Below are 115,343 nucleotides of genomic sequence, written 5' to 3' on the forward strand. Positions count from 1 at the left end.
TATCTTTTGAGTGTCGTAACCCAAAATTATAAACTATTGGGGCGTAATTGCCCCTTTCTTATTTTTAACATAACAATTTTCCCGGACAATAGTGAAAAAAAATGTTATCCTTCCTAAAATCGCCAGCACCTATCTCCTGCACCTTCAATGGAAGAACCCTATTTCTAAAGTGGCTATTTAAAACGATTTTATTTTTGCCAATACGGCTCCATGTACCTTGTGAATATTCATATGAATATTGAAATTTATACTGATAAAAAGAATGTTGAATCTTTATTCAGTTGCAAACTGCAATAACCATTACATGACGAATAATTCCCTTTCAATGCAGTACCGGAGGAGCAACTACATAATAAAAAAAAGAGCAACACGGGTAATTTTAACTGTCCTTTATTAATATACATCAGACAATATTTAATTATGCCTTCTTTTATCATCTAGATATTTCTTGATTGTTTTAGCATCATAACTTTTTCCTAACAGGGTTCTTCCATAATAAAATCGCTTCTTGAGGGGTTTGACCAGTTTTCAACACCAGGCGTACCCGGCCTTCTTCGTGAAAGATGAAATGAAGGGTATAATTCTGATAAACGATACCACTGCTATAATCGGTGGTAGTTATTTTGAAAAGAATACCGCTATATGATTGCTTGCTGTATTAATTGGAAGCATAAATTCGCCTACTCAAACTAGGCCAATATTTCACATATTCAATATCTATGGAATCCCCTACCTGTAGTTTAGTATCTTTTGAATCATTTTTATACGCTTCCCCATTAACATAAAAAAGGTATGAATATGAGCCTTCACGACTAACGGGGCTATTACCCCAATAATTCTTCTCATCAATAATTACAGCCCTCGCTCGCTGTGCATCATGCTTTAATAAATATCCAGTTAGCTGCCGTTTGCCAACCTTATAGAAGATATAACCAAACATTATTAAAAAAACGATAATTGTTACTATACTTTTTAATTTATTCATGGCGTTTTTACCTCCGTTTTCTATTTTATTTTATCCTTGGTCCACGGATTATCATTTCCTTGAATGTAGTTTGAAGCAACCTGCTCTCCATAATCAACAGCTGCTCCAACAATAGCTCCTATAATATTGCCCCATATCTTCCCGTCTGGATCAACCCGCTTTTGCTATCATAATTTACATTCAATTTCTGGGCGACATCGACAATCTTAAAACCAATCGCATTTAATGAGAATTCCTCTGCTTTTGAAACACTTGCATGCTGTTCGAATGTCATACTATAAGAACTTAGTGTACCGCCCTGTGACTTTGTTTTACTATCAGAAAAGGTGTTATTGTCTCCCCCTTCACCTGGATAAGAACCCCTCGCCATACCGAATGGAGTGTGTCCAACCTTAACTTCACTGGAAGCAGTTATACCCGTTAATTGCCCCTTGTCATTCTCACTGGCCTGCAAAGTGACCGTACTTGTTAACTTATTCCCGGATGGGTCTACTAACCCAAACAACGTCGGTCCGTCCCATGTCTTACCATCGATATAGCTATTGAAATTAAATGTCAAAGTCTTACCCAAATATGTTTCGTCTGTCTTCGTGGAAGCTTGAGAATTTGCGTTGTTATCCCATCTTATATTGCCACTCTTGTCCTTTACAAAATCATCAGGAGCCATCCCATCCGCATCGAGGAACCTTAAAGGGTTATCAAAAGCGCTAACTAACGGAGAAAACCGTCTCATTTTATCAGCTAATGGATCTACTGTCCACCAACGGCCAATTTGCGGGTCCTGCATCCTTGCTCCATAATCGTATAATTCCAGTCCACTGCCATCTGTAAACTCTTCACTTTGTAATTCCTTCCCATTAAACTTTAGCCTGTTCTCCGGATAACTCGCACTTTTTAGCGCTTTCGAGCTAATCCCCGCCATCGTCAACCCAAACGGATAATAATGTGTCTCCTCCAACAATGGTCCACTGGTATGGCTCACCACAAGGTTATCAAAATAAACATCCGTAGCACTCTCATTGCTGATGTTAATATATAAAAAACCCGTTTTCTTGGCTACTATTGGAGCGCTGGGCGCAAGCTGCTGCCACTGCATGGTATTCGCACCTACTTGCCGCATACCGCTATTTTCAGTGACTATATTAAACTGATCATCAAATAAAACATAATTTAAATAAGCCAGGTGGCGTGTAGATTGATTCGTCGAGTTAAATATTTATTAATTATTAAAAGTGTAATACCAATTATCATCAAACTTATTCATTCCATTTATATAAGTTTTCCAATAGGGTAAGCGCAGTTTTTTTTCAATCTGGCACATAAATCATAGTTCCGTTAAAATCTTTCAAGTATATTTTAAACCCTATACCGTCATCTGATAGATCACTTGTTATATCTCTAATATCCAACCTGTCCATCTCGGCAACTAGAATTGTTAGGGTAGCTGTTAATTCTTGGTTGTATAATTTACTACCTATTGTTGTGTCCTTTAATCCTAATATATCCGGAGTATACTCAATTCTTTCATCAGTAAGATGATATTTAGTACCATCAATTTCAAAAAAATATTTGTTTGTAATGTTGTTATTGTGAGTAGAAAAAAATAATATTCTGTCCTCTGCTTCTTACTATACTCTTAGAAGAAAACATCTTGATAATTTTTTCTTTATTATTGTATGCTTTTTGTAGTGCATTAATTTTAGATAAACAAGAATAGAGAAAAAAGACAAAACAAAGTAATATATCTCATTATATTTTAATTTTGAAGAGGCCTCCAACTACTCATACCATTCATTAGTTTTTGCATATCTTGCTTTGCAGCTTCAATGACAAGCGGACTTGTGCTATATCCATTCCATATGGCTCTTTGATCTCCAGGAGAATCCCAAAACCTGGAGTTCCATATGTACCTTGTCCAAAATTGTATAGAGAGGTTCCTTGTCTTCTGCCGTATATAATATTATTACCATGGGGCCCGATTTGTGCCACAGGATAAGATATTCCTAAATAGCACATTCCTCTACCCCATAAATAATTTCCAATATCTCCGACGTTATATGCAGTACCTCCACGTAAATGCAGAGCGGGTATTATTGATATTACTGAATGGTGCATTTTCCAGCATTGTATTACTGGTTTCAAGCACCATCCGTATGTTGCCAAGGTGATCCTTCACAAAATAATCGTATGCATATTCCGGTGCTGTGTTTAGCGTGTAAATAAGTGTTTCTACTTTGAACAACGGGGTATACAAACATATCCAAGGAATAATACGTGAAAATAAAGACTTTGAACAGGGATAACTTTATGACGACAAAAAATTTCAGGGAACAGTCTACATACAGTTACCAGACAAAGAAAGAAGTTTTATTCATAAAAAACAATTTTTACCCATAATTTGTATTTTAACATCTCCGGCGCTTATATTTTAGACATCCCATTCCTTCCCCCCCAAAAAATAGGGCCGCCCCATCCAAGGGCGGCCCAGGGCCTCTCTATATTTGATTGGTTGGCATTATCTCCGTTTTCTATATAACAACATCCACGTTGCAAAAGTGAGCATCGACACCGGTATCAGCCCGAAGAACAATATCCGCATGGTGAGAATGCCTTTATCATCACTGTCTATTACATCTTTCGGTTGCAGGGCACCCGTGTTTACCGGGAACGCTCCGTAAGAAAACCAGCGGAACAGCTCCGTGATCAGGAATTGGTTATACACAAAGGGTTGTAGGCGGCTTAGTGCTGCGGTACTCATAAAATCTGCATCCCCGGTTACGACGATGCGTTGATCTTTACCTGCCTGCTTGCGTTGCAGTGCAAGGGCCAACGCCTGATGGTTTTTGGTAACCAATAAGGGAGTGCTGTGAAACCCCTGTGGTTGCGTGTATTGCAGGGCTAATGCGCCGGGTACCGACACCAGGGCGCTATCAGCCTTGTAAGCCGCCAGTTGAGGCGACACCTCCCCTGCCTGTACGGCGAAGGTGGCGAAAAGAAAGTCTGGGGGATAATCGCGGCTGGCCTCTTGTACAGGGGCATCGCCTGGTTTTACACCAAGTGTTTGCAGTACGGGCCGCACTACATCCTGCGATCCAGGTTCTGTAACCACCAGCAGGTTGCGGCCACTGGCGATATATTGGTTTATTTTTTCCTGTACCACCGGCGGTAAGGCCGTTGTAGGATCAGCCAGTACCAGTACCGCCGTGGTAGCTGAAATGTTTTGGGCGGCCAGGTTCACCGTGTCTATGTCAAACCCTTGATTGATGAGCGCCGCCCGGTAACCGAGTTCGTTCACGAACTTGCGAAAATCTGCATCACCGGCTTTGGAGATACTTCTTTCCCCGTTGCCAGTTACAAACGTGATCACGGGTATTGAGCCGGGCGTTACGATACGTTTCAGGGCCGCCGTTGTTTCTTGTTCACTAGGATAGATCATTACGTCATCGAAATAACGGAGAAAGGTTTTCCGGTCGCCATATTGCAACTGCCGCACCAGGCGGTTTTGTTCCGGTGCCAGGTCTACCATTTTACGCACCTGTGCCGGCGGCAGTACGCGTTTAAAATCCAGGTCCTGAATGTCTGCTACTTTCCGGGCAATGGCTTCATCGCTTTGGCCCGGATAATTTTTATACAGGCTTTTATTGCCGGAAAAATCGTAATAATAGAGGTAGTCCATTTGCAGGCCGGGCATAAAGCGGCGGTAAGGAATAAATAACCTTTCGTCTTCGCTTTTCTTTTCCGGGGCACCCAGGTAGTAGTTATTATCCAGGATATTCACATACGTCGTAATCTTCAGCGGCGTTTTCATTTGCTTCACCAGGTCACGGCTCTGGGGCCCGATGGTGTGTACTTTGGAAGCCGTCATATCTACATATCCGGTGAGCTGCGGGCGGGTGCTGATGAAGGCTACTATGCAGCACCCACCTACCAGGCCCATGTAACGTAAGATGCGCTGGAAGCGCGGTTTGGCATCGCGCTGGTCTTGCAGGCGCATGGTGGTCACGCAAAGAAAAAAGCTGATCACCAGTATAAAATAGATCAGGTCTTCGGTACTGATCAGTCCAACAATCAATTGTTCCGTTCTACCGGCCAGTGATATAAAATAAGTAATATGTCGCACGGCATCATTTCCTTGAAACAGGCTGCCGATAAAGTTTAGCGCTGCCAGCACCGCCAGGGTACTAATGGCGGCCACCACCTGGTAAGTAGTGAGCGAAGACATGAACAAGCCAATGGCTGCATAGGCGCAGATCAGCAAATACAGCCCCAGTGCGCCGGAGGCCAGCAGGGTCCAGTCGATATGCGTAATGAAGAACGATCCGGAAATGCTGTACAGGCATATCACTACGAGCAACAAAGCGCCGTATCCCATCATGGCCATGTATTTTCCCAGCACGATGTCGCTCACTTTAATGGGAGAAGACAATAATAATTTGATAGAACCACTGTGTGTTTCCCGGCTGATGAGGCCCATGGTAAGTAGTGGAATATAGAGATACAAAGTGTTTTTTACGCCCGGGTAAAAACCTTGTTTGCCGGCGAATAGCATCATCGTCACATCGGAGAAGTGGTGTCCCATGCGCTGTGCCCGGCCTATCATCTGGATGTAGTGCAGAAAGTCTACACCAATCTGTATGGGAAATACGATCAATATCAGCCATGCGATGGGCGAATTAAACAGGAGGCTCAATTCCTGGCGGGCTACTCTGAAAATTACTCTCATGACTGTACGGCTGGTTTGGATTTTTTATTGGATAATTGGGCAAAAATGGCGTCCAGGGAGCTACGTTCCAGGGTAATCTCTTTTAAGCGCCAGTGCTGCCCCACGCTTAGCTCTACAATGCTTTCGGCGATGTCTATGGTGGGGTCGAAGTGCATGCGGATTATTTTATCAGTAACAAATTCCACAGAACGGATGCCGGGTATGGCTTGTAAGACTGACAGGGCAGGTGGATTTTCCAGGGTGGTCACCAGGCTGTCTGGTTCAATGTAATTATTGAACGATTCCATGGTATCCTTAAATACAATGTTACCGCCTTCAATCATAATGATGTCCTGGCAGGTGGCCTGTATTTCGGACAGGATATGGGAAGAAAAAATAACGGCACGGTCTGTAGCAATTTCTTTAATGAGTTGTCTTACTTCCAGGATCTGGTTAGGATCCAGGCCATTGGTAGGTTCGTCCAGCACAACGAGTAGGGGCTTATGTATCAATGCCTGTGCAATGCCAACGCGCTGGCGGTATCCGCCAGACAGGTTGCCGATGAGCCTTTTGCTGAAGTGGGCTACACCACATCTTTCCTTTACCTCGTCTACGGCGGCTTTAATGCGCCGCTTGTCTACCAGGCGAATGTAGGCGCAGTAAGTCAGGTATTCATCTACCGTTTGCTCCAGGTATAAGGGGGCATTTTGCGGTAAAAAGCCTATCCTTTTCTTTGCCTCCTCCGGGTTTTCCCGCATATTTATTCCCTCAATAAGCACCTTGCCTTCGGTTTGGCTCAGAACCCCACAAAGAATATTCATCGTCGTAGACTTGCCCGCACCATTGGAGCCTAGCAACCCCAGTATACCCTTCCGGTGAATATCGAAGCTAATATCTTTCACAGCCCAGTCCTTACTGTAGCGGTGGGATAAACCTTCAATTTTAACGATATGCTCTAGCATGTGCGATCAGTTAAGTCAATAGAAAAATAGTGGCGCCGCCACAAGACAACGCCACAGGTAGAATAGGGAGGAGATAGCTTATTCCGGATTCAGCGGCCAGTCTGCGTTAAACACGGTAGCACTGGGCCACAACTGGCGCACATAATTATTGCTACCAGGCGCTAACGTGTAAGTAGTTCCTTCGGCCACATGGGTATATGTTTTTTGGAAACGTGCTTCTTTATTCAATCTTTTAAGATCGATAATGCGCATGCCGGTAAAGGCCAGTTCCCTTCTTCTTTCATCCAGGACAAACTGCAATACTTTGTTGGCATCGTTGTCAAAATCTGCTGGCGTAAAGGCCTTGTAAGTAGCAGCAGCTATCCTGTTTTTCCGTAGGGTATTTATATCATTCAGGGCGGCTGTTTGATTATTACTGCGGGCATAACATTCGGCACGGGTCAGGTACATTTCCGGCACGTTGAGGTAGTTGCTGAAGTAATCGCCGCGCAGGAAAATGCGAACGCCATAACGGGTCATGTAGTTATAAGGTGGTGCTGGAGGCCAGCCGTTGGCATAGTACAGGTTCCAGCGGGCATCGTCCGATGTAAAGAGGGCGGTAAGTTCCGGGGAGGCACATACGCTCATGCCCAGGCCAAAGGGACGCAGGAAATGCCTGGCCACAATGGTTTCTGTATTCAACTGTCCATCAGGAATATTGGTCCACCCCACCGGCGAGCCAGGCACATTGGGGAAGGGACCGGGAATGATCACCTGGTATTGATTCATGTCTGCCAGTTCACTTTGCAGCGACAGGGCAAGGTCGCTGTTCTGCTGCGCAGCTACATAATCGCCCATGAACAGGTAGGTTCTGGCCAGGGCGGCATAGGCGCCGGCCTTGCAGGCCCGGAACTTGGTCAATTTATGTTTTAAGGGCAGATCCGGCAAGGCCTCATTCAGGTCGCTGATCACCTGGTCGTAGACTTCTTTTACTGTATTGCGGGTGAACTTGGCATTGATATCGGCAATCAGCGCAAGGGGTATGCCCGGTTCGGTAGCAGCGGTGGCAGCATCGTAATGCTGTGCATATACATTTACCAGTTGAAGATGCTCCATAGCCCTTCCTAACAGGGCTTCTGCACGGGCGCTCTTTTTTTCGGCTTCCGTTCCTTCGGTAGATCCCAGAATATTATTGATGATGGTATTGCAATAAAAAATGCGTTTATACCCCTCACTCCACAAATAGTCGTTAGCCCCCAGGTCGTAGGGCTGTATGTTAAAGGTGTAAATTCTTTTGCCATACACTTGTTGCACACTGTAAAGGTTTCCGGGGTTGCCTTCTGGTAGGTAAGCATCGTCAGAAAGCAGGTCCCAGAAGTAATCACCATAGTTTACCATCGTACCCGAATTGAGCATGTTCTCATAATCGGTTTCGGTGGTAGGGATGAATTTATCCTTGGGTTTTATGTCCAGGAATTTATTACAGCTAGTCAGCATCATGATGCTGCCAGCAATGATATATAAAGTAAGTTGCTTCATGTTTCCAGGTTTTAAAAAGTTACGTCTACGCCTGCCATGTAAGTAGGCATCACGGGTATAGTTCTGTTGGCATATTGCCCGGCAAAATCGTAAGCTTCCGGATCAATACCTACGTTATTCTGGTACCAATGGAAAGGATTTTTCACTTGCAGGGTAAATTTGGCAGCAGACAGCCTGGTGCCACGCATCACGGAGGCGGGCAGGCTGTAAGACAGGGAAATATCTCTTACTTTAATGTAATCTGCCTTTAATGTGTTTTTGTCGGATGCATACCAGAGCAATTGGTAGTAGAGGGCACCATTGCCTTTCAGGTCAGGGGCCGGCATAATACCAGCTTTCTTTTCATCACCAGGTTGGCGCCAAAAATTGGCTGCGCGCCGGTCTATGTTATGGGTAACGCCGCCATAGTCGAGAATGGGTACTACATCGCGCATCACATTACCGCCGTTGCCTATGAGGATAATGTTGAGCGTAAGTTGTTTCCAGTTAAAGGTGTTGGTAAGTCCAAAAGTATATGTGGGGCGCATAGTACCGCTGTACACCAGGCCATTGAAATCTGTCATACCAGATATCAGGCCGCCGGAGGCATCATAGTTTTTAACAATTTTACCTTCAGCATCATATACCAGTGGAGTACCGTTCGTCGGGTCCAGGCCTGCGTATTTAAAGTTATACATAGCATCCATAGGGCGTCCTATCCGGTTTACACCATATCCTGCTGTAATACTATTAACATCCGTGGCATCGGTATTGATCTTCGTCATTTTATTCTTATTATGACTGAAAGACAAGGTGGTGTTCCAGGAGAAATTTTTATGGCGGATGTTTACTGTATTCAAAGCCACTTCTATGCCTTTGTTATTCAGGCTGCCAAAGTTGATCAATGCCGTTGTAAACGCATTGGTAGGATCAGTTTTTTGCTGCCCCAGCAGATCGCTTGTATTGCGGATATAGTAATCTGCTGAACCAGAAATACGACCGTTGAGAAATCCGAAATCAATGCCAATATTAGTAGTGGCAGTTTTTTCCCATCTCAGTAATTTATTAGGCGGGTAAATGATATCAGTACCAGCGGCGTTGGTTTCCGGGTCAAAGCTGGCCTTGGCTTGCAAGTAGGGTCCCACCGTACGGGCCACGTTGCCACCCAGTCCATATGTGGCGCGCAGACTTAGATTACTAAGCCAGTTTACATTTTTCAAAAATTTTTCTTCCGACATTCTCCAACTGGCACCTACAGACCAAAGGGGCAGATAACGGTATTTGGGATCAGTGCCAAATAAGTTGGAATTATCTACCCGCGCACTACCCGTAAGGTTATACTTATCATTATAGGTATAGCCCACATTGCCATAGCCGGATACGTAGCGGTCTTCCCCGTAAGAAAAATTATTGTTGGTGTTATATTGCACGGAATAAGTGCCTTGCAGCGACTCTGTACCTTTTAGTGAATTGAGGGCTACTTCATCCACCGGCTGAAACTGGAGGTTGTTGTCGCTATACCCCATCCGGAATACAGACGTAGAAGATTGTGCAATGGCCCTTCTTTCCGTACCTGCCAGGGCGGTAATATGGTGTTTGCCTCCTCCGAAACTACGGTCGTAGTTTAGCTGGGCACGGACGGTATAAGATTTTGTATCGCCCCGCGTTTCATATACCTGGCCCCCATCGGGAATATTTTTAACCAGTTCTCCATTGATCAACTGGGCGGCATCGTCGATCGATTCTTTCGTGAAGTAGGAATTGGCGGAGTAATATTGTTTGTTATAATTTGTGCCGCGTTCTGTTTGATACTTTACATCCAGTGTAAGCCCGGTAATAATCCTGGCGGTAAATCCACCCTGTAGGCGGAAATAGTTGGAGGTGTTGTAAAGATCTGCCTTGTCCAGTTCTTCCAGCGGATTGTACGTTTCATCATTAAGACCAAGACTGATCAAGCGGTTTATTTCATAGGTTGATTTCAGTTTTGTAAAGGGCGCGTAGCTGCCATCGGGGTTTTTAAGCACCTCGTATGGCATATTGCGGTAGTAAGACTCCGGCGATTCGCGCAGGTAGGTAGATTTTGAAATATTGCTATAAATACCCGCTTCGGCATCCAGCCATTTAAAGACTTTCACCTGATCATGAATGCCCACGTTCACATGTTGTCCACCGGTGCGGAAGCCATCATCACGGTTGCCTGTATAATTCATCATCAGGCTGTATTGGTGAATATCATTGCCCCCGTTGGCCGAAAAACTATAACGCTGATTTACCTGGTTACGCATGTAAAGTTTTTCCAACTGACTTTGACCGTTGGCACTGCGCAGGCTATTGAGGGTGCTGTCCAGCGTACTTTGGCTGATAAGGCCTTGTTCATGGTCATACAAAGCGGTGGTGGCTTTTGGCACACCGCTGCGGTATAAATTGCTATAGGGCTGGTGCCACATATTAAATAGTTCCGTTTCCAGGTCCACCATCTGATTAGAATTGAGCAGGTTCATATAACCTGCGTCGGGGATAGGGGTAATGAAAACCGAACTATTGAAATTAATGCGTGGCTTATGGTTATTGCCTTGACGGGTGGTGATGGAAATTACGCCGTTAGCAGCGCGGGTGCCATAAATGGAGGAGGCCGCGGCGTCTTTCAACACCGTTACATTTATCACATCGGAAGGATTAATAAAATCCAGGTCGCCCTCGTAAGGAAATCCATCCACCACATAGAGGGGCGATTGGGTACCATACAGTGTGGCAATGCCGCGGATATTGACACTGCCATTGCTCATGAAAAGCCCTGGCACCGTTCCTTCCAGCCGGTCCATGATGCTGGTTTCCATCCGTGCGCTCAGCGCTTTCTCGGTAATAATGCCGAAGGAGCCGGTAGCGCGTTCTTTGGGGATAGACTGATAACCGGTATTGGCCGTAACACTCAGTCCATCCAGGCTGGAAGTAGCCCCAGATAAGACCACATTACCGAGGTTGCCAGATTGCAACATGGCGGGAGTAATAACTATTTCCTTGGTTTTGTAACCAATAAAGCTGATGTGAATCACCATGCCTTCATGAACGGATAAGGTAAAGTTTCCCGTTGCATTGGTGATGGTGGATTGTTGGCTGCCCACTACCATAATTGTAGCGCCAATGAGGGGAATGCCAGTGCTATCAGTTACATGGCCGGTAACGGGTCCGTTTGCCGGCGGCGCTTCCTCCGTGGGGGCCAGCGGGGCCGTTTTACTATATAACATAATTGTGTTACCAGCAATCTTGTAACTAATAGGCTGGTCTTTCAGCAACAAATCCAGGAAGCCCGTGAGCGGCATGTTCTGTACGGATACAGATACTGCGCCGGCTTGTTTTAGTAACGTTGATTTGCCCCATACTACAAAACCCGTTTGCTGCTTAATGGCAGCAAATACCTTTTCCATGGGCACGGCCCGTCCGGAGAAAGTAATGGATTGCGAAAAAGAAGCGGCGGAAACATGCAGACAAATGGCAAGCAGTAGTGCGGTTGTAAATCTCATAATCCGGAGCATTTTGGTGGGGAGCCGGCATGGCACATCCCAACGGCTCCAATAAGCAGTTTTTTGCATAGATTTGCAATGTTTGGTTGTAAAAATGGGAGGTCTCTAACCCGGTTTCAATCAGCCAGGCAACCTTTGAGTTATCAAAGGTTTAGGGGAAGTGTTAGCCGCACTTCCTTTTTTTTGCCGGTCGATATCTGCCTTTATTTATTATTTGTTTGGTATAGCGAAATAGATGTTTGGTGTCATAAAAATAATTTATACAATCAGGGCATTACTACCAGGCGGCGCCCGGTTTCCAGCCGGAAATGCACGTCCGATCTTTCCAGGCCGGTGAGTACATCCGATAGTTGCAGGTTGCGGCTCATTTCCCCGAAAAATTTCACTTCCGGCACTTCGCCTTCATATACTACTTCCAGGTTATACCAACGTTCCAACTGCCGCATCATTTCTTTTAATCCCACATCGTCAAAATTAAACAGCCCGCTTTTCCAGGCCACCGCCCGCTCTACATTGGCCTCCTCCAGTAATTTTAATGCATTACCGGCCAACTGGGCCTGCTGGTTGGGTTTCAGGATCACCTTATGCCCCGGATCACTGGTGAGGGATACCCGCACGGCTCCATCTATCAATGTAGTATAACTATTTTTTTCATTGGCATAGGCGCTCACATTAAAGCTAGTACCCAGCACTTCCACTTCCATTTGTTTATTCACCTTTACTTTAAAAGGTTTCGCGGCATTTTTCGTTACTTCAAAATACCCTTCCCCGGTGAGATTCACCACCCGCTCTCCTCCACCAAAGGCCACTGGAAATTGCAGGGAACTGGCGGCATTGAGCCATACCTTACTGCCATCTGGCAACACCATGGCATATTGCCGTCCTTTGGGCGTAGTAATGGTATTGTATTCCATACGATCCGCCGTAGCGGTTCCTGGCAGGTATTGCAAGGTATCATGTTGCAGCACCAGGCTGGTTCCATTTTGCTGGGTAATTACGCCATTGCCAAGGCTATCCAGTGTGATCTGCGACCCATTTGCCAGGGTAAGTACTGCTCCATTATGGCCCGGGGCTACGTCCGGCAATTTTGTGACCGCTACCACAGGTGCCAGCCCATGCCGGTGAACACGTTGAAGCATCCAGGTGCCCGCGCCCAGCAGTAATAATAAGGCGGCGGCCCATCCGGCCCGGCGCAGGAAAGGCCTGTTGCGCAGGGGTATTATGCGGGTGGCCGGCAGCTTGTCGGCCATTAAAATCTGGTCGGCCACCTGCATCCACTGCTCAGCATCGTACGCAGGCAATGCCGGGTCTTGCTGCGCCAGTAACCGGGCTTCTGCCTGGTCTATCAAAGCGCTGCCTGGGTCTGCCTTTATGAGATGGCTCAGTTCCTGCAACTCTTCTTCCGAAGCAGTATGGGTGGCCAGGCGGTCCAGTAAATATTGTAAACGGGTATTTTGTTCCATTTAATGTCTGGTGATACAGGTAAACGAATACGGTGTATACCCTTTCCTTTTATATCAGACAACTGAGCGGGAAAATGGTACCGAAAAAAGTAAAGATTATTTTTTCGTTAAAGGAGTAAGTCGATCAGCAAGGCCAGCAGCAGCGGGTAGCCGGCATGTTGCAGGGAAAGCCGGATATTTTTAAGGGCCATGACCAGCAGGTTCTTCACAGTACTCACGGCCAGGTTCATCTCCCCGGCAATGTCGGTGGCGCTAAGTCCCTGCTCCCGGCTCAGGCGGTAAATTATCCGTTGTTTCTCCGGCAGTTGCTGCACGGCAGCGTTCAAAAAACCAAGTAGCTGGCGAAAGTCGGTTAGCTCGCCGGCAGACAGTCCTTTGGCGGCCAATTCGGCCTGATACTCTACTTTGTCCATCACTTTATCCCGGATGGCTTGCCGGCGCACATAATTTACGGAAAGGAAGAAGCAGATTTTTTTTATCCAGGCCCCGGGATGTTGAAGTTCGGAAAGCTGGTCGCGGTTGATCCATATTTTTAAAAAAGTATCCTGCACGATGTCGTCTGCTACGGCCACCGATCCGGTAATGCGCGCCGCCATGGCCTGGAAGCGCGGGGCAAACAGTTCAAACAGGCTCCGGAAAGCGGCTTCATCTCCAGCGGCCACGCGCCTAAAAAGATCAGGAGCCTCCATAAAATGACCGACACTCAATTATCATAAATTATAAATGAATAGATGCATATACGACGGGGAAACGCCCATCGTTACCCTGGTTATTGGTTGATATTAATCACACGTTAGTTTGCCAATCCTCCGTATTCGTAGTGTATAAAAGTCTGAACAAGTTATAATAATAATGAGAATATTTTCCAGCGAATGCGGAAATACGGACGCAGGGCTGTTATGGCGGCGCCGTACCAAACGCATAAGGCAACGGTTTAGGAGAACAATATAATAAAAAAGCCCGGTGACCTACGTTCGTATATAATCGAGCAACGCCAGCGCCGCATTATTCCCTTGATAAAACGCTTCTTCAAAAATAGAAATGCCACTCAGGTCAGAATGGGCGAAGAAAACATTTGGATAACCACTCCGGCGCGCCGCGGCAATGGCATCGCTGGTAATAAAACCGGTGTGGGGCCGGATCATACCGTGCCCCCATACCCACACATCGATAGTACGCAACTGTGCATGAATACCAGGATGTACGGTTTCCAGATCGTCTGTGATCAGTTTTACCCAATGGGCATGAGACAGGCCCAGTGCATACCGCCGGGAGTCTGCCGGCGATAAATGATCCAAGGGCAGGTAATAGGTGAGCACCTGCTTCTCCGGCGCTTCCTGCGTAATGCTTTGCTGCTGGGCGTTTACATATCCCAGCGATCGGCTGTTGTACATCACATTATCCCAGCAAAGTGGGTAGCCGCGGGATTCCGGCAGTTTGTCCAGCGTCAGGTTGGCAACTAACCACGGCGAGTACACGAACTGATGGTCGTATTGCCCGGCGGGCAGCAAACGCTGGGTAACAAATTGCGGGGTGGCCATTATACAAGCCTTCGCCACTATACGTTTCGTGGTACCGGTGGCCACCTCAAAATAATCCACCTGCACTTCGCGGCCCTGCGGTGTCACTTTATATGCCAGGCCATTGGTTTGAAGGTTGTTATTGCTGAACTGTTGTAAATGCTGCACCAGCCGGCCATTTCCCTGTGGCCAGGTTAATACTGCCGCGCTATCCGCGTTGGCAGATTTGCCCTTACGGCTGGCGAAATAATGCAGGCCTGCCCAGGCGCTCACCACGGGAATACCCGCTCCAAAGTCGTCCCGGCAACAATAGTCCAGGTACCAGTATAACTCTTCGGAACGATAACCCTGTTGTTGCAGGTAATCTTTCATACACAAGTTATCCAGTTGCAGGTAGGCCGCATCCCGGGAGCTGCGGGCCATGGGAATATCAAACGCGTACAAACCATCACTCCCCCGCTGCCACCGCAATTTTTCCATATCGGCAAAAAAGCGTTTGAACTCCGCGAGTGCCGCCTCGCCCACGCCGAACTGCGGCACCAGCCCTTCCTGCCACCGGTTGTGAATGAACAGGCGTTCCTGCGGATCATAACACAGATCCGTTTCATTATACATGGGCAGGCAATCGGCGGTATAACCGGTGAGGATACCTGCTTCCTGTAGAAGGTCCAGCAGTGGCTGGTTTTCGAGGTTCGGCAACGGCAGGTAGTGCGCGCCCAATGGGTAAGCGGAAAAAGCGTTCCGGCCAAAACCGGCATTACCACCGGCGTGCTGCTCCAGTTCCAATATCTTATAGTTATGGCATCCGTTGTGGTGCAACATACGGGCCGCGGAAAGGCCTGCCACGCCGCTGCCAATGATCACCGCATCCACCGTTTCCGTATGCATAGGCGCCGCAAATCCCCCTTCCCGTATTTTGTGGCCAACAGCAGCGGAGGCCCCGTAAATGCGGCCCTGGATATGCCCGTATTGATCTTTTTTTGCTTCACAGGCAACAAACTGCGGCAATGTTACACCCGCCCCTGCGATAAGGGCCATGTACCGCAAAAAGTCTTTGCGGGTAAGCGGTTTATTCCTGGTATTTTCCCCATTCATCTTCAAAGTATTGCACCAGCACCTGGTTGTTTAAGTGATTGGCCAGCACCGGGCGTTTGGCCATATCGGCGGTAAACTGGCACATTTGCGGGAATACATCGGCGGCAAAATAGCGCAACCCGGCGGGTAACGAATGATGGTGGCCCACCAGCCCTGTTGGCGATGCCATGACATAACCCCATTCGCCAAACGAAGGCACATAAGTATGATAGGCCTGTGTGTGATACCCACAGTCATGTAACGTTGCATCCACACACCAGAAAGCCTTCGGGGCCACAAAAGGTGAAGTGGACTGCACCACGATCACGCTGCTATCGGTCAGTGAATGGCGTAGCTGGCGATAAAAAGCAGTGGTATATAATTTACCAACGGCATAATTACCAGGATCGGGGAAGTCCACGAAAGCCACATCATACAGGGTTTTATTGGTCTTTAACCACTGGAAGGCATCTGCATTGATCACCTGTAGTTTGGGCGATTGAAGCGAATGATGATTCAGTTCCGCCAGCATGGAACTTTGGCGGAAGAGGCGAGTCATGCTGGGGTCAAGGTCCACCAGCGTAATAATTTCCACATCCGGATATTTCAGGATCTCGCGGGCGGCCATGCCATCCCCTCCTCCCAGGATTAATACACGGGTATGTTCCGGGCTGTACATCATAGCCGGATGCACCAGTGCTTCGTGATAACGGTATTCATCCACGGAGCTGAACTGCAGGTTGCCATTGAGGTACAGGCGCAGATCCAGCTTACTGCGGGTGATGACGATCCGCTGGTAAGGCGATGAATGGGAAAAGATCACCGGGTCGCGAAACGCTTCGCTTTCCGAGAAGGTCATGATCTTATCTGCCCACCAGAAAATGCCGGTCAGTAACACGATCACACCTACCGCCTTGAATTGCAGATAACGCGCCCATTTCACTTCCTCCCTGAATTTCACACATACCACGATCGCAACCACCACATTTAAAATACCGAAGAAACAGGAAGTGCGGATCAGCCCAAAGTAAGGCACCAGCAGCAGTGGGAACACAATAGAGGCCAGCAGTGCGCCAATATAATCAAAGGTAAATACCCGTGATACCAGGTCGCGAAAGGCATACCGGTTCTTTAATATATTCATCAGCAGGGGCAACTCCAGGCCCACCAAAATACCCGTAAGCCCTACCAGTAAATACAACACTAGGCGGAAAGACGCCGCATGTTCAAACACCAGGAAAAGCACGGCGGAGCTAATGCCGCCGATGAGCCCTACCAATATTTCCAGTTGAATAAACCAACTGAGTAATTCCCTCCTGAAAAAACGCGAAAGATAGGCGCCAATGCCCATCGAAAACAAATAAGCCCCGATGATGGTGGAAAACTGGGTAATGGAATCACCTAGCAGGTAACTGGCCAATGTACCCGCCACCAGTTCATAAATGAGCCCGCAGGTGGCAATGATAAAAACAGACAATAACAACAAAAACTCCAATGGCCGCACCATTTTAATCATCTCAGGAAATTATTTATGATAAAAATGATTCACGCCATGATTACCGTTGCGTGGGCCGCTGCCTGGCTGCCACTTTTCGGTGGTAGCGCAATTGCAGATGCGATACCCGTAATAATTGCTAAGCAACAGTATGACCGTAAATAAACCTACAACAACGACAATTATTTTGTCCTTCTGCCAAAGATCCTTTGCGAACTTAATAAGACGCGCTTTTACTGCAGGTATTTTTGAGAATATATCCAGTTCCATGTTATTCCCACCGTTTTTGTTCAAAAAAATAATTTCCTGCATACAACCCAACGGTGACCAGTGCCAGCACAATGCAGAGCAGCACGGCATTCCAACTGCTTGGCACGTCCCAGTCTACCTCCAGGCCAATATTCACCGCTGGTCCGGTGGGCTCCTTGTAAGGTGTTACCACGAAATGATACTGTCCTGGCGCCACACTGCACAGGAAAGCCTTTTCATGGGTACCTCCTTCCGACCAGCGCTCGCCTTCATCTATCCCTGAATAAAACTCGGTGCCAATGGCCAGGTCCACTTCCTTTCCCGTTTTTTCATTTACCAGGTCCAGGTCTGCTTCGCACCAGCTATTACTGACATCACTCGTCATATCCACTTCCATATTCGACATACGGTTGGGCAGGGTAAATGATTTGGACACACGTGGCACATTAATGGTACCCGAGTCGATCACGATACGATCAAAAAACACCGGTGTGTACTGCCGGCTGCTGTTATAACTATATTGAATGCCGAGGGCCAGCAGGCAAAAGATCAGCGCGCCAATGATAAACCGGTCCGCTTGCAGGTTAAAGTAAAAAGGCTGTGCAGCGCCAATACCGGTACGGCGTGGCAAACGCGCGCCATTCCGGAAGGCCTTGCTCACTTCCCCCCGCAGGACATACGGACCATAAAATGCCGATACGCCCACATCAGCATCATATTCCAACGCTATCATCAGCGGCGGCGCAATGAATTCAATACAACGCGGGCCGGCCTTCAGGTTGGCTTTCCAATGAAGCTCCCCACTAAAATAATTATATACCGCCCGGTAGTCATGAAATTTTTCAAACAGCCTGTCATCGTAGGTCAGTTGTGTTTTATCCCGCGTATCCCAGGCATTCAGCAACGGATCGTTTTCTATTTCATCCAGCAACATCCAGTGTCCGTTATACACGGATAGGTAAGCGGCTCCGCCATCTTCCTCCCTGCGCAAGGTGTATTCATTCCAGTTGAACGCAGTACCCACTTCATGCCGTTCGGCAAAGGCGATCACCTGGTAACGTTTACCACGCAGTATTCCGCTGGCGCCCAGCGGGATCTGCTGTTCCGTAGTTTTGCGGCCTGGCAGGTCGCCGGATTTTACAAATCCATGCGGCGTAGGGTCCAGCACCGACTGGCAATTGCCGCATACGTACATGACTGTCTGACCAGGATCGTACAATACCTGTGCAGTATGGCAGTGAGGACAAATAAAATGCTGTGATATAGGTGTACTCATTATACAATTACAAGTTAAGGGTATTTATCGCCGCAGGCTTTGCGACTCATGACGGGTGGCTGCAAAGAAAACGTGGATGTGCTGCATAATGCCTTCCACGGTGGCATCATTATCCTGGCGGAAATTGGAGAGGAATACATCGCAGGTACATAACCCGTACTCCGGCCAGGTATGCACGGAGATGTGCGATTCGGTGAGGCAGTGCACGGCCGTAAATCCCCCGTTTGGGAAATCATGTATGCACTGGCCCACCTCGGTGAGCCCGAAAAGTTTCACTTGTTCGTTTATAAAAACGCGCCAACCGGCGCTATGCTGCAGTAAGTCGTGGCGGTGAGTGTATAGGGTAGTTAACAAATGCAGTCCGGGCGTATATTCCATAGCTATCAGGTAAATTCAGTCAGAAAGATAAAAATTTTTTCAAATAAACCACCATAACAACTATCGCGGCTGGGGAAACCCTTGCCCCCCCGTACAACCCGACCGATATGCAGCGCAATGCCTGGCGCACATTTATCGCTTCCTGAAATCGGAGGGCCTTGATTGGGTGAACTCAAAAAATGCATTGCTAAATGCCCCCAGGTTGTTGTATCCCACAGCAAAAGCAATATCACTGATAGACCGCTTCGTTTTTACGATCATCTCTATGGCTTTGATCATGCGCAGCGTTTTCAGGTATTGTAAAAACGAGATTTGCAACGTAGCACGGAACAAGCGCGACAAAGACCTTTCGCTCTTATTAAAATGCTGGCCCACTTGAGGCAACGTCAAAGGCTCTCCTATATTCCGTTCCAGGTAGCGGATGATCTTTTGCATTTCATCGTTTTCCGTAACCGGCAGTACAATGGGCAAAGCCTCGTTATTCAGTTCCGGCAGCAATTGTTTTAATGCCACCAGGAACTCGAAATTATAGTCGTGCCGGTCTACATGCCGCCCATCCCAGCGTTCGGTGTGATTAATCATCTGGATCAGCAATTCGCTGGCGGGGTATATGCCCAGGCGGGTATAGAACGCATTTGCAGGATCGTCATGGGCATAAAAGTACAGGGAACGCAGTACCGTGGCGGTATTGCCAATACGCAGCACATGCGGAATGCCCTGTGGTATCCAGAAATAATGCCGGGCAGGCACCACGTAAGTACGCCCCTCAATGGTAATATAGGCAATGCCGCCCTCCACATAACTAAGCTGCCCTTTATTGTGGCTGTGCAGGGGAATAAGCTTTTCTGACTTCTCATGCATCACAAACACAGAAGCCGCGCGCTTATTTATTTCCGGTAATGAAGCAATCAGTCCCATGTATCAAAAATAAGCGTTTGGCCGGAATTAATAAATAATTGTCTGTTTATATAAAATGATTCCCCCCTGGTAAGGGTATCTTTGCATGCACAATTACGAAAATGAGATACAATACCATTGCCCTATCCATCTTATGCATATGGATGAGCAACCAGAGCAGCGCCGCCCCCTTGGCACACGATAGTCTTGTTCACCTCTCCCTGCAAGACGTCTGGGAAAAAGCAGCCTTGCACAGCCGCGCGGTAGCCCTGAAAAATAAACAGGTGGATATCAGCGAAGAAGCGGTAAAAGACGCAAAAGCCGAACGTTTCCCAGAGGTAAACGTAGCAGGAAATTATGAAAAGGCCACTAACATCCCGGTGTACGACAACGGTCTTTTTAACACCCCCACCCAGCACGATGTTATTCATACCCTTTATAAGGTGGGAGCAGACTTCTACCTGAACCTGTATAACGGGAACAAGCTGAACCTGCAAATTGCTACCGAAAAAATAGCCCGGCAGGTGGCCGGCATACAGCAGGCCCAAACCATGTCGGACGTACGGTATGCCACTGCGGTGGCTTACCTGGAACTGCAAAAGGCCATTGTTTTTAAACAACTGGTGACCAGCGACATTGGCAGCCAGGAAAAACAACTGGCCGAAATTAAAGAAAACTACCGGGCAGGCGTAGTGCTTAAAAGCGATGTGTTGCGGGTAGAACTGGACCTTTCCCGTCGCAGGCTGCTGCTGGTGCAGATCAACAATGACATCCTGATCGCCAACCAAAAACTCAACATCCTTATTGGTGACGACGACAACCAGCGCATTGCGCCGGATGCCATAGCCGATTCTACCTTCGCTACCGGCACTTACGACGATTACCTGAACATTGCCATGGCGCATTCCTTTGCTTATCATTTATCCGAAAAGGAAACAGCTCTGCGGACTTTGCAGCTAAAACAAGCCAAGGCCAATGTAAGCCCGAAGATTGGCCTTTACGGCGACTTCTATTATGCCAATCCGCAAATTTTCTTATACCCGTATAATCCCCACCTGTATTCGCTGGGTGTTACCGGTGTAAAGGCTTCTTTTCCCATTTCCTCGCTCTACCATAACCCGCATAAAGTAAAAGCGGCCAACCTGGAACTTGAAAAAGAAGAAATAGCCCACCAAGATGTAGCCGACCAGGTAAGGCAACAGGTAAAAGAAGCCTACCTGCGCTACCAGGAGGCACTAGTACAAATACAAGTGGCCAAATCCAACATTGAGCAGGCGACGGAAAATGCGCGCATCATTAAAAACACCTACTTCAACCAAACCTCCCTGGTCACCGACCTGCTGGACGCAGACGTACAGTTGCTGCAAACTAAATTTGAACTGGTAGCGGCCCGCATAACGGCACAGCATAAATATTATCTTCTTCAAAACGTAACCGGCACCCTTTAATATGAAAGCAAAAAAACCTACCGTTACCGACAAATTGATCACGCGTATTACCGGCTGGATTGCCATTGCACTCCTGCTGGCCCTCCTGGTATGGGGCATTGAAACCCTTTGGGAGTATCATCGCTATGAACAAACCAACGACGCCCAGGTACAGGAATATGTGAACCCGGTTATTTCCCGTGCCGGCGGATTTATCGTAGCCGTAAAATTTGAAGAGAACCAGCCCGTTAAAAAAGGCGACACCCTGCTCATCATCGACAACCGGGAATATAACTTACAAGTAGATCAGACCAGGGCCATGCTGGAAAAAGAAGTAGCACAGCTCGCGGTGCTGAATAGCAATACCAACACCCTCCGGCAAACCTCCCGGGCAGCCCAGTCACAGATCGCCGCCGCACAGGCCAAGGTTTGGAAGCAGCAGCTCGATTACGACCGTTATCAAAAATTATATAACGCAGAATCGGCCACAGCCCAGCAGTTGGAAAACGTAAAGGCCAACCTGGACATTTATCAGTCTGACTTCAAAGCAGCGCAAGATAATTACGCCGCATCGGTTTCGCGCATACAGGACACGGAAAGCGAAAAAGCCGTGGTAAGCGCCGAAATGGAACGGCTCAAAGCCTTGCTGGACCGGCACAAACTGGACCTTTCCTACACCGTGATCACCGCGCCATACGATGGCCGCATGGGACGCCGTACCATTGAAAAAGGACAAATGATCAATGCCGGTGAAGTGCTGGCCTATATCGTAGATAATGAGACAGACAAATGGGTGGTGGCCAACTATAAAGAAACCCAGGTGGCGCATATGCAGGTAGGCGATTCCGTTAAAATAAAAGCCGACGCATATCCCGACAAAACTTTCAGGGGCACCATCATCTCACTTTCACCAGCTACAGGCTCCAGCTTTTCCCTGCTGCCGCCAGACAATGCTACCGGCAATTATGTGAAGATTGTACAACGGGTGCCCGTGCGCATCCGCATTAACGGCAGCCGCAGCGAAACCGATGTACTTCGCGCGGGCATGAACGTAAGTGTATTTATCAATAAACAGCAACATGCACGCGGATAAGATAATCCCTGTTTTCCGGAAATGGGTGCCGGAATGGATGGTAAAACTCATACTCTTCCTGGTGATCCTGCCCAGCATTATGCTTTTTTTTCTGCCGCTGGCCAATATCAATGCCGCAGCCGGTTTGTATGGCTGTGAGCCTGCCGACGTGCAATATTCCGTTGCACTGTTTTACACCGGCTACACCGGCTTTTACTTGCTGGAACGCCGCTTTTATAGCTACTTTGCCACTAAGGAATACTTTATCCTTTTTACCTTTTTACAGATTGCTACTGCCTTTGCCTGTTACCATACCCGCACCCTCTACGTGCTGCTCCCACTCCGTTTTGTACAGGGCATAGGCTTTGGCTGTATGGTTACCCTATCGCTGTCGCTCATGTTTACCCGGTTAAAAACGGAAAGGGCCCGGGAGATCAGCTTTTCCGTGTTCTTTGGGTTGCTGCTTTGCGCGGTGCCTATCAACAACCTGGTTACCGCAGACCTGGTGGATAGTTTCGACTTCAACATGTTGTACAAGTGTATTACCTTTTCTTACCTGCCCTCCCTGGTACTCATGCTCGTTACCATGAACAACGTGCGCCTGCAGGTAAAGTTTCCCCTCTATAATTTGGATTGGCAAAGCTTTTTGCTCTACACCGTTATGTTGGCGCTGGCTGCGTTTGTACTTATCTATGGGCAGGAATATTATTGGCTGGAAGATCGCCGTATAGCCGGCAGCGTGATCGCCATCGTGGGGCTGACACTGGTTTTTGCCATCCGCCAGTTACGCATGCGGCGTCCCTACATGCAATTGTCGGTATTTGGCAACCGAAATTTCAACGTGGGCCTCCTGTTGCTATTCATCATGTATATTTGCCGGTTTGCATCGGGCATTACCAACAATTTCTTTTCCTCCGTACTGAAGTTCGACCCCACGCATGTGTCATACATCAATGTATTTAACATAGCGGGATTGGTGTGCGGCGTTTTTATTGCCTGCCTCCTCATCCTTCAACAGCGAAACATTCGCTTCATCTGGGTGTGCGGGTTCATGGCATTACTGGTATTTCATGGCGTGATGATTTTCCTCTTCGACACCCAAGCGGATGAAGATCACTTTTTCGTTCCGCTCTTCCTGCAGGGATTTGGGGTGGGCATGCTAATGGTGCCGACTATTGTTTATGCCATTGCCTCCGTACCCGCCGTGCATGCAGTGTCTGCGGCAGCCATATGCCTGGCCGTTCGTTTTTTGGGCTTTTGTTCGGCCACGGCTATCATGAATTATTTTGAACTATTGGGAAAAGGTCGCCACTACAACGCCTTCCAGGATCACCTGACCCGGCTAGATCCCACCGTTAAATATGAACTGGCTTTGCAAACACAGCGTCTTTTACACAAAGGCGTACCAGCACTGCAAGCCGCCAAACAAGCGGATAAACTGCTGGTAAATGCCGTGAACAGTCAAAGTCAACTGCGCTTTGCCATGGACTATTATGCACTAATGTGTTGCCTGCTAGCCGTTACGCTGTTATTTATCCTGCTCTTCCCCTACCTGAATCGCACGGTAGTGTACCTGCGGTCCAGAATACTGGCACCGGGATGATCAGTCCTCTATATCGGGTTCAAACCGCAACCAGGCTGGTATACGCTGGTGGATGCGGGTACGTTCCACCATTTGCAATAGCAGTGTTTTCACAATATCCAGCGTAGTGAGTGATACCACGCAACATAGCAATGCAGTGCCTAGGAATACCCTTGCCGGTGCTTCCTTATCGGCATAGTACATATTCCAAACGTGCGTGTGCAGACAGTAAAACACCAGCGCGCTGCCGATGTACACGATCAGGATGGTAAATAAGCTCTTGAGTAGCCGCAGGATAAACAGGTCGTGGTTCGTGGAAAACATCTCCAGGAGATTGATCAGCAGCAGTACACCTACCAGGCCAAATATGAAGATATTGGCATGCAGGGGAATACGCCCGGTGCTGCTCCATCCCACTTTGTAATGCAGGCCCAGTGCATAATCCGGCATCAACATGGTAAGGGTGTACATACCTATAAAAGCAAGGATGGTACAATAATAAGGTATTAATTTACGGGATGTCATAGCGGGTATTTTTTCAGGTAAACAATAAACTTGAAAACGGGTTGATATACTGCTACTTTTCGTATAGCCATTAGCGTTATTGTGTAGAAGGCCGGGCTGTCAATTATGATTTGGAGGAGATCAGGTATTTTAACCCTAATTTAATGCAGGAAAGCATTCAAAAAACGTATTAAAAAAGCCTTATGAAACATTTAACAAATGTCTCATAAGGCTTTTTTATAGATGGCCGGGAGTCCGGCAATACTTTATGGCTGTGGGTACCAGTTAATTAGGCGTACATCGATGGATTTGTTGGCAGCGTTTACCTTTGTTTTAAATGCAGTAACATCGCTCAGGCCATTTTTGCCGCGATAATGGTAAGGATATACCACCTTAGGCTTAAAGGCCAGCACGGCGTCTGCCGCTTCCGGCACGTCCATGGTGTAAGGCAGGTTCATACATACAAAAGCCACGTCAATATTCTTCAGCGCGCGCATTTCGGGTATATTCTGGGTATCACCGGAAAGGTAAATGTGCTTGCCGCCAATGGTGAGTACATAACCATTGCCACGGCCCTTAGCATGCCAGGCGGTAGCGCTTTCCGGCAGGTTGTACATCGGAATGGCATGGATGGTAATGCCGTCCAGGGTGGTAGTTGCGCCATTTTTCAGCACCACTGCCTTTGCTTTGTAAGCGGCGGGCAATTGGTCTGCCACCGCCTGCGGTACCACGAGGGTAGCCTGGCTTGCGCCAATGCTGGCCAGTACCGTAGTATCGAAATGATCTCCATGGATATCCGTGATTAGCACCAGGTTAGGCGCAGCCAGGCCTTTAAACAGGTCTGCCCTGCCAGCCGGGTCTGCATAAATGGTGGTGCCATGTATGGAAAGCACCAGGCTGGCGTGTTCCACCGGCTGGATAACCAGTGTACCCTTACCGGTTTTTAAACTATCTGCCGGCGCCAGTTGCGCATGGGCAGCGCCGGCAATCATTGCCAGGCAAAATGCAAGCGTCCTGAATTTCATGATGGTAAAGATTGATTAAGATGTGAAGATAAAGAAGTTACACTTCTTGACATCTAAGATCGTTACTATTTGTTGGGATAAGTGCAGCGGCGAAAAATTTTCATTTGGAATTTCAACAACAATTCATTTGCTTTGTATTACAAAGTACTTTTAAAAACAACTAAAACAGTATCCCCGTCATAGCATGAACCACCGGATGCTGTATTTTTTTATGCATTTACTTTGCAATACAAAGCACTTTAAAATACACTAAAATGAAAAAAACCTTTCCCCGTCCCAAAAGTTGGCCCTTTATCACCGGCCTTTCATCCATCGTCTTATCCCTTGTTTTATTTTTATTTCCATTCTCTCACAAGCCCGATGGGCTGTGCCTCCTCCACTTCAGTATCTCCGTTATTTATGGCATTTACCTGTTCATTGTATACCGCCGGCACAAAAATGATACGCATTACTTCGGCATGGCCTGCTGGCTGGTGCTTTGCCTGATCAGTTGTTATGCGCTGAACCGGGAAATGAATATACTGAACACGCCTACCCTATGGTTTGGAATCCTTCAGGCGATAGCCGGTGCATCACTGCTGTCATACGCCTGGATCAGTTACCTGCCGCAATGGGGCAGGCAGGTGTTACTTTTTATTGCAGGCATATCGCTAATGGTTTTCCTTTACCTGGCCTGTTACCTCTTACCGCTCTATGGCATCAGTGTTGCGATTTTCTTTGTACTGGGTATATCCCTGCATACCTTTGTACCTTTATGTTGCTGCATTTTCATCTATTACATGCTGCGCAAAACGGCTACAACATGGCGTTTGGCAGCAAGTTTCTTCTCGGGAGCAGGCGTCGTTTTGCTGCTCTGCATCGCCCACATTATATGGTGGAATCAGGAGACTAAAAGCATGAACCTCGCCTACCAGCGTACGCTTGTAAAATCCGGCAACATGCTGCCGCCCTGGATGAGCGTTTCCCAACAGCTTCCGCAAAACCTGCTCACCAAACGCATACTGGAAACAGACCTTGTATATGAAGTGCCAGACCTTTCAAATGGCTATTCTTTCTGGGAAATGCCCCACCGCAGTTATGACGAGCCTTTGCAGCATGATCCGCTGATCATGATGTCCAGCTTGTTCAGCGGCCCACTTTCCATCCCGGAGGACGATCGTATATCTATGCTGGAAAGCCTTTATAACAAGCGCCACGCAGCGCAGGAAAGACTATGGTCGGGCAAAGGGCTGCAAACCACTTTCGTGAATACTGCCGTACAGCTATGGCCCGCGCTGCACCTGGCATACACTGAAATGAATGTGAGTGTACGGAATAACCAGCGCTATTCCTGGAGCGCCGGAGAGGCCATTTACACCTTTCATGTGCCGGAAGGAGGCGTGGCTACTTCGCTTTCGCTGTGGATAGATGGGAAAGAATCTAAAGGCATACTCACCTCCAAAGAAAAAGCGGATAGCGCCTATAAAACCATTGTAAACGTGGAACGGCGCGACCCTTCCGTGGTGCACTGGCAGGAAGGCAATACCGTGACGGTACGGGTGTTTCCAGTGGCAGCCAACAGTGAGCGCATGTTTAAGATCGGCATTTCTTCTCCCCTACCGGTGCATGGACAAGAACTTTCCTATACCCCCATTTACTTTGAAGGACCCAGCGCCTGGCAGGCACATGAAGATGTGAGCATTAGCTTACAACAAGATGCGCCCCACTTTACGCCCCCGGCAGGTTTCAGCCAAACATGCCCACAGCAATTCAAGCGCAGTGGCCGTTACCTGGATGATTGGACCTGCACCTTCAATGCACCCCCGTTGGATGAACGCGGTTTTGTGTTTAACGATAACTTGTATACCCTTAAACCCCTGCCCGGCAATGCGGAAGCGGTAGTTACCAAAACTGTGTACCTCGATATCAATGCTTCCTGGAGCCAGGCGGAATGCGAGCAGGTATTTGAGTTGGTAAAGGACAGGCCTGTGTTTGTATCTCCCGGCAATGAGGAGCCACTGAAAAGGATTACCGCGCAAAATAAATCGGCGCTTTTCGGGCAATTGCGCCGCAATCATTTCAGCCTCTTTCCTTTTTATGAAATCCCAGATGCTGCCACCGCGCTGGTTGTCACGAAAAATGATGGTATTACACCCTCCCTCAAAGACCTGCAGCATGCCGGCCTGCTAAATAGAGTCTGTCTATTAATTACAACTTATTAATAATCAATTTATTGTGGCATAATTATTGTTATTTAAGGGTCTATGAAAATGCATTTATTCGAGCCACTACGTTTAAAGTTTTCCAAACCAGATTGGGCTAGAAACCCGGAGTTTGGATTATTGGATACCGTTTTGGAGCAACATCCTGAGTTGATTAAGGTAGCAGCAGAAGACGTGTTGCGTGGTTGTGTGCAAAGTGAGTTTGGTCGTCAGGATATGCCGAGTGTAGAACAGATTGTGCGGGCAGCGATTTACAAAGAGATAAAAGGATTGGATTACCGGGAGCTGGAATATGCACAAAGCGACTCACGTATTTGCGAGCAGTTTGTAAAGCTTGATAATCGCCATCCTTTTAGCTTTCAGGTGTTCCAGAAATATATTTCAAAGATAAGTGAAGAGAGTCTGCAACAAGTACTGGTGTCATTGAATAAGATTGCGATCGAGGAAGGATTAGAAGATATTCAACAGCTTCGCCAGGATAGTACTATTGTCGAAACCAACATACATTATCCTACTAACAACTCCTTGGTATGGGATTGTATAAAAGATAGTCACCGGCTGCTTACACAATTATCAGCAGAAGTAAAAAAAATGGATTGGCGTGATTATACTAAAGATGCCAAAAGGACATTTTTCAAGATTAACAATACTAAAAGCGGAGATAAACGCATAGATCTTTTCAACAAACAATTGATAACATTTACAAAATGCATTAACCAGGTAGCTAACGCGGTAAAAAAAAGTCAGGTTGTAGTATGAGAGCCCTGCTCATAATAGAGGAATTGAAAAAATTGTTGCCGCTGATGGAAAAAGTGTATGACATGACCTGGCGCAAACAGATCAATGGAGAGCAGGTATGCAATGATGAAAAATTATTTTCTATCTATGAGCAGCATACCGACATAATTGTAAAAGGTCAAAGAGAAGTTAAGTTTGGGCACAAAATAAACCTGGCAAGCGGCAAAAGCAATCTGATATTGAGTTGTGAGGTATTGAAAGGGAATCCATCGGATAGTAAGCTATATCAAAACACCATCGATAAAATAGTTAATGATTACAAAATAGTACCCCGTGACAGTGTAACCGATGGAGGGTATGCTTCGAAAGAGAATTCGGAATATGCGCAAGGAAAGGGAATCGTAAATATTGTATTCAATAAGATTGTAGGCAGCTTGAAAAACATAACGAGCTCCAGGAGTATGGAGACCCGTTTGAAGAAATGGCGTAGTGGAATTGAAGCCGTGATTTCAAATTTAAAAAGAGGCTACAAATTATTCAGGTGTAACTGGAAGGGAGAAGCACATTTTAAGCAAAAAATATTATGGAGTGTGCTTGCTTACAATATCCGGGTGATGACAGCTGCGGTGGTAGCTAAATTATAGCAAGCCTGTTGAAAAGAAGTACTAAAATAGAAGTACTATAGGCAATACTATGCGCTGGAAGTACCATAAACAGTGAATTTGACGATTTTAATGCCTAAAAATTACGCTATATTGGAATATAGAAATTTTAGGCTCGGGTGAAGTGAGCAAATACGGATAAATACGAATATAAAATAATATATCCTTAACAGTCGCTGACTATATAGACAGACACTAAATAGTCTTAAGACTTACTTTAACCAGCAACATAAGATCCGTTTATTTGACTTGGGCGAAACACCGGGCGCTTACCTGGCCTCACTCAAGGCCTGCCGCACCTTCTGTTATCAGCAAGGTTCCATTTCCCTGCTGGATAAATTGCTGAAAGCAGGCACTTTTACCGCAGATCCTGAAGACGATCATTGCGTAGTTATTAACAGCGCCGGCCTGGCCATCACCCGCCAACCAGCCAACGGAGCGCCTTCCCAGGCACCAGATCACCTGATGCGCTTATTTGCGCTCAACGATATCCTGCGCCGTGCCGGTCCCCGGCTGTTGATGGGCCCTGTGCAAGACAGCAGTATTATTGAGGAAGCCAAACAGGCCTACGTGGTATCGCCAGTATCAAGCCTGGTGGTGCTGGAAACGCAGCAGGATTACGATCGTTTTGGTATAACCGGCAGCAAAAACAGCCTGCAAAACGCCTCGCTGAAATCCAAAGGCGCAGTGCCGGAGCCACAGGAATGGGCGTTGATTATCCTGGTGGTGGGCTTGTTGCTGTATGCCCGCTTTGTTTCTACCCCTACCTTAAAAACGCAAGCATGATCGCAGCACTACCACGCGAACGACTATACGCACAAAAGTGGTGGATACTATTTGCTACCGCTTACCTCCTGATCACCCTGTACTGGATGCGTAGGTACCTGGACCCACTTGCCCTCCATTTCCAACTGGGTTGCCTTGCCCTGGTGGTATGCACGCGCATCGACCGCTCCCGGAAAGGACGCTACCGGTTTGGCATAGCAGCACTTTGTTTTGCCGTACTTACCTGGTGCATTCCGGTGAAAACCTTCGCCTTGCTGACGGTTACCATGGGACTGCTATTTGCTGTAGAAAGTTTTGTGGGCAGCCTGAACCTTTTACCCTTACTCATTATACCCCTGATGTCGCCACTGGCAGAATATGCCGTGAAGGTGTTTAGCTTTCCCCTCCGGCTGGAAATGACCCAATGGGCGGGGCGACTCCTGCAAATGATCGGGCTGCCGGTACAGGTGGAAGGCAATATGGTAACCTGCAACGGTGTGGATTTTACCGTAGACCCGGCTTGCATGGGGTTGCACATGCTGCTGGCCTCCCTCCTGGCAGGTATTATGCTGGTAGCTATCACTAGCAAAAAATATCAACGCCGCATGGGCTTTGGTTTTACCGTACTGCTGTTGCTGCCCATCCTGGTGCTAAACATGATCGCCAACGTGCTGCGTATCGCTACCATTGTATATTTCCAGGCCATGCCAGGTACTTTATTGCATGACCTCATTGGGTTGTTTTGCTTTGGGGGCTATGTTATTTTACCATCCTTCTTCCTTATTCGATTCGCCATTCAGCGAGTCGGACAACCCGTTATAAAAACCGCCCCGACCATCGCTACGCCACCCCACAAAGGAAGTATTATGGCCAATAGCTTGCTGCTTCTGCTGGTGTTGGGGATCAACACCCTACCGTTGGCCGCTAGGGCTTCCCGCAGCACCTCCCTATTAAAGCCCCCTACCCTGGCTGGTTTCCGGTACACCCTTTTAGATGAAAACATCACCAAACTGAATAACGACCAGTTACTGGTTTACATAAAACCTATCCGTGGTTTTTACGCCAGCGATCACAATCCTTCTATTTGCTGGGAAGGCAGCGGATATACTTTTCAGCAGGTAACGGAACAAAACCAAACCTATCACGCTGTGCTGACAAAGGGCGATGTCCGGCTTTACACAGCCTGGTGGTATGATAACGGAGAGGTATATACGAACAGTCAATGGTCATGGCGGCTAGACGCCCTGCGGCACCGGAAACGATATGCCATTATAAATATAACGGCAACGAATAAACAGATATTAGCGGCTGCCATCGGGCAGTTCAGGAAAGAAAAGATTTACCGGCAAAGCATCCGGGCATCGATTCCACCACCAGATGTACCCTGAAAATCATGTGCGTGCTACACTTCCAATACCGGAGCATCTACCAAAAGCGACTTGATAGCTTCTGGCAAGTAAGGGCGCCCGCCAGTAGCCGGTACACAAGTACCGGTGAAGGTGGCACTGGTCATGATCTTACCGTTCATGATAATATCCTGTTTAAAATGCAGCCTTGGCGCTCCAGCCTTATCGGCATACAGCACACAATTAACGGTGAAGGCATCGTCTTTTTTGAGAGAACGCAGGTATTTGATGGTGTACTGCGAAAGCACCATGAATACGCCTTTGTGTGCCTGCTCCTCCAGGTCAAAACCCAAAACCTCCCGGATAAAATCATGCCGGCAGGTTTCCATGTAAAAAGGATAGTATAGTCCGTCCATAATGCCCTGTACATCGATATGTGCAGGATTTACGGTGTATTGTTTTACAAATTCCATGTAGTGCAGATTGAATGTGCGGGCAAAAGTATTTAAAAAATATTTGGAACTTTAGAAAAACAGCTTACTTTTGCACTCCCTGAAACACAAATACTAAATGCCCAGATGGCGAAATTGGTAGACGCACTGTGTTCAGGTCGCAGCGCTCGCAAGGGTGTGCTGGTTCGAATCCAGTTCTGGGCACGTTACAATCCTCTAAGTCATTGATTTAGAGGATTTTTTATGTGTATGGATTTTCGGTTTTACTCGCTTTTTCCCTCTTTTTCACACCTTTTTGGACACGAAAAAGACACGAGCAATGACACGAGCAAAAATAGGCACGAATCGCAAAAATTACCCCCATTTTCCGGCACGTTTGCCGATGAAAATTTCCAGACATCCACACTTTCGCACCACGTTATGGCCACGGCTACTGGCTTGGCAGCAAGTTGGCAGTGGCACAAGATTCATTTTGTCAGGAGGTATTGATACACCACAAAATTTAGCAAAATTTTTATTGAACGATTGCTCACCCATTTACCCGCTTTTACTCGGACGATGGTTAGCAATGGCTGAACGCCCTTGCTATGCTACGTTTTCCTTGGCATGGGCATACTCCTTGAGCTGCACCACTTTTAGAACATTTAAAAACAGTGCAATATGAATATCGGGAGTTATGTCAATCCAAGGGGTGATAAAAGAATTTACTTCTATTCCTTGGGCAAAGGAAAAGGCCAACGTAAAGCGCTGGGTATGTTTACCTATATTAAACCGCAAAACCAGGCGGAAAAAAATCATAACAAAGAAATCCTCAAATTATTGGCAGTAAAAAAGTCGGAAGCCATTATGGAATTCCAGTCCATCGGAACCGGTTATATTCCTACGCATAAATTTAGAAGCAATTTCTATGAATATTATGCCGACTATATTGTAGTGAATAAAAAGAGAGGCAATAGGCACTTCGCTAACAGTCTAACGCAACTAAAGCTATTTACGAAAAATCCGGACTTCCTTTCTCCCAATACAATCACGGAGGAATTTTGCAGACGTTTCAGCGGTTATCTTAGGGGGAAATTTAACGGAGAAACCCCCGCGAATTATTTTCAGCGATTCAAACGAGTTTTAAAAGCCGCCAAAAAGGTGGGATATTTCAGGGAGAGTCCAGCAGAGGATATAGCCGCAAGATCTTCGCCAACATTAAAACATAAGGATTTTTTAGAAAGCTACGAATATATTCAATTGCTGAAAACGCCCTGCTTAAATCAAGAGGTAAGTGAAGGCTATATTTTCTCTTTATATACAGGTCTACGTTACTGTGACGTAAAGAAAATGGATTGGTCAGAAGTTAACACTACAACGCTTCAAACACGTATGAAACAGGCTAAAACGGGATTTCCAGTAGTACTTACACTTCATCCGATTGCGCTCACTATTTTGAACATTAGAAGGCAACGTTTCGAACAAAGCGGAAGATCCACTTTAAGTGGAAAGGTCTTTCATCTCCCTACAGCCAATGGTGGTAATAAAATATTGGAAGAATGGGTCAAATCTGCAAAAATAGAAAAACATATTACCTGGTCGTGCGCACGGCTTAGTTTTTCTATATTGCTCCAGGACGAAAAAGTAGATAATGCTACCGTATCATTACTGCTTGGACATACGACAAGCTACTATGTAGATAGAACATATAAGCGTTACCGACCAAAAAATCAGGAAGCCACTATTAGCTTATTGCCAAAGCCTAGTTCAATGCCTCCATTTTTGAGGACACAGCCCAGCATAGCGATAGATAGCCCAGATTTGAAGGGACAGGCGCAGTCTTCCAGTTTGGCGCTGTTATTTGACTTACCAGATGCTCAGGAATTGAACAAACTATTACAATTCAGCTTTTGATCAAACAATAATTTATCATACTAAAATAAGTTAAGAAAATGCATCTACCCTTACTTACTAGTCCTGGACTGCATTAGAAAAGCAACTGAAATAATGTACACTGTTTTTATTTTGTGGCATATGTTTTAAATTAAAATCGAGGTTTACAGCCTCGATTTTTTAATTATACAGTCTTGTTATTTTGTCTACCAAGCAAAAAAACCACCCGTATAAACAGGCGGTAATTTTAATTTATATCAACCTTTAAACAGAATTCATTATTTCTATAATAACCACGTATAAATAAAAAATCAAAATAATCCAGATGTAGAAACAACTGAAATAATTTATTTCACGTAGACGATTATTGCTTCGCCTATATTTTCAAATATCACTTGAATAATACTTTTATTGTATAATTGCTTATGTATAAAATATATGCAGTTAGTATGTACGATTAAAAAATAAGGCGCATAATGAAGAATCAAAGACGCCGGTATCTCCATTGTTTGTTAACCCCCTGTAAAAATTGGCAATACAATACTGGGGGCAATACATACATAGAAAACTATCAATTATAAAAAATATTAAGACGTATTTTATTTACATACTATAATCCTAAATATCACTCTCCCGAAATTTACCGCCCGCCCAACATAGATATACAGGTATGTTTATTTACTATACAAACAACTTATTAAAAGGTAACACTCCCAATTCCATTTTTTTTACCAATAGATCACTCCGTCAATTGCTTGTATAAATTTACACAGTTCACATAATGCGTTCATTGCCGCGTTTTCCTCTCAGGAATGACCGTTTTGGCTTGCATCATTAAATCTAACTCTTCGCGCTTAAAATAACCCGCTTCATTCTTGTAAACGCAGGCCTCTTCACAACGAATGGAAAATTGCGTGCGGCCCAAATTTGTATAAATAAGTGCCTCTTCAATTTTTAAAAACGGCTTATAGCACAAGGCCACCGCCCTCATTATAACCAGGTCGTCACGCTTAATCATAATAACTTATTTAAGCAACTTTTAATAGGTTTTGCTTCGCCTTCCACTGTCAAGTAAGCCTACAGCGTAAAATTATTAAAACTTCCCCTTAAGTCTTTTTTGTAGGATCATTGCAATTCAAAATGTATCAGTTTAGATTACAATGTATTCAGCGGTCACATTTCTTGAAAAAAAATACAACCATCAGAAGGTTCGTGTCCCAATAAGTGCATTAACATTAGGTTAACTGGAAGAAATGGCTAATTCTATATATTCCTGACAGGTATAAAAAATTTAAAGTAGCTATACTGCTACACAGAAATTTAAAAATTTTAATATATAATAATTAACCTCTAATAAATATCTAATCTTGACCAAAGTTTGTTAGAAAAAAAATATTTCAACCGTCAGTACCTAATTGTTCAAAAATCGGTGTTCATATCTAAGAATGGTTGTTTCAGTTTGAATGTTGGATTATTATTGTAGAGTTCCCTGTGCCATTAAAAGACAAAATCGGTAATTAAGATTGTCATTATTTTAAACATTGTGAGATGCTAAAGACTACGTCCGCCCTGGCTGCTAAGCCAGGGTATGCCCTATTTCGCGCACTATCCGGGGCTAAACTAAATCAAGCAATGATTATCATTAAGACAACCCCTAATTCTTCGTATTACTTATTGGCACTGCGGCTTTGATTAAAAAAAAACTGCGGAAACAACTACGCCTACAAATACTAACAAAAAAAATGAGGGAAATTATGAATGTTCTTTACGCGCGCATTAAAAACAAAGTAGTATTAACTACAATTTTAGCACTATTACTTTCCATCCAGGCATTTTCACAGAAAGTAGTTTCTATTCAAGGAAAGTTCACCACCACCCAAGCCATGGAGATCATTGAAAAACAAGCAGGGGTTGTGTTTGTATATAATAATGATAAGATATCATTTACCTCTGAAAAAATAAGTTTTACATTAAATAATGTCCCACTGCAATATGCACTAAACAAGTTGTTCAATACCATCAATATTTCTTGGAAAATAGTTGGGAATAATATTAGCCTAAAAAAGACATCTAATAGTGAAACTAGTTCAGATACCTTGTCAAATTTGACCATCTCAGGAATAATTGTCGATAGCACAGGAACACCGTTGCCAGGAGCGACAATTCATTTAAAAAGTTCAAAAAAAGTTTTGGTATCCAACAATAACGGAAGGTTTGAGCTAAGCGAAGCTGATCCAAATACAATATTCGAAGTTACCTATACTGGATTTCGTAAAAAAGAAGTCTTTGCAAACGGACAACCATTTCTCTCAATCACGCTGGAACCAGTTATAGGCGAATTATCTGCCATAGACGTTGTTAGTACAGGTTATCAGGAAATTCCCAAAGAGAGGGCAACAGGAAGTTTTACCCAAATTGACCAAAAACTATTAAATAGAAGCGTTTCGCCTGATATTATATCACACTTGTCAGGCGTGACTAATGGCCTTTTAACTGATGAAAATACTGGCAATACGTTAGGAATTAGTGTGAGGGGGCGAAGCACAATATTTGCCAATTCCACCCCATTAATAATCCTGGATAACTTTCCATATGAGGGAGATTTAACCAATATTAACCCAAACGATATTCAAAGTGTGACCATTTTGAAAGATGCATCAGCAGCTAGTATTTGGGGGGTAAAGGCCGGAAACGGAGTAATAGTATTAACAAGTAAAAAAGGGGCTAAAAACCAAAAAATGAAATTGAGCATTGGATCTAATTTGACATTTATGGCGAAGCCCAATTTAAACCAAGGACCCAATGTATCAACTTCAGAATATATTGATCTAGAAAAAAAAATGTTTGATTTAGGTTATTTTGATGACTTAATTAACAACCCATATCATTCGGCGCTACCACAAGTCATAGAAATATTAAATCAGGCCAGAATGGGTAGCATTTCAACAGATGAAGCAAATGAACAAGTTAATACACTTCGAAATATAAATGTGCGCAATGAAATATCGAAATACTTTTATCAAACTGCTTTAGATCAACAATACTCAATCAATATCTCTGGGGGAAGCCCATATGATAAATATTACTTATCCGGGGGATATGATAAAGACCGAAATAGCCTTGTAACCAACGGCTATGCAAGGACGACTTTTAGCGGCGCGAATACTTACTATTCTACAAACAATAAGTTAACCATTTCAACAGGAGTAAACTTTATGAAGGGCGAATCAAATGGTAGTTCTCAGACTCCGGTAGCGATTTACCCATACACTAAACTTGCAGATAGTCATGGCAATGGTTTAAATATAGATTTCCTCCAAAAAACATATTTGGATACTGTAGGGCAGGGATTGTTTTTGGACTGGCATTATAATCCGTTAAATGATTTAAAAAATCACTCGGTAAAAAATAGTACTGTTTCAACCGACTATCTCTACAATTTAGCGCTGAATTATAAATTGTTAAGATGGTTAGCAATCGATGTAAAATATCAGTATGGGAATGGTGAAAATGAGATTAAGACAATCTATAACTCAGAATCCTATTTTGTAAGAAATTTAATAAACAGTTATTCCTCTATTAACCCCTCCACCAAATCTGTTATACGGCCAGTACCATTGGGGGCAATTTTTGACAGATCAACACGTAACTATGTATCACAATACGCCCGAACGCAACTAAATATTAATTATGAAGGCGGGCAACATCAAATCACTGCTATAGTGGGTGCAGAAATAAGAAATTTAAACACTAAAGGCTTTTCAAATAGGTTATACGGTTACGACCAAACTCACTCATCATTCATTCCAGTAGACTATGTGAACGTTTACAGAAGTTACGTTACTGGATCTACGTCACCTATACCTTCAATAGAGAATATATCAAATCAAAATGACCGTTATGTGTCATTATTCGGAAATGCAGCATACACGTTTAAAAATGTATATACAATTTCTGCAAGCGCAAGAAAAGATGGCTCTAATTTAATTGGTGTAAACAGTAATCAGAAATGGGCACCTCTTTGGTCAGTTGGTGCTTCATGGGATGCCTCAGAAAAGGTTAGGTCAATAGAAAACATCTTGTCTTTTTTAAAGCTACGTACCACATTCGGATATAACGGGAACATTGACAAATCAATAACTGCTATGCTTGTTACAACTACTTTAAACGCAAACTATCTGGGAGAAGTTACAAGTATAGTGTCAAATCCACCCAATCCAAACTTGAGATGGGAAAAAATTGGTCAATTTAATCTAGGAGTCGACTTTGCACTTTTTAGCAATCGCATCTCTGGCAGTATAGACTTTTACCATAAAAATGGAAAGGATCTAATTGGATATTCGCCATTAGCCCCAAGTTCAGGACAGACTTCTTATAAAGGAAACACCTCAAACATGAAAGGTCGCGGTTTAGATATAGCAATAAATACGGAAAATCTTAATGGACAATTTTCATGGAATACTTCAATAAATCTAAACTATAATACAGACAAAATTACCGTTTATAATATTAAAACCACTTCTAACACAGACTATGTAACCGGCCGTGTCCCAATTGAAGGCTATCCGGTTCTATCACTATTCAGCTACAAGTGGGCAGGTTTAAGTAGCATGTCAGGTGACCCCCAAGGTTACTTAAACCATTCTAAAAGTACTGACTACTCATCTATACTGACCGCAAATGACTTAAACAGCTTAGTGTACAATGGAAGGATGGTGTCACCGGTATTTGGTAATATTTTAAACACATTCAACTTCAGAAGTTTATCGCTTTCATTTAACATCTCATATAAATTTGGTAGCCGTTTCCGAAGAAATTCAATTTCATACAGCGATTTATTATCAGGCTATTCTGTTCCAAATAATGACATAGTAAAAAAATGGACGAAGCCTGGTGATGAGAAAACAACAAACGTACCGTCACTCAATTATCCCTTCGATCCAAATCGAGATCAATTCTACCAATATTCATCTCCATTAATTGAAAACGGTGGAGCTATAAGGCTTAACGACATTCAATTGAGATATAATATAAGTACGCATCACGGCCCAATAATTTGCTCCTATTCACTATTTCTGATAGGAAGCAACTTGGGTTTACTCTGGCGAGCAAATAAAAACGGTATCGATCCCGATCACATTCCAATGCCTGGATACTCCAATATAATTCCACCCAAAAACTTTACTGTCGGGTTGAAAATGGATTTTTAAACGATTAACTATTTGTGGTACAAAACGAAAATAATAAAATGAAAATAGTAAAAAATAGAGTCAGAATCGTAATAAGCCTTTACCTCTGCTTAACCTCAATTTCGTGTAAAAAATACCTAAATAAAATATCTGATGACAGCCTTACTGTCCCATCTTCATTAGATGATTATCAGAATCTAATAGATGCAGATAAAATGTATATTAGAAACAGCCCATCTATACAGGACATCTCTTCGGATGACATTCTTATTGATGAGACACAGCTTAATTCGTTAACAACGATTCCTAGAAATACTTATTTATGGTCAAGTGATATTTTTGATGGTCAGACAAATTTTGACTGGAACGCCTGTTATAAAGGAATTTATTATTGCAATTTGGTATTAGAGGGAATACAAAAATACGAACTTAGCAATGGGATAACTTCCACAGCTGCATCTATTAAGGGAGCGGCCTTATACTATAGAGGATTTTTCCATTTCAATCTAGCACAGGTATTTGCAAAATCATTTAGCAACATTACCACATCCAGCGACCTTGGCCTTCCTTATAAAACTAATTCAATAGTTGATGAAAAAGTTTCTAGGGAATCACTACCGCAATTCTACACCCATTTAATTGATGATATCAAGGAATCCGTTAAACTACTACCTAAAAACGCCCAAACACAATACCGTAACAGGCCTAGCAAGCACGCAGCCTATTCAATTTTAGCACGTATATATTTATCCATGTCGGACTACTACAACGCAGAATTATATGCAGATAGCTCTCTCCAAATATCCAATGCCCTTTTAGACTATAATGTTGTAAATGGAAGTTCAGTACTTCCTTTTGGATTACCATATATTTCAGAGGTAATTTGCCTATCCTCAGGCCCCTACTATATTTTACGCCCCCCGGTAGATACCGTGCTATACAACTCCTATGATTCATTAGACCTAAGAAAAAATATTTTTTTTTCTATTAATGCGGTAAATGGCAATCATGAATTTAAAGCTAATTATAGCGGAGGCTTTTATCCATTTACCGGCCCAGCCATTGATGAGGTTAATTTGATCCTAGCTGAATGCCTCGCAAGACGTGGTGAATTTGATAGGGCTCTATCAATCATGAATAAACTCTTACTATTACGTTATAAAGCTGGTGCTTATGTAGCTCATACAAGGGCGAATACACCAGACATATTAGCTTTTATATTAAAAGAGAGGCGCAAAGAACTGTTGTTTAGAGGACTCAGATGGTCAGATTTAAAGCGATTTAACTTAGAAGGAGGTTCTTTTGCAAAGACTTTGACAAGAACAGTTGCAGGTGAAATTTATTCACTTCCACCAAATGACAACAAGTATATTTTTCCGATTCCTCCCGATGAAATTAAGATAAATCCAATGCCACAAAATCCGAGATGACAAGGCCATTACTAACCACCGCTATCTTTACATAAGGAAAAATATAGTTTTTTAATTCAAAAAGACGTTTAACGCTTAACAGATACTTAAAAGAAAATTGTCTAAAGAGGAAAGTACCATTGAGGAATTGAGGAAAATAACTTATGCTCCTTAAAAACAATCCAAAAAATAACAGAAATGAAAAAATGTATAAATAACAAAATATTTATAGTACTTATTTCCATATGCGCAATTGTTAATGTGAGCGGGCGTGCCCAATCGAAGAAAGAAATGATAATTAAATTAAACATAAACTCAGATGATCATAGTAACAGAGATTATTATGTTTATTTTACATCGATTGCATACAATGACAACATTCGTAATAACGAATTTAATAAAGTAAAATTGAAAAAAAATAAAAGAGGGAACTATACAGCTAGATTAATTTCAATGCGCCAACCAGGATATGTTTCAATAGTTGATAAGTCACCTGAAAACAACCTAGCTGTTGTACTTCCAATGAGCTTTATAGAATTGGGAGATAGCATTGAAATAATGAGCAAAAACACGAAGTATGACAGCCTAATATTTGCAGGAAAAGGGGCAGGGAAGTTTACTGCAAAATATCAGTCAGATGTGGAGGGATCAAAAGACACAACAAGTAATTCAATGGTCAAATTATCTCACTATCTTTCTCTTTTGAATAATTACAAACATCAAATGAGTCCGTATGAGTATGAAGTATTAAAAACAGATGCTATATCAGATTATGGCGAACAAATGGAAAAATTTAATACGGAAATATTAGAGGCGATTGACAGAAACGAACCTGTAGCTAAAGATTATCTATATAATACCACGTCGTTGGAGAATGCCATGTCAACAAATACACTAACAATATCCAAAAATTTCCCAAATTACAAGTTATTAAAACTGAGAAATGATTATAAGTTTAGATATAAAACTGTAAGTGATACAGCGTTATATTGGCACTCTATTAAATTAATAAAAAATACAGCTATAAGAGAAAAAATAATAACATCACTGTTTGTGAACTGGAGTTTCAAAATGCCAAATGAGAGTATAATTTTAGAAGATGCGCTAAAAGAGTTAAAAAACATAAATTATGTGAACAGACTTAAAGCATTTAATGCTCGAAATGTTGGAAGTTATGCATATGATTTTAATTTGCCAGACAAAAACGGAAAGTTTGTTGATGCCGCATCATTCAAGGGAAAAGTCTTGTTCATCGACTTTTGGTATACTGGCTGCACAAATTGTGCTTCTTTCTATGCGAACGAGGTAAGCAAAATTGAAGAACATTATAAAAATGATTCTTCAATAGTATTTGTTACGGTTTCCATTGATAAAAGTCGTGATAAATGGCTCCGAAGCTTAAAAAGTATGCTGTACACTTCGGCAAGCGCGATCAACTTATATACCGATGGGCAGGCGTCTGACCATGAGATAATAAAACACTATCAAATAACTGCTTATCCTCAACCGATTCTAATCGACAAAACAGGGAAAATTTACAATTTTAACAGTTCTCTCCTCCGACATTATAATACAGCTATTCAACTAATTGATAATCTTATTAAACAATAAGTGATAAACCCAAAGCTAAAGCTATTATAGCTGGTCAGTATTAACTATATGTTGAATAAAGATGCCATCTCTTTCTTTTGAGAAAGCATACATCAATCAATCAATTAAAATGTGAATGTACTATACTCACCTATTGATCGCACAGTTGTCTTTATGGATGCAACTTGCCATATATTTGACGTACCGATCTCTACCGGAGTTGCTGTAATGGTCACTGTACAGGTAGCTGTAACATCCGAATCGCAAGAGTAGTCTACTCCCAGGGTCTTAGTTGTCAGATCTAATGGTTGGTGAACTCCACCTACAATTTCTCCTCTAATAAAAATGTTTGATCCAGACTTTGACAAGAAACCATAATATGGATCTCTGTGAAATGCGGCTTTTGAAGTTGTAACTGCTGCAAATACAGAAAGGGCAAAAACAAATGCTAAGAGAAAATATTTTATTTTTTTTATGTTCATGGCAGAATTCTTTTATTGTTAATCATCTTATTTTATTTATTCCTAAGGATACATTTTAAATAGGCCGCTAATAATTGGCGGCCTATCAACCATTCATCACTTAAAATGTGATCGCAGTAAACTCTCCATCTGAGTTCACAGATGTCTGTGACGTTAGAATTCTCCACTCATTCGTCGTACCGACCTCTACCGGTGTTCCTGTGATGGTTACTGTACAGGTGGTTGAAGCGTCACTGCACGAATAGTCCAAGTTGGTCTTTGTTGAAAGATCTGCGGGTTGGTGGACCCCACCAACAACTTCTCCTTTAAGATAGGTGTATGATCCTGAAATTGCCACGACTCCATAATTTGATACTCTGTAAGAAGCTGCTTTTGAAGTTGTAAAGGCGGCAGACACAGAAAGAGCAATAGCTACTGCTGCGAGAGAAATTTTTAATTTTTTCATGTTCAAATATTTAATAATTAATAAATAAAACATCCTTTAATCAGGTGGATGATTTCCTGTTACACGCGCATGTAATATTTTAAATATTTTGGTATTCCCTATATGTTTGCTGGTAATTTTTTATACGTAATAAAGGATCTTTATATATATATATGATACGTGTATAATATCCAGCGACAAAAGGTCCAACTTCAATAATCAACTCATCCAACTATAACCCATGAATACGATTTTCTTTATACTGAAAAATCAACCCAGTTAGCGCGACAATAATAAAGAAAAAATTAAACCACAAATGCTGCTTCCAAGTAATATGGTTTATAACTCCACCGCAACTACAAGGAATTCTGCCATAAAAATTTGCAAGTACTAGAACAATATAACCTGTAAACATTGTCATCATAAAAAGGGATAATACAAAACCTAATAATCGTGTCCTGTTTATAAACAATAGAATCACCGCTATAAACTCAGTCGCTGGAAGACCGTAGACAAAATAAGGGGTATAATAATTATCAAACGGTTGATTATTAATTTGACCAACATAGTCATCAAACGTCAATAACTTACTCAAAGAAGTATATAAAAACAGCAACGTAAGCAAGGCTGCACAGATCTCTATAACGTATTTTCTGCTAGTTGAAGAGATATTGTCCGATACACTGCTAGATGCTTTAAATACTTTGTTTAACATATAAAGATATTTTTATCATAATTGGATATATAATTGTAATACTCAAGATATTGGAACGAAAGGATGGCTCAGCACGTAGACATGCCATAACAATTTTCATTAAGTCCTAATCAATTAGAAATATTAAGTAACCTCTTCCGATTAGCACAATAATCTGACGCCAGTGAACTTTGCAGCGAATCAAAAAAAAATAATACTCCTAATACATATATTCAGCGCAGCAAGACATTTTAGATTCTAATATGTCCAGCTAAATTTTCCAGACTCTGTGAAATACGCACCAATAGTGGATTTTAAAATTTTCTTTTCTTTATCAGGGGCATAAAGTGAATATATTTTGCAATTTATTTTAGTATCTGAATCGCAAACATATTCTACCCCATCCCCATATTGGGATAAATCAGTTGTGTCAACAACGAAGTATTTGTTTGTTTCTGAGATTATTCCATAAGATTGATATTGGCCAATTCTTCGTTGGTAAGCCTCAACACTTAAAACAGTCCCTACGCCACTAATGAACAGGACAAGGATTCTAACTATTTGATTTTTTTTTACCATAACAGTTTTTTTACTTGTAATTCTTATGTAGTAGGTTGTACTATGTGTGGTTGTTTGATCACTTCAAAGTTGATATTTAATAATGAATTTCCTTTTCACTATTAGGCCAATAATTTTTATTTATCGGCCATTTTATTCGGCGTATAAGTGATGCCGTCTTCTATACATGGATGGCGGCAGACCTAAAATTTTCTTAAAGACAATAGCGAAATAAGCTTGGTTGGAAAAACCAGCGTTTAGGGCGATGTCACTAATGGTTTTTTGGGTATTGATTAACTCGTCTTTCACTCTCATGATACGCAGACCTTCAATATAATCCTGCACCGATTGATGAGTGATCTCTTTGAACATTCGCGCAAAATGTCTACGGCTCATATAAACCTGCTTTGCCAACTGGGGTACCGTAAAAGGTTCATCCAGGTTTTGCTGGATAAACTTTAGTAATAGTTGTATGTCTGAATAATGCTTACATACATTAGTAAACCGTTGAATAGACTCTTCGCTAGATCGCAATGGCATCAAATAAGACGTAAAACAAGTGTGGCAACAGATGCCTTCTAATATGGCAGTATTTGTCTTCATGGTCATTTCTTTGGATTAATGGATCGGGTATGTAACAATAGCTTACGTAAAATGGGGCAAAAGGCAACTTTTAATGTAAGGCAATGGTTTATGGTTAACGCTAAATTAATTCTCCTGACTGCAAACGCATTGCATGCAAGTGCGGAAAAAAGACTTTCCTGTATTCTAACTTAGTGAAAAGAGCCAAGCATATGCGTAAGGCGGTAAAACGATCATAGATAAATGGAATGAAATAACAAAGACTGCCCTTGCCAATTTTCGTCATTAAACACGCCCAAAAAAAATACGGTAAACAAGCTAGGAATAAGGGGTTCAAGGTGTTATTATTATCAGAAATAAATCGTATTTTAATCCTACGAAAACCATCTATCGATTGTCATTTGAATTACATTTGTAGTTCACTGATTTACACCGAAATATCAAGGCCTTTCAACTTTTAAACTGTCAATTACGAGAATGACAAACGAAGATTCTGCATTGCTATTGCGGAGAATCAACGCGGGAGGCGAAGACGCCAGGGAAGCGGTTGCCGAATTTTATAAGCAAGAGTACAAACTGCTGTACCGGACGGCCCTCAAAATTTTGCAAAACGAAGTAGACGCTGAAGAAGTCGTTCACCAGTTGTTCGTAGATATGCTGGCGGGAAATAAGATTCCGAGGGAAGGCAGTATGCAGACCTTCTTCTACGTAGCTGTCAAAAACCGCTCGTTAAATATCCGGCGCAGCAAGGAGCGGGCAGGCATGCCTGGCACCACCCTGGAAATTAACCCACGCTATGACCTGCCCTATATAGAAGACTGCGATCCAGATGAGGAACGCAAAAAACGCGTGATAGCAGCAGTAAACCAACTGCCACCCCGCTATCAGCAGGCGCTGCGGCTTTCCTATTGGGAAAAGCGGTCGCATCCGGAAATCGCAGAAATTATGAGCATCACAAAAATGACCAGTTATACCCTGGTGAAAAAAGCATTGATTACCTTGCGCAAACTTACCAAACTGGACAAAGAGGCAGGATTGATTAATAGTACACCTGGTGAACCACGTTAGTATCCACAGAAATGAACCAATGACACAAATCGAACTTGAAATACTGATTCAAAAGTACCATCTTGGCATTTCCACACCGCAGGAAAACCAGGTACTTACCAGCCTCATGGAAAACGATGCCACTATACGCGCCATGGTAGAAGAAGACAGCCAAAGCCTTCCTCCGCATTTAGTAGACACCATCACCGATCAGAAAGTCGCCCATCAGACCGAGCGTATGCAAGCGCATCTCCAGGGATTACACCGAAAAAAAGCGGTTCGGTTCTATCCGGCAACAGCAGCGGCGGCAGCGCTATTACTAGCAGTAGGACTCTATTTTTGGAACAGACATCCATCGCATTCCTCGATAGGACCGACCGCCCAACACGTAATCTTAAAGCAGGAAGCCGTCCTACTGAACTTACCCGGAGGGCGAAAGATTAACTTGTCAGACACTACGAACCGTCTGATTGCCATCGATGGCGGCCACTTAAACAACGAAAACAAAACCCTGGCAGTACCTTCCACGGCGAAGGCCCAAGTAGCAACCTTGACCGTTCCGGTCGGTAAAGACTACCAAATTATCTTGCCAGATGCGACTATCATTTTTCTAAACAGCCAGACATCCCTTACCTTCCCGACCGCCTTCCAGGGTAACACCCGCGAAATCTCCATCGACGGCGAAGCCTATCTCCAGATAGCTCACCAAGCCACAAAGCCCTTCATCGTTCACACAAAAGACGGTAGCATTGAGGTTCTCGGAACCGCCTTTAACATAAATACTTATAGCACCGGCACCGCCACCCTTTCGCTCGTTTCAGGGAAGGTGCGCGCGACTTACGGCAAAAGCACCGAACTCAGCGCAGGCCAACAACTTCTCGCGCAAGGCTCGCGTCAGGAGCTGCACCCCTTCGATTCTACCAAAGTTTTGGCATGGATGAAAGGCATCCTTTATTTCAATAACACCGAACTGCAAGATATTGCCGCAGTGCTGCCTCGCTGGTACGGCGTGGAGGTGGTCATCGACAATCCAGCCACCCGTAGAGCTCATTTCACCGGACAGGTAAACAGGAACAGACCTATTGAAGAATTTCTCGAAGCCATGAAAGAAACGGCCTCCGTAGATTACTTGATCGAGAACGGCATCCTACATTTTAAATAGAACAAGCTGGTGGAAACCAGCCTGTATTGCTATCCTTGTTTGAATGGTTAATTGGACAATGTGGATGAAAAGACGGATAAATTATTTATGGGTTTTCAGGGGACATGCGGTCATATGAACTATTTTTATACTTGGTAAGTTGGTCCTTGCCACGGTTAAAAAACTTCTTATCGAGATACGATACGTGGTCTTTTGCAAGCCCAAGGAAAATAACTACTCACACAGAAAAAAATACCTATAAGGTCGTTGTGGTGTAATGTTCATGAACCTCAGGGGGATGAACTAATTACTATATCGCCCAAATGGCGGCGGAAATGATTTGTTGCTATACTACGTTAACAAAATGAAGAAATGACATGGATATCTTGTCAAAACGATCATAAGTAGGAAAATTATTAGTGCAATATTGTTCTGGCGTAAATATTCTATGAAAAACGCTTGATTCCTTCACCTATCACATCTCAGAAAGGTAAAACAGGGTGATCCTCTCACTAATAAGAACACCGAAAATGCATTTTTTAGGTACTGGAGGACCTCAAAAAACAAACAAATTTTGAAATGTCGATAACAAACAGGTATTTGAACCCTGCTTATCACGCTAAATTAAAAGGTAAGCAGGGGGCAGGTTAAGTGCTAACTAAAAAATAAAACAACTTTATTATACGATGCGGGAGAGCGTTTTTTCCAACTGCTTTTTTAAACCTATGGGTTCAGGCACCAGCAGATCTACCACCGACACATCCAGCACAAATGCAATCTGGTACAACATCTCTAAACTAGGCTGGCGTGTATTGTTCAGATACCTGGACATCGTATTGCGACTGATGCCCAACGCCTCTTGCAATTGCTCTCGCTTAATGTTTTTTTGAAGAAGTACGATTAATATTTGATTGTAGGTTACATCCATGATCCAAGGTGATGCGCAAATTTAACATGTTTTCCGAATTGATTATCAATATAATAACGCACCCAAAACGGGTGCAAATGCACCCAAATTGGATGCATTTGCACCCGTTTTGGGTGCGTTTTACAATTTCATGACCAAGAACAACAAAATTCGCCTTAGTTTCACAAAAAAAAGGACAATACCCTAAAAGAATACTCATTTGATGGCACTATGTAAAAATTAATCACCAAAATGGTACGGGATTATTCCTCCCTGTTTGTGGTAAAATTGAGTCCCCACTTAATCGTACTCGAACACAAACAAAGCATACCTTACCCGTAACCATATTTTCCTGATACCTGGTTACACACTATGAATCACTGCCTATAGGTATACAAAAGGCAGTGGAAAAAGAAATGACTTGTCTGAATGGTTAATCAATTTTTCCTTACCTGTCGTAGGTCCTACAGCCTACAAGGTGCGTAGTACTAAAAGGATCACTACCATTGCTGAAAAGCAGTGACTGGTCGCATGTACTTTACGGATGGGTAGAACAGTGTATGCCACTGCGCTGACCCATTAACACGCCCCTGCAAATAAAGTCAAACGTCATTTACAGGACGAAAGGAACATAGGCACGCGGCCAGGTGCATCCTCCTCCTAATGAAGTAGAGTAGCAAAATAAAGTGCTGGAAAGGCGCCTATTAGTATTACTAGTAAACTCTTGACATATAGCACAAAATCGGCAGGCCGTCTGCCAATAAATAGTAACCGATGAGTATAACCTTGAAAGCGGTGCAAGTATTTGAACAACAATCCCCCCACGGCATCACGCTTCACATTCCAGATGATGGAGTAGTCGCAGTGATTGGACCGCTAAGGTCCGGGGTCTACACCCTTGTAAAAATGATCGCCACCTTGACCCCGCTCCGTGGGGGTTCGATCTCCATCAATGGGTGGAAGGTCGGAGAACAGGATGAGGACATCAGAAAAAATATCGGTGTAGTAGCCCCTCACATCTTCCTTTCAAAAGATCGGACCATCGCTGAAAATATCGACGATTATCAAGTAGCACAGCAAATAACACGTCTGCCCGACATCCTAGATTCGCCCCTGTTTGATCAGGTCAGACAAAAGATGGAGGAAAAACTCCAACTGTCAAAAGGTATGGGGCAACTACTGCGACTCTATTGCGCACTACCCCATGACCCATCCACCTTAGTGCTCTTAAACCCTACCCGCGGCGTAAGCACCTTGAACCTTTCACATTTTTGGCAACTTATCCGGACAATTAAAGCAAAAGGAAAGTCCATTTTGATCATAAGCTCAAAGATGCAGGATGCCACCCACTGTGACCAGATCGCCTTGATAAAAGGCGGCCATATCATAGCCAAAGACTCGCCAAAAACCTTTATTCAACAATTCATTGGCCAACTGTACGGTGTCAAGGTACACCACCCTTTATTGCTGAACGCCATTCGTAATTTTCCCAACCGGGCGGATAAAAAGAATTTACGACTAACATTGCAGGGCAATCAGCTAGACCTTGCCTCCCTGAAACAGCACCTATTGGACAACGGCTTCCCTAACATAAACATTCAACCTTACATCCCCACATTGGAAGATGGCTACATAGAGCGTTACAGTTATTCAAAAATACGCAAGCCAATCTATCAGCGATGAATCTCACCATACTCACGATGGTTAGCTGAGCAAGTCCAGGAATGAACCACCACAACATATAAAAACAAGCAGATAATTAGACGATCATACACTCAAAACAATTTTCTTATGCGCATGTATACTTCGAGGTAAGGTGTGCTGTTACTTTTCTCTTGATCGTTTTCGTGGTACGTAATTTCCTGCTAACGCCGAGTTCTCCGCTAAAAACAGCAAGGTCCCGTTGATCCGGGGCCTTGTTTATGTTAGCACTAGACTTATCTAAAACGACGCGCTGCTCGCTCTTCAAACGTCTCTCCCGGATACGGAGGTTCCTCCATCAGGAGCGTTGCTTCTTTCCTGGCGGCGGCGTTCAGCCATTTTTTTAAATCATCGATGGATTTCATTTTTTTCCCCAACCGCAATAATCGGATAAACGTATAATGCACCGTATCGGACGACAACTGTTCATTCCGCGTGACAAAATAAGCTCGCGCACGCATACCCACAGCGTATCGGTCATATAAAGTGTACAAGGGTAACTGATCACCACGGGCCAGTAATCGTAATAATTCTTGATCCGAGAGTCTATCCGCAGGGTCGTTGCTAGCTAAAGACGCATCCGTAAAGAAAGGATCATTGGGAGGTACATCCATACATGAAGAAGGGGTAATTGAATTGCTAATAGTATAAAGCCGTTGATGGGGCATATCCATCGTGACGCGGCAACCAGTGATGATAATAAGTATATCCTAACCAATGACGACATTCAGCGCTGACAATAACGCTCATAAATACTCCTTCAAGGTACTTTTTTTAAAGCAAAAAAAGACACTACCTGACTTAAAAAACATATCAATAACATTCTATTTTTTTTAGGCGAGTACCATCCCTGAATAACCCTTGTCATCTAACATTTTAACAACCATCATCGCCCCCCAAATCCCAGTAGCTGTTCGTTTACTCACTAGATACTGCTATTATTTTATTCCCTGTAACTGCTTGTCCTGCAACGAATAAAGAGCCGTTGTACCAACTCTCCCCAACAAAACAGCCCTTTTGAAATCATTCTTTTGCAAAGTGAGTCGGTGAACGAGCAACCACCCACTGCTTTGGTACCAAATCGTAACAAACCACTTTAAAAAAAGAAGCACATGCAAACAAAACACCGCGTAGTAACAGGCAGCAATGAAATCATGAAATCAGTGAACAATCAAAGCGTACACCTGGTCATCACCCAACCTCCCGGATGGCGGATAAATAATATGGAAGAACTTAGCCAGGTAGGTTATTTAGAACACTATGATGATCATCTGCACCAACTCAAGATCGTTTTTGCCGACTGCTATCGAACCCTGCTACCGGGCGGTAAAATGTGTGTAATCGTGGGCGATCAGTTTTGTAGCAGCCGCAATTTCGGACGCTTTCAAATCATTCCACTGCACGCAGATACCATCCTTCGATGCCAAAGCGTAGGGTTCGATTACCAAGGAGCGATTATCTGGGAACATCAACCCAGGTCGCATAAGTCTGGCAAACCAAAGCTGATGGGATCGTATCCATACCCCCGTAATGGCATCGTCAATATCAACTACCAATACATCCTGATCTTTAAGAAACCCGGGAAAATAGAATCCTTCCTGGATGACACCAGAGAAAGCAGCATCCTTTCTACCGATGAATGGATTACTTTTTTCGACAGTAGCTGGCGGATACCGGGAAGCCACTCCACCAGCAGTGATGCATATTTACCGCAACAAATTGCCGTTCGCCTAATACGCATGTTCTCCTGCGTCGGAGACACGATACTAGACCCCTGGGCAAAAAATGGTATCACCTTAGCGGCCGCACGCCTCCTTTCCCGCAACTCCATCGGCTACGAAAAAAACATGGAGATGCTGTCCATCATCGCCCAACACCTCGGCGCTGACGATCTTAGCAAAGACGATGCGATGATCGATTTTATCAAAGAATAACCATAATACTCTGCTGTATGAGCAGTATTGAAATTGTCACTAAAGAAGACCTGCTTCGTTTTAAGCACGACCTGTTAGCGGAAATAAAAACCATCATAGATGCCCACCAGACAAGCAGTGTACCCCAAATGTTGAAAAGCTATGAAGTAAAAAAACGGCTTAACCTTTCCAACGGTACCTTGACCAAACTCCGGCAGAACGGTACCATCCCCTATACCATGGTAGGCGATGAACCCCGCTATAGTGAGGTCGATATTTTACAAATGCTGGAGCGAAACAAGCCCAGCAAAAAATAAAACAGCGTGATCCTTCCGATGTTGTTTTGCGTGCCCTATTAAGGGCAGACGCAAAAGCATGCCCTGTAAAGGCATGAGCAAGTTGTAGCAACGTGGCACGTTGCCCTCAGCCCGATAGGGCTGGGCACAAAAATCACCTCGGAACTCGGATTTTTTGAATATAAAACACAGCTACATGACCCAGGACATAGCCACACCACCGGCCCCCAACAAATGGTTAAACGTGCGCGTATCCGCAGACGAGCATACCCGACTCCACAACCATTTTAAGACAACGACCTGCACCACCTTCAGCGAATATATCCGCAACCTATTGTTTCAACGAAAAATTGTACACTACACACGTAGCAAATCACTTGATGAACTACTGGCACAACTCATCCTATTGCGTAAAGAAATCAATGCCATCGGACGAAATATCAATCAGGCTTTGCGACTTTTTCAGTCAGGAAAATCAGACAAAGAGCGCGTTTTCTGGGCCGACAAAATAACGCAACAACTGCATGTATTCTCCGCCAAACAAGAGGAACTGCAACGCACCATCAATCAATACGCAGACCAATGGTTGCGCGAATAACCCTCCCACCGCAGGTGCGCTCCCCCCTAATGTACAATGAGAAAAAAGTACAGCAGGGGGTCGCCCGCCTACTTATGACCTCCGGATATTGGAAGGATGATCCCTCATTATCAGTGTCGGAGAAACTCGCCTTGATGGAAAAAAATACGTCACTGAACCATCGGGCAAAATACAAATCACTTCACGTCACCTTAAACTTCCACCCGGATGAACAACTTTCGCCGGCCCTGCTAAAGCGACTGGCCACCGAATACATGCAGCGTATCGGCTTTGGAGAGCAACCCTTTCTGGTGTATCAGCACTTCGATGCGGCACACCCCCATGTTCATATCATTGCGCCCACGATCAGGGCAAACGGTACCCTACTGGACCTCAATTATATTGGCAAACGGAAATCTGAACCGGCGTGTAGAGCCATGGAACAAAAATTCCAACTCATCGTGGCAGAGAAAAAAGAGCTCACCGTCAGAGAGCAGATAGTGCCGGCTCACATCTCCTCCGCCATGTACGGCAAAGGGCCCACTAAAAAGACGATCTCCGACATCGTGCAGGCCGTCATTAAATACTACAAATTCAACTCCCTGGAGCAACTCAATGCCGTATTGCATCAATACCACGTGATCGCTGACCAGGGACCTGAGCATTCCCGTATGCATCAAAAAAAAGGACTATGTTACAGCATCATCGATACACAAGGCAATAAAATCGGTGTCCCAATTAAAGCCAGCAGCCTATGGTATCAGCCAACGCTTACCAAGATAGAAGCGTTGTTCGTAGCCAATCACCGAGATAAAAAAAAACACGCACCGGCGATCCGCCAGGCCATCGACCAAGCCCTTCAATTAACAACATGTACCAATAAAGAAGCATTGGCCACCATCCTGCGCAGCCATCAAATCGAAGTAATATACCGCACAAACGCAGCAGGTCGCACCTATGGCATCACCTTCATCGACAACATTAATCGCGTCGTATTCAATGGGAGGGAACTCGGCAAACAAACAGCTGCCGCCGCGATCGAGCAACGTTTAGCCCCTTCATCCAACAACAGGACTGAGCCACCTTCGCCGTCCATCAAGCCGGCCCACGTAGAAAGAACGCCAACCAATTCATCCGCCGCGCACGTTGACCCTGCCAGCTACAGTGAACCTCAAACAGCGATGCAGCAACTAATATACGCCCTGCTGCAAGCAGAATACAATCCAGAGTACAGCTATGATCCGTACCGAAAACGCAAGAAAAACAAGAAAGGTAAAGAGCCGGAACGATAGCCGTACCACTAAGCAATCATTCACACCATATAGTCATGAGTACTGGCGAGAACGAACAGGCCTTGCGTAAAATCATCGATTTTACCCGCATGGGTTCCCTCATCCTGTTAGCCTTTCATTTTTATATTGCATGTTACGGGGCCTTCCTCGAACTATCATTACAGCATCCACTACTGGATAAAATTATTGGCAAAGTCGCAGCGATCGACATCTTCCAATCTCCCTGGCAAGTGAAATCAGTCGTCCTAGGCTTACTTATAATCTCACTGATCGGTGCCAAAGGACGCAAAGACGACAAAATACAGCTCCCCCGAATTATCCGGCTGTTACTCACCGGCCTGGCCTTATTCTATGGGGGTATTCCCCTGTTAGCTTGGCATCTCCCTATTCTGTATGCTGCCACGATCTATATCACATCCTCTATGTTAGGATATATCCTGGTACTGACAGGTGGCACCTTGTTGAGCAGATTGATAAAAGAAAAATTGTCAGAAGACCTCTTTAACATCGAAAATGAAAGCTTCCCACAGCAAGAGGAATGCATAACCAACGAATATTCCTTTAACTTCCCAGCCCGCTATTACTATAAAGGAAAGCAGCGCCATTCCTGGGTTAATATTATCTCCCCCTTTCGTTCAACACTTGTTTTGGGGTCACCCGGTTCTGGTAAATCGTTCTTTGTGATCAATAATATTATTAAGCAGTCCATTCGTAAAGGGTATGCCACCTTCATTTATGACCTGAAATTTCCCGACCTTTCACTCATCGCCTACAATACCTTACGCACTAACAGTGCCGGCTACCAGGTACCGCCCACCTTCTTTGCGATCAACTTTGATGACCTGAGCCGAAGCCATCGCTGCAACCCCCTGGAGCCTTCCACCATGACCGACATCACCGATGCAAGCGATAGCAGTCGCAGTATTATGATGGGGTTAAACCGCGAGTGGGCCCGAAAAAATGGGGATTTTTTCGTGGAGAGCCCTATCAATTTCCTGACCGGCATCATCTGGTTTTTGCGTAAGTATGCCGATGGGAAATACTGCACACTGCCCCATGCCATTGAAATGCTCCAGGCATCTTATGATGATCTGTTCCCCGTACTGCGTACGGAAGATTCCATAGAAGCGTTGATTAATCCATTCGTTTCCGCTTATGTAAACAATGCACTGGCACAACTGGAAGGCCAAATCGCCTCCGCAAAAATAGGGTTGGCTCGCCTAGTATCCCCCCAACTGTACTACGTACTGACCGGCAACGACTTCTCCCTGGATCTCAATGATCCGGTACATCCTAAAATTATATGCATAGGCAACAACCCTTCCAAGCAGCAGGTATATGGCCCAATCATCAGCCTGTACGTCACCCGACTGCTCAAACGCGTCAATAGAAAAGGCATGACAAAGAGCAGTTTAATCTTCGATGAGTACAGCAGCATCTATGCCCCCACCGATAACGTCATCGCACAGGCCCGGTCTAACTTATGTGCCACCACGCTCGGCTTGCAGGATTACTCCCAGCTAAAAAAAGATTATGGCACCGACCAAGCAGAAGTGGTGATGAACATTGTAGGCAATGTCATTAGCGGTCAAGTGAACGGAGATACCGCCCGCCAGCTCTCCGATCGATTCGGGAGAATCATGCAGCAACGCGTATCAAAAAATATTAACAGCGCTGATATCTCATACAACTACTCAGGGCAACTAGACAATGCCATCCCTGCCTCCAAGATCGCCACGCTGTCCTCCGGCCACTTTGTAGGCATCGTGTCTGATCTACCTTCCCAAAAGATAGAACAGAAAATGTTCCATTGCGAAATATTAAACGACATGGAAGCCCTCAAAAAAGAGGAAGCAAGCTATGTCCCTATACCTATTGTTAAAGAAGTGTCGGAGGATGAAATAGAACTGAACTATATCAATGTTAAACTAGATGTCCGCCGGATCATTGATACCGTACTGACAAAGATCAAAGCAGATCCTGGTTTGCAGCATCTGCTGATTCGTAAATAATAACCCATGAATAAGCAGGCAGCGTACCACCCCGCTATGTATTGATCAATGCCTCTACCACTGAAAAAGAGGGTGGACTCCGGATACCCCTGCGCAAAAAGAGGCCAGAGCTCCAAGACACCCTTGCCTACTTTTTTAAAAAAAACCTTTCACACTTCCTCCAACCCGTGAAAAAAACATCCAAAAGCGATGTTACTTTTCACGGGTTGATTTGTATTGTAAGTAACTACCAAAATCTTACATGAATGAAAACATTTATTTTTTTGTGGGTAGGCATAGCCATGCAGTATCCAATGGATACCCTTTCTGACAAAATAGCCAACGGAGTAGAACATATCCATTATAATGCACCCATCTACGAAAATAAACACCCTTATTTTAATAAAAGCGGATTTACACTGGGCAGCGTGACCTATTTCGGAACGACCTATGCGGATAAATTATTGAAATATGACATTGTCCGGGACGAACTGGTCACCCTATACACCGATGACACCTCGCAGATCACGCTTTTCCCCCAGCAGGTAGATTCCTTTTGCGTCTTTGGACAAACATTCGTTTCATTACAGAACACCCCCGGCCTTACACCTGGCTATTATGCTCGATTATTTACCGACAGCAAGTATGTACTCTATGGCCGTTACAACAAATCAATCTTATCACAGCAATACGTAAATAGCGCTTTGTATGATCTTGTCTCTAACCGAGAATACTATTTTCTGGTGATAGACTCTCATGTACACCCTATTCACAGCCTCAAAGCGATCAGTCAATTACTGGGTGCCGACAAAAACGCCAGGAAGGCCTTTCAACAACCGGCCAATAGTGAAGAGCACGAAATCCCGGTCAACCCATATGTCAACTTCCTGAAATACCTAAGAGCCATCCAATAACCGTCCGCGTTAACATACTGCTTACTCATGAAGATCCACCTCTTGCCGCTTTTATTACTAACTTCCATGACTTTGAATGCCCAGCAAAAAAAGGGCCTTCAAACCATCATCCAGTTGGACTTAAACGCCACCCCGTTTTCCACATTCAGGCAAGCCATAGAACAGCAAGCGCATATCACCTGCTATTATATACCCGAACATTTCGATACCCTTAAAATCACTTTAAAGGGTACGATGAAAATAAAAGAGGCGTTGGACACGATCTATGCCGGTTTTAAATTCTACTACGCCTGCGATGATAAAGATCATCTGTACCTCACCAGAGATCAGGAACTCAGCATGCAGCTAGGATACCCCACGCTAACCCATAATCGATTCACTACCCATCCAGTGGCACTCCCTAGACCTGCCAACGCAAAAAAAGCGCAGCACCCAGCAGTAAAGGCACAAGTAGCACCCACCCATTCCGCTATTTTAGACTTCGATGAAAATAAGGTATTTACCATAGGAAGTAACCAGAGCACCCAAGGATATGCCACCGTAACCGGTTATGTGCGCCACCGCAACACCGGCGAGGGCATTGGCCATGCATCCATTGCTATTTCGGATATGCAGACCAAAACCATGACCGATGCTTATGGGTATTACACCATCACCCTTCCCAAAGGCAGGCATACATTAATGATCACCTGCATTGGGCTGGCAGATGCCCGCCGGCAGATTGATATCCGGGGAGCAGGGCAACTGAACATTCAGTTACACGACTATGTGACCAGCCTCAAAGGTGTTACCATCGCCTCTTCCAAATCTCATAACATCCTCGATCCAGAAATGGGTGTCGCCAAAATAGATATCCGTGCCCTTAAACAAGTACCCGCGTTGATGGGAGAGGCAGACATACTCCGCGTATTGCAAACCCTGCCCGGCGTAACTTCTGCCGGGGAAGGCAGCACCGGTCTGAATGTAAGGGGCGGCAACGTAGACCAAAACCTGGTGTTACTGGATGGCGCTACCATTTATAACCCCAGCCACTTTTTCGGTTTCTTCTCCGGGTTTAACGCAGACCTGGTGAAAGATGCCGAATTATACAAAAGCAGCATTCCCGTGAAATACGGCAGCCGCCTCTCCTCGGTGCTGGAAGTACTGACCCGGGAAGGCAACCGTAACAAATTTTCCGGCTCCGGCGGCATTGGCCCACTCAGCGGACACCTTTCCCTGGAAGGGCCCATGGGTAGCAAAACCTCTTTCCTCGTAGGTGCCCGCTCCACCTATTCCGACTGGACCCTTCAACTGTTGCCCGACCAATATAAAAACAGCCGCGCCGGTTTTTATGATGCTAACCTGAAAATAACCAGCGATCTCAATGACCACAACAGCCTATTCGTGGCTGGTTACATCAGCGGCGACCGGTTCCGGCTGGATGGGGATACGCTCTACCGTTATGGCAACCTGAATGGCATTGTAAAATGGAAGCATATTTTCAACCCCCATCTTTATGGAAGCATGGATGTAGGCATAGACCATTACAACTTCGATATGTCCAGCAGAGACAATAAGATAAATGCCTATACATTTAAATTCGACGTATCGCAATATCATTTCAATACAAACCTCATCTACACCCCCAACAATGCCCATAAAATAGAAGCGGGCATTTCAATGGTATATTACAAACTGCACCCCGGCAGCAAGCAACCGCTGGATAGCGGCATCACCACACCTATAACTTTATCGCCGGAACAGGCACTGGAAAGCGCCCTCTACATCAGCGACCAGTACACCGTGTCGCCCAAACTTACGGTAGAAGTAGGCCTTCGCTACTCCCTCTTTAATTACTTGGGGCCGCGTGATGTATATGGCTATGCACCTAACCTGGAAAGAGAGGTGACCACCATTACCGATACTACCCACTACGCAGCAGGCAAACTTATTAAAACCTATCACGGCCCTGAGCCGAGAATATCTGCCCGGTATAGCCTGTCGGAAAATAGTTCCCTGAAAGCGGCTTACAATAGAACCCGCCAGTATATTCACATGCTTTCCAACACCACAGTGGTAACGCCTACCGATATCTGGAAACTCAGCGATCCTTATATTAAGCCCACCGTAGCCGACCAGGTATCACTGGGCATTTACCATAATTTTAAAGACAATGTGATCGAGACTTCCATAGAGGTGTATTACAAATGGATACAGCATGCCCTGTCTTATAAAAACGATGCCACCCTGCTATTAAATCCTCATATTGAAACAGACGTGGCCAACGCAGATAGCAAGGCTTACGGCGTAGAGTTCTTGGTGAAGAAAACTGCCGGCAAACTCAATGGATGGCTCAGTTATACCTACTCCCGTGTATTCCTCCGCATGAACGATCCGCTGGTGAGTGAACCCGTGAATGGGGGTGCTTATTATCCGGCGGAATATGATAAACCGCATGTAGTAAACCTCATCGCTAACTACCGCGTTTCCCACCGGTTTAGTTTGTCGCTTACATCAATATACACTACCGGCAGGCCCATCACCTTACCGGTGGCCCGTTATTACATGTCCGGCTCTTACCGCGTGTATTACGAAGACCGTAACCAGTACCGCATTCCAGATTATTTCAGAACAGATTTTTCTATCAATATCGAAGGCAATCATAAGATCAGGAAGCTGGCGCATAGCTCCTGGACGCTGGGCGTATATAATATGTTCGCCCGTAAGAATGCGTATTCTGTGTATTTCACCTCCGAAGAAGGTAAAGTAAACGGGTATAAACTGTCCATCTTCGGTACAGCCATTCCGTTTGTCACCTACAACTTTAAATTTTAACACATGCGTTACCTCATAGGCCTTGCCTTACTGATCCTATCAATAGTGTATAGTTGTAAAGACCCTTATTTGCCCCATGTCATCGCCACCAACAAGAACTATCTGGTAGTAGAAGGGGTGATCAATGCCACCCCTGGCGCACTTACCCGCATACGCCTGACCCGCACCACCAATGTAGGCGACACGGCCATGGTAGCGGCAGAACAGCAGGCCAACGTAACGGTAGAACAAGATGGTACGGTATATCCACTCACGGAGTCCGACAGTGGCTATTACGAGATTAGTTCACTGCACCTTACCGGCACCACTTGCCGGTTAAACATCACCACCCAAAAAAACGAACAATATCAATCAGACGATATCCCGGTTAAAAGTACGCCGCTCATAGATTCCATCACTTATGCACCTAAAGACGGTGGGGTAGCACTCTTCGTAACCAGCCACGATGACATGGCCAACACGCGCTACTACCGCTGGGAGTTTGATGAAACCTGGGAATATCATTCGCCTTACCAGAGTACCATTACCTACGACTGGTCTAAAAGAATGCTTCAATATAAAACCCTGGCCGCACAAGACAGCCTTTACCGTTGCTTCCAATCGCAGACATCCACTTCCATAGAGGTGTCTTCCTCAGAAACGTTGGATAAGGATGTTATTTACAAATATCCGATCGCTTTTATTCCGGCAGCTTCTGTAAGACTGAGTGTGTTATATAGTTTACATATCAGGCAGTATGCACTGCCCAAAGCAGCCTATAATTATTTCCTGAACCTGAAAAAAACCAGCCAGAATCCAGGCGATGTATTTGGCCCTTTACCCGGTGAGTTAAAGGGCAACATCCATAGCCTCACCCGGAAAGAGGAAGTGGTGATTGGCTACGTCACCGCTTCTTCCATTACCGAACAAAGGATTTTCCTGTACAACGATCCCACTTTTTATGACTGGAAATATTCCTTCGATTATGCCAGATACGCGCAGAACGCTATCACCATAGAAGGCATAGACGTTACCTTAAGTGATCAATCGAAGTATTACCTGGAGAACAACTCACCCTGTCCGCTAGATCCTGCCGCACCGCCGTGTACCAGCACTTTTGGCGCTTGCTGCACACACGCTATTCCCTTGCACTTATCAGGTCCGCAGTTGCTGGGGTATGTGTATGATACTACTTGCATTGACTGTATATTTTGGGGCAAAGGGGGCCGTAAAAAGCCGGATTATTGGCCTCGTTAAATGATAAACGAAATGAAAAAAATGTTGTTACATATATTGTTGCTGTGCCTACAGCCCAAAGCCTTTGCACAGCTACCTGCCAACTTCCTGCCACCCACTGGAACAGAGCACCTGCGCATTTACACCGACCGAAATTGCTATGTGGCCGGAGAAATCATTTGGCTGAACATAAAGGTGATCTCTGGCACAGAAGCGCCCTCCAGCGAGATCGGTTATGTCGATCTTTTAAACCCTTACACAGCAACGCCGGTACTGCAAGCAAAAATAAACCTTCATAATGGTGAAGCCTTCCTTCAATTGCCCGATAGTATTTCCACCGGAAATTACGTCGTACGGGCCTATACCCGACACTCACCAGAGGCCCAAGCACCAATAATGATTGTCAACACCCTGCGCGACTCCATCGTAGACACACACTTGTTTAACGTAACCTCCACCACTCACCCTGCCATCCTCTCAACCGAACATAGTTATGGCCGGCGCATGCCCGTAGATATGTCCGTACAACTGCCCATCCACACGCAAGAAGCATACGCCTCCGTCTACCTGTATGACGCTTGCGAACAAAGCGCTGCTACCATCAACCTCCTGCCCAACACCTCCTTACCAGCCATTCCACCTACCTGGAAAGAAACAGCCGGGCAGGTCATCACCGGCACTATCATTGACAGCACCGGGCAACCGCTGCGGGTTCCCGTATATCTCACCGTCACAGGCAGCCGACCAAAATTCTATTGCCAATCCAGCAGTGATAGCGGTCATTTTGCGTTTGAATTACTAGCCTATAGCGGCGACGCGAATATCCTGCTGCTGGCCGCTACAAAGAACTATCAAATCAACGTCCAGACTCCCTTTCATCCCTTAGCACAGCAAGCGCCAACACCGCACGCAGAGGGCACACAACCCGTAGATACAGCACTGCTCAACGCCTTGCTACAAAGACACATTGCCATGCAGGTACAACAGGCGTATTTTCACGACAGCACTCTATTGGCAGACGACCCCTTTGCCGACTCCATCCTATTCTTCGGAAAACCAGACGAGCAGGTATTGCTTGATGATTATACCCGCTTCAACACGGTGGAAGAAATCTTTCGAGAATTCATTAAAACGACCATGGTACGCCGCGAAGGAAACACCCTTCATCTACACACATTGAATAACGTTCTTGCCAACCCAAAATTCTTTGAGCAAGACCCACTCGTCTTGGTCGATGGCGTACCCGTCTTCGACAACCAACGCCTGTTTGCTCTGGCCCCCCTGAAGATTCGCAAAGTGTCCGTACTCGCTCGCAAAGTATTTTTCCCCGGTCAATATTTCTATGGGATCGTCAGCCTGCAAAGCTATGCGGGCGACCTCGCCGGATATCCCCTCGACCCGCATGCGCTGGTGGTAGACTATTCCGGCACACAGCTACCGCTGCATTTTTTCAGTCCAGCCTATGACCACCACCAATCACCCACCTTGCCAGATCAACGCACCCTGCTATATTATAACCACCAGGTACCAGTAAACGCAGACGGCACCGCACACCTGCATTTTTACACGGGGGATCTTCCCGGCATATACCGGGTGGTGGTACGCGGAGCCGATACCACCATAAGCCAGTACCTGGAAGTGCAATAAAAAACCGCCCCGGTAATACCAAAGCGGCGTAACATGATCAACGAGTAGCATTTGCTGGTAGGGATTCCAGCATAAGAATGGGTAATGCGTCCTTCTTCCTATACGCTCATAGCTCCTGTTTGCATAAAAACTAAATGTATTAGTTTTCTCATGAATGCTTTTGCAAACAACCGTTCAACGATCCCACTGAAGGCCAATAGCCACCTATACCTACGTTTGTATAAGTGGCTACCCGTGTAAACAAGGCTACACAAACCATCTTCTATCCTGTACTGATTTACCAATAGTCTGAACAGATCGCATCACGGTATAATACCACGGATAAATCTCCCGACTATAGGGTATTGTATCTCGCAGTCTCCCTTCGACGTGAGCGGATGCTCTTCTCTACACCCCGAAGAAGCTGCTCGTACGCCGCAACAGGAAAAGTCTGATTGCCCGGCAGTAACGAAAAATGTTCGCGATACTCCCGCTCAGCAAAGACACGTGCTCGTAAACCGTCCAACGATGACCCAAAAGTAAAAATATGGCAATACTTAGCCGCCAGCAGTTCGTAGGCTGCCGTCTGTGTTTTGTTACTACCACTTGCCGCCCGATCTATCAGCCCTTGAATGGCTGAACGCTCAGCCACATAATCCATAACATAGTTCAATCGTTTAATACGGCTTTCCACTTCCAGCAAATCAACTCCCTGCACTATGCAAGGCACACAACGGATGTCCGTCAACCAACTACCGGTATATCCTAACAAATTCAGTGTGGCGGGTTCGATATCGGTCGAAAAGGTCAGCTCGAATAGCAAACGGCCACCTGGTAAATAATAATCCAGACAGAGAGCCGAGGCACTACTCAGTAAAAACGGTACCATGCCTAACGCCTGGTTCAGTTCCGCAAAACCGTTGACAAAACGGCTGCGCACTTGATCTAATAATTCTTGCGACATCATCGTTACTCATTTAGAAAGGTAAATCATCTAGTGGAATAGAGATCGTCTTGTTGGACTGTTGGTTTTTCGGACCATCATTGGCGGCCTCCATTCTTTTTCCAGCCTGCTGCTGAGACTCCTTTAATGCCTGTTTGGCGGCCAGCTTCTCCGCTTTCAAAGCCGCAGCCATCGGTACTTTCTCCGTTTTTGAATCGGCACTATCAGGCACTTTTTGATTTTTTAAATCAACAGCTGCTTTATCCACTTTCAAAGGAGCTGCGTCCACCACTTTCTCCGCATTGATAGCGGCGCTGGTGACCACCGCTGTGGCTGCTTGTTTATCCCATTCACCGACCCTCTGTTTAATGGTTTGAACAGCAGTGGAAAAATTGTTCGACAGCATTTGCTTTTCCAAGAGATCCACCTGTGGTATTAACTTATGCTGCAAATTACGGCCATTGTGGTTCAAAAATCGAACCGTATGTAACATAGGATTGGCCGTCACGAACACATTTTCCAACGCACCGTTTTTTTCATACGAAAAAAAAGTATGCTTCCCATTTTCGATATCTTTGATCTTCTTTTCCATCACATGCTCTGTATTCAATTGTATCAGCGCAAAGCGATTCAACACCGTGGCTAAATCAAACTTCGGCTTCTCCACCGTCATGTCTAGCTGTTCAAATTTAGCATCTAAATAGTACTCCTTATGTAAATGCATTTTTTGCCGCTCACCGTTCTCCTTCACCGCAGTAGGATGCGGTACGATCCATGCCTTATAGGGCCGCAAGTCTTTCAAGGCATTGCCTTCGCCGTCAACACCTCCGTTAAAGGGGGGAGGCTCTAGTCCCTTTGGCAGCTCATTATTGAAAGGACGGATCTTAAGACGTACCGCCTGCACGGTAGGGTCCATAAACGCACTGGCATTATAAATATTCCAACGCTCCGAATACTGTGTAGGAAATGTTTGGGTCTCCATCTTCGGAACGTTGCGCTCCGTTAAGGCCTCAAAGTTGGGAACAATGGCACTATACGGACTGTCCTGCCAATGTTTCACCGCGAGCAGGTTACCAATATGTTTACCGAAACGATTACTACTAATTTTGTTCAAGTCTTCTATAATCGCCGCATTGGTCAATACCTTCTGCATTGTTTCTACCGGTATCCCAGTTAAATCTTTGTTAGGTGCGATGCTCCAATCTGCCGCCCTCATACGTTTATCCAGTTCAAGCGTATCAATGCCCTCAATTACCTTGTGATGAATGACGATACGTGGTTGAAAGTCTAAAGTAAACTTGTTTAAGTGAGGCATACCGTTAGTATCTACTTTAACATACAAAGTAGGGATGGCTACATTCCCATTCAGGGCATAGGGATCAATACGTTGCGTAAACTCAGGCTCGCCCTTTTCAACTCGGTCAACCACCAGTTGCAAGGAAGTTTCCTTTACACCAGCTCCCCGCAAATTCTTGATAAAAACCTCTTTTTGTTCCGCTTTCATGTAAACTTAGTTAATGGTAATTTTTGTCGGAAATGATTGGTTAGAATTCTATTTCCGGTTCCCGCGAAATGGTTTGTTCAGTAGATGAAACCTTCGTTTGTGCCACCATCCCCCTTAACAGCTCGCGCTTTTCGATCAATTCCTGCTGCACATTGACAGACACGCCCTTTACACTGTTAATAGTAACAGGGGAGAGCTTAAAGGATTTTAAATCTTTGCCCATCTCCAGAAGCAGCTTCGTTCCATCCAGTTGCGTAACATCTACCACCCCCCCCTGCATTATTTCTTTTTCCAGTTGGCGCAGTTGCTGCGGCGAACGCGCTTCCTGGATCGCTAACTGTCCTAGCTTCTGCGTTAAGTGAAAGTGCGTATCTAGCGCAAGAAGGTTATTTTTATCCTGCTGAAACCACTGCACACGCCCATCGGGCTGGTCCGGCGAACGTACCGCAAAGGGACGCCCAGATAAAGCATTACGCACCACGTTCCAAGGTAAAATACCAACCTGCGAAAAATCAAAGACCTGCCGGCGGTCCGGTTCTTTTCCTTTTAGATCGCGTATAACCGCTGTATACTGCGTGGGTATTAACTGGTGTCCCTGCGTGCGCTCCATGGTAAACTCCATGCGCATCGCCTTCGTTTCCGTTAACAGCGTATTGGCCGTTAGTAGACCTGGTTCCATCCCATGCGCATACTGCTTGCGGAGGTCCGCCGCTAGTCCGTTATATCCAGCAGCACGAAACGTGCGCTCTAACGTATCCAGGTTTTCCGCCATCGTCTGCGTCCGCTCTGCTGCCAGCCGTTTATACCGGGCGGGCTGCGTCACCTTACGAATTAGATTTAACACAGTACCCACCGATGGAAGCAACCAATATTTCCCGACAGGATAAAGGCTACGCTCCAGCGCCTTGCGATCATCCTTTACCTTGTTCAGCGACAACCGCTCATCCTCATTTCTTGGCACGGCGTATACTGCTGCCAACGTATCCAGGAAATGTAGCTCATCACGCTGGTTTCTTTTAGAGCTAAGCGCTGAACTCCCATGCGCCTGCTCATGACGGATAAACGCATCGCGGCGATGGGCACGCTCCTGCGCAATACGATCAATCAGTAATTGCATAAAATGTATTAAAGAGGTAAAGCCTACACTCGTCCATGCGCCACTGGTACCCTATACACCTCAACGCTATGATGACACAGTCCATAGCTAGCCTATCTCACCGTCACTAAACCTATAATAAACGAGTGCGACCAAATCGCCGCCCACCCACGGCTATCTTCAAATGCCGGTTGCCTTTCTCAAAAACATGGAGCGTAAACTGCTGATCATGCGAAAGAGTAAACCGGTCAAAGGCAAACACCAGAATATTACTACTATGCGCCGCTACATCCCCCAACGGATTAAAGATAGCCACCGGTGTAAGGACCGTTTCTTGAAAAGCCTTTTGCCGAAGGCGTCTGCGAGACGCAATACTGCACCGCGTAAAATCAATGGGATAGGGTACAAAAGATCGGTTCCGTAACTGAACGCGCACAAAGACTACATCATGGTCATAATAAATACCCGTCAGATGCAACCCTACACCACCACTCTGGGCACGTGGACCATGCAGAAATCCCCGCTGCCCATGCAGCCGTTTCAGGGTAGAATCCAGTAGCACACTTTGTTTTAACGCATTATCAAACAGCAACGAATCACTACCCACAGTACCATCCGTAAAATGAAAATCAAAATGAACCGGTGTCTTTTCATATTCCACTATAAAGGAGTAGATCTTACCATCGGCAGTAAATACATGCATATTGGTCGATGCAAAATCCGGACGTGCGGCCTTCACCTTTAGGATATTACCTACGCCTTCTAATGGCTCTACCAGTACCTCCTGGCTTCCAATATCTGGAAGGAGAATGCGGGAACCAAACACCAATACAGTCGTTTTCTGATAGGTGATCGGCAAATGATAACTGCCATCATAAAAAGGCGGTAACGGGCCAAAGCACTGTGCCAACGCCGCCACCTTATAAGAAATCAACACAATGAGTACCAGCAAATATTTCATGAAACTATTATTTTGAATAAAAAAAATTATTGGTTGTTCATCAACAGCACCGGGTAACCCGCATATAACGGCACCTTGACGAGCCGTACGCGTTTGCGTAAAAACGACTTGGCTGTTTCAATACCAGCACTCGTGGCTTGGGCAGCCAGGCTGGGATCTAAAGAACTCATGCCGATATCATCGATCACACTGCTACTTTCTTTCGTCTGATCACGTACCGCGGAATTCGGCGCGTTGATGCCTTCCTCACCATCCAGGTCATACACACTCATGCGCACTGGAACGATTGTACGCCCTACAATGAGGCTGGTAATAGTTAAATGCAAGCGCCCACTGCCAATACTGGCATGTGCAGACACAAAACTACCCTTGGGTACATGTAACTGCGATACATACATATCTTCCATCACCATGAGCGTAACAGTGCCGTTCTCCGTGGCAGTTTGATCCTGGTAGATCGCCGCACTGATCGTGTTTTTGGTGGCCGTATCCACCGGTGCCTTATAACTGTAAAATCCATGGCCACCCTCTCGCTGTTCAGCCTCGCGACCCGGAGCCTTTAACACCTGGAACACCTTTTCCGCCAGCAACTTATTACGACGGGCAAGGGAATCTTTTACCTCTCCAGGATGTTGAATTGCATACACCTTGTCCAGCAATGCACTGAGCTGTCCAATCTCTGGATCAGATATTTGATCGTTGGCACTATTATTCATCATTTGCTCCACCATCACCGTACTACTGTCACTCGTCGCATCAATAACAGGAAGTACCGGTGGCACCGGGGGGGGTGGTGGTACCGCTGCCGCTGCCAACTGGGCCTGTAACGCTTGCAGCTTTTGTTCGGCCACCGCTGCATGATCGACAGGCCCATTCACCGATACATCGGACACAGAAGGCAGAGTCGTTGAACGCTCCCCTTCGGGCGCAAACAGCGAATCTGAGCGTCCTTCCTGGTCCTTCAATTCAATCAGCCGCGCACTGTCACGAGCCGCCAGATCATAAAGCGATAACTTATCGACTTGATCTTTAAACGACGCATCCGGCAACGAAGCATTCAGATCACCGTTGGCCGTTACCGGCTGCTGCGCCTGCACACCCTGGCCACCACCCAACGCCCAAAAAAGCAGGCACACAAAAGGGAAAAGGACTAGCGGGCCTAGCACTATAAGTTTCGTATCAGGCCCTTTTTTTACATCATCGTCTGTCATGTGTAAGTTGTTCTATTGATTCAGTTGACCTGCTGCCGGCGCAAGCGCCAAAAGACTATCCAGGTAATGCCGGCCACCAGGGGTGGCACCCAGCGAATCCATCAAATGTTGCCACGCGTTCGAAGCGGAAGGAGGAAACAGTGCCCGGTCAAGCGCCCGCTGGTAGTGGATACCTTGCGGACCTGCCTCATGATGCGGCAACACCACCTGTACGCCCGGAACCACGTGTAGGGACGGTACCATGGGCCGCAACACACACAGGCAGCAGAAAGCGCCAAAGCATCCACAAAAAAGGACAAAAGCAACCAAGCGGGCACGAGGGGATCGCCGGTTCACCGACGTTTGCACCCGCTCTACGCACCTAGACAACTGCTCCACCACTTTTTGTTGCCTCGGTGTTAAGGTTATCTCGTCGACATCCGCTGAACGCCGTACACGGCGTCGCCAAAAAAACTTCATCTTTTTTCATTTTTAATGTCACTGTTATTCAGGATTTTCCAACGCTCCACCAAAAAACCGTGCGGATTGTCATCGCTACGGAAATTCATATTGCGCAAATATCCTTCGGTAATCAGGTTACGCGTGAGTACAGTAGAACTCCGCGCAATCCGCTCCTTACCGTAAAACTTGAAATAATAGGGTGCCTCACCGGTGCTTACCTGAATGCTATCAACACTCACCTCCTGCGTAATGCCGCTAGTAATGATATTGTCGTAATAACCGCTCTCGCGCAACATATCATATTGTACTTTGGCACTGTAATCAGCTAGGTTCAGCGCCCGCACCAAGTTGGCTTGGATGATGGCATTATCAGGGGCCAGGTTAAAAAAGAATTGATGAAATGTCTTAATATGATCGCGGGCTTCCACCGGTACATTGTCTTTCTTATCAGCCATGGCAGCATAAAATGCCTTACCATTGGCCAGCACATAAATATGCGTCTGCATCTGTTCAATCTTCTGATAGCTGCGTTCCACCGCATAGCAGGTCACGATCCCGAACACCACCAGCAACACCCCGGTAAAAATCTGCACATGCCGAAAGGCTGTCTCTATGTTTATTAACTGCTTTAAAATCATTTTCCGCTTTCCCCTTTAAGATTTGGCATCATTGGAGGGCTTTTGCTGCTCACTCCCCTTTAATTGCTTGTATAAATAACCGCCGCTTTTGCCCATCATGGTGCCGATGTCACCGGTCGCAGAAGAAACATTTTCCTGGCCACTAGCACCAGCTCCGAAGGAGCGTTGCGCATTATAAACCGCACCCACCGCTTGACCAGCCGCACCCGTGTACTTCGTCACGGCCATAGCAGCCATATTGGTCATCTTCTGGAGATTATTATGCGTACCGGTAGCCTGTACAATGTAATTGGCTACATTGGGAACCGTGGTATACCCAACAATCGCAATGATGAGAAAGACCAGGTACGCCGTATCCGATGGACCGAACGCTGTATCCCCATACTGCTTTATTTGCTGAATATCAATCTTGATCATGTTCTGCTGGACTTTACCTATTATTGCCCCGAATATATTACCCACCGGCAACCATAGATAGATATGGATATACCGCCCCATCCAGTTAGACAGCGAATGGCCAAAACCATCAAAACAACTGAACCCGAAAACGAGTGGGCCTAAAATAGTCAGCACCACCAGGTAATACGTACGAATGGTATCGATACACAAAGAGGCCGCCTGGTAGAGAATATCTAGCAATTGGGATAACCAGGCTTTTACCTGATTTTGAAACTTGTAGGCCGCCTTCTGCATCTCGAATTGCATGCCCGCACCTACTGCCTGAAACGGGCTGGTGGCTGCATTGGGAAAATCCTCATTGTTATGGGTATATTGGTACCATTTTTCAGCATTCCCGTCGCCGGTTTCCCCAACAAACATCTTCCAGTAATCCGTCCCTTTGATGGCCTTTTCTTTCTCATCAAGCAGCTCCTTAATGGCCGCATCTGAGTTTAATACCATCTGGTGCGTAGCCAGTTCAACCGGCTTTAGGACGCCATTAAAGACACTCATAACAGAACCATACAGTAAGATACAAGAGGCTAGCACAAAAGGTTTCAGTAATGGATAGATATCCACCGGCTCCGCATTGGCGATGGACTTCCAGACCCGCGCTGCAATGTACCATAGGGTGCCAAAACCCGCTAACCCGCGCGCCACATCGATCAATCCCGCACTTTCAGGTATCATATCGTTGTAAACTTGCTCCAGCACCCCATGCATGCTTTGCATATCATCGGAAATAGACTGGGCCTGCAACAAGCTAGGCAATAACAGGACAAGCGCACTCACCAGCGCAACACCCTTTTGTTGTCGGGACATTCGTTATGGATTTAAACCGTGTAACGTCCGCAGCGACTCAACGTCTTCTGTGGACCGGATACGTTGTAATAGCATCACATTATTTTGATTATTAAACGCCCGTAAAAATGAGAGCTGCCCCTCCATCTCTTGGTAAATACGATCAATACCCCGAAGCCGCTCATCGTCTGACATCCTCAACTGCTGAGCCGTGATGATCATAGTGAGTTCATCGAGATTATTCACCGACGCCTTGAACAACGTATTGTATACATCCGTAAAATGATCGATCTCCCAAGGTTGACAAAGGCCACTGCTTTTAAAAAATTTTAATGCTTTTTTATACTCCGCTATCAGCGTCACCTCATCATCAATGATATCTGCCACATGCCGGTACTTAGCAATGGACGGATTAACGAGTAATAAGCCATCCAAAAAAGTACGATGCAACGAGAAGTTGCCATGACTGATGTCCCGAACCGTGTTATACCCTTTGGTGAGTATCTCATATCCCTTCTTCATGTCAGACAAAATGTTTTTCAATTGCGCCAGCTTCTCAATATCCAACAACAATTGCGTTATCTCCGCAGACTGACAGCGGGCCACCGGTAAAACACCCACCTGAAGTACCAGTAGTAATAATATCCGTATCCCATAGCGGCGCTTGGTTAAGCTCCTTTTCATGGCAACCCATTTAATTGTTTCATAAGCGATACCGACCCCATGGCTGTCTGCCGCTGCTTCATCAATTGAACCGATTCCCGCGCATAACGCTGGGTGAAACGATATAACTCGGCTAGTTGCTGCTCCATATCTGTAAGGGCCCCGATACGGCCATCATCTTTCAAGGCCAACTTCCCGTTAGTGACTAAGTCACTGAGCAAGTCCACCGATATCGAAACATCTGATTCCACCCGCTCCAAATAAAACCGCTGCGCCCGGTTATCCCCCGGCAGAAACCGGCCCAATTGCGCACGGTGTTGCTTGCATAAAGTCATTAACTGCTGCTGATACAATATGATATTGGCCACCACCGCCATCCGCTTCACCTGCGGGTTCACCGTTTTTAAGGACGTGAAATAGTCGTCATGCAAATGAAAATCACCTTGCTTAATATCGTTAATCGTCTTAAGTCCTTTCTGTGCAATCGAATAGCCCTTTTTCAGCAGCTCCAGGTAGACTTTCAATTCAGCTATTTGTTGAAGGAGGTATTTCGTTTGTGTTTTTTTCTGGCTGAAAAATCCTTGCGCCGGCGACACCAACGACCAGCAAAGCGTCAAGACCATAACCCATACTGTTTTCATAACCTCCTAGTTTTAATGCAGACCATACAACCGTCGCATCAGATCCACCTCGTTGGCACCTTTGGTACGGTAAAGAGATAGCATCCTGTTTTGCGCATTGAACCGCCGTAGGTCGCTCTGGTTACGAAGCATTTGATCATGTACCTTCGAAATCAACTCCAGGCGCATCGCATCAGACATCGTTGTCTTAAAAGAGGAAATCACCAGCATCAGTTCATCGACGTTATTGCCAGCCTGCTGTAAAATACCCCCATACACCTCCAACAGATGCTGCGCCTCCTGCGGCGTGAAATGCGGATCCTGCTGTAACACCAACAGCGCTTGTTTGTAATCACTGATAATGCTTTTTTGTATACCAATGATATCTTTTATCTTTTGATAATAACTGATCACGTTTTTTACCTTCGCCAGTTCATTGAAGTACTTTGTATAAATAACACGTGATGAGTCATTCCACGTAGCTATCTCCTTTAACTTCAACTTACTCAGCGTGTTCTCCAGCACTTTCTGCGCAGCTTGTAACTTGATCGTTTTAGTCTGTATTTTTTGAATGGCTAGATCCACCGCTTTCACTACTTTTTTAATGGCCTCCTTGATGACCACCGTAATGATAAACGCATGCGCCTGTTGGGTAGGTAAGCAAGTACATACAGAGCATAGGCATAGCATAAATACCGTTAATATTCTGCGCATATTACATACGTTTTTGTTCGTGTTCCAAATCAGCTACCAGTGCCGCAATGCCTCGTTGAATATCACCTCCATATCGATCCGTATATTGCTGAACCAACACTTTTTCTGACTCCTCGGTTGTATAAGCATAGTATTCCGCCTTAGATACTTCCACCCGGTATACCTTGGATAAAAATCCCCCAAAGCCAAACCATACTTCCTTGTATTTTCTTCCCGGCTCATTGCTTTTATTCAGACTCAATATTTCGGTTTTCTGCTTATCCGTTAATCCGAGCATCTCTTGGATCAAACCAAACTTATTCTGATACTTACTTTGATCTAGTAAAATCTTCACGTCGGAGTTGTTGATAATAGCCTGCTTGATAATGGGACTGCTAATAATATCTTCCACCTCCTGCGTCACTACGATAGCCTCTCCAAAGAACTTGCGAACAGTTTTAAAAAGATATTTTATGTACTCGGCCATGCCTTCCTTGGCTATGGCCTTCCATGCCTCTTCAATGAGGATCATTTTTCGAATGCCTTTCAGCTTACGCATCTTACTAATGAATGTTTCCATGATAATGAGTGTCACCACCGGAAACAGGATAGGATGATCCTTGATATTGTCTAACTCAAAAACAATGAACCGCTTTTGCAACAGGTCAAGGTTAGAGGTCGCGTTGAGCAGGTAATCAAACTCACCACCCTGATAATAAGGACGTAAGACGTACATAAAATTCGATGCATCAAAATCTTTCTCCTGCACTTTATTGGCCACTAGCACATCTAGATACTCATCACGCAGATACTCATAAAAACTGTTAAAACAGGGAAAGATATTCGGATGCAGTTCCAGATATTCAAAGTACAAGGTCAACGAGTTGGAAAGCGCCACATACTCACTGCGCCGGTACGTTTCATTGTCCTTTTTCCACAGCGCCAACAGCAAGGTTTTTATCGACTCTTTTTTTTCTGTGTCCAGCGTCTCGCCCTGGCCAATATAAAACGGATTGAACGTAATCGGGTTGGCCTCTTCATAGGTAAAATAATACCCCTGGAGCATCGTACACAGTCCCCGGTAACTATGACCTACATCCACCACCACGATATGCGTACCTAATTCATAATAGCTGCGTAAAAGGTGGCAGCAGAAGAATGATTTGCCCGATCCTGACCCCGCCAGCAGAAACTTATTGCGGTTCTGGCAATACCCCCGCTTCACCATTTCATCAGAAATATCTACATGCAATGGATATCCGGTGATCCGGTCACCCAAACGAAAGCCTGTGGCACTGAGGGAGGTCCGGTAGTTAGTTTCCACATTCAAAAAGCAACACGCTTGCTCCAGGAACGTATCAAAAGTATCCGATACCGGGAAGTCCGCCGCATTGCCAGGGATACCAGCCCAAAAAAGCTGCGCCGCCGCTTTAGACTCTTCACGCGGCGTAGCATCCATCTGCGCAAGACCCGAACTGACCAGGTTACGCAGGTCTTTGAGCTCACTTCGTTGCTCCGTCCAGTACAGTACATTAAAATGCGCTTTGATGGGCATGCGTTGATCACCAATTGCCTCATTTAAAAAATCATTCGTAGCATCCCGGCTCATCGCATTCTTGCGCGAATAACCGGAAAGCGATTGCAACCGCAGCTTGCGCGACTCCATTTCTTTCAGCGTCTTTTGCGCATCACCAATCATAATGTATTGATTGTACACGTGATTGCAATTCAACAATAAATTAACCGGCGCTGCAAAGCTGATGGAAAACTTGGTTTTATCCGTACTATACCGGTCATAGTTGATCCGGGGCCCACAAAGCGGGGGCATCACCTCCACATCCCCCAAAGTAAACATCTGGCAATACCGGTCACCAATCTTAAACTCTGGATGAAACTGAATATCTTTCACCGAAAGCGGTTCATGCAGATCACTGGCAAAAAGATATTTTTCAATTACACCTGGATACGCTTCATCACCTATTAGGTCCTTCTCCGATAAGCGGGTTAACCGAACCGCACCCCCATCCAATAAGATCTTTTCAAACTGCCCCACCGCATCCAATAACGCCTGCATAGTAGCAGCACCCCCCTGAACAGAAGGAGTCAACCGGGAACGAAGTAAATTGTTGATGACCAAATTAGACGGCTTGCGACCTGCTGGCTTTTTGGTGATATATAAGTAACAGCTATGCTGCAAAAAAGGACGCTCATGGAAGAAAAGCTCCGACTGCCGCGCCAGAAAACTTTGATCTTGCTCAAAGTTCGCCGCATACGCATCTTTGTTATAAAAGTCCTGCTTGTGTACTATCGTATGTGCAGGCAACACCTTGAACGCCTTTACCCATACCTGGTGTAAGGCTTCAAAATCATCGCTACTCAACGTGAAAATTTCCGGAAGATGAACTTCATAACCAATCGTCACATCCCCCTGTTTACTGATGATACAATCATGCTCAACCTTCCACAGCGGAAGATGCTGTTCCAACGAACGACTGTTTTCGTTTGCTATCCGATGATTCAACAAAAAAGCCGCCGCCACCACCACTAATAGCAAGAGTACTGGTATCATGTCTATAAAATTAAACAGTTAAGAACGTTGCGTCGTTTCAAGAATCTTGCTGACACGCTTCCGACAAATAATGACTACCGGCACCTGACGGTAGGCTCGCCGCTTGGTCAACCCGTGGGCCCCGTAGGTATTAGACATTTTATAAATCTTAGAGACCATGCCCCCACCAAGAATACCAATGGAGGGAACTACAATTATTAACGATACCTGCATCATAAATAAGATGGCAAAGGAGACTAGCAGGATCACAAGTCCTAATCCCAGATATACGATGTACTGAGATTTTAGCCCTTTAAACTCAAAGGCAGCATTGATTCCCTTATTAACCTGATATACGCTGGACATGCTAATATTTCGATCGTTAAGCGATATTAAAAAAGGATTTCAAAATAGTAGCTACCACCACTAAAAAAACGCAAGAGCCAAACCACGAAGCCGCTACCTTGTTGGTATCTTGATCTCCCGCATTCCACTTCTGATATACTTTTACCGCTCCGATAATACCAAGTACAGCACCAATGGCATACATCAAGGTAATACCCACATTAAAATAACTAGTCACCGCTTTTGTAGCGGCCGTAATACCGTTGGCCCCCTGATCTCCTGTAGTCTGTGCCTGTACACGTATTTGTAATATCAACAAGAAAACGGCTATATACCCGACACGCCAAAGGCGTACGATAGGACGAAGGACGGAAGGAAAGATTTTTTGTATCACACTGTTGCTTTTAAAATAACCACCTCACCACATGACCCGCCCCGTTGTCATTAAGTGCCATAGATGAAGTGAAAGAAGATCGTTGGGGATTAATCGCGTGCCATAGCTTCGCTAAGTAGGACCACGTGGTCCAAAGAACGCTGGATACATCTGTGAATGAAATTAAAAGGGAGAAGGGTGGCTACCACAGGTTGGCCACCTCTTGCGCGGTCAGTTCCACCGCACAGATAGCATAAGATTGGTGTTGAATATAGGCGTTGACACTGCCATACATTTTGGTGGATTGCAAGGCTAAATAACTCTGCAATTTCCGATGCAACTGTTGCAGTAGGTGATGCTGATCCCACTCTTCCTGGAAACAGGCATTGAAAAGATCGTCTAACTCATCCATGAGTAATGAGGTCGAATCATACATTTCATTTTCTGTCATTGCTACCGCTAATGGTGCCATAGGGATCTTTTTAGAGGAAGGTGCCTCCACTGCATCTACAGGTTCCTTCGATACACTCGGCGTCCAAATTCGCCGAGGCTGCTTGTCCGGCACTGCGCCCGGCTTTTCCTTGAATAAAACTGGCAGCTTCCTTCCAAAAACAACCAGCAGTAGGATAATGTAACACAGAACATATATGCCGATGAATTGAACCCAAGTAATTTGATGGAGCATAGTTGCTTCTTTTGTTAGTATTTTTGCAATCCAGCTTTTTAAAATATCCGCTTGTTATTGCTCCACAAAGATGCACTCCCCATTGACCTGTTTCCTTGGGGACAGTTGTACCAACACGATACAACACTATTGACAATCAACATATTATCATTGAAATTTAACTGTACTAGTCGCGAACGTACCCCTGGCCACCGAAAAAAAACCATCTTCCAGAAGAAAGATGGCTTGCAAACACCCCAGTAGTAGGACGCCAGGGCCTATACTTTGTTACGCGTCACACTGATCAAGGTATGCCACAAGTCAATTAGCGCAGTTTTCGTGGTGGCATCAATCGAGTAAAACTTCGTTTCAAACGATTTTTCGGTGACAGTATCTTTAAACTTAGTACCAAAATGCCGGTTCCAAAATTTGATAGCAGCATCCTGCGTCTTAAATGGTGTGATGCCCGCCAAATAAAACGCTTTGCTCATCGCTGCCAGGACACCTAAGGTGAGGGTGCTGGGAGCCTTTTCCAATAGCTCCTTTTCTTTACTGTACGGATAGCCACCACTCACCGGCATGGATATGTCTACATAAATTTTTCTGATATTTTCAATATACAACCGTTCCTGCACCACGAGATTTAGCAAAAACTTATCGGTAGCCTTCGCATTCAACGTAAAAAAACGATGGGGCTTCGTTTCAAGTTGAGCAAAAATTTTTTCCAGTTCTGCAATTTTTTCCAGTTTCCTGTCCAAGCTTTCAATGGCTTCCAGCTCCTGTTGAATAGTGGTATAACAATAATCAAGAAATGACTGGCTATTGAAATTAAAAAATACCATTTTAGTGCGTAGGTGACAGTTGATATCCTGATCATCCTGGATGCTGGCAATGTCATCCAAAAACTCACTTCCATACAGTAATTGCTGATACGTAATGCGTGAAATAACAGGATCTTGTGCACTATCGGGCGCTAACCACCGTTCGTAAGGCTCTAGCGCTATTGTGAGTAACCGCAATTCCGTTTGGGGGGTTGTAAGCCGCTTACGCAATAGCTCTATACGCTTTTTGATATCTACCTGCACAGCGCGCACCTCATTGACGGGCAAATATTGAGTGACATCAAAATAAGCTGAATATTGTCGTTGAAGGTACACTAGCAACGATAACAATACATCTTCCAGCTCTCCATAAAAACGTTTTGCAAAAGCAGGCATCTGCTCCTCATAGTTTATTTCATAAGCAACCACACGGTTGATTAAATTAGAAAAATACGTTTGACGGCCCTGAATAAATAATCCAATTTTCTTGGGTTTCTCCCGCTTAATAACCTCTTTTTGAATTTGAGACATTACCTGGTCTTTTTGAATGAGTAACCACATCGACCAACGCTGAATGTCTGACGCATCGTAGGTTTGCGAGGTAATTTTGGTGCTGATAAGATCACGAATAAATAGGTCTAACGACTCAAAGGATGGCGCTTGGTGTAACATACTATGGGTTTTAAATTAACAATGGACTATAGATGCAGGGTACAGCATTAAATCACATTAACGGATAATATTAATCCGGACCAACGATGCTTTGGTCAAAAAGTACGGGATAATTAAACTAAAGTTAGTCAGCAAATTAAATGCAACATGCACACCTACAATGGTATAGGGAAATACTTTTTTTGTTAATGGGTTGTTATTTTGACCAAAATCAATACAAACGATCCTTTTTATAATAAGGATTGCTATAGGTACTATTATGTCTATTTTTCGCTAAAATGGACAACACAAGAAAGGCCCGCCGAGTAAACGACGAGCCTTCGTATCCTCGCCTTGTCAGGACAATGTAGCGAAGGATACTTTTTTGTACATCCATTTTAAACATTCATCATGCTGCCCCTAAAGGGGCACTCTTTTACAATAAGCCATTTGCATCTACTCAAATTCGCGACCGATACATAAACACATTATATGATTGACAAAAAATAAAGACACAAATAAGTAGAAACTTATCTGTGATCGACCTCTTTCTATATGATAAATTATTAAAAATCGTTTAAACACGTTTTCGCGTTAAACATAGCATAAACGCCCTTCTGCCTGCCTACATACACCCACTCTCTTTCAAAATAACCCCACGATGATCCGCTATCTAGCCTCTCTTAAAACCTATCAACGGCTCGTGGGGTAATCATTTAAAAACAAACCCACGTAACTAGGTTTCATACCTTATATCAAAAAATATCTGTAACAAAATGATGACCTCCTTTCTAGCAGCAAATCCTTCAAGTCGTCCAACCATTCAAATAATTAACTGGCACCTAACATATATCTACATATACTGCTTTTCAGCGTACGCTACTTCACAATAAAAAAGCTATTAAATAGAAACTCACAGGAGGTTTTGTACTCTGCACTAATTTTTTAATAGAGGAATATTCCACGTCCAGTCATTCAGCCGGTTATTCTGCCGGCCGGTGAATAAAACTATAAAGTACATCCACTGTTTTTCAGGTGCATGTGTCTTTGAATCAAATATATCTCCCACATATAAATAACCCTACTAGGATTTTTCTCCAGTATTAAAGTTTTTAATCCTTGAAATAATCTAAGTGATCCTTTCAAACATTTAATAAACAACACCTATCATTACTCTTCAGTGATTGCTGCTTAAACTAAAAATCCCTATAAAGTAGATACTTAGTAGGTACTCTAATACTTAAAAGAATACAAAGTGAATCTTTGTAATTCATCAAACATTTAGAGCCATTCGCCCATGAAATAGACTGGATGGTGTCTTTCTAATTGTGCATCCACTATTTTTTAGTGCATGCTGCTTTGACCAACAATGATCCCAATTAAGTAGATACTTATATAAGGGTTTATCCTAAATAAATAATTGACACAATTTTTAAAAACATTTAAAACAGTTTGAACCATTCAACCATTAAATAAACTAGATCGTAGCTTACAATATATATACATCACCTGTATTGCTGCACGCACTTCATCATCATAATCTCATTAAAATAGGTTACATCCATTCGCTTTCACACGCTATATAAAAAACACTTCCGCTCTTTGGCATGGAAAATCCACTCAGTCACCATAAAAGCGATGCTTTGTAAAAACAAATATCCATTTTGGAGGCTTACTTTTCTACCACTTAAATGCGTACCAGGGGCACCCAATAACATCATCCATCAATAATACACCCGCACCACATAACCCCTACGGTCATCTACAACTCGACCCATCAAACCGGCTGTAGCCGTAAGGGTATGCTGCGGTTGGGTAGGCAAGCTAAGTAATAAGCCTACAATGTCTTTCTCTTTTATCACCCGGATCAGCAACGCCGCTTGTTCAAGCGACATTTGCCGACTATCCAGATGTAACTCGATATAAGGAATATGCAAAAAACAATATTTAAACTCCAACACAAAAGGATCATCACCCGGCTGATACGAAGTGATATTAGCATCATTGACCCACACCACTCGACTTATCTTACCCACCATAGCCTCATGATAAAGGCATGGATGATCCCGCATTCCTATATAACACAATACCCTATCCGCAATATGCATACCCTGCTCACGCTCCAAACCCGTAAAATTCAATAGATCCATAACCTCCTCTCGGAACAACCGTCCGGGAAGAGGTTCTTTTTTATAATTTTCCATGCATAAAAAAAATTATGCTGCCACAAAGACTAGCAACCATTCCTAACATCAAAAAATAAATGGAAATACACATACAGTACCCTTACACCAACAGAGTAGATGGTGCAATACCGCCAACAAGCATCGCGGCTGTTTTATATCCTTCCATTCAAACAAGTAGTAGCTCCAGCATCGCATGGAGCAATCATTCAATACCTACTATACAATCCAACTTTATTAAGGTAACACGCTAAACACCTTTTTTTTAAAAAAAATTCTATTACCTCCATATCCGCTCATACACCTGGAGGAAAAGTTGTATATCATGCGCTTGGGTTCCAAACCCCTCTTTTATATAGACTACTGCCACACTGCATATAACCATATGGTACTTATAAACCCTCAAATCATCCTTTTCTAACTATATAGAGTTGAAAAAACCAAATACATGGTTAAAATAATATCAGTCGATTATCCATTGCCCAATTCCCTCTTTTATAACAGTACATCCCCGCTAACGGAGAGCAGCGATCTAGCCAATTTCCGCATTCGACACCCAGCGAAGACTACCCAGCCCATGCAATCCGCTAAACCCAATAACCCATCATCCACCAAAACGAAGTATGTTCGCTGCTATACCAACACCTTCTACCCATGATGCAGCAGGATTACACCTATGCTATTGTGTTTGTTATACTCGATGACGAGTATGTCATCTTATCCACCGACCACCACAAGCCCAGTTTATTTAACAGCTTGGAAGCTGCCCGTAATGTATTTTCTGAAATACAATTGATCTGTACCGCCGGGGACCGTGAATCTCAACAGAAAATCCACGCTTTTCTTACCCTCACCAACCCCGTTATCCTACGCGTGCCCGCTGATGAAAACCTTCAGCGTTTCTTACCCAAAAAAAAGCCCATGGGCGCGGACTTTACCTTGAACAGACAGGCCTATGGTACCCTGGCTGCCAAAGCCAATATCTTGACTTTTCTGTACTACAATATCCGACAGTGGATACAGCTTGACATAGATACCAGTGTTCCCCCTACACAAGTATTGACCCATCTACCACCTGGTACCAATTGAACTACTAGCCTAAAACTAACGGCCTAGTACCATAGAAAAAACCACTGCTAAAAAACAGTGGTTGTTACATAAAAAATGAAAAAAATACTATATTCTGCCCGGCAGTATTGACGGATATCCTAAGTTACAAACCTTCACTGCAACCAGCCGTCAGCACACAAACCTGGAGCCGATTTTACCGTCCATCTAATACACTTTCTTCACTACCCGCAGTAGATACAAGTACGATTTGCCCCAATCAACTGACTAGAAAACAGCGTAATAGATACCAGTAAACAGATGCACGCTCCCCAGGTCTAATTTAGGAAATACAGGTATTTACCCTAGAAAAATGCTTACCCGTGCTTCATCACTGACTATCTCTCCAGGTATATAGCCTCTTATAGCATGACCACAAGTGACCCAGTGACAACTAAATGTATGTCCTGGAAACACCCTTTAGGCTAATCACCTGCTCGCCGGCTTCCTTCAAAGAGCTGAATAAGACTCTTCTTACGTTATAGAAAACAATTAAAGTAATCCCACTATTAAAATGGACACCTGCTGGAATAGCAATAGAGGGTTGCTCTTCTATCCATATTAAGAGGTAATATTTCCTGTATCTCAAACAATGCACGTAACTCACTCGATCGTATGACATACTTTTTTTGGGGGGAGTCGTCTGCCACCGGTCCTTGATGGAACAGCCTTGCGACGCTCCGTTCATCGAGTCGGTCACCGATGAAGCGGCGCGAACAAAGGTTTTGTAACGTAAGTAAGCGGGTACTAATACCGTTAACCCATGACGACGTTTAATGACGGGTCACTAATTGCTTCACTAGCATGTTGCAGTAGGAAATCATAAACCCCAGCAACACCCGTTCCTTCCAAAAATACCCGACCATACCATCCTTTCCAATAAATAATGCCACCGCTGCATCGATTACACCTATGATAAGAAAAAGGAAGGATGATGAAAAACATTCCTGTACTCAGTATGCCCCTTTCCTTACGGTGCTTCTTAACTGCTCCCTGCGCTGTGGTGTTGTATTGCTGCTCACAGATGGGCCTTCGGTCCGAAGGCAGCCTTGCCATTCGGCAAGTCCAGTCTATCTGTCTATTTTTTTCCGGCTAACTAATAAAACAAAAATACGACGGGTTTTGAGAGTTCAAGGGCCGCTACGCTTTTTTGAAAAATTTTTTCTCGTCCTGCGGCGAGAAAAAATTTTTCAAAAATCCCTTGCCCTCTCAAAAGCTCCGTCGTGCGAAGGTTTTATAGTCAGTCGGAGAAAAAATATTTTTTTCAAAGGCATGGTGGGTCCAGGCGATAAGGAAAAGGCGAAGCCTTGCCGGTGTATTTATAACGCAGATTAATAAACGAAGTATGAACACGCAAAAATTATCTACACGTAAACAGCCACTACCGGCTATCAGAGGATCGCCGCTAAATACTGCACTCTCCCAATGGTCACACCTTATATTTTTTAACACATCATTCATTAAAAAACGCTGCACCGCCAGCGCAACAACCGGCTATATTATGGCAGACAATATTAACTACAACGCAATGACCCGCCAACATGCTTTTTATTCTAAAGGAGAAAAAGCTTGGCACCTCAAAGGCCAGATTCCCGACCGCTACGAACGTAGCGAGGACGTTTGCAGACAAGCACAATTAAATTACCCAGTAGCTATATTACCTAATATTCACCGAGTGCCGGGACAACCAGACATCTTTTCTAATCAATCCTTTTTTACCTACAGAGAAGATACTAACCAGGTGTTAGGCGCTCACGTAGGCCCTGATTATACGGTAATGCAAAATTTAGAGGCCTTTGATTTCTTCGATAGCATTGCCGGAAAAGACAGCATCTATTATGAAACGGCCGGAGCGCTCGGCAACGGAGAACGCATTTTTATTACCGCAAAACTACCATCTTATATTAAAGTGGGTGGAGTGGACATCATAGAAAAATACTTGTTCCTAACTACTTCGCACGATGGTACCGGCAGTATTACAGTAGCGTTTACGCCCGTGCGCATCGTATGCAATAACACCTTGAATGCAGCTCTAAAAAATTGTTCCAACGTAGTCAAAATACGGCATACTAAAAACGCTAAAGACAAACTAAACGAAGCACATCGCGTAATGGGGATGGTGAATACCTTTAGCCCAGCCATTGAACAACAACTAAACGCCTTCGCAAATGTACGTATATCTGATGCCCACGTACGTCAACTGATTGAACATGCATTATGCCCTAGCAAGGAAGTACTTACCCAGCTAAAAGCCGGTGAAAGGGAAACCCTTAGCACCAACTTTAAAAACCAAGTCAACAAAGCCTACGAATACGCCATGAGCAGCCCCACGCAGCAGATGATAACCACCCAGGGCAATCTATTCGGAGCCTACAACGCCGTAACCGGCTACTTTCAAAATGTAGTCGATTATAAAACGCAAGATCAAAAAATTGATTCCATCCTTTACGGAGGAACTGCGCAGCGCAAAGCGCAAACCGCATTCCAACTGTGTGAAGCGTATGCATTACACGGTGCCGGCATATTTCAAAATTAACCACTTCCAACAACCCGCCCCCGCAGCCAAGGGGGCGGGTTGTTTATCATCACAAAAATTCATCTGTAGTAAACAAAAAATGTTAGTATATGAAACAGGATATACCCACCCCACAGGATGCCCTATTTTTAACAGAAGCCTTTGGCCGCTATTACCCTATGGCACGCTTCATTTATACCATGTTCCAGATAACGCAAAAAATCTTACTGAACTACCAAAAACCGGAAAATTTTATCAATACCCAATTTACTATTGGCAACGATATCTATTCCCCAGCCTACGCACTGCAACTGGCCGATCAATTGGCCCGTTGCTATGTCACCGAGATAGAAAACTATTGGAAAAAAAACTACTTCCTCGATTTTATGCCCCTATCCATCCCAGATGCCACCACAGAACCGCTGCTACTAGATGGCCCGCAACAGATCATGGCAAACATTACCCGGCAGTTGGGAGAAGATTGGCAGGCCGCGCAACAAGCACATATTATGCAACAACTACAAACATTTACCCATTACCCCATAGAAACCTACCAAAACGAAATATAGCTAACAGAAGCCTATACCCTAAAAATAGCCTCCCTGGATGGAGATTTCGCAGTATCAGATAACAACACCACCGTTGAAGCACTTATCAGAGCATTATACCTGTTCTATTACCAAGACCTAGAGATCGAGCCGCTACTATTAAAAATGGTAGAGGAATGGAAAATATATGTAGATACAGAAATACCGATCGTTTTGCCATTCGTAGGATATGCGTTAAGGTATGAACCCTTCGACAATCGCCTAATCATAGCGTTCAACGAACCAACAGAACCAGTGGCATTTGCCCAGCTCGTAGGCTGGCAACTCAAATCGGTGGGAGAGGAAGAAAACGATTAACACCCCGGCAGGTACGTGAAAAATGGCCCCATCAATGAAACAGCCTATAACATTGCCCCCTCTATACATCTAATAAACCATCCTTTTTAACACTCACCACTTAAATAATATAGTATGCTTACCGAGAACAAAAAAAACAATCGCACTCGTTCCGCTAAACCAGTTTGCCAACGACCTGAAAGCACTCACAAAAGAGCAGGTAACCGATACGGTCATTTCCTACCACGCGTTACCCAATGATAAAAAAGAGGTATTCTGCTCGGTGATGGGTATCGAAAAGCTTGTACAGTTCAGCCCTTACGAAATACACATCGTAGCCCACCCGAAGAACCCAATAAAGAAGAATATACGTTCGATGAGGACAGCGGAGAAGCGCAGTACGAAGAAGCCATATACGAACAGGCCTTGGCGAACTACCAGGAAGAACTGAAGGATTACCAAGCATTGGTCGATGACCCCGCCACCCCGATAGCAGTACGCATAAAGGACACCTCCATGTCCTTGGTACGCTATACACTATGCCGTAATAACCGTACCACAGAGCAGGCCAAGCAAACAGCCGCTGCCCTCAAAGAGGCCATTAAAAATAAAACGGTTAGTGCAGCTATGATTGAAGCGGAGATAAGCCGCATAGAAGCTCGTGAAGCTCGTCACCAAGACTTGGATGCAGAAAAACTAGCGGTGCAAATTCACCAGCAATACCGCGAGATGGTGAATACCGAAGCCGCATTATGCCCCCCGCTACCCGCCGATCAGCTATATGTACGTTGGCTGGTTTATCGTTGGTTATCCTTCGGTGACCGCGAGATGGTGGAGGCTAACTTTTTTCTCCCCCGCAATGATGAGCAAACCGATCAACAATGGCTAGAAACAGCCTTGCAAGGGCTGACCGAAGAACAGTTCGGGCTAATGATTCGCCTGGGGACAGTGGCACAAGCCACCAGCTACCAGGCACGGAGTATTGATGCGTACCTATTGCAAAATATGGCCAGCCAACTAGGTGTGGAGTTCCAAGCCCTGCATACCGCCAATGAAGAACAGGCCATCGAGCGGTACGAAAAAGTACAGGCACGTATAGGAGAACTAACAGCTATGGCAGAACGCTTACGAAAAAAAGAGGCAGCTAATGCAACGAACGCGATCCAGACAACGCAAAAATTGACGGCCTAATTCAGTTTCCACCACTACCGGCCATCGCTGCCATTCCCCAGTAGGATCATGGCGGCCATGGCCTTCCTATCACGTAAAATAAAAGATATGCTTCCTACCATTCGTATTACCAAAGCCCTTGCCCTTCCCGACAACGATCAATGGCAATTCCGCTTTAACGTGGAAAGCGCCAGTTCCAACCGCCTGTATACCATCTCCCAGCACAAGGTTAAAAAGCATTGGGGATGTAGTTGTCCTGGCTGGAAAGCGCACCGGACATGCAAACATTTACAGGCATTGAGCCTACCATGTTTTGAACGTCCTTTTGAACCTACCATAATAATAGAATGATATGAAAAAAGGATTTTTAGAAGGTTATAAAACCTATGACACCAGCCATGGATATGGCAGCCCCAAAGCATGGCGTGATCGCTTTAAGGATCGCATGGGGGCCGAACAAGCCGCTGACGTGTTTAAAGGGGAGCCTTCCCAAGCACCCTATACTATATTAGGAATTCAGCCAGGAGCCACGCAGGCAGCCATTAAAAAAGCATTTAGAAAGTGCATCACCGAATGGCATCCAGACCGCAATTCACACCGGTTAGAAGAAGCAGAGGAACGCAGTAAAAAAATTATTGCCGCCTATACGCTTTTATCGGCCTAATCATTTCTAGGCGATACCGTTAACTCCGGTATCGCTCTTTATACACTATAAAAAATAACACACATGCACCCGCTCCTACAACTATGCCGGAATTGCACCTGCGAATATTTGCATGAAGCAATCAACGAAACGCTTCGCCAAGTCCGCAAACCGCTGATTTCGTGCGAAGCATATCTGCAAACCAGCCACGAAACCCTGGTACAGATAGCCCTTTATTGTCCTGCAACACCATCATTCCGATAGCAATGCCCCCTATACTATTGATCCAGCGGGGAAATGCCCATTATAACCATCATACATAAATGTAGGTATTATGAAACCACTCCACCAGCAAGGAAACACCCGCAGAGCGCGGCTACTGTTTCAACTTTTCCCACAGGAGAAAAAAAAATGCCTAGAACACATGGCGCAACTCGCCATAGCACACATTGGCTATGCACAAGAATTGCGCGCACGATACCCGTACGCCCTGGTGTCCTGGCAGATATGGTTCTATGTCGTTTTTGAAGTACGCGAAGTGTTACACCCAACGCGCCGCTGGCGAAAGTGGTTCCCACGCCAACGCTTCCGTATTCTGTTTCGCCGCATTAACGTCTATTATGCCATCCATGCCGTAAACAGCTATGCTAAAAGCCCCCAGTGCCGCAACGCCGATTTTAAACTAGCCGTAGCCCTACTATTTCATCAATAATACCCGCTTTCTAAAGCCGAAAGCAGATACGATCATACCACCTTAAATAACAACGGCACTCGCCGCCACACCATCACGGTGAGTTGGCCAGGATTTTCTTTTCTCCATAACAGCGCCTTTATACCATCTATGCCGTTCATCTGTTAATGGGATTTTGCTGCAACAAATTATGGGGCCATAACAAGCCCCTTAATTTATTGTACTGTTTCAATGAAGGGGCGCACCTTTACCCACGCCATACGCCGCCCCATACTTACTTTTCTTGTTATTAGATAGTTTTTAACTGCTCGGTCACTGCTGCTAGTTCTTCTGGCGTAAATCCCACACCTTCGCAGTACGCCCATTCAGGTGCAGCAATGTCAATGCCACTGCTGGCAATTTTTCCGCAGGTGGGACAAATAGCCTACCATTCTGTATTGTTCCTATGAAAGCTATGTTTCAATATTTTAACACCAACGTGCGGTCTGGATAGTTCTTCCTCTTTTTCTATATAAAAAAACTTCTCGATTCAATTTGATCTTTTGTGCTGTTTTTCATTGTTAAGTGTTTAATGGAGATTAATTACTTGAACATGAATAAGATAAAATTATTTTTCAATTAACCAATAATTTTATGGTAAAGCCTTTCCAGGATTGATTGTGCCCAATGATTTATTTGATCCATATTAACACCACAAATGCCAGACAAAGATTAATTTACACTAAATTTAGCATCTATTATAGAATGAAATTCTTTGCTTATGCTTTTTGAAGAATTGTTTACAGTACCTGAGAAAGACTTCACCAAACATTTAAAAATTCCAGATAATAATAGAATTTTATTTTCTTCAAGGTTTGGAATGGGGAAAACAACATTCCTTAATTATTACTTTGAGCAGCAAAAAGAAAGCGTTCGATATAACGCATTTCACTTATACCCGGTTAATTATTCCATCTCGCATAACGAAGATATTTTTAACTACATAAAATATGACATTATTTATGAGTTTCTCGAAAAAGGAATTAAGGTACAAAATACTGATATCGAATATTTAAAGTCGGTGCCGGGTTTCTTTAAAAAGAACTATCTAAAAATAGCAACTGCTTTGGTGTACATGATACCGAAGGTGGGTAAAGATGTAATGGAGTCTTATGATAAGTTGAAAGAAATATCCGATTTATTCATTGAGTATTCACAAAATGATAAGAAAAATAGTGAAGAGGAAGTATTGAACTCCTACATGGAACAAATAGAGCAAGCCAATGGATCTATATATGACAACTCTGTCATTACCCAGATGATTTTAAATATTTTGCAGAGGTTGAAAAATGAAAATGTTGCGGATAGCGTTACATCCAAAAATGTACTTATCATCGATGACCTTGATAGAATTGATCCAGAGCATCTATTTAGAATTTTAAACGTTTTTGCAGCGCATTTTGACTGTCCAAAATTACAACCTGAACGAGATAACAAATTTGGATTTGACAAGATTATTTTAGTCTGTGATGTGGAAAATGTAAGAAATATTTTCCAGGCAAAATATGGCGGTAACAGTGATTTTATAGGATACATAGATAAGTTCTATAGCACAGAAATATACTATTACGACAATAAAAAAAACATAAATGGGATATTGAATAAATTCTTGCCGTCAACTAGTGAGAGACGATCAAACGATCAAGAATATTTTCTAATTCAAACGGTCTTGGGGAATAATTCAATAGTGCCTTATCTAATGCAAGAATTTATTACACAAAATTGTATTAACCTAAGAACATTAATAAAGAGCTATCAAAAAATACCTCGCATAGAAAACGAGTATTTCACGTTGCCATCGGGAACCAGGATGTCGTTTTCTGAAAACTACCCCATTATCCTTCAATTCTTTTATATAAATGATCTTCTCGGAGGGTATTATAATTTCAAATTGGCTCTGAATAATTTTACTACTATTACGGCAGAGTATGTCCCGATTCAGGTGATTTGCAATAGAATTTTTGAGATCATTGCACATAAACAAAGAAATTACAAACCGAACAAATCAGATGGTTTAGTAAGCTGGGATGGAGAAATCTTCCACATACAAGATCACGGAAAGTCACGTTCAAATACGGACACTTTTCAAGTAATGGAGGTTAAAGAGGGTCAATCTGAAAACTATGAATTTAGTGTAAAGCAATTTGTTATGCTAGTATCAGAGTTAGCTGAACTACTGAATATAATAGGGGTGCTGAGATAAGATATTCCTTTAAGGAAACAATAATAAAACGGGAAATAGTTGCGTTATGTTAATACCCCTTACAGCTATGCAAATAACATTTCTACATATAACTGATTTTATCTCCTGGTGGGGAGCCATACTTTCGACTATCTTGGCATCTATTACACTAAAAAATGCGTGGGCAGATAGGTTCCGCATAGATGTCCGCTGTTTTATAGATAGGCATTCAGAAATTATAACAATTTCTAATCAATCCAAACATCCTATTGAAATTTACTATTTTCAGCTTTATACCGCCAAACATTGGTATTCACTCAAAAAAGAATATATTTCTACACTGATGGAACCAGATCCCATATCGGTAAAAATTAAGAGCCGCGAATCATGTTAAATAGCTATGGATGAAGCTTACCGATTACCTATCGATAAAATTTATAAACGAAAGGAAAAGTTATATCTATTATTTCTATCCTCGGTCGAAAACGAAAGGTTATAAAAAATATTCCTTTTTATTGAACGTAATACTTGCAAGTATGTATGACTTATCTACACCAATATAGATCGTATATTTCAATATGAAATTACCATCTGAGCAGCCTGGCTGTCATCTATTATCTGCCAACTAATAACATACGCAAAAAGCATATCTTTCCCCATTTCTTTAAAAATACTTTTTCATGATAACCTATCAACCCGCTTTCTTTCAAGTAAAAATTCCAACACACCGATCTTTAAAAAATTTAAAGGAGTTGCCACCGCTAGAACAAGGACTGTATTTTCATGAATACTTACATTTTTTACAAAATCTCACCACTCTCTATGGGGCCTCTGTTACCTGGAATACTTATGACCGAATCCGCCAGGTCATCAGAGAAGTGCAACAAGCATCCGGCGAAATAGTACTTCCACTTAATGGGGCCGCTGTAGAATTGGAAACAGCACATTTTAACATAATTAAAAAGTTGACCGGCTCAAAAGACATAAATGATATCTCTTCTGTTATGGCAGAATATGTCTTGCAAAAAATTACCTTCCCCCAAGACCCCCTCATCGAAACGGCATTTCCTACTGCCGGATTAACTCTTATTCAACTGCACTTTAGCCATCCTCAGCAACCTGATATAACCTATAATTTTGGGCAAACGGCGATCTCCGAATCCATGGCATATCTAGCAGAAAGAAAGTTTTTTAACTTGAACAATACAAGCGATTTCCCCTATAAAGTAGCTGAAAAAGTGGCTATATTTTTATACCCTGCCTTCGCCACAAATTCAGAATGGCTGTTTGCCTTGTGTGACAGCGCTTTACTCCATCCGCATCCAGGCTGGGCATATGTTTCCATTTTAACAGCCATGACAACAGAGCATTTTATCCCAAACAATGCAGAAGGAGTCATTGATTATAGTCTGAAATTTTATGCAAATAATGACTGGAATATTGAAAAACAACTTGAATACTCGGTGACTGCGGTTTTAAATATTATTGACGACATCTATCAGCATGAATTTTTTAAAATGACCAAGCAATGGCTTAAAGCCATCATTACTAATGGTGAAAAAATACGCGTTCTTAATCCCTACTGCATGTTACCAATATTTAGAGATACCGAAGGATTAGGAAATGGGTTAGGTTTCTTTATTAATCACTTAGGCGGGCCTCATTGCATCAATGGTTTGAATGAACGATTTATGATATTACCTAACGGCTTTTCGAGTAGCGAATCGGCCATTCATCCTCAGCATTTATTAGCATTGTGGCAAGTACATGACCTATTATTGGCTGGCTCAGTTCCTTGCAAACTGTATGATATTTGCCAAACTGATATTAATTCAATAGTAGATAATCGTTGTAAAATATCCCCGTGGACGCGATCTACCGATGAGTGGGGATGCCCCTTCGTGGCGATCTGGGTAACGTTAGGACTAAATACCAAACGATACATTAAAAATGGAATACCGGTTATATTAGGCTAAGGAAGTGAATAGAAATATTCTAAAAAGTATCACTTTCCTTTTCTACCAAAAGTCGCATTATCTTCCTGAATTAATTGATGAACAGTTCTTATTTGTAGGGCAATCATTTTATTAACTATATCGCTGGTAACCTCTTCCGATACTTTGTGCGGAATCAATCGCTCGGTACAGATAGACAAAAGAAATTCTAATAGTTGATCAAGATCAGTGTTATCAATGAGTTGTACCAGGAAGATTATTATTTGTATAGCATTACCGGTGTTCCCAATTCAGTAGAATTACGATCCATTAAAAATTCATAATATTGGCATTAGCGCTTTTAGGAGCTTACGAATGGTGTATCTGGCCTATTCATTGCACGATTTAATTGTTAACCCAAAATCCCAAACCCTATGAATGTATTAGAGAGATTAAGCAAGAAAGGCGACAAGATTACCTTCTATTATGATTATGGCCGCGGCCCTGGCCAACGTCCATCGACCGGCATCTTTGTTTACACGCTTTCCAAAGATCAGATACAAAAGAATCATAACAAACAGGCACTCGCTTTACTTGAGATAAAGAAAAGCCAGCTTATCATAGAGCAGCAGGCTATAGGAAGCGCATTTATCCCTACGCATAAGTTTAAGACTAACTTCCTGGAATATTTTGACGAGTATGTAAAACTGAATACACGGAAGGGCAATCGCCATCTTACTAATAGTCTAAGCCAGTTTAAGCTGTTTCAAAAAGGAGACTTTATAGCACCTATAGACATTACTGATAAAAATTTCTGCAAGCGTTTCCGTCAATTCCTTTTGGATAAGTTTACAGGTGAACACCCGGCAACTATTATGCGCGTTTTAAATGGGTAGTAAATGCAGTAGAGAAAGACGGCTACTTTTTGCAAAACCCTACATAGAAAGTTTACTCTAAATCAAATCCAAGTAAGAGTATTAAAGACAACCTCGAAGTGGATGAGTATCTTAGTTTGCTTAACACTCCCAGTTAAATTAAGAGGTGAAAGCTGCCTTTATATTTTGTTGCTATACCGGGTTACGTTGGGTTGCAGGAACGGTTAGATGATAAGATTTCCGACACAACTCTTCCTATCCTGTAAGGGAAATTGTCTAATAGCCTCTGTGGTTAAGTCAATTCAGCCAATTTTGACTATCACTGAGCAAAAAAAGTATGTTTATCCATTCATCTCCGTTATGTGAGGGGATAAACAAAGAGGGCGTCTTGGATTCAGATACTTGTTCCATTTTTTCATTTTTATTTATGAAGTAATGGGATCAATCTCCTTCATAACAATATAATAATCAATCATATATCTATCTATTTAATTCACTTTTAAGCATATCTTAGCCCACTTCTTACTAAGTTTTTTGATTATTCCAGCATTTCAGAAAAACATTATATTTGTAGCATGACAAACACTCACATGCCCAATAAAGTACACGAAGGAAGAAACATTAAAAGATTTCTGGAAATGCTTGGTATTAAACAAGAAGCATTAGCTTTTGAATTAGGCGATGATTGGACTTAAAAAAGGTGTCTTTATTGGAAAATAAAGAAGTCATTGAGCCGGAAATCTTAAAGCAAGTCGCTAAAATTTTAAAGGTGCCGGTTCAAGCGATCAAAAATTTTAGTGAAGAAGCTGCAGTAAACATCATTTCCAATACATTTTCTGACGAATCTGTTGCATACACAGAATACTACAAGTACACAATTAATCCATTTGAAAAATGGGTCGATGCGATGGATAAGAACGAACAGCTATTTAAGGAACTGTTGAAAAGTGAACGAGAGAAAATAGAACTACCGGAAAAATTACTGAATGAAAAGAAAGGAAATAAATAATGTTCTTCGAAATATAGTAATACAAGCCACTGCCTAAACGGTGCGGTGGCTTTATACTGTAGTTACACCAAAGCATGGTCTAATTTCCAAACAGGTTTGAAACGCCCCAAACTGATATTTTCCATTATCCTCCAGAAACATTTGAATTCCAATTTAACACTCTCCTATTATTAAGTCGTGATTTACGGATTGGCGTCAGCGTAAAAAAAGACCCTAAAAATTTCAAGAGGAAAAAATGATAAAACAACTTATTAAAGACATCGCATTTGACAATATAAAAGTATCTCAAGCATTGACAAGAGCAAAGCTCATTGAGAACCAAGTTAAAAATGAAACGCTTAAACAATGGATAAATAAGGAACTTGAAGGTTATGAGTTTGATGACAAATTACTTCCTTCTTATAGAAAGATTTGGAGTACCGTAAATCTCATTGCTGAATTGCCTTTTGGACGAATCCAAAAGTTTGCTGTTAGTTTACCTGAGAGCTTCGGAGCTAAAACTCTTGACCTTATTAATAATCATAGAATTATTGAACCCATTGCAGTAGTAGAATTTCAAATTGAGAATTTAGGTGACAAAGCAAAGGGTTACATTAATCTGCCAATTCAACAAACTGAAATGTTAGCCCATTTATACCAAGAACAGCTTGACCAGTATGGTGGAGTTATAAGAGTGGCAAATAGAGAAGTTGGCAAAGTTCAATATCAAAATGTACTTGAACAAACAACGCAAAAACTTTTAGACACGTTAATGCAATTAGATAGTGAATTTCCAGAATTATTAGATAACTACCATATGACAAAGGAAAATAACGAAAAAATTCAAAACATTGTTACTACAAATATTTACGGGAGCAACAATCCTACTAACATTGGAGTTGGAAATGACATTCAGCAGTCAATAACCACTCACCAACTTTCACAGCCTGACCGTGAACTACTCGAAAGTTATGGTGTTGACAAAAATGAAATTGAACAGCTCAATGAAATAGTGAAAAATAATACTAAGGACAAGTCAAGTCTTATTAGTAAAAGTATGAAATGGTTGGGAAGTGTTTCAGCATCGGTAGCAGCAAAAGGTTTATATGACAAACTTCCTATGATAAACGAATTTATTCATAAACTCATTCAATAAAATATCAAACGCACAATATCCTATTGATAATGAGTTGGCTGACGAGCTTCAATTTGAGAGAAGCTCAGAAACTCAACTTTGGTTCTTTGATTGAACTTTAGCTCCAAAAAGCCCACCCATTGACAATACATGAACCGTTGTACACAACCATCCAGACATCATAATAAAACAATAATGAGTAAAATTGGAAGTGAGTTAGTCCAAGTAATTAAGGATAAAGAGTTTCAAGGTATCACGAAAGATTTGGTAGAAACGGCTATTGACACAAAACTAGCTGAAGGCTTATTGAAAGACATACCGTTGCTTTCTACAATTATTGGCACTTTTAACACAGTTAAAAATATCAAGGACAGGTTATTTGTGAAAAAATTGCTTACTTTTTTGTATGAGCTTAAATCTATTTCAGAGGACAAAATCGTTGAGCAAATAATAAAACTAGAAGACGACAATAAATACAAAACTAAAGTAGGCGAAAAATTGCTTTACATAATTGACAAATGTGAAGACCCTGACAAGGCTTCTTTAACCGGAGCTCTATTCAAAACGTACTTAGAAAACAAGATTAACTACGATGAATTTTTAGCAGCGGCAAATGCAATTGAAAGGACACCATTGCCAGATCTGCTTTATTTTATCAGTAATGATTTTGATAATTGCGACTTAGAAGGTGAAGGCTCAGAATACGTTTCGTATGGACTTATGGAAATTAGAATTCCCCAACCTAAAATTAAAATTGATAGGGAAACCTATAATTATGGCGACACTTATGTTCCATCAGAAGATGAAATGCTTCAAGACAGAATGAAGATTACTGATTTCGAAATTAAAGCACATGTAAATTGGACAGGTCGTAATATTAGAGAACACTTATGCCCAAGACAATAGATTGTGTACAGCATTGCTTTGACAATATAGCTGGGCGATAAATACATTTTAAATTATTGTTCACCAATCAGCTTCAGAAAGCAACTAACAGTATGCTTATGGGCAACATTTGAACTTGCATCAGCAGATTTAGATTATGAACAAGTTCTCGACGATAATTCAGATGCATTTGCTAAATCGGCAAGCGAAAATTTTAAAGACAGAGATTGGCATACAATAATTAATTAGGTATTTGCACCAGGATTCGCCTTAAATAAATTCATTAATTTCTAAATTAATTGAACGTTAGCAGTAATAAAACGATACTACCATGACAGATAAAATAAATAAGACTACAGTAGGGGATGTTGCGCATTCTCTTGTAAAGGGTGGATTGGGAACAATACCTATTATTGGTTCCTTAGCGACTGAAATATTTGGATTAATTGTGACGCCGCCTCTTGAAAAAAGACGAGCAGAATGGATGAATCAAATCGCTGAAAAACTGAAAGCACTTGAAGATAAAAATGCAATTGATTTTCATGAACTTTCAAATAACGAACAGTTCATTGACGTTGTTCTTCAAGCAACAGCTCTTGCTTTAAAGACAAGTGAAAAGGAAAAAATTAAGGCATTTCAAAATGCTGTAGTAAACACTGCATCAAGAGAAGCACCAGACCAGACTGTTAGTCAAATATTTCTTAATCAATTAGACGGTTTCACTACCTGGCACATTAGAATATTGAAGTTTATTGATAACCCAAGACTTTGGTTTCAAAAGGCTAACCGGATACCGCCAAATTATATGGCAGGAAGTATTTCTGCGGTAATCAAAGACGCATTTTCTGAGCTAAAAAATCAGGACGACTTACTGGATATAATATGGAATGATTTAAAAACATCGGGCTTCCATCGGACAGGTGATATTAAAACCACTATGACAGGTGACGGAACACTAAGCGAAAGGACTACACAATTGGGAAAACAATTTCTTGAGTTCATAACAAATGACAGGACTTAATACTTCCACTGTAATATGGGGTTTTGATTCAGATTAACTTTTAGAATGAAAAATAAACTGTGATAGTTCGAATTAAAGCAATTGTAAAGGCCATCTAGTTACTTAATTAAGTAATCCATGGTCGGCTTTCTTCCGGAGAAAGACTTATATCCAAAAGAAATTTTGGAACGAAATAGACAATCAGATAAATTTTCAAATTCGTGTCTGGCAATAATAAAATTCACTAATTTTATAATGACAGTGAAGAAGAGTGAATAAGCGTGAGTAACCGCTAAGTTCTGAAGGTTTTTAAATATCTGCACACGAAAGAAACACGAGAGTTTTGTAACGAGTTAGTTTCCAGAATAATAGGAATCCAGTTCTGGGCACGTAGAGGCTTTGTAAGTAATTGACTTACAAAGCCTTTTTTAATTTAGGCTGTTTGTTTTCCACGGTTTTTTACGCTTTCTCGGATCAAGACGAAAAGTTGGGGATTATTGCTATTATGACTACAACATGCTGAATTTTGGCTACATTTTCTCTTCCTATTGTCCTGAAATTTGTCACAACAAAAAAAAGGAATCAAATGAAAGTATTTGTAACAGGTGCATCGGGCTTCATCGGCTCGGCTGTAATAGAAGAATTGATCAACGCCGGTCATCAGGTAATTGGTCTTGCTCGTTCAGAACAATCTGCTAAAAAAATCAGCGAAGTAGGGGCAGCAGTTTTAAAAGGAAGCCTGGAGGATTTAGATATTTTGAAACAAGGCGCTTCCCTTGCAGACGGAATTATTCACACTGCTTTTTTCCATGATTTTACGCAGTTTCTAAAAGCAGCAGAAATGGACAAAGCAGCCATTAAGGCCATGGGCGAAGCGTTGATGGGAACAACTAAACCAATAGTGGTAACCGCAGGAATTTTAGGATTGCCGCTCATTGAAGGATATATTACAGAAGAAAGTCGTCTTTCAGAGAGCGCTCCACGCTCTTCGGAAACGACGGCCTTAGCATTGGCCGGAAAAGGAATACATGCTTCCGTTATTCGCTTAGCCCCATCCGTTCATGACAAAGGAGATGACGGCTTTGTTCCGTTTATCATTAAACAAGCTCAAAAGAATGGCCTTTCAGCTTATCCCGCAGCAGGCAATAACCACTGGCCTGCAGTGCATCGCTTAGATGCGTCAAAGGCGTATCGCCTGGCACTGGAAAAAGGGGCAAAAGGTGCGCTGTATAACGTGGTGAGCGATACAGGTATTGAAGTGAAAAAAATAGCAGCAGTGATTGGGGAAAAATTAAATTTACCGGTGGCATCCTTATCGGGAGAGGAACTGGCAAAACATTTTGAATGGATGAGCCGGTTTATTTCATTTGACAGTCCGGCCACAAATTTAAACACAAAGGAACAGTTAGGCTGGACACCCACTCATATAGGGCTTATAGAAGATATGCAACAAAATTATTTATAAACAATGACAGGCATTTACCTGCCTGTTAACAGCGGGACATAATTGTGCAAATAGTCACGAAAGTATGAATAACGGTGTGTTAGGATATAGGAGCAGAATATTTTAAATTTACTGAATGAAACAACGGCAAACACAAAGAATAAAAACAATTCAAGAATTTCACAAATCCCGCGGTTTGCCAAATCCGGAGCACCCTCTTGTTAGCATTATAGATTATTCATCTATTAACCCACACATCGATGTTGCCGGGGTAAATTGGATTTTTGACTTCTATATGATTTCTGTAAAAAGAGGAATTGACGGGAAAATATATTATGGGCAACAGGAGTTTGATTTTGACGAAGGAGTGATGATATTCATGGAGCCCAATCAGGTTTTAAGAATTCAGCCAGACCCTCAAACAACCGAACAACGTTCGGGGTGGATGTTGCTCATTCACCCCGATTTCCTGTGGAATACATCGCTTGCCAAAACAATTAAAGGGTATGACTTTTTTGATTATTCAGTAAAAGAAGGTTTATTTCTTTCAGAAAAAGAACAAAAAACGCTGAATAACATTATAGAAAACATCAGGCAGGAATATCACACCAACATTGATAAGTACAGTAAGCAAATTATAATTTCACAAATTGAAAGTTTGCTGAATTATTCGGAGCGATTTTACAATCGTCAGTTCATAACAAGAGAAAAATCCAATCATCAAATTTTGGAACGCTTAGAAAAACTACTCACCGAATATTTTAACAATGACGATTTGATTTCCAAAGGTCTGCCAACAGTCCGGCTTGTTGCTGAATCACTTAACATATCGCCACAATATCTAAGTGGCTTATTGAAAGTGGTAACAGGACAAAACACACAGCAACATATACATGAGAAGTTAATTGAAAAAGCAAAAGAAAAACTATCCACTTCCGATTTGTCTGTCAGTCAAATTGCCTACGAATTGGGTTTTGAACATTCACAATCATTCAGCAAATTATTTAAAACAAAAACAAATCAAAGTCCATTAGCGTTCCGGCAGTCGTTTAGATAATAGAAAAATCCAATGCTTTATAACGACCAAGAGCAAGATGTTATAAAACCTAAATACCATTAAAATTTGTTTTGATCCCCGCACCCGCAATATTACCGGCATTGTTGAATTCAATTTATTAATAATAGGCAGGACACGTAATCTAACACGCTCAACAATTTCATTTTCCCCTGATACTATCCATCCTTAAGCACGAGTTCCCTACATCCATTTTTTCTTATTAGCGAACAGTTTGCTCACAGGCGAAACCTTCAGCATTTATAAAGTTCCCGCGCAAGTGTTTAAGCAACAAAAAAATCTGTTTACGCCGGCACGGATATTGGACAGACGAATGGCTTTATACACTTTCAATTGTAATGGGTTAAACCCTTTTTTAAAAATATAAATATATTAATTATGAAACGTCTTGAAGGGAAGGTAGCCATCATCACTGGCGCCTCTAGGGGAATGGGTGAATCGCATGCCCGCGAATTCGTAGCAGAAGGAGCTAAGGTAATTTTAACAGATGTAAATGATAAAGCAGGCGAGGCGCTTGCAAAGGAGTTGGGCAGCAATGCTATATTTATAAAACATGATGTAACTAATGCCGAACAATGGGCTCAGATTGTAAAAAAGGGGGAAGAAAAGTTTGGTAATATTAATGTGCTCGTTAATAATGCGGGTATATTAGGTGCCATTGCCAAAACAGCAGACATTAGTGAACAGGATTACATGAAAGTAATTCAAATAAATCAGTTCTCAGTTTTTTACGGTATGAAAGCAGTAATACCCTCCATGATTAAGGCGGGCATAGGCGCTATAGTGAATATTTCATCGCTGGCTGGCATCGTGGCGAACTACGGCTTCCCTAGTTTGGCATATGTAGGAAGTAAATTTGCGGTACGTGGCATGACTAAAGCTGCCGCTGTTGAATACGGTAGCAAAAACATCCGTGTAAATTCAGTACACCCTGGTTTCATAAAAACCCCCATGATGGTAGAGGCTACAGATGAAAACGGCGGCGATGCACTGGCACAAATTCCATTGGGACGCCTGGCTGAACCGAAGGAAGTTACTAACCTGGTATTATTCCTCGCCAGCGATGAGTCGTCTTATATCACTGGAGCAGAACATCTGATAGATGCCGGCATGAGTGCTCAATAAATGGAATCATCTATATAAAACATGCAAAGCAGCTGTCCATAATTTGAACAGCTGCTTTATTTTATCCAGTTGCTGAGTGGTGTTAAGTAGCTGAGAATAATTGCTACAGTTGCCTCCTCAAGTATTGACAACAAATTGTGTAAATGTTCCCCAACTACATGTAAGCCACTCAAGAAAATTCATAGCTCAGCTATCAATTATTAAATTGGCTTGATTAATCAGCAAGCCAAATGGACCATTATACCTAACCAAACTGTAGCGTTTCCTTAATTTTATTCTTATATTGAATAAGATAATTTAGGTATTTGTGAATATTGATTGATGTAGCTCGAAGAGCGTTATAATGTGCGAAACATGATACTACTGAATAGTACATACCTCGCGCATCCTCTTTCATCAAAAAGCGACACAGATTGCAATGCATACATGTACAACAGCAATTGGCAGTTTACTAATAATTGATCAGGCCGTTTGATACAGCATGCTCATTAATGGCATACCATGAATCGCACCAGTTAAAAACAAAATAAAAAATGAAATGTCGATAAAACTATATTAGCCACTACGGGTTTTATGCCGGGTGCTTCATTGCCGGTGGATATTCACAAGCATTCCACTAACCTATCCATAAAATATAGGAATATCTTTATAACTGATATTTTTACAGCATGCGCAAAAAAATTCCCATTAATAGTATCAATGATATGGCCATCTATGGATTGGTGGTGGATAAAGTTTCCGGAAACGCCCGTACAGCGGTTAAAAATGCCATCGTTCGGGGTATCCACAGAGACAACTATTATGGTTTTTGGTTCATGAAAGAAGGGGCTGTTAAAATAATGGTAGATTTTAAAACGCATCAAATAAAGGCCCCGGCTATGTTCTGCGTTATGCCCGGACAAGTTCATGAGGGCATTAGCATAAAAAATGTAGCGGGATGGTTTGTTGCAGCCAATGTAAATATGATTCCTGATCATGTTCGCGCGGTGTTTGAAGAATCGTTGGTACCGGTTAGCCCCGTTTCCCTGAACGAAAAACAAGCTACTTGGCTAAGCCATTGCGCAGCACTTTTACAGGAAACGTATGCGAACGAGCTGGCCAGTGGAAAAGATAAAACAGACCTGTTACGGCCCTTGCTGAATGCTTACACGACCATGGTTAGTAGTATCTTTACGCAGCACATACAACCAGAAAAAGTGGAAGAAAGCCGCGCGTTTCAACTCACCAGGCAATTCAGGATCCTGGTACGGCAGCAATTTAAAACCGTAAAAAGTCCATCAGCGTATGCCCGCCAACTTAATATTTCTGCAGGTTACCTCACAGAAATTGTAAAAAACGTATCCGGGTACTCCGTAAGTTACTGGATTCAGCAGGAAATAATGACGGAGGCGAAACGTTTGCTTTTTTATACCGAACTGACTATCAAAGAAATTGCGCATGAATTAGGGTATAGCGATCATGCTTATTTTTCGCGCTTATTTACCACCCTTGCAGAAAGCTCCGCGTCCATTTTCAGGCAAAAAAGCCGTAAATAACGCCACCTCAGACTATGAAATAATGAACACCTTGAATTATCCAACTATTACCTTGAAACCCCTAACGGCCATTGTATTTTTTGTTGCTTCCTTTGCATAAAACAAAAATGTACATGGATTACAAAAAAACAATAAGAGAAGGGTTTGCCCTATTCTCTCAAAAAAATGGCTTTAAGCAAGAAGACGTTGCTCGTTTTTTTCACCCCGCTTATCAGCAATATGTAGATGGACATCATTTAGACTATAAAGGATTTATCGCACACATGATCGCACAACGCAAGGTGGTACAGGAAATGGAAATTTTCTTCAAAACGATTGTTCAGGAAGGAAATATTGTTTTTACAAATCACGAAGTATTCATCAAAAAAATAGATGGTCAACCTATTAAGATACAAGTCATCGCGGAGTTTTTGTTTGAAGAGGATAAAGTCATCAAATGTGAGGAACTCACCTACCTAATGGAAGGTAGCAATGAAGACAGAGACATTGGCTCAAGAATACATTAACCATTAAAAAACATTTAAGGTATGCCCAGTATGCCAAAGTGGATGAACAATGCAGTGGAAAACCTGCTTTCCGCTAAATTCAGAGCAGTAACGGTTATCAAAACCGAATATATTACCCAAAATGTCAAAAATGTCCGGTTTGCAGCCGACCTGCACGGAGTGGAATGTTTGTCTGGTTATGCGGTGGCCTTTCGTATTAATGAGGAGGATTATCGTAAATATACCCCCTACAACGTAACTTTGAAGAAGGATGTTTCGATATTCTTTTCCATTTGCATGGCGATTCGCCCGGAAGTAATTTTGCAAAGGCACTTTCCGTTAATCAATCTTATAAAATGCTTATGCCAAGGGGGAAAGAAATTTATAAGCGGAATTTTGCCTGCCACATGGTTATAGGCGACGAAACTTCTTTGGGCACAGCGCTATCCATCAAAGCGGAAACAGAAAAACATGATAGGAACTTTGCCAGCATTTTTGAATTGGATGATCACGAAGTATTACGGGAATTAAAACTTTATGGTAGCCATACTACAAAAAACACAGCGCACAAACTTACAGAGCAGTTAGATACACTTATCAAAGAAGGCACCATCGATCCAACAGCCACGGCATTTTACATAACCGGAAATGGAGCGACTTTGCAGGCCGTCCGCCAACGCTTAAAACAATCTGGTGTGGCCAATAATCAAATTGTTGCGCAAACGTATTGGATTGCCGGCAAAAAAGGATTGTAAGAAGGCAACAGTCGGGTTTACCTATGCTTATGGATAACCTTCGCTTGTAACCCGGCAAGCGCAGTGGAGGTAAGCCCGAATTGCTTTTTGAAAGCATATGAAAAATGGGACAGGTCTTCGAAGCCAAGGTCCAGGTAAATTTCAGAAGACTTTTTATTTTGCTGGTTAATAAGAAAATAGGCTTCTTCTAACCTTTTTTTTATCAGCCAATGGCTGGGCGTATCATTAAATGTTTCTTTAAAATCACGTTTGAAGGCAGAGATACTCCTCCCTGTTAAATAAGCAAACTGATCTACCTTCACATTAAATTTATAATTGCGGTTCATAAATTCTTCCAAATCTATTTTACCGGGCTTTCTGAATTCAAAAAAAACGCCGGCCAGTTCGGGTTGGTTTTTAAGCAATATGATTAATAGCTCTTCATATTTTAAATCCTCAAACGCTTCTTCCAGTTGCATTACACCTTTGTAGTAGGGTTTTATAGATTCAATGAAAGATGTAATTAATGCCGACTCCCGAACGTTTATAAATGCATCAGTGGAGGTAAAGCTGGTTTGCCGGGAGGCGTATTTTTCCTGAAAATGTTTCAAGAAAGGTTCATCAAAACAAAACAGGATCGGTTCAAAACCGGTCTTACTATCTAACACTTCATATTTTGCCAGGTTATTTTTCCGGGCAATGCAGGCATCACCTGCTTGGAAAGTATAACTTTTGTTCCCGTCAAAAACACGAATGCTTCCTTTAACCAGGTATATAAAAAGATTATCCGGTATAAACTGCTCCCGGAGAATATTTGTGCTGGTATCGCCTCCTAAAATGTTCATTTTAATTACTGGCTTTAAACGGATGTCCTAGATAAATTAATGCTAAAGGCATCAAAAGAAAAGGTATTTCAATCAATGCAAACTTATAATTTCCTGCTTTCAGGGCCAATGACATGAGCAACAACAGCAGCATGGCCCTAAAAAGGTTCCCCATAAAAAATGTTTGGGGGAAGAGTATTAAAAGGGCCGAAAGTACCGACCAAACGCCAATTGCTATCCGGATGGCATCCGTAATGCCAAGAGAAGTCATCATCTGCAATAACTGCCCCGTGGGCTTGGCAAAAGACCTTGATCCATGGCTCACCCCAAAATATACAGTGACCAAAATTAATAAGATCGTGATTATTTTTACCATATACTATTACTGTAGGTTAGTCAAATTACATTAAACTTTTTCATGCTATCCACTGAATCCAGGATAATTATTTCGTTAGTAGGAACGATGGGCGTCCATCCCAATATTTTCCGGGCTTTTTCATTGCTTACATGGCGATTCATCCTGAGAAACACCGCCCCTTCCTTAGCCCTTTTAATAAAAAGGGAAAGAAACTTAACAACAAAGGGAGGAATGGTTTTGGTAGAAACCTTTGCCGCTATTTCAGGCCTTTTTTTACGAAGATACCGGGCAATCTCCGGCAATGAAATCTGCCCATCGGCAGTAGCAATAAACCGCTGACCTTTTGCCTTGGGATTTACCATCGCGCGCAGGTGCAGATCGGCCACATCTCTTACATCTACCAGGTTGAGCGGAATGGGTGGTACCCGTTTCATAGTCCCATCCAGCAAGTGTTTTAAGAGATTTAAACTGCCGGAGATGTGGGCATCCAGCGAGGGGCCAAAAATAGCCACGGCATTAACAGTGGCAAATTCCAAATCACCGCCTTCCCGTTTTATAAAATTCCATGCAGCACGCTCTGCCAATGTCTTCGATTTTTCATAAATCGATAGTCCTTTTAAGTTAGTATCAGTCCAGTCTTCTTCTGTAGTGGCCCTGCTTTTGTCGGTTTGGCTAAATCCAACTGCACCAAAATTAGAAGTCATCACGACGCGTTGCACACCCGCTTGTTTGGCAAATTTCAATATCCGCAATATACCTTCTACAGCGGGCCTGATGGCTTCCTGTTCGTTCTCCGGATGTTCAAAAAAAAGTGGAGAAGCCACGCTCAGTACATATTTACAATCTTTCATAGCTTCCTCCCAATGATCATCTTTAGTGAGTTCTGTTTCTACAAAAGAAAGAGGCTCCACCGAATGAACGCCATTGGCCGTTAAGGCACTGATAATTTTATCCTTGCTTTTTAAACTGCGTACGGTAGTTCTTACATAATAACCTTTTTGTAATAACTGCAGAAGAATGCGCATGGCAACGAAACCAGTTCCACCCGTTACTAATACTATTTCTTTGTTTTCCATCTTTACAATTTTATACAACAAAGTTCCATATTAAAGCAACACCCGGCTTTGTTCAAGAGTCCAATTATATTTTGTTGAAAAGTCCACCCAGCGAACCATTATTAACAACCTGTACGCATATTTTTTCTATGTTTGTATACCTTAATCAACTTATTATTGCACGGGTGCAATGCGCATATGTACCTTCAAAAAATAGCCATATGTCTATTACCAAAGAAGATGAATTAATTGGCATGCAGCAGGCAAGCCAGGCAGTAGCCCTCACTTTGCGGCAAATGATAAATTTTGCCCAACCGGGAATGACTACAAAAACATTGGATGAATATGGGGCCAGCATACTAGCTGATTTTGGGGCAAAGTCTGCGCCATTTTTAACGTATGGATTCCCGGGATGGACTTGCATTAGTGTAGGCAATGAGTTTTGCCACGGCATTCCATCCCATAAACGCCTGTTAAAAGAAGGAGACTTAGTGAATATAGATGTTTCTGCCGAGTTGAATGGTTTTTGGGCAGACAATGGCGCTTCCTTTGTTTTGGGGGAAGATATTCACCAACATCAGAAATTGGTGGATGCATCCAAAGAAATTCTAAGAAAAGCGATCAACCATATAAAGGGTGGCGTAAAAATATCCGCTATCGGCCATTTAATAGAAACGGAGGCAAAGAAGAGCGGCTATAAGGTTATCAAAAACTTAGGCGGCCATGGAATAGGCAGGAGCTTGCATGAACAGCCGGAAGAATTACTCAATTATAAAAGTAAGGGCGACCAGCGAAGATTTAAAAAACATTCCGTGGTAGCCATTGAAACTTTTATCGCTACAGATTCGTCCTTTGCAACGGAATTGAATGACGGATGGACCATGGTGGGTAACCGGGGTGGTTATATGGCTCAACACGAGCATACCATTGTTGTAACAGATGGGATGCCTATAATTTTGACCGCGATGAATGAAATTTGGGGTTAACCAAAAGACTGGATTAGCACTCCTCCAACAAGATAAAATGCCAAAGCAGGGGGTTAAATAAAGAAATTAATTAAAAGATTTCCGGAAAACATTCGGCGAAATATGGGTGTACCGTTTAAATAATTTATTAAACGACTGTGGGTGTTCAAATCCTATTTGATAGGCCACTTCAGCAATCGTGAGCCGGGTGGTGGTTAAAATTTCCTTCGCCTTTTCAATGAGCCGGTCATGAATATGCTGTTGCGCACTTTTCCCTGTCAGGGATTTAAGCATGTCGTTAAGGTATCTTGATGAAACGTTCAGGTGAGTAGCTACTTCCAGCACAGTAGGTATACCATTTAACTGGTCTGCAAAACGGCCCGCCAGGTAGCTATCCATCTGGCTGATCAGGTCATGATGCACGGCTTTGCGGGTCAGAAACTGGCGGTTGTAAAAACGGTTGCTGTAATTCAGCAGCAATTCAATCTGAGCAACCAGCACGTCCTGGCTAAAAGCATCTATGTTGTTATCCAACTCCGCCCCAATGCTATCGAACAAGCCGGCAATCACTTTTTTTTCTTTGTCTGAAAGAAACAGGGCTTCCTGCACGGCATATCCGAAGAAGCCATACAGGTGAATGTTTTTCCCCAACGGATAATTCCGGATCAGGTCTGCATGAAAATACAAAGTATAGCCCTGGTAACAGGTTTCATCGCCAGACATGGTTACCAGTTGATTGGGCGCCAAAAAAGCTAATCCGCCCGCCTCAAAATCGTAATATCCTTGCCCATATTTTATCTGCCCGCTAAAATCTTGTTTAAAAGAAATTTTGTAAAAATCGACGAGGAAACTACGCCCGGCGTTTTCACGGGTCAGTTTTGCAACATCATATTGCACCAATGCTACAAGTGGGTGCTGAGGGGCAATAAGTCCCAAATCCCGCGTTAAGGCAGAAATATTTTTATAAACGATGGGCGGTGTTACAACTTTCATACTTCCATACATTTAAACTAGTCCTGAATACTGGGGCGAATAACGACATCGCCTATCTCCACGCTGTCGGGCTGACCAATAACGTAGGCTACCGCATCGGCAATGGCACTTGGCGTAATTGCAATTTTATCCGCTTTTTCTTTCATGGCAGTTTTTGCCGTTTCATCTTTCATACGGGCCAGGATATTCCCCGTTAGTTCCGTGTTTACAAAACCGGGTGAGATACCGGTTACGCGGTATTGCCCGCCGGATTCTTGTCGCAATGCCTCGGCAATGGTACGGATGGCATTCTTAGTACCTGCATACACGCCTTGCAACGGCACTATTTTAATACCGGAAGTAGATATGATATTAATGATATGACCCGACCCTTGCTTTTTGAAAATGGGTAAGGCCGCCGCAATTCCGTACAAGGTTCCCTTGAGATTTACATCAATCATTTCTTCCCAGTCGGCTACCTGCACTTCGTCTATGCGCGAAAGATGACTGATGCCCGCATTATTAACAATCACATCTAAATGCCCATATGTTTCACAAGCCAGGTCTACTAAATTCATCACCTCCTGCCGCTTTTTAATATCCGTAACCAGCCAGGTTACCTCGCCCCCTGCGGCGCCAATCCGTTTTGCCAGGTCTTCCAGGCGGTCTGCACGGCGGGCGCCCAATACCACTTTACACCCCATTGCGGCCAGCGTAACAGCGGTGGCTTCCCCAATGCCGCTGCTGGCACCGGTTATAACTACTACTTTTCCTTTTATATTGTTTCCCATTTGACAAAGGTCCGTAAAGGCGGCCATGAAAAATTAGCCTGATTTGTTAAATGTGTAGCCTACATCGCTGTCGCCCTGTTATCTCTTTTTAGGCTGGCAGCAACGGAAAATAAAACGGTCAGGAAATAGAAGGGAAATATTAAAACAGGGTAAGCCCCATGATGAAGGCAGGCAACAACAACGGCTCCTGCCACCATATAAAAACAGGCGCTCACGGATATAGTTTTTAAAATCTCTTACCCAATTTGCCCATTTTTTTCCTAGTTTGCAACCAAGTACATGCTTTCAGCCAATTTGAAAATAAGTCAGCCAGACAACGAGCCATCATTACTGCTTCGGGTCGCAGCCGGCGACAGCTACGCATTCCAGGCATTGGTTCGTATATATAAAGATACCACTTACACCGCTGCCTTGCGCATCCTGCAAACCCGGGAGCGCGCGGAAGATGCCGTGCAAGATATTTTTATGAAAGTGTGGTTGAACAGGGCCTCACTGCCAGGCATTCAGAATTTTGGCGGATGGCTGCACACAGTTACCCACCACCAGCTTATATCAGCCCTGCGCCGCCTGGCCCGCGAAAAAACGGCCGACCTGCCTGAGCAGCTACCCTTCCCTACCCAGGAACGCACGGTGGAAGACATGCTTACCCAAAAAGAATACGCCAAATTGCTAAAGTCTGCCATAGGACAGCTTTCCACGCGACAGCACCAGCTTTATACGCTCGTACGCGAGTATGGCCTTTCCCGCGAGCAGGCCGCCCAGGAACTTGGTATTTCTGTAGACACCGTTAAGTTTCACCTCACCGAAGCCCATAGAAAAATCCGCGCCTACCTGATGCGCAATGGCGATATGGCCCTGCTGCTGCTCCTGCTGATAAAAAATTTTTGATCTCCCCCCTACCCGTTTTCCTTTCCGCTGCGTCATAAGGAGTAGAACCTCCCAGATCACCATTATGACAGCTACCCTGAAAGCATTATTTGACCGCTATACGGCGGGCGAAGCCAATGCAGCCGAACAGGCAACATTTTTTAAGCTATTGCAGCAGCCGGCTCACCGCGCCGAGCTGGATGCGCTGATGCAGGATTTTCTGCGTACCGCCGGCAATAAGGAAATATTGCCGGAGGAGGCTTTTCAATCCATTGTGAAAGCCATCGTAGACCAGCAAACACCTGTGCAGCGCGGGGTACAATGGCGGCCAGTCCTCAAATGGGCGGCGGCCATTCTACTACTACTAGCCGCAAGCGGTGGATGGTGGTGGATGGCCGGACAACACCGGCCCAGCGCTATACAGGCCACCAAACAAATTGCCGCCGGCCACCCCGGCGCCATACTTACCCTGGCCAATGGACAGCAGGTAGTGCTGGACAGTTTAGGCAACGGACTGGTGGCCAACCAACAGGGCACCCAAGTAACATTACAAAACGGGGCCTTGGCCTACGATGCCACAAATGCCGGCAGCGAAATGGCCTACAATACCATGACCACACCCCGCGGACGGCAATTTCATGTACAATTGCCAGATGGTACGGAGGTGTGGCTGAATGCCGCCAGCTCCCTGCGCTACCCGGTGGCCTTCCGTGGCAATGAACGTGTAGTGGAAGTTGCTGGGGAAGCCTACTTTGAAGTGGCCCCTAACGCACAGCAACCATTCCGCGTAGTGCTGCCCAACCAGCGCAGCATTGCCGTACTAGGCACCCGCTTTAACGTGAACGTGTACGACAACGAGGAAAACCAGTATACCACCCTCCTCGACGGCGCCGTGCGGGTATCAGACAGTAAAGACTCGGTATTGCTGCACCCCGGAGAAGCGGCCCAGATGGCCGGCGAACTGACGGTTAATGAACATGCTAATACCAGCCAGGCCATTGCCTGGAAAAACGGAGTATTTAATTTTGAAAACGTTCACCTGCGGGAAGCTATGCGACAAATAGAACGCTGGTACGATATTACTGTAATATATGAAGGGAAAGTGCCTGATGCGGAATTTTATGGTAAGCTAAAACGAAGTCTGAGCCTGGGTAACCTGCTCCTGGCACTGAAAGACCAGGACATTCATTTCAGGCTGAACGGCAGTACCCTTACCCTGTTTTCAGCAAACCAACCATTATAAAATAAAAAAACCGGAAGTGCTTGGACCCACTCCCGGCGAAATAATCTGGCCAGATTAAAAAAAGGCATGTGAACTACTTTTTATTATCAACCAAATCAATGGCAATTTATGCAAAAAAGCGCTAATTGGTTCGGCACCCTTATGCCAGTTGCTGCCAGGCGACTATTACGGGGCCGTTCCGCTGTCAACCAAAAGCTGTTAGTCATGAAACTAACCATTCTACTCCTCCTTGCGTGCTTTTTCCAGGTACGGGCAAGTGTGAATGCACAAACTATTTCCCTGTCAGGTAGTAATCTTACGCTTAAACAGGCCTTTGCCGAGATCGAACAACAAACGGATTATGTGGTGTTCAGTAAAAAAGAATTTTTTAAAGACGCCAAAACCGTTTCGATTTCCATGCACAACCAGCCACTACTCGTAGTACTGGATTCACTCCTGAAAGATCAGCCGATTACTTACCGGCTGGTAGACAAAAACATTATCCTTTCGCGGAAAATGACACCGTTGAAAGAACTGTTGGCGCCCGTGTACTTTTCTGCCATTTCCGGGCGGGTAACAGACAGCCTGGGCCAGCCACTGGAGCGGGCTTCCGTTCGTCTACTACCCGGCAAAAAGGGCGCATTTACAGATGCGGCAGGCCAGTTTTCTATTGACGGTGTATCCGAAGGCAGCTATACCCTGGAAATTTCCGTGGTAGGTTTTGAAACCATCAAAAAAGAAATACAGGTAATCGCCGGCACTCCGTTGTCATTGGGCACCATTGCCCTGCGACCCGCCGCTTTAGCGCTCAACACGGTATCGGTTACCTACTCCACCGGCTACCAAACCATTTCAAAAGAGCGGGCCACCGGGGCTTTCAGCACCGTAACGAGCGATATGCTCCAAAAGCGCCCCGTATCAAACATCTCGACTGCCCTGCAAGGGATGGTAGCCGGCATGCAGTCTACCGAAAATGAAGATGGCAGCATGAACTTCCTGATCCGTGGCAGCACATCATTGTATGCCGACAAGCGCCCGCTGGTGGTGGTAGATGGTTTCCCCATATCGTCCAGCGATTTTTCCGACATCAATCCAAACGACGTAGCATCTATCACAGTACTGAAAGATGCCGCCGCCGCTTCGATCTGGGGCGCCCGCTCTGCCAATGGCGTGATTGTGATCATCACCAAAAAAAGCAAGCGCACCAAGCTCAAAATAGAAGCCAATGCCTTTACCCGCATTGCCCAAAAGCCAAACCTGCATCAACTGCTTACCCAAGCCAACTCCGCCGACCAGGTGGCTTACGAACGGAAGGCCTTCGAAAATAACTGGACCTTCTTTCCCTACTCCGGTTCTTTCTACGACCTTACTAACTCGCTCACCTTAGCGCAGGAGCTGCTATACGCCCAGCAGGCCGGCTCCATTAGTGAAGCCGATATGAATGCTGGCCTGGACCGCCTGAGCAAAATCGATAACCGCAAACAGGTGAAAGACCTGCTGCTGCAAAATCCCCAGCTAAACCAATACAATGTAACCTTACAGGCCGGTTCCGAACAGGTTAAAACATATGCTTCCCTCCTGTATGAAAACAGCAACGGCGGCTTCGTAAAAAACGGTTACGACCGTTTTAACCTGAACATGAACAATGATTTTAAGCTGGCCAAATGGTTGCAGTTTAACATTGGCGCCAACATGCAGTATAAAAAAATAAATACCAGCGGCGCTACCATCGGCGAAATACAAGACCTATCGCCCTACGAATTAATAAAAAATCCGGATGGCAGCTATGCTACAGAACTCAACACGTATAACCGCGAGCAGCTGGCAAAAATCCCTTCCGGTAAATTTCCTTATTCCGACTGGTCGTACAATTTATTACAAGAAGTACGCGGGCGTAATCTGGAGCAGGAAGACCTGAACTTCCGCTTACAAACAGGGCTCAACATCCGGCTGGCAAAAGGCTTGTCCCTTGAATCCAAATTCCAGTTTGAGCGGGATCATACCGATTACAATGATTATTACGGCGAAAGCACTTTTTATGTAAGAAACCTGGTAAACTATATGACAGAATACGACCCGGAAACCCAGGTCGTTGGTCGTTCTTTTATCCCGAAAGGCGGCATCCTCAAATCCCGTGTGGTAACAGACCCGCTTACCGGTTCCAGCGCTAATATAAATGCCCTGCAGGTGCAAAGCTACCTGGTACGCAACCAACTGAACTACGATGCGCATTTTGGCAATAAACACGACCTTACGGCGATTGCGGGCATGGAGTTATCGCAGTACACTTCTACCGGCAAGGGCTACCCATGGTCTTATGGCTACAATCCCAACCTGCTGCAAAGTACCACACCGCCTTATGGTTATGGTAATTCGCTGAATTATCTCACCGACATATTGGGATATACCGACAACGTACCCGGTGGCACCCCTTCCTTCACTTGGGAGCGCGACAAATACGTATCCTTTTACGGCAACGCTGCCTACACCTACAACAACAAATACACCCTGTCGGGCAGTATCCGCAGCGATGCGTCCAATTTCATTACCGACAAGCCTAGCCTGCGCTGGTCGCCGCTGTGGTCTATCGGTGGCAAATGGAATCTTAAGGAGGAAACTTTCATGCAACCGGTTCACTTCCTGGATCGACTGGATGTACGCCTTACCTGGGGTAAAAATGGGAACGTAGAACGCTCTACTTCTACCAAAGCCTTGCTGAACGTAGGTTCCAGCCTGAATTCCAGTACCAACACCATCACCGCTTCCATTGCCAATAACGGGAATCCAAGCCTGCGCTGGGAAAAGACCACCACTACTAACCTGGGTATAGACTTTTCACTCTTAAAAAATAAACTGTTTGGTTCCATAGACCTGTATAACAAAAAAGGCGAAGGTATTATCGGCGAAGTAGCCCTTCCCGCCGCTACAGGTACTACCTTACAGCGGTTCAACAATGCCGGCATCATTAACCGGGGAGCGGAAATAACATTGGGCTTCAATGCAGGTAAGGCCCCCGGCTTGCAGTATTCTACCGCAATAACCTACGCGTATAATTACAACAAGGTGAACAACCTTTACAACCCATCCGAATACGTATACCAGCTAATCGATGGTTATTTTGTACAGGGACGGCCGGTAAACCCGGTATATTCCTTTACCTACCTGGGTATGCAGGATGGTGTACCCCAGGTAAAAGGGTTGAAAGGGGTAGCCAGTTCCTTCAACAATGTATCGCTGTACAATGGTAATGCAGGGCTGGAAGTGCTCAACTACGAAGGCACCGCTACCCCACCGCATACACTGGGCTGGGTGAATACATTTGAATTTCACCACTTCTCCTTCACTGCTATTTTCAATGGTAAATTTGGCGGCGTGTACCGCGACCCAACCTTTAACTATACCGCTACCGTGGGTTCAGGTAAAGTGTTCGTGAACCGCTTCGTAAACGATGTACTGGCTGGAGATCCCACTATTCCGGGGTTTGCCAATGCTAACGAAACAAAGCTGTACCTGTGGGATCGCTACGCCCCCTATCTCAACACGCTGATTGAAAGCTCGTCTTACATTGAATGCAAAGAACTCACCCTCCAGTATGACCTGCCCCGGAAGGTGGTGAACACTATCCACTTTGGCGGGCTTAAAGCATTTGTACAAACCCGGGATGTAGGACTTATCTGGGAAGCCAACAAGCATGGCTATAACCCAGACTGGCTGCCAGGTACCAACCGTCCCGTGCAGTCCTACACCTTTGGCATCAATGCTCAATTTTAAATGACGACCATGAAACGATTATCAACTTACCTCCTCATAGCCCTGCTCTCTACTGGCTGCAAGAAATACCTTGCAGAAGAACCACGCAAGCAGGCCAGCGTACAAACCGTGGCACAATTGGAAGCACTGGTAGATAATGCCACCCAATTTGCCTACGAGCCAGATTTCTCGACCATTCTGTCTACCGACGACAATGAAATCACGAAAGAATTGTATGCTGCCAGTCCAAGCGCTTTCACCACAGACAATCTGCAATACTATACTTTCAGTGTAGACGGGGTGGAAAATGCGTCCTCCGATGCTTTATGGAATGGTGAATACAAGAAGATATTTACGGCCAACCTGATACTGGAAAACATAGATGCCGTAACCGGCGACGACAGTACCCGGGAGCGGGTGCGGGCCGATGCCCACTTCATCCGTGGCTATTCATACTGGGTACTGGTTAATCACTACGCCGCACCTTACTCCGCAGCCAACCTGGAAAGTCCGGGCGTACCGCTAAAGAAAACCACCGAGTACACCGAATCGCTCAAGCGTGCATCGCTCAAAGAAACGTACGACTTTATCATGGCCGATATTGTTGAAGCGCAAAAAGTAACCTATGACGATGTAGATCCCCGCCGGGCCTGGCGCGTTAGCAAAAAATCTATCGCCGCTTTCCTGAGCCGCTACTACCTCTTCACCGGAGATTATGATAACGCTATTCAGCAGGCAAACCTTGCCCTGGCCACGACCACGGCCAAGCTGGTGGACTTTAGTACCCTACAACCCGGCACACCGGCTTATTACACGAATCCCATCGATACGCTGCGATACCTGGACCTGAATAGCTGGACGCCTGCCAAATTCCTGTATTGGCCGGAATCTTTTTACACCCGTTACACCTACTATTCTTCCCAATGGTACAATCCCAGCACTGCGCTGATGAACCTCTACGATCAGCAACACGACCTGCGGTTTAAAGGCTTCTTTATCCACAACGGGGGCCGGCGCATGTCTGTCACCTATCGCGGTACTACCCGTTATACCTTCTTCTACGATGGACGCTATATTCCCGCAGGATTTACCGTGGCAGAAGTATTGCTGAACAAGGCCGAAGCACTGGCCCGCAAAGGCGACATTAATGGTGCCCTGGGTGCAGCCAATACCTTGCGCGAAAAACGCATCAGCCCTTATACGGCCCTCACCGCCACTTCACAACCCGCCGCCCTGAAGGCCGTATTGGAAGAAAGAAGAAGAGAACTACCCTTCACCATGCGCTGGTACGACATCCGCCGGTTTAGTGTGAACGACGATCCGAGCGATGATGTGACGGTGTCCCGAGATTTCTATACGGTATCCATCACCGGGGTAGACATGAACACTCCGCATACATACACCCTCAACAACAAACGCCTGCTGGTGCCTATCTCACAAAAAGAAATCGACGTAAGCAAGGGGCAGATCACCCAAAACACTTATTAAAAATAGCAACGGCATAACAAAGCCGACACCTTTACTATTTAATCACATTTACAACAACCACCATGAAAAAGTATTATCTCATCGTCATCGCCACCGCCCTATTGCTGGGCGGTGCTATGGACAACGCTTATGCGCAAAGTACACGCACTCCCGCACCCGACAAAGACTCGTTGAACAAACTCATTGCTGCCGTACAGCAAATGCCCGATAGCCTGAAGGCCCATGAGGCTTATTTGGCAGCGGCGGGCCTGAACGCTGCCTCTGAAGCACAATACAAAAAATGGATCGCCCAATTCCCTAATAATGCCACCGTATTATTTGCCATCGGTGAAGCATTTGCCGATCAGGAAAGCCCTAAAGCAAGGCCTTATCTATTGAAAGCCGTAGCCCTCCAGCCCAAAATGGCTGATGCTTGGGGCAAGCTGTGGATAGATGCCGAACGCTGGGGCGACTTCAAAGGCGGACAACAATACCTGGAGAAAGCTAAAAATGCCGATACCAACAATGTCCAATACGCATTTTATTACGCCAACTCATTCCGCGACACAGATACTGCGCGCTTCCGTACGCTCTCGCTGGAGGTAGCAAGCCGTTTTCCCAATAACACCCGGGGCGCACAATCGCTCTACTGGCTGGCTAACTACACAATCGACACGTTGGAAAAAATAAAGATTTATGAGCAACTGAAAAATAGTTATTCTCCCCTTACCGACTCCTGGTCTGCTGCCGGCACTAATGATTATTATGAACTGCTGCTGAAAAGAGATCCTGCTAAAGCCGTATCACTGGCTACATCCATCGCACAAATGAAAACCGATGGCGCGCCAAACAAGTGGGACGATAAGGTAATTTTAGCACAAAAGCTACAGCGCACCCAATCGCTGCCCGGCGACTCAGCACTCGCGGTATTATCTACCATCAAAGTTTCCCGTTACTCTCCCATTAAAGACCAGCTTATATTACTGAAAGCCAAGGCCAATGCCA

97 protein-coding genes, 1 tRNA gene and 1 pseudogene (1 of these 99 running past the window's edge) are annotated in these 115,343 nt (G+C 44.0%); 52 read left to right on the forward strand and 47 right to left on the reverse strand.

Going from position 1 to position 115,343, the window contains the following annotated elements:
- Positions 1–658 precede the first annotated feature (658 nt).
- The 14 genes from GA0116948_RS13835 to GA0116948_RS13905 all read right to left on the reverse strand — a co-directional run bounded on the left by GA0116948_RS13835 (position 659) and on the right by GA0116948_RS13905 (position 20,040).
- Positions 659–985, reverse strand: coding sequence for a hypothetical protein (locus GA0116948_RS13835; protein WP_123891832.1), 327 nt, complete (start codon positions 983–985; stop codon positions 659–661).
- Positions 986–1,103: 118 nt separating this feature from the next.
- Entirely contained in the window at positions 1,104–2,105 is a 1,002-nt protein-coding gene (locus GA0116948_RS13840) for an RHS repeat domain-containing protein (RefSeq protein ID WP_089713255.1), read from the reverse strand.
- A gap of 1,395 nt (positions 2,106–3,500) precedes the next feature.
- Positions 3,501–5,708 carry a Gldg family protein gene (locus GA0116948_RS13850; protein WP_089713260.1) on the reverse strand — a complete coding sequence of 736 codons (2,208 nt, stop codon included), beginning with the start codon at positions 5,706–5,708 and terminating at the stop codon, positions 3,501–3,503.
- Positions 5,705–6,649 (reverse strand): ABC transporter ATP-binding protein, encoded by a 945-nt coding sequence (locus GA0116948_RS13855; protein ID WP_089713262.1) that lies wholly within the window; start codon positions 6,647–6,649, stop codon positions 5,705–5,707. Before GA0116948_RS13855 ends, GA0116948_RS13850 begins: the two co-directional genes overlap by 4 nt.
- A 78-nt stretch (positions 6,650–6,727) precedes the next feature.
- Positions 6,728–8,167 carry a RagB/SusD family nutrient uptake outer membrane protein gene (locus tag GA0116948_RS13860; protein ID WP_089713264.1) on the reverse strand — a complete coding sequence of 480 codons (1,440 nt, stop codon included), beginning with the start codon at positions 8,165–8,167 and terminating at the stop codon, positions 6,728–6,730.
- Between the two features lie 11 nt (positions 8,168–8,178).
- Complete coding sequence (locus tag GA0116948_RS13865) at positions 8,179–11,667, reverse strand: SusC/RagA family TonB-linked outer membrane protein (RefSeq protein WP_165798500.1); 3,489 nt, start codon at positions 11,665–11,667, stop codon at positions 8,179–8,181.
- A 266-nt stretch (positions 11,668–11,933) separates the two neighbouring features.
- Positions 11,934–13,130 carry a FecR family protein gene (locus tag GA0116948_RS13870; protein WP_089713268.1) on the reverse strand — a complete coding sequence of 399 codons (1,197 nt, stop codon included), beginning with the start codon at positions 13,128–13,130 and terminating at the stop codon, positions 11,934–11,936.
- A 107-nt stretch (positions 13,131–13,237) separates the two neighbouring features.
- Entirely contained in the window at positions 13,238–13,837 is a 600-nt protein-coding gene (locus GA0116948_RS13875; RefSeq protein WP_123891831.1) for an RNA polymerase sigma factor, read from the reverse strand.
- Positions 13,838–14,098: 261 nt separating this feature from the next.
- Positions 14,099–15,745: an FAD-dependent oxidoreductase gene (locus GA0116948_RS13880; protein WP_089713272.1), complete on the reverse strand. Its 1,647-nt coding sequence runs from the start codon at positions 15,743–15,745 to the stop codon at positions 14,099–14,101.
- Positions 15,720–17,240, reverse strand: a complete 1,521-nt coding sequence (locus tag GA0116948_RS13885; protein WP_089713274.1) for a polyamine aminopropyltransferase — start codon at positions 17,238–17,240, stop codon at positions 15,720–15,722. The genes GA0116948_RS13880 and GA0116948_RS13885 overlap by 26 nt, the downstream gene beginning before the upstream one ends.
- Before the next feature lie 9 nt (positions 17,241–17,249).
- Positions 17,250–17,489 (reverse strand): hypothetical protein, encoded by a 240-nt coding sequence (locus GA0116948_RS13890; RefSeq protein WP_089713275.1) that lies wholly within the window; start codon positions 17,487–17,489, stop codon positions 17,250–17,252.
- 1 nt (position 17,490) lies between these two features.
- Positions 17,491–18,744: a DUF4178 domain-containing protein gene (locus GA0116948_RS13895; RefSeq protein ID WP_089713277.1), complete on the reverse strand. Its 1,254-nt coding sequence runs from the start codon at positions 18,742–18,744 to the stop codon at positions 17,491–17,493.
- A gap of 24 nt (positions 18,745–18,768) precedes the next feature.
- Positions 18,769–19,122: an S-adenosylmethionine decarboxylase family protein gene (locus GA0116948_RS13900; protein ID WP_089713279.1), complete on the reverse strand. Its 354-nt coding sequence runs from the start codon at positions 19,120–19,122 to the stop codon at positions 18,769–18,771.
- A gap of 132 nt (positions 19,123–19,254) precedes the next feature.
- Positions 19,255–20,040 carry a helix-turn-helix domain-containing protein gene (locus tag GA0116948_RS13905; protein ID WP_089713281.1) on the reverse strand — a complete coding sequence of 262 codons (786 nt, stop codon included), beginning with the start codon at positions 20,038–20,040 and terminating at the stop codon, positions 19,255–19,257.
- A 101-nt stretch (positions 20,041–20,141) separates the two neighbouring features.
- Here GA0116948_RS13905 and GA0116948_RS13910 point away from each other — a divergent pair, with 101 nt between their 5' ends.
- The 3 genes from GA0116948_RS13910 to GA0116948_RS13920 are packed head-to-tail and all read left to right on the forward strand — an operon-like array spanning position 20,142 to position 24,121.
- Positions 20,142–21,467, forward strand: coding sequence for a TolC family protein (locus tag GA0116948_RS13910; protein WP_089713283.1), 1,326 nt, complete (start codon positions 20,142–20,144; stop codon positions 21,465–21,467).
- Between the two features lies 1 nt (position 21,468).
- Positions 21,469–22,539, forward strand: a complete 1,071-nt coding sequence (locus tag GA0116948_RS13915; RefSeq protein WP_089713285.1) for an HlyD family secretion protein — start codon at positions 21,469–21,471, stop codon at positions 22,537–22,539.
- Positions 22,526–24,121 carry an MFS transporter gene (locus tag GA0116948_RS13920; protein ID WP_089713287.1) on the forward strand — a complete coding sequence of 532 codons (1,596 nt, stop codon included), beginning with the start codon at positions 22,526–22,528 and terminating at the stop codon, positions 24,119–24,121. The genes GA0116948_RS13915 and GA0116948_RS13920 overlap by 14 nt, the downstream gene beginning before the upstream one ends.
- Here the strand turns inward: GA0116948_RS13920 and GA0116948_RS13925 are convergent, their stop codons facing one another.
- Positions 24,122–24,625: a hypothetical protein gene (locus tag GA0116948_RS13925; RefSeq protein ID WP_089713289.1), complete on the reverse strand. Its 504-nt coding sequence runs from the start codon at positions 24,623–24,625 to the stop codon at positions 24,122–24,124. It abuts the gene before it with no gap.
- Between the two features lie 245 nt (positions 24,626–24,870).
- Entirely contained in the window at positions 24,871–25,629 is a 759-nt protein-coding gene (locus GA0116948_RS13930; protein ID WP_089713291.1) for an MBL fold metallo-hydrolase, read from the reverse strand.
- Positions 25,630–25,883: 254 nt separating this feature from the next.
- On the opposite strand from GA0116948_RS13930, the gene GA0116948_RS13935 reads away from it, so the two are divergent.
- The 4 genes and pseudogenes from GA0116948_RS13935 (at position 25,884) to xrtN (ending at position 31,383) form a co-directional block, all read left to right on the forward strand.
- Positions 25,884–27,830, forward strand: a complete 1,947-nt coding sequence (locus GA0116948_RS13935) for an XrtN system VIT domain-containing protein (RefSeq protein WP_089713292.1) — start codon at positions 25,884–25,886, stop codon at positions 27,828–27,830.
- Between the two features lie 42 nt (positions 27,831–27,872).
- Positions 27,873–29,212: pseudogene (locus tag GA0116948_RS13940) on the forward strand (ISNCY family transposase).
- A gap of 267 nt (positions 29,213–29,479) precedes the next feature.
- Positions 29,480–30,016: a hypothetical protein gene (locus tag GA0116948_RS13945; protein ID WP_089713294.1), complete on the forward strand. Its 537-nt coding sequence runs from the start codon at positions 29,480–29,482 to the stop codon at positions 30,014–30,016.
- Entirely contained in the window at positions 30,013–31,383 is a 1,371-nt protein-coding gene (xrtN, locus tag GA0116948_RS13950) for an exosortase N (protein WP_165798499.1), read from the forward strand. Before GA0116948_RS13945 ends, xrtN begins: the two co-directional genes overlap by 4 nt.
- Positions 31,384–31,397: 14 nt before the next feature.
- On the opposite strand, the gene GA0116948_RS13955 is transcribed toward xrtN, so the two are convergent.
- Positions 31,398–31,814, reverse strand: coding sequence for an acyl-CoA thioesterase (locus GA0116948_RS13955; protein WP_089713298.1), 417 nt, complete (start codon positions 31,812–31,814; stop codon positions 31,398–31,400).
- 99 nt (positions 31,815–31,913) lie between these two features.
- Here GA0116948_RS13955 and GA0116948_RS13960 point away from each other — a divergent pair.
- Together GA0116948_RS13960 and GA0116948_RS13965 are read left to right on the forward strand one after the other, a co-directional pair.
- Positions 31,914–31,997 (forward strand) — tRNA-Leu (locus GA0116948_RS13960).
- A gap of 456 nt (positions 31,998–32,453) precedes the next feature.
- Positions 32,454–33,686, forward strand: a complete 1,233-nt coding sequence (locus GA0116948_RS13965) for a site-specific integrase (protein ID WP_089713300.1) — start codon at positions 32,454–32,456, stop codon at positions 33,684–33,686.
- A gap of 766 nt (positions 33,687–34,452) precedes the next feature.
- On the opposite strand, the gene GA0116948_RS13970 is transcribed toward GA0116948_RS13965, so the two are convergent.
- Positions 34,453–34,683: a hypothetical protein gene (locus GA0116948_RS13970; protein ID WP_089713301.1), complete on the reverse strand. Its 231-nt coding sequence runs from the start codon at positions 34,681–34,683 to the stop codon at positions 34,453–34,455.
- A gap of 736 nt (positions 34,684–35,419) precedes the next feature.
- Between GA0116948_RS13970 and GA0116948_RS13975 the strand changes: the two genes are divergently transcribed.
- From GA0116948_RS13975 to GA0116948_RS13985, 3 genes are all read left to right on the forward strand, one after another.
- Positions 35,420–38,875, forward strand: a complete 3,456-nt coding sequence (locus tag GA0116948_RS13975) for a SusC/RagA family TonB-linked outer membrane protein (protein WP_165798498.1) — start codon at positions 35,420–35,422, stop codon at positions 38,873–38,875.
- Positions 38,876–38,913: 38 nt separating this feature from the next.
- Positions 38,914–40,284 (forward strand): RagB/SusD family nutrient uptake outer membrane protein, encoded by a 1,371-nt coding sequence (locus GA0116948_RS13980; protein WP_089713305.1) that lies wholly within the window; start codon positions 38,914–38,916, stop codon positions 40,282–40,284.
- 177 nt (positions 40,285–40,461) lie between these two features.
- Complete coding sequence (locus tag GA0116948_RS13985; RefSeq protein WP_089713307.1) at positions 40,462–41,874, forward strand: TlpA family protein disulfide reductase; 1,413 nt, start codon at positions 40,462–40,464, stop codon at positions 41,872–41,874.
- A gap of 104 nt (positions 41,875–41,978) precedes the next feature.
- Here GA0116948_RS13985 and GA0116948_RS21075 read toward each other — a convergent pair whose 3' ends face one another.
- The 5 genes from GA0116948_RS21075 to GA0116948_RS14000 form a co-directional block, all read right to left on the reverse strand.
- A complete protein-coding gene (locus tag GA0116948_RS21075) occupies positions 41,979–42,335 on the reverse strand; it encodes a hypothetical protein (RefSeq protein WP_123891829.1) in 357 nt (118 codons plus the stop codon).
- A gap of 100 nt (positions 42,336–42,435) precedes the next feature.
- Positions 42,436–42,780 (reverse strand): DUF6520 family protein, encoded by a 345-nt coding sequence (locus tag GA0116948_RS21080; RefSeq protein WP_123891828.1) that lies wholly within the window; start codon positions 42,778–42,780, stop codon positions 42,436–42,438.
- Between the two features lie 211 nt (positions 42,781–42,991).
- Positions 42,992–43,474 (reverse strand): MauE/DoxX family redox-associated membrane protein, encoded by a 483-nt coding sequence (locus GA0116948_RS13990; protein ID WP_089713309.1) that lies wholly within the window; start codon positions 43,472–43,474, stop codon positions 42,992–42,994.
- 237 nt (positions 43,475–43,711) lie between these two features.
- Positions 43,712–44,032: a hypothetical protein gene (locus GA0116948_RS13995; RefSeq protein ID WP_089713311.1), complete on the reverse strand. Its 321-nt coding sequence runs from the start codon at positions 44,030–44,032 to the stop codon at positions 43,712–43,714.
- A 132-nt stretch (positions 44,033–44,164) separates the two neighbouring features.
- A complete protein-coding gene (locus GA0116948_RS14000; protein WP_165798497.1) occupies positions 44,165–44,614 on the reverse strand; it encodes a helix-turn-helix domain-containing protein in 450 nt (149 codons plus the stop codon).
- Positions 44,615–45,070: 456 nt separating this feature from the next.
- Here GA0116948_RS14000 and GA0116948_RS14005 point away from each other — a divergent pair, with 456 nt between their 5' ends.
- Positions 45,071–45,661, forward strand: coding sequence for an RNA polymerase sigma factor (locus GA0116948_RS14005; protein WP_089713315.1), 591 nt, complete (start codon positions 45,071–45,073; stop codon positions 45,659–45,661).
- Between the two features lie 19 nt (positions 45,662–45,680).
- A complete protein-coding gene (locus GA0116948_RS14010) occupies positions 45,681–46,802 on the forward strand; it encodes a FecR family protein (RefSeq protein ID WP_089713317.1) in 1,122 nt (373 codons plus the stop codon).
- A 658-nt stretch (positions 46,803–47,460) separates the two neighbouring features.
- Here GA0116948_RS14010 and GA0116948_RS14015 read toward each other — a convergent pair.
- On the reverse strand, positions 47,461–47,709 hold the full coding sequence (locus tag GA0116948_RS14015) for a helix-turn-helix domain-containing protein (protein ID WP_089713319.1): 249 nt from the start codon (positions 47,707–47,709) through the stop codon (positions 47,461–47,463).
- Between the two features lie 753 nt (positions 47,710–48,462).
- Here GA0116948_RS14015 and GA0116948_RS21890 point away from each other — a divergent pair.
- Positions 48,463–49,371 (forward strand): ATP-binding cassette domain-containing protein, encoded by a 909-nt coding sequence (locus tag GA0116948_RS21890; RefSeq protein WP_089713322.1) that lies wholly within the window; start codon positions 48,463–48,465, stop codon positions 49,369–49,371.
- A 254-nt stretch (positions 49,372–49,625) separates the two neighbouring features.
- Here the strand turns inward: GA0116948_RS21890 and GA0116948_RS14025 are convergent, their stop codons facing one another.
- Complete coding sequence (locus tag GA0116948_RS14025) at positions 49,626–50,003, reverse strand: RNA polymerase sigma factor (protein WP_089713324.1); 378 nt, start codon at positions 50,001–50,003, stop codon at positions 49,626–49,628.
- 498 nt (positions 50,004–50,501) lie between these two features.
- On the opposite strand from GA0116948_RS14025, the gene GA0116948_RS14035 reads away from it, so the two are divergent.
- From GA0116948_RS14035 to GA0116948_RS14080, 9 genes are all read left to right on the forward strand, one after another.
- Entirely contained in the window at positions 50,502–51,323 is an 822-nt protein-coding gene (locus GA0116948_RS14035) for a DNA-methyltransferase (protein WP_089713328.1), read from the forward strand.
- Positions 51,324–51,340: 17 nt separating this feature from the next.
- Entirely contained in the window at positions 51,341–51,619 is a 279-nt protein-coding gene (locus tag GA0116948_RS14040) for a helix-turn-helix domain-containing protein (RefSeq protein ID WP_089713330.1), read from the forward strand.
- A 175-nt stretch (positions 51,620–51,794) separates the two neighbouring features.
- Complete coding sequence (locus GA0116948_RS14045; RefSeq protein WP_089713332.1) at positions 51,795–52,196, forward strand: plasmid mobilization protein; 402 nt, start codon at positions 51,795–51,797, stop codon at positions 52,194–52,196.
- Positions 52,197–52,225: 29 nt separating this feature from the next.
- Complete coding sequence (locus GA0116948_RS14050) at positions 52,226–53,467, forward strand: relaxase/mobilization nuclease domain-containing protein (RefSeq protein WP_394363574.1); 1,242 nt, start codon at positions 52,226–52,228, stop codon at positions 53,465–53,467.
- Positions 53,468–53,502: 35 nt separating this feature from the next.
- Positions 53,503–55,479, forward strand: coding sequence for a conjugal transfer protein MobC (mobC, locus tag GA0116948_RS14055; RefSeq protein ID WP_089713336.1), 1,977 nt, complete (start codon positions 53,503–53,505; stop codon positions 55,477–55,479).
- A 245-nt stretch (positions 55,480–55,724) separates the two neighbouring features.
- Positions 55,725–56,372, forward strand: a complete 648-nt coding sequence (locus tag GA0116948_RS14065; RefSeq protein WP_089713340.1) for a hypothetical protein — start codon at positions 55,725–55,727, stop codon at positions 56,370–56,372.
- 27 nt (positions 56,373–56,399) lie between these two features.
- Positions 56,400–59,186, forward strand: a complete 2,787-nt coding sequence (locus tag GA0116948_RS14070) for a TonB-dependent receptor (protein WP_089713342.1) — start codon at positions 56,400–56,402, stop codon at positions 59,184–59,186.
- 3 nt (positions 59,187–59,189) lie between these two features.
- Positions 59,190–60,422: a DUF4249 domain-containing protein gene (locus GA0116948_RS14075; protein ID WP_089713344.1), complete on the forward strand. Its 1,233-nt coding sequence runs from the start codon at positions 59,190–59,192 to the stop codon at positions 60,420–60,422.
- A gap of 12 nt (positions 60,423–60,434) precedes the next feature.
- Positions 60,435–62,048 carry a hypothetical protein gene (locus GA0116948_RS14080; protein ID WP_123891827.1) on the forward strand — a complete coding sequence of 538 codons (1,614 nt, stop codon included), beginning with the start codon at positions 60,435–60,437 and terminating at the stop codon, positions 62,046–62,048.
- Positions 62,049–62,382: 334 nt separating this feature from the next.
- On the opposite strand, the gene GA0116948_RS14085 is transcribed toward GA0116948_RS14080, so the two are convergent.
- The 17 genes from GA0116948_RS14085 to GA0116948_RS14165 form a co-directional block, all read right to left on the reverse strand.
- Positions 62,383–62,994, reverse strand: coding sequence for a hypothetical protein (locus GA0116948_RS14085; RefSeq protein ID WP_089713348.1), 612 nt, complete (start codon positions 62,992–62,994; stop codon positions 62,383–62,385).
- A gap of 10 nt (positions 62,995–63,004) precedes the next feature.
- Positions 63,005–64,474 (reverse strand): hypothetical protein, encoded by a 1,470-nt coding sequence (locus GA0116948_RS14090; protein WP_089713350.1) that lies wholly within the window; start codon positions 64,472–64,474, stop codon positions 63,005–63,007.
- Positions 64,475–64,514: 40 nt separating this feature from the next.
- Entirely contained in the window at positions 64,515–65,591 is a 1,077-nt protein-coding gene (locus tag GA0116948_RS14095; RefSeq protein ID WP_089713353.1) for a hypothetical protein, read from the reverse strand.
- A 112-nt stretch (positions 65,592–65,703) separates the two neighbouring features.
- The gene (locus GA0116948_RS14100) at positions 65,704–66,531 is read right to left on the reverse strand and encodes a DUF4138 domain-containing protein (RefSeq protein WP_089713356.1); all 828 of its coding nucleotides are present in this window, start codon (positions 66,529–66,531) and stop codon (positions 65,704–65,706) included.
- A gap of 26 nt (positions 66,532–66,557) precedes the next feature.
- Positions 66,558–67,742 carry a conjugative transposon protein TraM gene (traM, locus tag GA0116948_RS14105; RefSeq protein WP_089713358.1) on the reverse strand — a complete coding sequence of 395 codons (1,185 nt, stop codon included), beginning with the start codon at positions 67,740–67,742 and terminating at the stop codon, positions 66,558–66,560.
- A 12-nt stretch (positions 67,743–67,754) separates the two neighbouring features.
- The gene (locus GA0116948_RS14110) at positions 67,755–67,985 is read right to left on the reverse strand and encodes a hypothetical protein (RefSeq protein WP_123891826.1); all 231 of its coding nucleotides are present in this window, start codon (positions 67,983–67,985) and stop codon (positions 67,755–67,757) included.
- A 212-nt stretch (positions 67,986–68,197) separates the two neighbouring features.
- Positions 68,198–68,821 carry a conjugative transposon protein TraK gene (gene traK / locus GA0116948_RS14115; RefSeq protein WP_262487152.1) on the reverse strand — a complete coding sequence of 208 codons (624 nt, stop codon included), beginning with the start codon at positions 68,819–68,821 and terminating at the stop codon, positions 68,198–68,200.
- Between the two features lie 15 nt (positions 68,822–68,836).
- The gene (traJ, locus tag GA0116948_RS14120) at positions 68,837–70,081 is read right to left on the reverse strand and encodes a conjugative transposon protein TraJ (RefSeq protein WP_089713362.1); all 1,245 of its coding nucleotides are present in this window, start codon (positions 70,079–70,081) and stop codon (positions 68,837–68,839) included.
- A 3-nt stretch (positions 70,082–70,084) separates the two neighbouring features.
- The gene (locus GA0116948_RS14125) at positions 70,085–70,744 is read right to left on the reverse strand and encodes a hypothetical protein (protein WP_089713364.1); all 660 of its coding nucleotides are present in this window, start codon (positions 70,742–70,744) and stop codon (positions 70,085–70,087) included.
- A complete protein-coding gene (locus GA0116948_RS14130) occupies positions 70,741–71,364 on the reverse strand; it encodes a hypothetical protein (RefSeq protein WP_089713366.1) in 624 nt (207 codons plus the stop codon). Before GA0116948_RS14130 ends, GA0116948_RS14125 begins: the two co-directional genes overlap by 4 nt.
- A gap of 12 nt (positions 71,365–71,376) precedes the next feature.
- Entirely contained in the window at positions 71,377–72,057 is a 681-nt protein-coding gene (locus GA0116948_RS14135; protein ID WP_089713368.1) for a conjugal transfer protein TraI, read from the reverse strand.
- Between the two features lies 1 nt (position 72,058).
- Entirely contained in the window at positions 72,059–74,605 is a 2,547-nt protein-coding gene (locus tag GA0116948_RS14140) for a TraG family conjugative transposon ATPase (protein ID WP_089713370.1), read from the reverse strand.
- Between the two features lie 18 nt (positions 74,606–74,623).
- Positions 74,624–74,950: a DUF4133 domain-containing protein gene (locus GA0116948_RS14145; protein WP_089713372.1), complete on the reverse strand. Its 327-nt coding sequence runs from the start codon at positions 74,948–74,950 to the stop codon at positions 74,624–74,626.
- A gap of 16 nt (positions 74,951–74,966) precedes the next feature.
- Positions 74,967–75,323 (reverse strand): DUF4134 domain-containing protein, encoded by a 357-nt coding sequence (locus GA0116948_RS14150; RefSeq protein WP_262487154.1) that lies wholly within the window; start codon positions 75,321–75,323, stop codon positions 74,967–74,969.
- A 181-nt stretch (positions 75,324–75,504) separates the two neighbouring features.
- A complete protein-coding gene (locus GA0116948_RS21085) occupies positions 75,505–75,774 on the reverse strand; it encodes a hypothetical protein (protein ID WP_123891825.1) in 270 nt (89 codons plus the stop codon).
- Positions 75,775–76,244: 470 nt separating this feature from the next.
- Positions 76,245–77,459 (reverse strand): hypothetical protein, encoded by a 1,215-nt coding sequence (locus GA0116948_RS14160; RefSeq protein ID WP_089713376.1) that lies wholly within the window; start codon positions 77,457–77,459, stop codon positions 76,245–76,247.
- A 1,703-nt stretch (positions 77,460–79,162) separates the two neighbouring features.
- Entirely contained in the window at positions 79,163–79,642 is a 480-nt protein-coding gene (locus tag GA0116948_RS14165; protein ID WP_089713378.1) for a hypothetical protein, read from the reverse strand.
- 633 nt (positions 79,643–80,275) lie between these two features.
- On the opposite strand from GA0116948_RS14165, the gene GA0116948_RS14170 reads away from it, so the two are divergent.
- The 22 genes from GA0116948_RS14170 to GA0116948_RS14285 all read left to right on the forward strand — a co-directional run bounded on the left by GA0116948_RS14170 (position 80,276) and on the right by GA0116948_RS14285 (position 102,088).
- Positions 80,276–80,710 carry a hypothetical protein gene (locus tag GA0116948_RS14170; protein ID WP_089713379.1) on the forward strand — a complete coding sequence of 145 codons (435 nt, stop codon included), beginning with the start codon at positions 80,276–80,278 and terminating at the stop codon, positions 80,708–80,710.
- 1,363 nt (positions 80,711–82,073) lie between these two features.
- Complete coding sequence (locus GA0116948_RS14185; RefSeq protein WP_249260574.1) at positions 82,074–83,264, forward strand: DUF932 domain-containing protein; 1,191 nt, start codon at positions 82,074–82,076, stop codon at positions 83,262–83,264.
- A gap of 89 nt (positions 83,265–83,353) precedes the next feature.
- A complete protein-coding gene (locus GA0116948_RS14190) occupies positions 83,354–83,812 on the forward strand; it encodes a hypothetical protein (protein WP_089713385.1) in 459 nt (152 codons plus the stop codon).
- Positions 83,813–83,956: 144 nt separating this feature from the next.
- Positions 83,957–84,148, forward strand: a complete 192-nt coding sequence (locus GA0116948_RS14195) for a hypothetical protein (protein ID WP_089713388.1) — start codon at positions 83,957–83,959, stop codon at positions 84,146–84,148.
- Between the two features lie 495 nt (positions 84,149–84,643).
- Positions 84,644–85,318: a hypothetical protein gene (locus GA0116948_RS14200; RefSeq protein WP_123891824.1), complete on the forward strand. Its 675-nt coding sequence runs from the start codon at positions 84,644–84,646 to the stop codon at positions 85,316–85,318.
- Between the two features lie 87 nt (positions 85,319–85,405).
- Positions 85,406–85,648, forward strand: a complete 243-nt coding sequence (locus GA0116948_RS14205) for a hypothetical protein (RefSeq protein WP_123891823.1) — start codon at positions 85,406–85,408, stop codon at positions 85,646–85,648.
- Between the two features lies 1 nt (position 85,649).
- Positions 85,650–85,961 (forward strand): J domain-containing protein, encoded by a 312-nt coding sequence (locus GA0116948_RS14210; protein ID WP_089713394.1) that lies wholly within the window; start codon positions 85,650–85,652, stop codon positions 85,959–85,961.
- Between the two features lie 403 nt (positions 85,962–86,364).
- Complete coding sequence (locus GA0116948_RS14215) at positions 86,365–86,652, forward strand: hypothetical protein (protein WP_123891822.1); 288 nt, start codon at positions 86,365–86,367, stop codon at positions 86,650–86,652.
- A gap of 739 nt (positions 86,653–87,391) precedes the next feature.
- Complete coding sequence (locus GA0116948_RS14220) at positions 87,392–88,873, forward strand: P-loop NTPase fold protein (RefSeq protein ID WP_089713398.1); 1,482 nt, start codon at positions 87,392–87,394, stop codon at positions 88,871–88,873.
- 659 nt (positions 88,874–89,532) lie between these two features.
- Positions 89,533–90,828 (forward strand): hypothetical protein, encoded by a 1,296-nt coding sequence (locus tag GA0116948_RS14230; protein ID WP_089713402.1) that lies wholly within the window; start codon positions 89,533–89,535, stop codon positions 90,826–90,828.
- 392 nt (positions 90,829–91,220) lie between these two features.
- Positions 91,221–91,682, forward strand: coding sequence for a phage integrase SAM-like domain-containing protein (locus GA0116948_RS14235; RefSeq protein WP_089713404.1), 462 nt, complete (start codon positions 91,221–91,223; stop codon positions 91,680–91,682).
- A 688-nt stretch (positions 91,683–92,370) separates the two neighbouring features.
- On the forward strand, positions 92,371–92,670 hold the full coding sequence (locus GA0116948_RS14240) for a hypothetical protein (RefSeq protein ID WP_240619219.1): 300 nt from the start codon (positions 92,371–92,373) through the stop codon (positions 92,668–92,670).
- A gap of 235 nt (positions 92,671–92,905) precedes the next feature.
- Positions 92,906–93,805: an AbiTii domain-containing protein gene (locus GA0116948_RS14245; protein WP_089713406.1), complete on the forward strand. Its 900-nt coding sequence runs from the start codon at positions 92,906–92,908 to the stop codon at positions 93,803–93,805.
- A gap of 174 nt (positions 93,806–93,979) precedes the next feature.
- Positions 93,980–94,690 (forward strand): hypothetical protein, encoded by a 711-nt coding sequence (locus tag GA0116948_RS14250; RefSeq protein WP_089713408.1) that lies wholly within the window; start codon positions 93,980–93,982, stop codon positions 94,688–94,690.
- Positions 94,691–95,000: 310 nt separating this feature from the next.
- Entirely contained in the window at positions 95,001–95,690 is a 690-nt protein-coding gene (locus GA0116948_RS14255) for a hypothetical protein (RefSeq protein ID WP_089713410.1), read from the forward strand.
- Between the two features lie 565 nt (positions 95,691–96,255).
- Positions 96,256–97,134, forward strand: a complete 879-nt coding sequence (locus tag GA0116948_RS14260) for an SDR family oxidoreductase (RefSeq protein WP_089713412.1) — start codon at positions 96,256–96,258, stop codon at positions 97,132–97,134.
- Positions 97,135–97,249: 115 nt separating this feature from the next.
- Entirely contained in the window at positions 97,250–98,170 is a 921-nt protein-coding gene (locus tag GA0116948_RS14265; RefSeq protein ID WP_089713413.1) for a helix-turn-helix domain-containing protein, read from the forward strand.
- Positions 98,171–98,566: 396 nt separating this feature from the next.
- Positions 98,567–99,313 (forward strand): SDR family NAD(P)-dependent oxidoreductase, encoded by a 747-nt coding sequence (locus GA0116948_RS14270; RefSeq protein ID WP_089713415.1) that lies wholly within the window; start codon positions 98,567–98,569, stop codon positions 99,311–99,313.
- A gap of 668 nt (positions 99,314–99,981) precedes the next feature.
- The gene (locus GA0116948_RS14275) at positions 99,982–100,848 is read left to right on the forward strand and encodes an AraC family transcriptional regulator (RefSeq protein ID WP_089713417.1); all 867 of its coding nucleotides are present in this window, start codon (positions 99,982–99,984) and stop codon (positions 100,846–100,848) included.
- Positions 100,849–100,961: 113 nt separating this feature from the next.
- Positions 100,962–101,354, forward strand: a complete 393-nt coding sequence (locus tag GA0116948_RS14280) for a nuclear transport factor 2 family protein (RefSeq protein WP_123891821.1) — start codon at positions 100,962–100,964, stop codon at positions 101,352–101,354.
- Between the two features lie 21 nt (positions 101,355–101,375).
- Positions 101,376–101,750, forward strand: coding sequence for a hypothetical protein (locus GA0116948_RS21295; RefSeq protein ID WP_165798495.1), 375 nt, complete (start codon positions 101,376–101,378; stop codon positions 101,748–101,750).
- Positions 101,741–102,088, forward strand: a complete 348-nt coding sequence (locus GA0116948_RS14285; RefSeq protein WP_165798494.1) for an SIP domain-containing protein — start codon at positions 101,741–101,743, stop codon at positions 102,086–102,088. Before GA0116948_RS21295 ends, GA0116948_RS14285 begins: the two co-directional genes overlap by 10 nt.
- 17 nt (positions 102,089–102,105) lie before the next feature.
- Here the strand turns inward: GA0116948_RS14285 and GA0116948_RS14290 are convergent, their stop codons facing one another.
- From GA0116948_RS14290 to GA0116948_RS14300, 3 genes are read right to left on the reverse strand one after another with little or no spacing between them, the layout of a single operon-like run.
- Positions 102,106–102,912, reverse strand: a complete 807-nt coding sequence (locus GA0116948_RS14290) for a helix-turn-helix domain-containing protein (protein ID WP_089713425.1) — start codon at positions 102,910–102,912, stop codon at positions 102,106–102,108.
- A gap of 1 nt (position 102,913) precedes the next feature.
- Complete coding sequence (locus GA0116948_RS14295; RefSeq protein ID WP_089713427.1) at positions 102,914–103,267, reverse strand: hypothetical protein; 354 nt, start codon at positions 103,265–103,267, stop codon at positions 102,914–102,916.
- A 20-nt stretch (positions 103,268–103,287) separates the two neighbouring features.
- Positions 103,288–104,325, reverse strand: coding sequence for an SDR family oxidoreductase (locus tag GA0116948_RS14300; RefSeq protein ID WP_089713429.1), 1,038 nt, complete (start codon positions 104,323–104,325; stop codon positions 103,288–103,290).
- Positions 104,326–104,453: 128 nt separating this feature from the next.
- Between GA0116948_RS14300 and map the strand changes: the two genes are divergently transcribed.
- A complete protein-coding gene (gene map / locus GA0116948_RS14305) occupies positions 104,454–105,290 on the forward strand; it encodes a type I methionyl aminopeptidase (RefSeq protein ID WP_249260575.1) in 837 nt (278 codons plus the stop codon).
- Positions 105,291–105,356: 66 nt separating this feature from the next.
- On the opposite strand, the gene GA0116948_RS14310 is transcribed toward map, so the two are convergent.
- A complete protein-coding gene (locus tag GA0116948_RS14310; protein ID WP_089713567.1) occupies positions 105,357–106,262 on the reverse strand; it encodes a helix-turn-helix domain-containing protein in 906 nt (301 codons plus the stop codon).
- Positions 106,263–106,279: 17 nt separating this feature from the next.
- Complete coding sequence (locus GA0116948_RS14315; protein WP_165798493.1) at positions 106,280–107,032, reverse strand: SDR family oxidoreductase; 753 nt, start codon at positions 107,030–107,032, stop codon at positions 106,280–106,282.
- Positions 107,033–107,311: 279 nt separating this feature from the next.
- On the opposite strand from GA0116948_RS14315, the gene GA0116948_RS14320 reads away from it, so the two are divergent.
- The 5 genes from GA0116948_RS14320 to GA0116948_RS14340 form a co-directional block, all read left to right on the forward strand.
- Positions 107,312–107,920 carry an RNA polymerase sigma factor gene (locus GA0116948_RS14320; protein WP_089713433.1) on the forward strand — a complete coding sequence of 203 codons (609 nt, stop codon included), beginning with the start codon at positions 107,312–107,314 and terminating at the stop codon, positions 107,918–107,920.
- Between the two features lie 64 nt (positions 107,921–107,984).
- Positions 107,985–109,142, forward strand: a complete 1,158-nt coding sequence (locus GA0116948_RS14325; RefSeq protein WP_089713435.1) for a FecR family protein — start codon at positions 107,985–107,987, stop codon at positions 109,140–109,142.
- Positions 109,143–109,346: 204 nt separating this feature from the next.
- A complete protein-coding gene (locus GA0116948_RS14330; RefSeq protein ID WP_165798492.1) occupies positions 109,347–112,892 on the forward strand; it encodes a SusC/RagA family TonB-linked outer membrane protein in 3,546 nt (1,181 codons plus the stop codon).
- A gap of 9 nt (positions 112,893–112,901) precedes the next feature.
- Positions 112,902–114,359 (forward strand): RagB/SusD family nutrient uptake outer membrane protein, encoded by a 1,458-nt coding sequence (locus GA0116948_RS14335; RefSeq protein WP_165798491.1) that lies wholly within the window; start codon positions 112,902–112,904, stop codon positions 114,357–114,359.
- 62 nt (positions 114,360–114,421) lie between these two features.
- Positions 114,422–115,343, forward strand: the 5' portion of a protein-coding gene (locus GA0116948_RS14340) for a TlpA disulfide reductase family protein (protein WP_089713441.1). The gene runs 593 nt beyond the window's last position; the window shows 922 of its 1,515 coding nt (coding positions 1–922); its start codon is at positions 114,422–114,424; its stop codon lies off the right edge, out of view.

It is taken from the genome of Chitinophaga costaii, assembly GCF_900094705.1.
In the GTDB taxonomy this organism is placed as follows: domain Bacteria; phylum Bacteroidota; class Bacteroidia; order Chitinophagales; family Chitinophagaceae; genus Chitinophaga; species Chitinophaga costaii.

Bases quoted from the DNA above. Each gene is read 5' to 3' on its own strand.
- traM (WP_089713358.1), bottom strand. From the start codon at position 67,742: ATGACAGACGATGATGTAAAAAAAGGGCCTGATACGAAACTTATAGTG.
- GA0116948_RS14065 (WP_089713340.1), top strand. From the start codon at position 55,725: ATGAAAACATTTATTTTTTTGTGGGTAGGCATAGCCATGCAGTATCCA.
- GA0116948_RS14250 (WP_089713408.1), top strand. From the start codon at position 93,980: ATGAGTAAAATTGGAAGTGAGTTAGTCCAAGTAATTAAGGATAAAGAG.
- GA0116948_RS14285 (WP_165798494.1), top strand. From the start codon at position 101,741: ATGGTTATAGGCGACGAAACTTCTTTGGGCACAGCGCTATCCATCAAA.
- GA0116948_RS14110 (WP_123891826.1), bottom strand. From the start codon at position 67,985: ATGGTACCGTCCCTACACGTGGTTCCGGGCGTACAGGTGGTGTTGCCG.
- GA0116948_RS13980 (WP_089713305.1), top strand. From the start codon at position 38,914: ATGAAAATAGTAAAAAATAGAGTCAGAATCGTAATAAGCCTTTACCTC.
- GA0116948_RS14320 (WP_089713433.1), top strand. From the start codon at position 107,312: ATGCTTTCAGCCAATTTGAAAATAAGTCAGCCAGACAACGAGCCATCA.
- GA0116948_RS14125 (WP_089713364.1), bottom strand. From the start codon at position 70,744: ATGAAAAGGAGCTTAACCAAGCGCCGCTATGGGATACGGATATTATTA.
- GA0116948_RS14290 (WP_089713425.1), bottom strand. From the start codon at position 102,912: ATGAACATTTTAGGAGGCGATACCAGCACAAATATTCTCCGGGAGCAG.
- GA0116948_RS14010 (WP_089713317.1), top strand. From the start codon at position 45,681: ATGACACAAATCGAACTTGAAATACTGATTCAAAAGTACCATCTTGGC.
- GA0116948_RS14255 (WP_089713410.1), top strand. From the start codon at position 95,001: ATGACAGATAAAATAAATAAGACTACAGTAGGGGATGTTGCGCATTCT.
- GA0116948_RS14275 (WP_089713417.1), top strand. From the start codon at position 99,982: ATGCGCAAAAAAATTCCCATTAATAGTATCAATGATATGGCCATCTAT.
- GA0116948_RS13905 (WP_089713281.1), bottom strand. From the start codon at position 20,040: ATGGGACTGATTGCTTCATTACCGGAAATAAATAAGCGCGCGGCTTCT.
- GA0116948_RS14140 (WP_089713370.1), bottom strand. From the start codon at position 74,605: ATGATACCAGTACTCTTGCTATTAGTGGTGGTGGCGGCGGCTTTTTTG.
- GA0116948_RS14200 (WP_123891824.1), top strand. From the start codon at position 84,644: ATGTCCTTGGTACGCTATACACTATGCCGTAATAACCGTACCACAGAG.
- GA0116948_RS21085 (WP_123891825.1), bottom strand. From the start codon at position 75,774: ATGGCACCATTAGCGGTAGCAATGACAGAAAATGAAATGTATGATTCG.
- GA0116948_RS14325 (WP_089713435.1), top strand. From the start codon at position 107,985: ATGACAGCTACCCTGAAAGCATTATTTGACCGCTATACGGCGGGCGAA.
- GA0116948_RS14280 (WP_123891821.1), top strand. From the start codon at position 100,962: ATGGATTACAAAAAAACAATAAGAGAAGGGTTTGCCCTATTCTCTCAA.
- GA0116948_RS14190 (WP_089713385.1), top strand. From the start codon at position 83,354: ATGAAACAGGATATACCCACCCCACAGGATGCCCTATTTTTAACAGAA.
- GA0116948_RS14025 (WP_089713324.1), bottom strand. From the start codon at position 50,003: ATGGATGTACCTCCCAATGATCCTTTCTTTACGGATGCGTCTTTAGCT.
- GA0116948_RS14230 (WP_089713402.1), top strand. From the start codon at position 89,533: ATGATAACCTATCAACCCGCTTTCTTTCAAGTAAAAATTCCAACACAC.
- GA0116948_RS14050 (WP_394363574.1), top strand. From the start codon at position 52,226: ATGTACAATGAGAAAAAAGTACAGCAGGGGGTCGCCCGCCTACTTATG.
- GA0116948_RS14260 (WP_089713412.1), top strand. From the start codon at position 96,256: ATGAAAGTATTTGTAACAGGTGCATCGGGCTTCATCGGCTCGGCTGTA.
- mobC (WP_089713336.1), top strand. From the start codon at position 53,503: ATGAGTACTGGCGAGAACGAACAGGCCTTGCGTAAAATCATCGATTTT.
- GA0116948_RS14220 (WP_089713398.1), top strand. From the start codon at position 87,392: ATGCTTTTTGAAGAATTGTTTACAGTACCTGAGAAAGACTTCACCAAA.
- GA0116948_RS13840 (WP_089713255.1), bottom strand. From the start codon at position 2,105: ATGCGGCAAGTAGGTGCGAATACCATGCAGTGGCAGCAGCTTGCGCCC.
- GA0116948_RS14245 (WP_089713406.1), top strand. From the start codon at position 92,906: ATGATAAAACAACTTATTAAAGACATCGCATTTGACAATATAAAAGTA.
- GA0116948_RS14185 (WP_249260574.1), top strand. From the start codon at position 82,074: ATGAACACGCAAAAATTATCTACACGTAAACAGCCACTACCGGCTATC.
- GA0116948_RS14135 (WP_089713368.1), bottom strand. From the start codon at position 72,057: ATGCGCAGAATATTAACGGTATTTATGCTATGCCTATGCTCTGTATGT.
- GA0116948_RS14210 (WP_089713394.1), top strand. From the start codon at position 85,650: ATGAAAAAAGGATTTTTAGAAGGTTATAAAACCTATGACACCAGCCAT.
- map (WP_249260575.1), top strand. From the start codon at position 104,454: ATGTTTGTATACCTTAATCAACTTATTATTGCACGGGTGCAATGCGCA.
- GA0116948_RS13870 (WP_089713268.1), bottom strand. From the start codon at position 13,130: ATGGAACAAAATACCCGTTTACAATATTTACTGGACCGCCTGGCCACC.
- GA0116948_RS14145 (WP_089713372.1), bottom strand. From the start codon at position 74,950: ATGTCCAGCGTATATCAGGTTAATAAGGGAATCAATGCTGCCTTTGAG.
- GA0116948_RS13935 (WP_089713292.1), top strand. From the start codon at position 25,884: ATGAAAAAAACCTTTCCCCGTCCCAAAAGTTGGCCCTTTATCACCGGC.
- GA0116948_RS13900 (WP_089713279.1), bottom strand. From the start codon at position 19,122: ATGGAATATACGCCCGGACTGCATTTGTTAACTACCCTATACACTCAC.
- GA0116948_RS14300 (WP_089713429.1), bottom strand. From the start codon at position 104,325: ATGGAAAACAAAGAAATAGTATTAGTAACGGGTGGAACTGGTTTCGTT.
- GA0116948_RS14005 (WP_089713315.1), top strand. From the start codon at position 45,071: ATGACAAACGAAGATTCTGCATTGCTATTGCGGAGAATCAACGCGGGA.
- GA0116948_RS13890 (WP_089713275.1), bottom strand. From the start codon at position 17,489: ATGGAACTGGATATATTCTCAAAAATACCTGCAGTAAAAGCGCGTCTT.
- GA0116948_RS13850 (WP_089713260.1), bottom strand. From the start codon at position 5,708: ATGAGAGTAATTTTCAGAGTAGCCCGCCAGGAATTGAGCCTCCTGTTT.
- GA0116948_RS14100 (WP_089713356.1), bottom strand. From the start codon at position 66,531: ATGAAATATTTGCTGGTACTCATTGTGTTGATTTCTTATAAGGTGGCG.
- GA0116948_RS13995 (WP_089713311.1), bottom strand. From the start codon at position 44,032: ATGGTAAAAAAAAATCAAATAGTTAGAATCCTTGTCCTGTTCATTAGT.
- GA0116948_RS14335 (WP_165798491.1), top strand. From the start codon at position 112,902: ATGAAACGATTATCAACTTACCTCCTCATAGCCCTGCTCTCTACTGGC.
- GA0116948_RS13855 (WP_089713262.1), bottom strand. From the start codon at position 6,649: ATGCTAGAGCATATCGTTAAAATTGAAGGTTTATCCCACCGCTACAGT.
- GA0116948_RS13860 (WP_089713264.1), bottom strand. From the start codon at position 8,167: ATGAAGCAACTTACTTTATATATCATTGCTGGCAGCATCATGATGCTG.
- GA0116948_RS14310 (WP_089713567.1), bottom strand. From the start codon at position 106,262: ATGAAAGTTGTAACACCGCCCATCGTTTATAAAAATATTTCTGCCTTA.
- GA0116948_RS14080 (WP_123891827.1), top strand. From the start codon at position 60,435: ATGAAAAAAATGTTGTTACATATATTGTTGCTGTGCCTACAGCCCAAA.
- GA0116948_RS13885 (WP_089713274.1), bottom strand. From the start codon at position 17,240: ATGATTAAAATGGTGCGGCCATTGGAGTTTTTGTTGTTATTGTCTGTT.
- GA0116948_RS14045 (WP_089713332.1), top strand. From the start codon at position 51,795: ATGACCCAGGACATAGCCACACCACCGGCCCCCAACAAATGGTTAAAC.
- GA0116948_RS13880 (WP_089713272.1), bottom strand. From the start codon at position 15,745: ATGAATGGGGAAAATACCAGGAATAAACCGCTTACCCGCAAAGACTTT.
- GA0116948_RS13985 (WP_089713307.1), top strand. From the start codon at position 40,462: ATGAAAAAATGTATAAATAACAAAATATTTATAGTACTTATTTCCATA.
- GA0116948_RS14265 (WP_089713413.1), top strand. From the start codon at position 97,250: ATGAAACAACGGCAAACACAAAGAATAAAAACAATTCAAGAATTTCAC.
- GA0116948_RS14015 (WP_089713319.1), bottom strand. From the start codon at position 47,709: ATGGATGTAACCTACAATCAAATATTAATCGTACTTCTTCAAAAAAAC.
- traJ (WP_089713362.1), bottom strand. From the start codon at position 70,081: ATGTCCCGACAACAAAAGGGTGTTGCGCTGGTGAGTGCGCTTGTCCTG.
- GA0116948_RS14330 (WP_165798492.1), top strand. From the start codon at position 109,347: ATGAAACTAACCATTCTACTCCTCCTTGCGTGCTTTTTCCAGGTACGG.
- GA0116948_RS13930 (WP_089713291.1), bottom strand. From the start codon at position 25,629: ATGAAATTCAGGACGCTTGCATTTTGCCTGGCAATGATTGCCGGCGCT.
- GA0116948_RS14215 (WP_123891822.1), top strand. From the start codon at position 86,365: ATGGCGCAACTCGCCATAGCACACATTGGCTATGCACAAGAATTGCGC.
- xrtN (WP_165798499.1), top strand. From the start codon at position 30,013: ATGATCGCAGCACTACCACGCGAACGACTATACGCACAAAAGTGGTGG.
- GA0116948_RS14170 (WP_089713379.1), top strand. From the start codon at position 80,276: ATGATGCAGCAGGATTACACCTATGCTATTGTGTTTGTTATACTCGAT.
- GA0116948_RS13925 (WP_089713289.1), bottom strand. From the start codon at position 24,625: ATGACATCCCGTAAATTAATACCTTATTATTGTACCATCCTTGCTTTT.
- GA0116948_RS14035 (WP_089713328.1), top strand. From the start codon at position 50,502: ATGCAAACAAAACACCGCGTAGTAACAGGCAGCAATGAAATCATGAAA.
- GA0116948_RS13915 (WP_089713285.1), top strand. From the start codon at position 21,469: ATGAAAGCAAAAAAACCTACCGTTACCGACAAATTGATCACGCGTATT.
- GA0116948_RS14040 (WP_089713330.1), top strand. From the start codon at position 51,341: ATGAGCAGTATTGAAATTGTCACTAAAGAAGACCTGCTTCGTTTTAAG.
- GA0116948_RS21890 (WP_089713322.1), top strand. From the start codon at position 48,463: ATGAGTATAACCTTGAAAGCGGTGCAAGTATTTGAACAACAATCCCCC.
- traK (WP_262487152.1), bottom strand. From the start codon at position 68,821: ATGATTTTAAAGCAGTTAATAAACATAGAGACAGCCTTTCGGCATGTG.
- GA0116948_RS13895 (WP_089713277.1), bottom strand. From the start codon at position 18,744: ATGAGTACACCTATATCACAGCATTTTATTTGTCCTCACTGCCATACT.
- GA0116948_RS14090 (WP_089713350.1), bottom strand. From the start codon at position 64,474: ATGAAAGCGGAACAAAAAGAGGTTTTTATCAAGAATTTGCGGGGAGCT.
- GA0116948_RS13920 (WP_089713287.1), top strand. From the start codon at position 22,526: ATGCACGCGGATAAGATAATCCCTGTTTTCCGGAAATGGGTGCCGGAA.
- GA0116948_RS14195 (WP_089713388.1), top strand. From the start codon at position 83,957: ATGGTAGAGGAATGGAAAATATATGTAGATACAGAAATACCGATCGTT.
- GA0116948_RS13970 (WP_089713301.1), bottom strand. From the start codon at position 34,683: ATGATTAAGCGTGACGACCTGGTTATAATGAGGGCGGTGGCCTTGTGC.
- GA0116948_RS14295 (WP_089713427.1), bottom strand. From the start codon at position 103,267: ATGGTAAAAATAATCACGATCTTATTAATTTTGGTCACTGTATATTTT.
- GA0116948_RS13910 (WP_089713283.1), top strand. From the start codon at position 20,142: ATGAGATACAATACCATTGCCCTATCCATCTTATGCATATGGATGAGC.
- GA0116948_RS14235 (WP_089713404.1), top strand. From the start codon at position 91,221: ATGAATGTATTAGAGAGATTAAGCAAGAAAGGCGACAAGATTACCTTC.
- GA0116948_RS13835 (WP_123891832.1), bottom strand. From the start codon at position 985: ATGAATAAATTAAAAAGTATAGTAACAATTATCGTTTTTTTAATAATG.
- GA0116948_RS14085 (WP_089713348.1), bottom strand. From the start codon at position 62,994: ATGATGTCGCAAGAATTATTAGATCAAGTGCGCAGCCGTTTTGTCAAC.
- GA0116948_RS21075 (WP_123891829.1), bottom strand. From the start codon at position 42,335: ATGAACATAAAAAAAATAAAATATTTTCTCTTAGCATTTGTTTTTGCC.
- GA0116948_RS21080 (WP_123891828.1), bottom strand. From the start codon at position 42,780: ATGAAAAAATTAAAAATTTCTCTCGCAGCAGTAGCTATTGCTCTTTCT.
- GA0116948_RS13975 (WP_165798498.1), top strand. From the start codon at position 35,420: ATGAATGTTCTTTACGCGCGCATTAAAAACAAAGTAGTATTAACTACA.
- GA0116948_RS13955 (WP_089713298.1), bottom strand. From the start codon at position 31,814: ATGGAATTTGTAAAACAATACACCGTAAATCCTGCACATATCGATGTA.
- GA0116948_RS14095 (WP_089713353.1), bottom strand. From the start codon at position 65,591: ATGCAATTACTGATTGATCGTATTGCGCAGGAGCGTGCCCATCGCCGC.
- GA0116948_RS13865 (WP_165798500.1), bottom strand. From the start codon at position 11,667: ATGAGATTTACAACCGCACTACTGCTTGCCATTTGTCTGCATGTTTCC.
- GA0116948_RS14205 (WP_123891823.1), top strand. From the start codon at position 85,406: ATGCTTCCTACCATTCGTATTACCAAAGCCCTTGCCCTTCCCGACAAC.
- GA0116948_RS14160 (WP_089713376.1), bottom strand. From the start codon at position 77,459: ATGTTACACCAAGCGCCATCCTTTGAGTCGTTAGACCTATTTATTCGT.
- GA0116948_RS14070 (WP_089713342.1), top strand. From the start codon at position 56,400: ATGAAGATCCACCTCTTGCCGCTTTTATTACTAACTTCCATGACTTTG.
- GA0116948_RS14130 (WP_089713366.1), bottom strand. From the start codon at position 71,364: ATGAAAACAGTATGGGTTATGGTCTTGACGCTTTGCTGGTCGTTGGTG.
- GA0116948_RS13965 (WP_089713300.1), top strand. From the start codon at position 32,454: ATGAATATCGGGAGTTATGTCAATCCAAGGGGTGATAAAAGAATTTAC.
- GA0116948_RS14270 (WP_089713415.1), top strand. From the start codon at position 98,567: ATGAAACGTCTTGAAGGGAAGGTAGCCATCATCACTGGCGCCTCTAGG.
- GA0116948_RS14315 (WP_165798493.1), bottom strand. From the start codon at position 107,032: ATGGGAAACAATATAAAAGGAAAAGTAGTAGTTATAACCGGTGCCAGC.
- GA0116948_RS14165 (WP_089713378.1), bottom strand. From the start codon at position 79,642: ATGGAAAATTATAAAAAAGAACCTCTTCCCGGACGGTTGTTCCGAGAG.
- GA0116948_RS13990 (WP_089713309.1), bottom strand. From the start codon at position 43,474: ATGTTAAACAAAGTATTTAAAGCATCTAGCAGTGTATCGGACAATATC.
- GA0116948_RS14000 (WP_165798497.1), bottom strand. From the start codon at position 44,614: ATGAAGACAAATACTGCCATATTAGAAGGCATCTGTTGCCACACTTGT.
- GA0116948_RS14075 (WP_089713344.1), top strand. From the start codon at position 59,190: ATGCGTTACCTCATAGGCCTTGCCTTACTGATCCTATCAATAGTGTAT.
- GA0116948_RS21295 (WP_165798495.1), top strand. From the start codon at position 101,376: ATGCCCAGTATGCCAAAGTGGATGAACAATGCAGTGGAAAACCTGCTT.